The organism is Nonomuraea sp. NPDC051941 (genome assembly GCF_044593615.1).
The window spans coordinates 170,851-277,667 of the sequence record NZ_JBIUCF010000010.1; the positions used below are offsets into that span (position 1 = coordinate 170,851).

Here is a 106,817-nt window from a genome sequence, read left to right on the forward strand (position 1 = left end):
CCGCTTCCCTGTGGGAGAACGGCCGTCAGACCTGGGGTCCCGAGCACGCCTGGATCCCTGCGACTGCGCGACCGTGCGAGGACTGGCCGATCAACGCCATGCTCGCGCGCCTCGGAGCGGTCGGGACGGCTGCGCTGGACCTCTTCGACGCGGTCGGCTTCGGGCAGGAGCGCGACATGGAGGGGTGGCGCCGGGCGGGCGTGCGTGCCCTGGACGCCGCCGACTACGACGCCTGGGAGGCGGCGCGCCGTGCGAAGGAGGAGGCCGATGCCCGCGCCGCCGCCGAACGTGACAGGTACGTCAGACGTGACGATGTCCCCGTCGTACTCGACGGCAGGGCGGTGATGGAGGTGCTCGGCATCCCGTCGTCCCCGCTGGTGGGGGCCGCGATCCGGCATCTGCAGGAGGTTCACCTGGAACGCGGCTCCCTTGCCCCCGACGAGGCCGCCACCGAGCTTCGCCGCTGGGCCCAGAGCCTGTGAAGTGCTCGATGAGGTCGCCCGCTGACCAACATCGGTTCGGTCATCGATGCAACATGCCTTCAACGCCAGCCAACCTGCCTGACGTGCCTTCTTCCGTCCGGGGTCCGTCCGAGCGCTGACCATCCCCGTCCGGCGACGTGTCCGGAATCGGCCGCGCCCGGTCCGCGAAACTGGCGGGCCGGCTAGTAGGCGCCACCGGGACGCCCTACGACATTGGTCCGCATGAAGAGAGACAAGCAGAAACGGGGAAGCGGGAGCCGGTCCCCCAAGAGGACCAGAAAGGCGGCAGGCGAGCAGAGCGAGCCCATCCGTGCCCTGGTCAAGACCAAGCGGGACGCACTGCCTGTGAACGCACCGCCGCCGAGCGCCCTGGCGGGACTGATGTCGTTCAGGGATGTGTCCGAGTCACATCTTCTGCCTTTTCTCGATATGAATGACCTCTTCGAGCTGGCCGCGACGAACAGCTCTTTTCTGGTCAAGGTGGCCGACTTCGTGTTCAACCCCGCCTCGGCGGGTCCCGGCAGGAGCTTACGGATCCCGCCGCCCTCCCTGGCGTCGACTCAGACCAGGCCCGCCACCCACTGGAACGCCTTGCTCAACGAGCCTATCGATCTGTACCAGGCGATCTTCGGCGAGCGGACGGAACGGGAAGATGCCCTGTACTCCGCCGTGAAATATTGGCTCATCCACGTGGCCAGGCTCGGCCCCCGGGTGCCTCCCAGGCAACTGCTGTGGACCTTGAAAGAAATGTACGGGCGCGGCCTGGACCGGCAACTCGTGACGGCCCACGATCAGAGATCCGACGAGTCCGAGGACACCGAGGTCGCCACTGAGCCCTACGACGGCGCTCGCATGCTCTTCGAGATAGCGACCGGCATCGTCGCACCCACCGAGAACAGGGTCCAGCTTCCCCTGCTGGTCGCCGACCTCGCGGCGGTGAACGACCTGCCCCTCGATCAGCAAACCGTCGAGGAACTGAACGGCATGATGGCCGACCTGCCCATCTGGAACAGGGAGCGGGACGACCCGCTGTTCAAGGACCGGATGAACAAGCACGCAGCAGAAGCGGAAAAGGAGCAGAAGTGACCGGCGACCCGGTGGCCATCGCCGATGCTGTACGCGGGAGGCTGCGCAGCAAGCTCGACCTGTCCAGGGGCTGGGTGACCGCCGCCGGGCACAGCTGCCTGGACGCCGTCTATCGCCGCGGCGCCCGGCGTGACCCGCTGCCCGAGCAGGCCGGCGCCGAACCGCTGGCCTGGGCGCTGGCCCATCTGCGTGACGCCGGCGAATGCCTGGGCACCCTGAACGGCTTCCCGGCTGACGGCGCCTCCGCGCCCGTCAAAAAGGTGAGCGCGGCGATGCCGCAGGCCGTCACCGCGCTGAGCCAGGCGTACGGCTCCTGCCAGGATCTCGCCACGTCACCACCGCAGACCGACGCCAGGACCAAGCGGCACGCCGACGTCAGCCGGCGACTGGACTCCATCATCAGGACCCTGGAGGACCTGCAACTCGAATGCGAGGACCTGCGCGCGAACTTCGACCCCTCCGCGCGCGCCCAGCAGAACAACGCCGGGCGCGCCACGGTGCCCGCGCTCAACCGCCTGGCGCAGATCATCGACCAGGCGAAACGCTGCTGTCTCAAGGCCGCGATGGCGCTGCGGGGCGTCGAGGACGAGGCCGTCCTGGGCGCGGCAGACGGTACGAGTGCGACCCCGTACGCCTGGCCCTTGCTGCCTTATCTCGACGATCAGGAGGTGGTGTTGGCGTATCTGGACATTCCCGCCGATGAGACGCGGCGCGACGCCACCGACACCCTTCTCGCCCAGGCCGTGCTCGACCCGGGGAGCAGGCAGCACATCCACGAGGCCGTCCAGGCGGTCAACGCGGAGCGGACGGCCCGGACCTGACGGCCCATCGACTGACGCCCTGAGCCCGTCCGGACAGCGGGCTCAGGGCGTGCTGGTGAAGGGAGGAGGACGTGGCCCGGCTGTCTCTGCCGGGTCACCCCCATCCCAGCCGCCCAGGGCCGCTAGGTGATCGCCTCGTGGGGTCCAGGATCGTGGCCTGCGGCCGATGGGGCCAGGCACCGCCGCTCGGAGACGGTTCCGTCGACGTCGTGGGTGGGGACGGCGACGGAACGCTGACCGATGATCATCGCTGGTGTGTCGTGGGCGCGGGCCGGTCATGGCATCACGACGAGTCGCCTGCCTTTGAGGTCGGTTCGCTGCCAGGCGGTCGCGATGTCGCTCAGCGGGACCTTCTCCACCTCGAAGGTGAGCTCGCCGGACCGCGTCCACGTCACGACCTGCTGGTACACCTCGTCCATGGTCTGCGGGTCGAGGCCCTTGGCCGCGCCGTAGATCTCCACGCCGGAGGTGCGCAGGCTCGACCCGGCGATGGTGACCTCGGTGCCGACCGACTCGCCGATCTGGACCACCCGGGTCGGCTTGCCGAACGCGAACGACCGCGGCACCAGGGCCCGCAGCAGGATCTCGCTGGGCCTGCCCCACAGGTAGTCCACGACGACGTCGTAGCCGTCCCCCCTGGCGTCGAGATACGCCTGCGCCAGCGCCTCGTCGGAGACCGCGGTGTTGATCACCATGTCGGCTCCGATGGCCTGCACCTCGCGCAACTGGTTGTCGTCGCGGCCGGTGGCCACGATCCGGCCGGCGCCCAGCAGCCGGGCCACCTTGACCGCGAGCCGCCCGGCGACCCCGGTGGCGCCCTGTACCAGCACCGTCTCCCCGGGAACGAACCCCGCGGCCGTCTTCATCGACATCGCGGTGACGGCCGAGGCCATCACCGCTACCACGGCCGGGTCGATGCCGTCGGGGATCGGCATGTAGGAGCCCTGGGGCACGACGGCCTTCTCGGCGAGCGCGCCGTAGGGCAGGCGGATGTTGCCGAACCCGACGAGCGTGCCGTCCGGGAGGGCGCCGATGCCGTCGAAGGCAGGGATCATCGGAAGCCGGCCGATGTACTTCTCGCTGGCGTAGTGCGTACCGGCCGCGATCGCCTTGTCGACGTTCTCGACGGCGACCGCCTTGACATCGATGATCACCTCGCCGTCGCCGGCCACCGGATCGGGGAAGTCCTCATAGCGCGGGATGCCGCCGGCCTCGTGGAGCACCGCTGCCTTCATCCCAGTTCCTGCCCGAACAAGCGGGCGATCCGCGTCTGCCACGCCGCCAGGACGCGAGGCGGACGGGCCGGAGAGTGGTTGAACCCATGGTGGTTCGAACGGTGGTGCGAACGGTGGTGCGTGAGCGAGCGCCGCCACCCATGGCCGTGGCGGGCCTGGCCCTGGTGCCCGGCCGGCTGCTCGATGTGCGCGGGAACCCCCGGTGTGCGATGGGTCGCCCAGTGCAGCAGGTCGCGAAGCGAGTGCTGGTGTCTCATCGTTGCCTCCTCTGGCGCGCGAGTCTCTATCACCGATAGAGAACTCTATCACTGATAGACTCGTCAAGGGAGGTGCCGGAATTGGCTTTGGACAAGCAGCGGATCGTCACCGAGGCCGTCGCGCTACTGGACGCCGAGGGTCTCGACGGCGTGACCACGCGCAAACTGGCCGCCCGGCTCGGCGTACAGTCGCCGACCCTTTACTGGCACATCCCGAACAAGGCGGCGCTCGTCACCGCGATCGCCGAGGCGATTCTCGAGCAGCAGTTCCCCGAACTGGCATCGCCCGCGCCGGAGGAGCACTGGCAGGACTGGCTGATCGGCCTGGCCGAGCGGCTGCGCCGCGCGCTGCTGGCCCACCCGGACGGAGCCCGGATCATCGCGGCCTCCCAGCTGTCCCTCAAGATGGCCGCCATCTCCGAACTGGCGATGAGCACACTGGTCGGGCGGGGCATTCCCCTGCGGCAGGCTCGCCTGATCGTGTTGACGGTGTTGCGCTTCACCGTCGGCTACGTCCTGGAGGAACAGGCCGGCCGCCCCGACACGGACGCCCTGGACGGCTTCGACATGGCCGCCTACGCCACGGCGTACCCCACCGTGATGGCCGGCGTGACAGAGTACTTCCAGGCCGGCCGCACCGTCGACGACCTGTTCCGCGACTGCCTGGAACAGATCATCCACGGTCCTGCCGCGCAGTCCGGCCCCACGCCCTGACCAGTCAGCCGCTCCGCAAGCGAGTGAGCGACGACGACTTTCCCCGCGTGGAAGCCTTCGACTGCCCGAAGTCCTCCTGCGCCGCCCCTGCCGGATCGCCCTGCCGCACCGGCCGGGGCAAGGTGGCCGCCCAGTACCGCACTGCCCGGTTCCGGCTCGTTCCGTCCCTGGCCAAGGTGCTCAACGTGCCGACCCCGGCGCAAGGCCATCGGCGGCGCCTCCGGCCGGTACGCCAGCGCCCCCACGGCCGCGGCAGGCACACGAACTCCAGAACCGGGATCTCCGCGGGGGCCCGGCCCGCCGTCACCGGGAACGCCGCCCCTCTCGGGGTGGTGGGTCCACGCGCTCGAGCCGGGTCCAGCCCGTCCAGCCGCGCTCCTTCAGCAGCTCGATCAGCCGGCGGGCCGGCGGCGCCGAGTCGAACGCCAGATCGTCCATCAAGCAGCTCCCGCACCCGCGCCAGCGGCACCCCGGCCCCGGTGAGCGTCCGGATCTTGATCAGCTCGACCACGGCGCCGGCGTCGTACCGGCGATAACCGGAATGGTCCCGCTCCGGCTCCGGCAGCAATCCCTTGGCGTGATAGTGCCGCACCGCGCGCACCGTCACCCCGGCATACGACGCCAGCTCGCCGATGGTCAGCATCATCCCACTCTCCTAGCACGCGGCCTCCTAGCGTGCGGCGCGGGTCCGGTAGAGGCGCCGCGACCACGCATAGCCGGCCGACCCGATCACCGCGCACCAGCCCACGGCCCACAACATGTCCGGCCCCGCCGGCGACCCGGCCAGCAGGCCGCGGAAGGCGTCCATGATCGGCGTAAACGGCTGATGCTCGGCGAACCACCGCAACCCCGACGGCATCGACGCGACCGGTACGAACCCGCTGCCCACGAACGGCAGCAACACGAAGATCGTCGGCAGGTTGCTCGCGGTCTCCGGGTCCGGACTGGCCAGCCCCAGCGCCACGGCGAACCACGTCATCGCCAACGACACCAGCGCCAGCAGAGCGGCCAGGCCCGACCACTGCATCACCGACGCGCCGCTGTCCAGACCGATCAGGAACGCCACCCCCACGACCACCACGAGCGCGAACGCCGTCTGGATCATCGCGCCCAGCACGTGTCCGGTGAGCACCGAGACCTTGGCGATGGCCATCGTCCGGAACCGGTCGATGATCCCGTTCGTCATGTCGGTGGCGACCAGGACCGCCGTCCCTATGGACACGCTCGCCACCGTCATCATCAAGATCCCGGGCGTGATGAACGTCAGATAGTCGCCGCGGCCCCCCGCCGAAGCCCCCGGCAGGCCGGGGCCCATGGTGCCGCCGAAGACGTAGACGAACAGCAGCAGGAACAGCAGCGGCTGGCCGACCAGCATCAGCGTCATCGACGGGTAGCGGGCCATACGCTTCAGGTTGCGCCGCAGCATGGTCGCCGAGTCACGCACGGCATAGCCGACGCCGCTCATGCCGGCACCTCCTCGGCGGCGGGGCGGCCGGTGAGGGCCAGGAACACGTCGTCCAGATCCGGGGTCCGCACGGCCAGCCCGGTGACCGCGCCGTCGTCCCCGATCCCGTCCAGCAGCCGCCGCAGCGCGGCCAGACTGCCGTCGTGCGGCACGGTCACGGTGAGCGCCCCGGCGTCCGGGACCGCGCCGGGCAACCGGCGCGCCAGCTCCGCCACCCGCTCGCCGTCGGCGACCTGCAGCTCGATGTGACCGCCGGGGACCAGCCGCTTCAGCTCGGCCGCGCTGCCCTCGGCGACCAGCCGGCCCCCGTCCAGCACCCCGATCCGGTCGGCCAGCTGGTCGGCCTCCTCCAGGTACTGGGTGGTGAGGAAGACGGTGACCCCGCCGGCCACCAGCTCCCGCACGATGCCCCACAGGTCACGGCGGCTACGCGGGTCCAGGCCGGTGGTCGGCTCGTCGAGAAAGATCAGCCGCGGCCCGGCCACCAGGGTCATCGCCAGGTCCAGCCGCCGCTTCATGCCGCCCGAGTACGTCACCGCGCGCCGGTCGGCGGCACCCACCAGATCGAAGCGCTCCAGCAACCGCCCCACCACACTCTCGGCCCGCCGCCGGTCCAGATGCCCCAGGTCGGCCATCAGCCGCAGATTCTCCCGCCCGGTCAGCAACTCGTCCACGGCCGAGAACTGCCCGGTCACCCCGATCGACGCGCGTACCCGCTCGGCCTCGCGGCGCACGTCGTACCCGGCCACCCGGGCCTGCCCGGCATCCGCGGGCAGCAACGTGGACAGGATCCGCACCGTGGTGGTCTTACCGGCCCCGTTGGGGCCGAGCAGGGCATAGACGGTGCCCGCGGGAACGCTCAGGTCGACTCCGGCGATCACCTCAAGGTCGCCGTACGCCTTGCGCAGCCCGGCCACCTCGATCGCACTGGTTTTCGTGGTCATGCCGACCATGCTGAGAGATTGACCCTGCGTCAGGGTCAAACCGCCGCCGCACGACCTCCGCGCTGACGGCACCGCCGTAGGCATGCGGGCACGGCAGGGGAGAGCGCCACCATCGTCCCGGCTGGACGGCAGGTCAGGTGGCGGCAGGAGTGGAGCGCGTGGCCAGGTGATCGAGCGAGATGCCGAGCACATCGGCCAGGGCGGCGATCGTGAAGAACGCAGGCGTGGCGATCCGGCCGGTCTCGATCTTGCGAAGGGTCTCGGCCGACATCCCCGCCGCAGCGGCCACCTCGACGATGCTGCGCTCACCACGGGCCCGGCGCAGCACCAAGCCCAGCTGCTCGCCACGCAGCCGCTCCTCGAGAGTCAGCGGAGGTCGTACCATGACACCCACTCTATACCCAGGGATACAAATACCGGGATAGTTATCCATCCCGCGGACCGGGGGAGCGCCCCCGACCTCAGCGGCCGCGCAACAACGGATGAGCACGCATCGCCACCTCCAGCTCACCCGGCAGCTCATCCCGATACCGCCCCAACGTCGCCAGATCGCTGTGCCCCAGCACCCGCCGCACCGCATCCATGTCCACCGCATCGGCCAGCAAATGCGTCGCCGTCGTATGCCGCAACCCATGCGGCGTCACCGAACGCCGCTGATCAGGATCCACCCGCTGCTGCACCCGATCGATCACCGCCTGCACATCACCCCGCGCCAGCCGCCGCCCCCGCCACGACAACAGCAACGCCTTCTCCGCCGCCGCCGGCCGCCCCCGCGCCAGATACTCCTGCAACACCGCCGCCACATCATCCGGCAACGGCACATCCCGCGTCCGCCCGCCCTTGCCGAAGATCCGCCAATACCGCACCCCGTCGTTGGTGAAGAAATCCTCCACATTCGCCCGCACCAACTCCGACACCCGCGGCCCCATCGTCGCCAGCAACAGCACGATCACCGCATCACGCAACTCCGTACGCTGATCACGCCGCTTACCCTCCGGCGGGGGAACATCCCCCAACGTCCGCGCCGCCCCGATCAGCCCCTGCGCCTGCTCCCGCGTCAACGCCCGCCGCTGCGGCCGCAACCCCCCACGCTCCTTCGACGTCACCGTCGAAGCCGTCATCGGATTGATCTGCACCCAGCCCGCCAGCGTCGCATGCTTGAACAACGCCGAGATCGACCGCCTAAACCGCGCCTGAGACGACGGCGACTGCCCCCCGCTCGGAGTACGCAGCCGCCCATCCGGCCGCCGGGCGAACGCCAGCAGCAGCGCATCCACATCCGCGCCCGTCAGATCGTCCAGCACCGCATCCGCGCCGGCCAGCTCCACCAGCGTCGCCACATCCCGCGCATACACCTCGGCCGTCGACGACGACAACGCCCCCGTCACCGTCCGCGCCCGCACCAGCTCCACATAGCGGTCACCCGCCTCCGCCACCGTCAACCGGTCGAGCTCCGCAGGCCGCACCGGCCACCCCTTCCCTCGCGCCACGACGAACCAAGCACGACGGTAGCGGCCGGCACCGACAGAAACACCGCCCCCGGGCAGGCGCCTCGACACAGGCAGAGGCACCCGCCCAGAGCCGACGCCCTAGATGTCGCGGAAGGTCTCGATCCGCGCCCCCAGAGCGTTCAGCCGCTCCGCCAGATCCTCATACCCGCGGTTGATCACGTACACGTTCCGCAACACCGACGTGCCCTCCGCCGCCATCATCGCCAGCAGCACCACCACCGCCGGCCGCAACGCCGGCGGGCACATCATCTCCGCGCTGCGCCACCGCGTCGGACCCTCCACCAGCACCCGATGCGGATCCAGCAGCTTCACCGACGCCCCCAGCCGCGTCAGCTCCGTCAGATAGATCGCCCGATTGTCGTAGACCCAGTCATGGATCAACGTCGACCCCTGCGCCGAAGCCGCGATCGCCGCGAAGAACGGCACATTGTCGATGTTCAGCCCAGGGAACGGCATCGGATGGATCTTGTCGATGGGGGAGACCAGCTTCGACGGCCGCACCGTCAGATCCACCAGCCGCGTACGACCGTTGGCCGCCGCGTACTCCCGACCCCGATCACAATCGAGGCCCATCTCCTCGAGCACCGCCAGCTCGATCTCCAGGAACTCCACCGGCACCCGGCAGATCGTCAGCTCCGACGACGTCACCACCGCCGCCGCCAGCAGGCTCATCGCCTCCACCGGATCCTCAGAGGGGGAGTAGTCGACATCCCGCTCGATCTCCGGCAGGCCGTGCACCGTCAACGTCGTCGTCCCCACCCCCTCCACGCGCACCCCGAGCTGCTCCAGGAAGAAGCACAGATCCTGCACCATGTAGTTGGAGGAGGCGTTACGGATCACCGTCACCCCGTCGTGCCGCGCCGCCGCCAGCAGCGCGTTCTCCGTCACCGTGTCACCCCGCTCGGTCAACACGATCGGCCGCGACGGCGCCGCCCCCCGATCCACCCGCGCGTGATAGAAGCCGCCCGTCGCCGTGATGTCCAGCCCGAAATGCTTCAGCGCCGACATGTGCGGCTGCACCGTACGCGTCCCCAGATCACAGCCCCCCGCATAGGGGATCTGGAACTGCTCCGTACGGTGCATCAGCGGCCCCAGGAACATGATCACGCTCCTGGTACGGCGCGCCGCCTCCGTGTCCATCGCCTCCAGCTCCAGCCGGGCCGGAGGAACGATCTCCAGATCGCTGCCCTCGTTGATCCACCGGGCCCGCACCCCGATCGAGGCCAGCACCTCCAGGATCCGGTAGACCTCCTCGATCCGCGCCACCTTGCGCAGGATCGTCCGCCCCGAATTCAGCAACGACGCGCACAACAACGCCACGCACGCGTTCTTCGACGTCTTGACATCGATGCTGCCCGACAGCCGGCGACCGCCCACCACCCGCAGATGCATCGGCCCCGCATACCCCAGCGAGACGATCTCACTGTCGAGCGCCTCACCGATCCGGGCGATCATCTCAAGACTGATGTTCTGGTTGCCGCGCTCGATCCGGTTGACCGCGCTCTGCGACGTCGCCAGAGCATCCGCCAGCTGCAGCTGCGTCCAACCACGATGCTGGCGCGCATCCCGGATCAACCGGCCGATCCGTACAAGGTAATCATCTGACACAACACGAGACCATATCTCACATATGAGATGCCCCAGCCCCAGCAGGCGCCGACGCGCCGGACAACCCACCAAGACGCACCAAATGCTCCGGAGTCGCCTGCGCCCGCACCTTATGCACGAACCCCCGCCGCGCCGCCCGGAACTCATGCCGATCGTCGAACATGTCCCGGCTCATCTCCGCCAGCTCCTCAGCCCGGTACGCGTCCAACGGCCTACGCCGCTCATCCACTTCCCGAACCTGCCGCCGCCCCGCAAGCAGCCGATCATAACCCGAATCCACCGCCAACCGCTCCGCGTACTCCAGCACCCGCCGCTCGAAGTCCAACCGCGAACCCCCCAGCATCCGATCCGCCAACCCCAACTCCACCGCCTCGGCAGCACCCACCGGCAACGCCTGCCGCGTCAACCGCCGCGCCGCCTCCGCCCCCACCCGCCGCGGCAACACATACGTCCAGAACTCACTCCCGAACAACCCCATCGTCCGATAATGCGGATTCAACACCACCGAATCCCGGATGATCACCCGATCCGCCCCCAGACCCATCATCACCCCACCGGCACCCGCATTCCCCCCGATCGACGTCACCACCAGCTGACTCGTACACCCCACAATCTCCCGGCACACCCCGTTGATCGCATTGATGTTCATCCACGCCTCCAGCTCCGGCTGACGCGACGCCTCGATCACATTCAGATGAATACCGTTGGAGAACGTCTCCCCACCCCGAACCACCAGCACCTTCGTGTCCTGCGCCACCGCATACCGCAACGCCGACGCCAACCTCCGGCACTGATCCGACGACATCGCCCCGTTGTAGAAGTCGAAACTCACCACCCCCACACCATCACTACGGTCATACGTGATCTCGCTGTACCCCGAACGCTCCGGCGCCGAAGCCACCCGATCACCCAACGCCAACGCCGCCGGAAGCTTGATCGACCCCTCCTGCTCCAACCGCACATGCCCCACCCACACCGAACCATCACCGGTGTTCACCAGCACCGCGCCCTCACGCCGCGCCACCACCTCACCCGGCCGCCCACCCAGCTCCGGACCCCGATACACGTCGAACACCCGCACCGGCACCTCACACAACACCGACCGCCCACCAGGCGCACCATCAGCCGCCCGCACCCGCCGAACGATCTCCTCCGTCGACTCCTCCCACGAGAACTCCCGATCGGAGTGCCGCATCGCCCGCCGCAACCGCCCCCGCACCTCCGGCGACCGGTAATCCAACGGCGCCGGCACGAACGACGGATCCGCCGCCTTCGCCGCCACCTCCGCCACCAACTCCACCGCCGCATCCGCCACCGGCCCGTTGTACAACGCCGACTTACGCGGCGCCTCCGACGGCATCGCGAACGTCCGGAAACCCCAGATCGGACCCGCGTCCATCTCCTCCACCGCCTGCAACGCCGTCACCCCCCACTCGGGCTCGGCCTCCAAAATCGCCCAATCCAGCGACGACGGCCCCCGATCCCCAGGAGGACCCGGGTGAATGATCACCGTACGATGCGCCTGCCACAGCCGCTCAGGCACCCGCTCCTTCAAGAACGGGCAGATCACCAGATCCGGCTTGGCCAGCTCGGCCGCCTCCACCATCGCCTGCTCCGACACGGCCAGCTCGACACCGACGTCATGACCGGCCCGGCGCAGCTCCAGCCAGCAACGCTGGGTCAGGCCGTTGAACGAGGAGCACAGCAGCAAGATACGCAACGGGGGACTTCTTTCCAGGCAAGGGGAACGACACGGGTTCGGGGGCGGGGGACTGCTCAGCTGGAGGGGCGTTCCCTTCGGCCCCATGCATTTAAGACAGCCCCATATGGCCCATACATGCCTTTGATGCTGACACGAATCGTCGACTGGTGGTGACAGTTCCGGACAAAAACCCGCCCTGACCAGCCCTAATTGACCTACTTTGCCCGAAACATCCACCTGTGGTGGGAACGCGACCGTGCGTGACACCCGAACCGAAACCTCCATCCCGGAGCTCCAACCCCGGGGGAGCGGCCCGCACCAGGGGCCCCCGCGTGAACCCGCAGCAGTCTCGACCCCCGGCAGTCTCGCGCGCCGCACGGCCTCGGCCGCCGGCAGGCGGGCATGGACCGGCGCGGGGATGGCCCGTCCGGGCACTTACGTCCTTTAAGCGCCGTTTGCTGCTTTATATCCCATACCGAACAGAATTCAGCTTCTGTTCGGTATGGGAGTAAATGTCAAGGTTCGGGGCCGGGAGGGGGTCAGAGGCGGTTGACGAAGCGGGCGGCGGCCCGCTGGCTCATGCCGGTCTCACCGCGTACGAAGAACACGGCTTCCTGGATCTGGCCGAGCGACTTGAGCTCACGAGCTTGATCAACCATGTCCATGCTGACGCCGGGCCGGTTGCGCGGGTTCCTGGTGAGCCGGGCGGCCAGGATGATCAGCCAGATGGCCAGGGCGGTGATCACGCCTGTGAGTGCGACGAGACCGGGGGTTGTGATCTCCAGGGCAGGCATGTTAGGGCGTCTGCCCACGCTCGGACGGTTCATGCCGTTTGCTTGATAATGAACATTATGTCAAGTAGCCGCTTTCGGAAGGGGCCCGCTACTCCCCTCGGCAGGTGGGACCGGTGGGTCTGATGGGATTTTTTCCCGCCTGCGCGGCGGGGTGCCGGGTGATTGGCGGGGGCCGGTTTCGGGGGTTGAGCGGGGGTTTCGGGGTTCGGTGCGGTGGTGTGGCGGGCTCCCCTGGGCGCTTACGGAGAGTTTGACGTTCTGTCGAATCGCTGTCCTTGGCGCGAGGTGTGGTTTTAAGCTGGAAGTCCTGCTATTCGCGCCGCGAGAGGAGCAGCACGTGGGGAGCCAGTCGGTGTTATGCCCGGTGTGTCAGGGGGTCGTGCCTGCGACGGGTAAGGAGGCGTACACGGCGCTGCGGGGTCGTCTCATTCTGACGAACGGTTATTGCGCGGGTGGGTGCGCGGAGCGGCGTGCCGAGGAGCAGGCCCAGCAGCAGACGCAGCAGATGGCGCGTCCGGAGCCGGCTCCGGCGCCGGTGGCTCCTGTGCAGATGCCGGTGCGGGCGCCGCTGCGGGTGGTGCGCTGATCGTTTCGGTGTGTTCTTGCCCGTGCGGGGGTGCGGGGTGACCGGTCGTGCGGGCCGGGTGTGGTGTTGTCGGGGTTATGAGTGGCCGTCGGTGGTGTGCCAGTAGTCGCGGGTCTCGGTGGCGAGGCCGTCGGGGTCGAAGCGGGCGAAGACGCAGCCTGCGAGGGTGATGGGGCGGCCGTTGTCGTGGGCGTGGACCCGGAATTCGATGGCGGCCGTGTCGCCGTCGACGATGGGGTCGGCGAAGGTGACGTGGGGGTCGGTTTCGCCGGCGAATGACCATTGGATGTAGTCGGCGATGGCTTGTCTGCCCTGGTGTGGGGGGCGGAAGGGCATGCTGGTGTGGACGGCGTCGTCGTGGTAGAGGGCGATGATGGCGGCGGTGTCGTGGTGGGTCCAGCCGTGTTGCCAGGTGTCGGCGAAGCGTTGGGCGGCGGTTCGGGTGTCCATGGGCCCATTGTGCGGGCGGGGGGTTGGCTGTGAGGCCGGTTTGGCGCGGGTTGGGCTCGGGTCGAGGTGAGTGGCCGCTCCCCCGCGGCCGCTCTGCTTTCCTGTGGTGTCACCAGGAGTGTACGGCGGTTACGGCGGTGATGGGCAGGGGCCCGTACAGGTGGGGGAAGCCGTTTTCGAGGCGGATGTCGAGGCCTGTGGGGTCGATGTCGAGGATGAGCAGGGGTTCGGTGACGTGGGCGTAGAAGGTGGTGTGGACGCCGCGTAGTTGGGCCTGGTCGCGGCTGCAGTGGATGAAGCCGATCTCGTCGAGGGTGTGGCCGAGGGTGGAGATGCGGTACTCCCCCGCTTTCTGGGCGGTTTCCCAGTCGGTTTGCAGGGCGAGGTGGTGGATGGGGTTCATGGCGTCCATTCGGCGTGGAGGATGGCGTAGATGGTTTCGCTGCTCCATTCGCCTTTGACGTATTCGTTGTCGATGAGGGTGGCTTCGCGGCGCATGTGGAGTTTTTCCAGGACGCGGGCGGAGGCGGTGTTGCGGGCGTCGAGGCGGCCGGTGATGCGGTGGAGGCCGAGGTCGTCGAAGCCGAGGCGGAGCATTTCGCGGGCGGCTTCCGGGGCGTAGCCGTGGCCGTGGTGGTCGGGGTGGAGGATGTAGCCGATTTCGCCTTGGCGGTGTTGTCTGCTGGTCCAGATGAGCAGGGTTTGGCCGATGAGTTGGCCGGTGTGGCGCAGGGTGATGGCCAGGTCGATGGCGTCGCCTTCGTCGTGGAGGGCGGTGCGGGTGGCTCTTTTGTCGAGGAAGGTTTGGGTGGTGTCGCGGTCGCGGGGTTCCCAGTAGAGGTAGCGGGCGACGTCGGGGCGGGATTCGTAGGCGTGGACGGCGTCGAGGTCGTCGGGGGTGAAGGGGCGTAGGTGGAGGCGGTCGGTGGTGATCGGGTAGTGGGGTTTGAGCACGGAGGAAGTGTAGGGAGGGGTCAGGGGGGCGGCAATGCGTTTTCGGCGGTTGTGACGGCGAGGGTGAGGAGGGTGCGGGCTTCGTCGAGGGGGCGTTGTTCGACGACTTGCTCGAGCCAGAGGGCGCTGAGGGTGGTGTAGAGGAGGCGGACGCGGGTGTCGGTCTCGGGCAGGTGGAGGGTGTCGGCGATGATGCGGATGCAGCCGTCGGCCCAGCGGCGGGCGATCTGCTGGAGGACGGGGTCGCGGCCGGCGTGGACGTAGAGCTCCCAGAGGCCGAGTTGGCGGGTGCGGTCGGCGGTGGCGATCTGGTCGGTGAGGGCGGTGAGGCCGTGGTCGGTGATCCAGGTGCGGGTGGTGGTGAGTTCGGTTTCGACGAGTTGGGCGAAGGCTTCGGCGAGGAGTTGGTCGCGGGAGGCGAAGTAGTAGGTGGTGGCGGCGAGGGGGAGGTTGGCGTGGTGGGCGACGGCTCGGTGGGTGACGGCGGCGAAGCCGCCTTGGGTGAGGAGGTGGACGGCGGAGGCCAGGAGGGTGGCGCGGCGGCGGCGTCCGCGTGCTTGGGTGGGCGGGTGTGGTTGGGGCCGGTCCCCTGCTTGGGTGGGGTTCTGGTCCGGGTTCAATGGCCACCTGCGAGGTTGAGGATGACGACGCCGCCGATGATGAGGAGGATACCGCCGATCTTGGTTGGGGTGAGGGTCTCTCCCATGAAGGCGGCGCCGATGAGGGCGATGGCGGCGGTGCCGGCGCCGGCCCAGATGGCGTAGGCGGTGCCCATGTCGAGGTGGAGTTTGAGTGCTTGGGCCAGGAGGGTGAAGGAGGTGATGTAGCCGGCGGCGACGGCGATGGTCCAGCCGGGGTGGGTGAGGCCGTTGCTGAGTTTGAGTGCGGTGGTGGCCAGGACTTCTGTGGTGATGGCGAGGGCGAGCAGGAGCCAGGGCATGGGGTCCCCCAGACGTAAAGTGGTACGTGCGTGCCAGTTTAGCTGGGGTGCCGGATCCGGTTCGGGGGCGGTGTGGTTGGCGGAACAGCTTGAAAAGGCTGTCGAATGCGTGTTCCATTGGTCGGTGTGGGTTGGGACGCGCTTGCGCTTGTCGACGAGGCCGCTGATGAGCGTCCGCTGATCGAGCGGCGTGCGGTGGTGCGTGACGGTTTCTACGAGTTGCAGGCCCGCACGATGATCGAGCGGGTGCCGCAGACCGCGGGCATCGCCCAGCAGTGGGCCCTGTCCCCCTATCGTGGGTGCGCGCATGCCTGCCGTGGTTGTGGTGCCCGGGCGGGTCATGGGCGGCTGGGGCTGGATGCGGGGCGTGATTTCGACACGCGGATCGTGGTGAAGCCGAACGCGGTGGCCAGGTTGCGGGCGGAGCTGGTGCGCTGGGACGGTCAGGAGCTGGCGGTGGGGGTCAGCGGCGACTGTTATCAGGCGGCCGAGGAGACGTATCGGCTGATGCCGGGGGTGATCGGGGCGCTGTCGCAGGCGGCGGTGCCGTTCACCGTTTACACCAAGAGCGCGCTGGTGTTGCGTGATGCGGGGTTGCTGGCGCGGGCCGGGGCGCGGGTGGCGGTGTCGATCGCGTTCGTGGACGAGCGGATCCGGCGGGCGGTGGAGCCGGGGGCGCCGACCGCGCAGGCGCGGCTGGAGCTGGTGTCGGCGCTGGTGGAGGCCGGGGTGGAGTGCCGGGTGCTGATGGCGCCGGTGCTGCCGTTGCTCAGTGACGCGGCTGATCAGCTGGGGGCCACGGTGCGGCGGATCGCGGCGGCGGGGGCGCGGGCGGTGGAGCCGGTGGTGTTGCGGCTGCCGCCGGGGACGCGGTCGTGGTATGGGGAGTGGCTGGCGGGGGCGCATCCGCAGTTGGTGGAGCGTTATGAGGAGCTGTACGACCGGGCGGGGATGCCGTCGCCGGATTATGAGCGGCGGATCACGGGGCAGATCGCGCAGTTGTGCCAGATGTACGGGATGGGGTGCGGGGCGCCGGAGGCGGGGCCGCGGCGGCCGCGGGCGGCGCAGCTGGCCCTGGTGTGAAGCGCTGGTGTGAAGCGCTGGTGGGATGGGTGGCGCCGGTAGGGTGCCGCTATGGACGAGCAGGTTGAGCGGTTGCTGGCGGGGTGCCCTCCTGCGGTGCGGGAGCTGGCGGTGGCGGCGGGGGCGCTGATCGAGGAGGTCGTGCCGGACGCGGTGGTGGAGGTGGATGTGTCGGCGCGGCTGATCGCGTACACGTTTCAGCCTGGCACCTACCGGGGTGTGGTCGCGGCGGTCGCGTTGCACGGGGCGTACGTCAACATCATGTTCGGCCGGGGTGTGGAGCTGCTGGAGCATGACGGCGACGGGTTGCTGGAGGGGACGGGCAGGACGGCGCGGCACGTCAAGGTGCGGCGGGTGGAGGATGTGGCGCGTCCGGGGGTGCGGCGTCTGATCGCGGCGTCGGCGGCGCTGACGCCGCGATCAGGAAGGTAGACGCGGCCGGTCAGATGCGGCGCTGCAGGAGCATGCCGGGCCACTCCCCCACGGTGAAGGGGGCGATGCGGGTGAAGCCGCAGCTTTCGTAGTAGGCGACCAGGCGGCCGTCGTCGCCGGCGTAGCAGTCGACGCGCACCAGGCCGACGCCGCGTTCGGCGGCTTCGGTGGCGGCCCGGTCGAGCAGGGCGCGGCCGATGCCGTGGCCGTGGTAGCGGCGGTCGGTGACCAGGGCCTGGATGTAGAGCTCGGGTTCGGTGGCGGGGGTGACGTAGTCGTGGGCGCCGCCGACGACGAGGCAGCCGGCGGGGTGGTCGTCGACTTCGGCGATGCGCATGCCGCCGAGTTCGAGCCAGCCGGTGACCTGGCGGGTGCGGCGTGGGTTGCCGGTGAAGGGGCTGCTGCCCCATTGGCCGGTGCGTCCTTGGGCGGTGAGCCAGGTGACGGCGCTGTCGAACATGCTCAAGACGACGGGGACGTCGCCGTCGCGGCCGTCGCGGATGCGCGGGAGGGTGCTGGGGTGGGTCATGTCAGGCCTTGGTGCTCTTCAGGGCGCTGCCCTTCTTCCATTCCTTGAACGGCAGTTGCCAAAAGCCCCAGCCGTTGTTCCATTCGAGTTCGCGGGTGGTGCCGGTGATGTCGACGACGTCGCCGCGCTGGAAGTTGTCGTAGAACCATCGGGCCTGGTCGGGGCGGGCGTTGAGGCAGCCGTGGCTGACGTTGCGGACGCCTTGGGCCCAGACGTTGTCCTTGGCGTGGACGTATTCGCCGGAGTTGGAGATGCGGACGGCGTGGTCGATCATGACGTCGTAGTAGCCGGGGTCGCCCTTTTTGCGGCCTGGGGAGATCATGCGGACGGGGTTGCCGCGTTCCATGGTGAGGTGGACGCCGGAGGTGGTGGTGTATTCGCGGGTGGTGGCCATGCCGGCGCTGATACGCATGGTTTGTACGCGTTTGCCGTCTTTGTAGACGTACATCATGTGCTTTTTGGTGTCGACCTTGCTGATCTGCCGGGCGCCGATCTTGAGGGTGGCGGAGTAGTCCTTGACCCCGTACAGGCCGTCGCCACCCTTGATGCCGGTGATGCGGGCGTTGAGGGTGACCTTCTGGTGGGCGGGCCAGTATTTGGCGGTGCGGTAGATGGCGACGGTGTCGTTGATCCAGCGCCAGGCACCGGTGACGGGCTTTTCGGCCTCGACTTCCAGGGCGCGTTCGATGGTGGCCTTGCTGGTGACGGGCTGGTTGAAGGTGACGATGATGGGGGCGCCGACGCCGATGGTCTCGCCCTTGGTGTGGGGGGTCACGTCGGCGATCTGCAGGGCGCGTTCGGGTTTGGCGGTGGTGAACGTGCTGGTGGCCGTGGTGGCGCCGGCGGTGGCGTTGACGGTGTAGTCGGTGGAGGGCTTGAGCGCGGTCTTGGAGACCCACTTGGTCTTGTCGGCGTTGTACTTGCCCTCGACCTGTTCGCCCGAGGCCTCGACGGTGACGTTGTCGAGGACGCCGCCGTCGGAGGTGACGACGACCTTCTTTTCGGGGCTGACCTTGCCGCTGCCCTCGGCGGGGCTGATCTTGACGGTGGGGGCCTGGGGGGTGGCGGACGTGGTGACTTCGGGCGCGCCCGCTCCCCCGCTGCCGCCACCGGGGGTGGTGCCCGATGAGCACGAGGCCGTCAGTGTGGCTGCGGTGAGCAGCGCGACTGCGGTGGCGGGCTTCCTCCAAGCGGGCGTAACGTTCAACACTGTCCTTTCCCCCATAGCACCAAACGCACCTCAAAAACCTTAATGCTGATGCATGTAAGACGAACAATCATTTGGGAGAGTTCGGTCACATTTCAATCACTTGTGCCTGGGAAAGGGACCCGTCAAAGGCGGTGGGTCAGGCCGGTGTGCCGTCGTCCGGCGCCCTTGGTGCGGACGGCCTGGGCCAGGGCGCGGCGGGAGCCGACGATGACGACGAGTTTCTTGGCCCTGGTGATGGCGGTGTAGAGGAGGTTGCGCTGCAGCATCATCCAGGCGCTGGTGGCCAGCGGGACGACGACGGCCGGGTATTCGCTGCCCTGGGAGCGGTGGATGGAGACGGCGTAGGCGTGGGCGAGCTCGTCGAGTTCGTCGAAGGCGTAGTCGACGGCCTCGTCCTCGTCGGTGACGACGGTGAGCTTGTGCTCGTCGGGCCGGATGTCGGTGACGATGCCGACGGTGCCGTTGAACACCCCGGCGGCGCCTTTGTCGTAGTTGTTGCGTAGCTGGGTGATTTTGTCGCCGACGCGGAAGACGCGGCCGCCGTAGCGGCGTTCGGGCATGCCTTCGCGGGCGGGGGTGAGGGCTTCCTGCAGGGCGGTGTTGAGGGCGCCTGCGCCGGCGGCGCCGCGGTGCATGGGGGCCAGGACCTGGATGTCGCGGCGCGGGTCGAGGCCGAAACGGCGCGGGATGCGGCGGGCGACGACGTCGACGGTCAGGGCGGCGATGTCCTCGGCCTCCTCGCAGGGGAACAGGAAGAAGTCGTTCATGCCCTGGAGGATGGGGTGGTTGCCGGTGTTGACGCGGTGGGCGTTGACGACGACGCCGGACTCCTGGGCTTGGCGGAAGATCTGCGTGAGGCGTACGCGGGGGATGTCGTCGGCGGCGAGCAGGTCTTTGAGGACCTCGCCGGCCCCGACCGAGGGCAGCTGGTCGACGTCGCCGACGAACAGCAGGTGGGCGCCCGGCGCGACGGCCTTGACGAGTTTGTTGGCCAGCAGCAGGTCGAGCATGGAGGCTTCGTCGACGACGACGAGGTCGGCGTCCAGGGGGTTGTCGCGGTCGAAGGTGGCCTCGCCGCCGGGGCGCAACTGCAGCAGCCGGTGGACGGTGGTGGCCTCGTGGCCGGTCAGCTCGGCCAGGCGTTTGGCGGCGCGGCCGGTGGGGGCGGCCAGGATGACCTTGGCGCGTTTGGCGCGGGCCAGCAGGACGATGGAGCGTACGGTGAAGCTCTTGCCGCAGCCGGGCCCGCCGGTCAGGACGGCGACCTTCTCCGTCAGGGCCAGGCGGACGGCCTGGCGCTGCTCGGCGGCCAGGTCGGCGCCGGTCTGGCCGTGCAGCCAGGTCTCGGCGCGTTCCCAGTCGACGTCGGCGAAGGCCTTGAGCCGGTCGTGGCCGGAGCGCAGGAGGGAGAGCAGGCCGGAGGCCAGGGAGTTCTCGGCGCGGTGGAAGGGCGGCAGGTAGACGGCCGGTACGACGTTGTCGCCGGCCGGGATGGGCTCGCGTACGGCGCCTTCGGCTTCGATGAGGTCTTCGAGGCAGGTGGTGACGAGGTCGGCGGGCACTTCGAGGATCTTGACGGCGTCGGCGGCGAGGTTGGGGGCGGGCAGGTAGCAGTGGCCGTCGTCGGCGGCCTGGGACAGGGTGTAGCGCAGGCCGGCTTTGACGCGTTCGGGGCTGTCGTGGGGGATGCCGACGGCCTGGGCGATGGTGTCGGCGGTCTTGAAGCCGATCCCCCACACGTCGTCGGCCAGCTGGTACGGGCGGGTCTTGACGACGGAGATGGACGATTCGCCGTACTGCTTGAAGATGCGCACCGCGATCGAGGTGGACACGCCGACGCCCTGCAGGAAGATCATCACCTCTTTGATGATCTTCTGTTCCTCCCAGGCGGCGGCGATCATCTTGGTCCGCTTGGGTCCCAGGCCCGGGACTTCGACCAGGCGCTGCGGCTGCTGTTCGATGACCTCGAGGGTGTCGGTGCCGAAGTGGTCGACGATGCGCTCGGCCATCTTGGGGCCGATGCCCTTGATCAGGCCGGAGCCGAGGTAGCGGCGGATGCCCTGGACGGTGGCGGGCAGGACGGTGGTGTAGGAGCGCACCTCGAACTGGCGGCCGTAGCGGGGGTGGGAGCTCCAGCGGCCGAGCAGCCGCAGGGACTCGCCGACCTGGGCGCCGAGCAGCGGGCCGACGACGGTGAGCAGATCGGAGCCGGAGCGTTCGGTGGCGACGCGGGCGATGGTGTAGCCGGTCTCCTCGTTGGCGTAGGTGATGCGTTCGAGGACGGCGTCTAAGGCGACAACGACTGAACCGTCTGGACCATGCGCCACGTAAACTCTCACTCCCCTGCCGTTTCTGGGCCCAGATTAGAGCAACTATCCGGCGGCCACGGAGTCCCCACGCGATGCCAGGGCGGTCGCGCTTTCGAGAACCTTCCCGCTTGCACGGCTGAAAAGCTGGGATGGTGCGAGAAGCCGCGGGTGAGATCGCAGAAGTCGTGAGAACCCGGGTCGAAGCACGTGCAGCTGCCGGGCGAATCCTCTCCTCGCGCAAGCGCGGGCCCGCCGAGACGCGCTCTCCCCCGAGGATGCCGCCCGCGCTGCCTTGCCCCTGGGGTCGCTCCGTCGAGGACTTGGCGGCCATCATCCGCGAGCAACGCCGCGGGGCTCACGTGCGCCGGCAAGCTGACTTGAGCTGATCTCGCCGGCAATAGCGCTACCTGGATGCGCTGAGGCCGACAGCGGGGCCCGGGCGAGTCGAACTGAACGGCCACTCGGATCGGCGTTTCCGAGTCGAGCCGGGGTATGACCAGAATCGGTGGCATCCCACACATCGGTACAACGTCGTTCGCGACGCCGCCGACGTCGACCGGGTCGCCGGCAGGAGAACGGTCACGATCAGCGCTGATCGTCCGTGGCGGGCATCCGCGAGGCGGTCAGGGCCTGCTGCTCGGCGAGATCGATGGACGGTTCCCCATCAACCAGCGCGGTCAGCTGGCCGAGCAGCGACTGGAACAGCGCTCCTTGGACGAGGTCGCGCAGGCTGAGCAGCACCGGCTGCTGCGTCCGCAGCTCCCTGGCTGCGGCCTGAGCGGCCCAGACAGGCCCTTGATCGTGTCCTCGGAACCCTCCAAACCGAGAGCGGCCGTGAACGTGTCCTCAACCTCGTACAGGACCACCGACAGGGTCGCGAGTCCGGCCGCTCTGAGCGCCGCCACCCCCGGCAACACCGCGACCAGCCCGACAACGGGAGCGAGCGCCGCACGACCGAGGCAGTGACCTGGTTGATCGAACTGCGGGAGGCGGGAGAGGCCCGCTGGCTGGTGGCGAGCGTCCGCGTGAGACGGGTGGAGAGCGACTGCTCGCGCAGGTCGAGCGTGATGAACAGATCACCTACGTTAATGGCCACTTTTGCGAGTCACGCAGAAGGCGATGGACCGCACGCGAACCGTTGGTGCGAAATGTCCGGCAAATGCCCGGCCGTTGTCCTCGCCCGGGACCTTAGCGGCGGAGGACGATGTCAATAACCCCTGCATTGGGTGGGCGGAATCGGACATGATTCCGCGTCGCTAGAACAGAAGAAGGGGAAAACCATGCGTACGAAAATCGTGCGGATAGGGCAAGCGGCCATCGCTACAGCCACAATGGCCATAGCCATGACCGCCTCTCCCGCAGAAGCGCACACGGTCAGAACGGGAAACGGCTATGGTTTCGCAGAGATCAGCTCCAACCACGCGACCCTGAATGTCTGCAGGATCCTCGGAAGCTGGCCCGATTCAGACGTCTGGGGCACGGTAAGGTACAGCGGCGGCACTCTCATTCGTTATGACGCGCCAACGCGCGCCGGCTTGTGTTACCCCCACCCTCTATCGGCCAACCCCGCCGATATCAGGTTCTGCTGGCGGCCTTCAGGGACGAACAATCAATGTCTGGAGTGGAAGGGCGTCTGACCTCGGCGGCACGTTTAGAGCCCCGCGTAGGCCGCACAACCAGATATGCAACGCTGATCGCCCCCATCCCTCCCTCCCCCGTGGAGTCCGGAAAAGGAAAGGAGGTGCTCGGCCTTGACGCGTACGGCAGACCCTTGTTGACCGTCTTCAACGGGGGCTCGCTCACCGGGTAGTCATTCGTCACGTGGACCGTGGTGTGGTTGCCGTAGCCGCCCGGCATCATCGCGGGAGCGAGCGTCGCAACCAACTTCGGCGTGAACGCCTTGGTGGGCTGACCGGCGATCCCCGCCGCTCGAGCGAGCACCTTAGGTGCCGCCCGGTGATGCCCTGATCAAGCCCGGCCACCGTGTTGACGCCGACGTCGGCGAGCACCTGGCTGGGCGAGTTCGGTGTCGCCGAACCGCTCGCCATCGCCGAGATCACATCCTGATGAGGATTCAGCACTCTCGCGCACCTTCAGCGCCTCCGGCGTCTCGCCTCACCGGGTTCGCCGGCAGGACACGACAGTGCGCGCAGACTAAACAACCGTGCACTCAGCCTTAAGGACCAACCCGACCGCGGCTTGCACACTCAAGGAGGAAGCAAGCCAGGACGTGTCCGCCAGCGAGAGCAAGCCGCTCACCAGAGCGGAGGAAAGCCTGGCGCCTCACGGTTCGCAGGTGCCGGAAGTTCACCTGGCTCGTGTAGTCCACCAGAAAGATCCAGCAGGAAATCACAAGGCGAAAGAGGAAAAATGAGGAAAACGACATGGGTGCCCACGGTTGCCCTGGCGGCCGCGCTCCTGGCCGGTCTGACGCCCCCCGCATCGGCAGCCTCGCCAACGGACAATGAGGTCCACAATACAGGCACGGTCTGGGTCGGCGCCATCCAAGTCAGAAATTTCAATACTAATCTGGCTTACAGAAGCGGTAAATATGATGAGCTGATTCCAGCCGGGCTCTTTTCGGGCTACCGGCACACTGACGGCATCTACATCGGACCGGGATACTGCGGAAGATTCCGCCAATGGCTCCGGGGGACTGAGCAAAACCCTCCAGCTCCGGAGGACCTGGAGGACCCACAGGTCATCCGAGGGGAGAGATGGGTCTGGTTCCCGGAACCAGCTATTGGCTGGGACGTGAGGGCATTGCCATTAAGCGATCCCCTGTGCAAGGGTGCGTCACTGACCGCCAAGGACGGAAAGCTCCTTATTCAGCCCGAGCAGTCACGCTGAGGCACTGAACACGCCACAAAGTGCCTTACCGCTCGTTGGAGGCCGCTTATCCCCCGTCCCCTTCGAGGGATAAGCGGCCTCCAAAACCGGCTGTGCAAAGTCGATCTCGGCGAGAGGCCATCGTCGCAACGGGCCATTGACCTGCCGCTCATGCGAAACCGAGCACCGCGGCGTACTGCAAGCTCTTGTTGACCGTCTTCGACGTGGGCTCGCTCACGGGGGTAGTTGTTCGTCACGTGGATGGTGGTGTGGTTGCCGTGGCCGCCCGGCGCCATGCCCGGGGTGAGCGTGGCCACCGGGCGCGGGGTGAACGCCTTGGTGAGCCGGCCCGCGATTCCGGTCGCGCGTGCGAGCACCTTGGGCGCGGCTTGGACGCGGCCCTGGTCGAGCCGGGCACGGTGTTCACGCCGATGTCGGCGAGGACTTGGCTCGGGGCAGTACGCCGCCGCAAGCGGCAACTCGTGGCCGTGACCTGCCGCTATGACGTGCACGACTGACTGGGGACGCCTTGGCCGACGACAACTTCGCCGCCAAGAGTGCCGGGCGGGCGGTCCAGCCACGGGCCGGGCCCCCACGTGGTCGAGCCGAGCACGCGCATGGCCTGGATGAACCCCGGCCGGTACAGGTCATTCGTGTACGGATGGCCGGGCTCGAAGTGCTTCGCCGGGGCAGGTCGCCGCACCGGTCGCACGCCACCCAACGCGCCGCGTTCCCACCCGGTACGCACGGACCATGCCCGTCGACCACCGACCGGTGCCCGCGGAGGCGGCACGACAGCATCAGTCGGGGCACGTTGTGGTACCAGAAGCCGCGGTGAACGAGCATGCCGCGCCGGCGGCCGTCCCGCTCGAGGAAGTCGATCGAGTGCCACCACATGAAAGGGCCCTTCGGAAGGAGGCCGAGCGCGTCGTCGGTGTCAACAGGGGTGATCAAGAGGTTGATCGGCGTGGACCCATGGCTTGCATGGCTGGAATGGTGGGCGCATGAGCGATCCCAAGTCGCCGCTGCCACCGCCAAGCCGCGAGGATGTGGCTGCTCGATGGCGAGCGCTGGCAGCAGGTGACGTGACCCGTGAGGCCGTGCATGCCTGGGCGGCTCCGTGGGTGGAGGGTAAGGAAGCATCCGCCGACTGCCCTCCCTTGGTCCTCACGGCTCTGCAGTACCTGCATGGGTTCGATCTTTGTCGTGATCCAAGTCGTCCCGGCGTCGTGTGCCACGGAACGGCGGGCGAAGGCGAGTGGCTTCATTCACTCGACGACATCTGCGATGGACTCGCCCGATGGCAGGAGAAGTGCGAGCTCTACGATGCGGATCCGCAGGGTTGGATGCAGGCGGTACGTCAGCAGGCGAGGGCCCTTGTCCAAGGCAGCAAGGGGCCTTTCGGTGCTGGTGAGGGCATGTAAAAGGCCCCTGGGAGACGGGGGCTCCAGGGGCCCAGCTCGTGATCATGGAACGCGTCAAGCGATTCCTCATGCCGCCTGATGCCATTGGGCATGTGCTTCGTGGACGGTGCTCACTTCGCCACCGCCTCGGCCTCGTCGCGGAAGTCGGGCTCGTGCGCGGCCTCGCCCTGCGCGAAGGCCTGGCCGAGCTTGTAGGCCGGGGACCGGTTCAGCGCGGACTGCTCCTTGTCGTACCGGCGGGTGGTGCGCGGGTCCGCGTGGCCGAGGAGGTCCTGCACGACGTGGAGCTCCACGCCCTCGCTGAGCAGGTATGTGGCAACCGCGTGCCGCAGCGAATGCGGGGAGATTGCATCCCAGTGCGGGACCCCGGCCTTGCGAGCGATCTCGCGGATCTTCCTGAAGATCGCGGGCTGGTCGAGCGGCCTACCGGTGTCCGTGCGGAACAGCGGGCCCTCGTCGCCGCCGCGCAGCGTGATGTACCGGTCGAGGGCAGCGCTCGCGTATGGCGGAACGGCCAGCCGCAGCGTCTTTCCGGCCGGGCCCTTCACGGGCAGGTCGATCACCCGGTGGCCGGTGTCCCACCCGAGGGACGACAGGCGGGACTCGATGACACCGCCGACCCGGCAGGCGGTCACAACGACCAGGCACAGCATCGCGTACGCTCGGGCGCTGTCCCGGACCCTGGACGCAGCGGCCCGGCCATCCTCATGCGCGGCTGCGGTCTTGTCGGCCTCTGCCTTGGCCCAGGCGAGCATCCGGTCCATGTCGGCCTTCGCCAGGCCGCGCGTGCTCGACAGGGAGGAGGGCTGCGCGCGCTCCATGTCGAGGAACGGGTTCCGGGCGGCGGCGCCGGCGCGCACGAGGTACCGGTACCACGACGATGCCGCGGAGATGCGCCGGGCGCGGGTCGAGGCGGCAAGGCCCGCGTCACGCAGGGCCGCGCCGTACAGGTCGGCCTCGATCGGCGCGATGTCCATAGGGTCGAGGCCGCGGGCCAGGATGTAGGCGAGCCAGAACGACAGGTCCTGGGAATAGCCGCGGCGCGTCTTCGGGGAGCTGCGCTTCTCGCTGGACAGCCATCCGGCCGTGGAGGTGAGCACGATGGGGTTCGTGCCGGAGGCTCGCATGAGCTCGGCCAGCTCGTACTCATCACTCGCGGGCGGGGTGCCTCGTACGGCTGGGCGAGACACGGTGATGGCGACCCCCTGTTCGTCGGGGGCCGAGTCGTGGCGTAAAGGGGAAACGGTCACAAAAACGATCTTACATGATAAGAGACATTGGCATGTAAGATCATTAGTAGCGAGGAATCGAGAAATCCAGTCATAGGGCATCGACGCAGCATGACGTCATGGCACAAATGGAACCATGGCCAACAAGCAGCCCCCGGACGATCCCTGGGACCCCCTCGCACGCGAACGCCAAGCCATCAGGGCGGCGGAATCAAAGGAAGCCTTGTCTGTCCTGATCATCGTCTTCGCGTGCCTTGGGCTCCTCGCAGGTGGCGGTGCCCTCACCGAGGAAGGCTCCACCCCTGCAAGCTGGATCGTCATCGCGGCGAGTGCAGCATTAGGCACGTTCGGTGCCGCATGGATGTGGAGGCTCTCCAAGGCCGAGAAACAGCGCCAACTCCAGCTGGCCGCCAGACGCGCCAACCCGCTGAAACCCCGCGTTGAAGCCGTCACCGCCGCTTTCGCCGAAGCCTCACAGCTCATGGCCGAATTGCAACACGACCTCGAACTCCAGCAAGCCGCCCACCAGATCCTCGCCGAAGCGGTCGACGAGCATCAGAATTTCCTCGAAGTCAACCAAGAACAGGCCCAGAAGATCCGAGAAATCGTCCTCAGCGACATCCACGCCAACCGACGCGGCGACCGGCGCCAGCAATGGCTGTTCTTCATCCTTGGCGTCGCCGTCTCCATCCCTATCGGCGTCGTCATCAACGTGCTCGTCCCCTAGCCACCAATCCGCGCCCGCACCTCCCGTTCCACCACCGACAGACGATCGAGGCGCAGAAGGCGGCGACTCCGGTGATCGAACACAGTCGGAGGCCTCCTCTCCCCCACCCGCAGCCGGAACAAGATCCACCCACGCACCACCGTATGAAGCGACAGGCGGCGCCGAACGCAGGCGCCCGCGCGGCCGGCGGCGGAGCGGGGGTGGGGCAAACGCAAGCGCTGTGTCCAGCGTGCGCCCGGCGGTGCTGTAGCGGCGACTACTCCCGGCGGCGTAGTCCGGTCGGTCGCTGGTCCCGGGGCGGTAGCGGCAGATGACTTCGCTTGCAGGACGCCCCCGAGCAGCAGTTGAACGACGATTACGGTCATGACAACCCCAGCCGATACATCCACCGGGCTCCCCACCCGCATCGCCGCCGCACAGCCGGGTCCGAACCGTGACGATCCCTCCGGCTCAAAGGACTGAGCCGCGTTGACCAGTAGACGATCAGCAGGCCGAAGCGTGCTCGCCGAGCCGGGTGCCCGGCCGGGGCTCACTCTCGCCGCGGTGGCCGTCGTGCAGTTCATGGTGTCGCTGGATCTGTCGGTCGTGAACGTCGGGCTTCCGCAGATCGCCGCCGGACTAGGATTCAGCGCGGTGGGCCTGACCTGGGTGATCCACGCCTATGCGCTCACCTTCGGCGGGCTGCTCCTGCTGGGCGGCAAGGCCGCCGACCGCTACGGCCGCAAGCCGGTCCTGCTGCTCGGGCTCGCCCTGTTCGGCCTGGCCTCGCTCGCCGGCGGCTTCGCCCAGGAACCCGGTCAGCTGGTCGCCGCCCGGGCCGCGCAGGGCATCGGGGCCGCCGCCCTGGCTCCGGCCGCGCTGGCGCTGCTGACCACGACGTTCCCCGCGGGCAAGGAACGCGTGCGCGCCTTCGGGATCTGGAGCGCGACGAACGCCGCCGGGGGTGCGCTCGGCGTCCTGATGGGCGGCCTGCTGACCGAGTATGCCGGCTGGCGCTGGGTGATGTTCGTGAGCGTGCCCATGGCCGCCTGCGCGCTGGCGCTGACCTGGCGGGCCGTGGCCGCGGGGCCGCCTGCGGTGCGCGCCGCCCGTCCGGATGTGCTCGGCGCGGTCCTGGCCACGGCGGGCATGATGCTGCTGGTGTTCGGCATCGTCCGCACCGACCGGTACGCGTGGAGTTCGCCGGTCACCGTGGCGACGTTGGCGGTCGCCGCCGTGCTGCTGGCCGCGTTCATCCTCGTCGAGCGGACCACGGCCCGCGAACCGCTGATCCGGCTCGGCCTGTTCGCCAACCGTTCGGTCGTCGGCGCGAACGCCTACAACCTCCTGGTCGGGGCGGCCATGGCCGCGGCCTTCTACTTCGCGTCCCTGTACCTGCAACGCGTGCTCGGGACGGGGCCGGCCCTGACCGGGGTCGAGTTCCTGCCGTTCGCGCTCGGCGTGGTCGCCGGATCCGTACTGGCCGTCAAACTCGGCTACCGGCTCGCGCCACGTACCCTTCTGGTCATCGGCGGGCTGCTGACGGCGGCCGGGTTCGCCTGGTTCGGCCTGATCAGCCCGGACGGCGCCTTCGTCACCGACGTCCTGGGGCCCTCGATCGTCGCCAGTGTCGGCTTCGGGCTCTGCCTCGGACCGGTCGTCTCCACCGCGACCGTCGGCGTCGCGGCCCACGAGAGCGGCACCGCATCCGGCCTGCTCAACAGCTCACGCCAGATCGGCGCCTCACTCGGGCTGGCCGCCCTCGGCACCGTCGCGCACAACCGCACCGGCCGGGCCGTCACGCCCGAGACCCTCAACGACGGTTACGCGCTCGGCCTGAGCCTCGGCGCCGTCCTCCTGCTCGGCGCCGTCCTCATCGCCCTCACGGTCCTGCGCCCGACCAGCCCGCCCAAACGGGCCGAGCAGGCCGATGACCGCGTTCCGCTCTCCGCCCGGGATTGACCGGCGATCCACCCACCGCAGAAAAGGGGCGTCTCGGCATGTCTGTGAACCCGATCGATCTCTTCGCGTCCTCCGTTCACCTGCGCCAAGACGGCAAGATCCACGCCGGGAAGGCGACCATGGACGCCGACCAGGACGGCTGGCAGCTGACGGCCTTCCACGCCAAGACCGGCGCCGACGTCCACGCCGACCACTGGGAGGTCCATCCCGAGGCCGAGGAGGTCGTGTCGTGCCTCGTCGGGAAGATCCGCCTCTACCTGCGGCCGGAGCGGCCGGGCCAGCAGGAGGAAGAGATCAGGCTGACAGCCGGGACCGCCGCCATCGTCCCGCGCGGCCGATGGCACCGCATCGAGCTGGACATCCCCAGCAACATCATGGCCGTCACCCTGCCGCGGGGCAGCCGGCTGGAGAAGCGCACCCAAGCCTAGGCCAGGTCGGGGTGGCGAAGTCACCGGAGGTGGCGTCGGTGAAGGCGCTGTCCGCTGGCTCGGGCGCTGTGCTTCAGGTCTTGCAAGGCGAGGACCTTCGTCGGGCTCATCCAGCCCTGCGAGGGTTTGTGAAGCGCCCAGCCGTCCCCGAGGGTGACCGCGGCGTGCTGCGCGGCTCCATCGGCACCCCGCCAGACCAGGACAGTGCCCGGCTCGTCGTCATGCCCTCCCTTCGCGGTGTGCTCCGCGAGCCAGTCCTCGAACGGCTCGCGGAGCATCCACCTCTCCTCCGCGCCCTCGGCGCCGCAGGCCGCCATCACCGTGCCGAAGCAGTTCGGGCCGCTCCGGGCGGGGAAGGTTCCGGCGAGGTGCCGCGCTCCGGGCAGCGCGCAGGCGATGGCGTCCCACGTGGCGGGGGCGACGTCGCCTTGCCGGCTGGGGCGGCGCCCCTTCTCGACGTACGCGACGACCGTCTCGACCTCACGCCCGGCGATCGAGCCGGGCCAGCGGTGCGGCGCGGGCTGGCTGCGCCTGACCGAGGCCGGCAGCCGGCGCGCGCCGGCCTCGGTCAGCCACACGAGCGCCGACGAACCCAGGCCGTAGAGGTAGAAGGTGTCCCTGACCTCGGGCGTGAGCCGGTCCCGGTCATCCTCGAGATCGAGGGAGCCGGCGAGATCGGACGGGATGACGAAGGGCTGCACCGGCGGCGCGAACCACCCGAGCCACCGCTGGAGCAGGTCGTCCGGCACCTCGATCCCCAGTACGAGCATGACGCCACCCTAGAACGGTCACGTGCTCATCACCGCCGCCCGCCGAACTCCCAGTCGTGCACCTCGATGTCGGCATAGCGGTCCTGGGTCAGGACGGCGCGGGCCACGTCCGGGTCCGGCGCCCGGACCAGCAGCGCCGTACCCAGCCAGGTGGCGCCGTCGTCGGATAGCAGCGGCCCGTACGCGATCAGCTCGTCCCGGCCGGCCGGCGGGACGAGGTCGGCCGCCTGTCCGAAACCGAGGCCCAGCACCAGATACCGGTTGCCGCCCTCCTTGCCGCCGGGGAAATCCCACATGGTGCGGCCCAGCACGTTGCGCCATCGCCGCAACATCACATCCCGGTACACACCGGCCTGGTAGTTGGGCTCATCGAACACGAACGCCCGCGCGGTGGCCGGATCCGGCAGGTCAACGATGTGCACGCTGCCGGTGGCCCGCTCGCTGCCGCGGCCGAAGGTCGGGCCACGGGCGATCATCTCCGCCGCGTACCGGTCCATGTAGGACCAATGCTCTTCCACCAGCTCGACGCGCAGCGCCGCGGTGTCGGACCGGTCACGGTGATAACAGAAGAATTCCATGCCGAGAGTACCTACCACGGACCGCGCCGGTGGCTCCATTCCGGCAGGCGCGGCTACCGAGTTCGGGCGCCGGCATCTCGTTGACGGCGACCCGCCGCTACTGCCGCTCGCACCGGTCAGCGTTGTTCACCCTGGTGGAGTCGGACGACGTCCCGGTGACGGCGGCGCCTTTACTGGCCGGGCTGCAGCGCCTCACGCGCTGTGACCTGGCGCCGCAGTTCTTCGACCCGCTCGACCAGTTCCCGCGCCGCCTGCAGGAGCTCCTCCTCACCGCCACGGTCCCAGTCGTCCATCTCGCGCTCCGTCTCGCGCAGTTCTTCGAGATGGAGCTCCTCCAGCACCGCCAGCAGGGAGTCGCCCCGCCGCTTCACCTTGTCGCGGCGGGTGGTCTTCTCCCACAGCCTGAAGACCGTCGGCCGGCCTGCGGCGAGCTCGGACAGCCGGTAGCAGAGCACCTCCTTGTTCTCCCAGGATGGGCTTTTCGTGCCGAGCGTGTAGGCGAGGGGCAGGAGGTCGGGGTCGAGGGCGAGGAGCTTTCGCTCCACCCCGTCGGACGGATCCGCGGCGGCCACCGGGCCGCCCCGGGCCAGTGGCACGGCCAGCCGCCACGGCTGATCGGTGCACACGACCAAGAGGCCGGGACGCCACAGGTCGGCCTCGGCGAGCACGACGAACTCCAACGGCAGGTCGACCCCGTAGCACTCGCGCATGACCTCCGGCACGGACAGGCCGTGCTCGTACAGCGCGTGCGCCAGACGAGCCATCGAGGAGTAGTCCTCGCGGGACGCCTGCGCCCGCAGTTGCCGGAGCGCGGACTCCTCCACTTACTTTCCTCCTTGCTTTCGCGTTCGCTTTTGCCTCTTTCGGCAGGAGGTGCATGTTCAGGACCCGACGAACCATAGACGGTTTTGCGGCCCAATTCGGCCTTGTCATTGTCTTCGGGGCCATGTGCTTGACTGAGCCGATGAAGAAGATCATCTGCATCGTGGCCAGGGCGGCGCTGGTCGGTCTTGGGGTGGGTCTCGTCGCGTCCGCCGTCTTCATCGGCGCGTTCGTGGGCGACGAGGACAACCCTGGAAACCCCGCCCTCACCTTGAGCATGCTGGTCTCCTTCCCGCTGGGCGCCGGCCTGTCCTGGCTGACCCGGCTGCCGCTCTGGTGGCTCGTGGCGATGGCCGGCCCGATTGCCGCTGTGGCCTTGTGCGTGGTGCTGGTGCCCGTGGCTCCGTTCTTCGGTCTCGGCGAGCTCGGGCAGATCGCCGCGATCCTCACACTCAGTGGCACCCTTGGCTACGGCGCGGTGGCCTTGGTGGGCAGCACGATGGCCCGCTGAACCCTCCATTCACCGATACGACGGGGGCGCGGGCCGGTTCCCGGTCTCGCCGGGGCCGACGTGGCCGGGGACCCCTGTGGGTGAGGAGGCGTAGGTGGCGACGGCCGTCCGGCGTCACCTCTCCCCCGTGGGGCCCACTCCGGTGAGGGCGAGGTCGAGGAGCCGGTGGGCCTGGGCCGCGCCGTCGGGTTCGTGTTCGACGGCCAGGCAGATGGCGTTGACGAGGGTGAGCAGCTCGACGATGGCCACGTCGGCCCGTACGGCGTTCGCGCGGCGGGCGCGGGTCAGCAGGTCATCGCCGGCGCTCACGATCATCGTGTGGCAGGTGGCGCCCAGGGCGGGGTCTCCGTCGTGGGCGCCCCGCATCAGCGAGGCCGCCAGGCCGCGGTTGGAGACGACGTGCGTGGCGACGGCGCCCAGCCAGGTCACCAGCGCGTGCCCCGCGTCCGGGTCGCCGGCCAGGTCGGCCGCGGTGGCGCACAGGGCCTCGACCTTGTCCCGGAAGACGGCCTCCAGCAACTGCTGCCGGGCCGGGAAGTGCCGGTGCAGCGTGGCCGAGCCGACGCCGGCGCGCCGGGCGATCTCCTCCAGAGACGCCTCGGCTCCCTGCTCGGCGATGGCCTCGGCGGCCGCGGCCAGGATGCGGTCGTAGTTGCGGCGCGCGTCCGCGCGCATCGGCCGCGTGGGCGACGTCGTACGGCTGTCGTGCGGCATGTGGTCTCCAGCGGGCTTGCAAAAACGGGGTGGCCCTCCATATCGTACTCACCCAGAACCGGAGGGCCACCCCGGTTATCTGGATGGCCCCTGACCTCTGGAGACAGCATCGTGAAGACCATCGTCGTGATGGGGGCGACCGGCCTGCAGGGCCGCGCCGTGACGGCCCGGCTGCTCGCCGACGGCTGGCGCGTACGAGCGGTGACGCGCGACCCGGACGCCGCCGGTGCCCGGGCGCTGGCGAAGGCGGGCGCCCGGCTCGTACGCGCCGAGATGGACGACCCCGCCTCCCTCACCGCCGCGGCCGAGGGCGCCTACGGTCTGTTCAGCGTGCAGCCCACAGTCGGCTCCCCCGGCACCCCGGCCGGCTTCACCGCCGATCACGAGGTCACCTGGGGCTGCAACGTCGCCGACGCCGCCCACGCCGCCGGCGTCCGCCACCTGGTCTACGCCTCCGTCGCCGGCGCGGGCCGCCACAACACCGAGAAGCTGCCGAAGAACGTGGTGAGCAAGTGGCGGATCGAACAGCACATCACCCGGCTGGGCCTGCCCGCGACCTTCCTGCGTCCGGTCTCGTTCATGGAGAACTACACCGGCGCCTACCACCTGCACGACGGCGCCGTGACCACCGCGTTCGACCCGGCCGTACCGCAGCAGATCATGGCCGTCGACGACGTCGGCGCCTTCGCGGCCCTGGCCTTCGCCCGGCCGGAGGAGTGGATCGGCCGCGCGGTGGACCTGGCCGGGGACGAGCTGACCCCGCTGGAGATCGCCGCGGCCATGTCCGAGGCCGTCGGCCGGCCGCTGCCCTACGTACAGATCCCGATCGAGGTGATCGCGCGGGCCGGCGAGGAGTTCGCCTTCGCCTACACCTGGCTCAACGAACGCGGCTGGCGCGCCGACGTCTCCTTCGCCCGCGCGCTGCACCCGGGGCTGATGGATCTGCGCACCTGGCTGGCCCGCACCGGCGCGGCCGCGATCGACGGCTTCCTGACCGCCCAGAGCGCCCGATGACCGCACCCGAACTCGGACAGGTCGGCATCTGGGCAGGCGAACTGGACCGCCACCCGGCCCCCGTCCTGCGCGAAGCTGCCGCGGCCGTCGAGGACCTCGGATACCCGGCGCTGTGGTTCCCCGAGACGGCCGGCCGCGAGGCCATGGCGCAGGCGGCCCTGCTGCTGTCGCTCACCCGGCGGACCGTCGTCGCCACCGGCGCCGCCGGCATCTACGCCCGCGACGCCGTCACCACCGCGGCCGCGCAGCGCACCCTCGCCGAGGCGTTCCCCGGGCGGTTCCTGCTCGGCCTCGGCATCGGCCACCCCGCCTTGGTCACCGATGTGCGCGGCCATCGCTTCGGCCCGCCGGTCGCGACCATGCGCGCCTACCTGGACGCGATGGACGCCGCTCCGTTCGGCCCGCCGGTCCCGGCGGGGCCCCGGGTCCTGGCCGCGCTGGGACCGAAGATGCTCAAGCTCGCCGCCGAACGAGCCGCGGGCGCCCACCCGCTGGGCATGCCGGTCGCGCACACCCGCCACGCCCGCGGCCTGCTCGGGCCGCGGGCGCTGCTCGCGGTCACCCAGCTCGCCGTCCTCGACCCGTCTCGGCCCCGCGCGGCCGAGCTGGCCCGCGCCTATGCGGCCGCCGCCCTGCCCAACCGGCTCACGCCGCTGCGCGATCTGGGCTTCGACGACCCCGAGTCGCTGGACGAACGGCTGGTCGACGCGCTGGTGGCGACCGGCGGCCCCGAGGACGTCGCCCGCCGCGTCGGCGAGCACCTCGAGGCCGGCGCGGATCACGTCAGCCTGCACGTGCTCACGGCCACACCGGACCGGCCGCCACTGCGTCAATGGGAAGATCTCGCCGCGCTGCTGCTGTGAACGGGGTCCCGGCACCGGAGCGGTCGGCGCTGTCCCCTTATGGATGCGGCGAAAGGAGGTGCCGGGCGGATCAGCGGTGGGCGCGCAGCGCGGCCAGCACCCATGCGAAGGCCGGTACCGCCGGTGGGGACGGTTTCTGGCCCTTGAGGATGCTCAGGAGGTGCCAGTACCGCTCCACTCGGGGCTCGGCGACCATGTCCAGCCACATGATCAGAGCGGCGGTCTCCTCGGCGGGAAGGTCGTCGGGGATGATCCGCTTCAGGATCGGTCGCGCCCCGGCCGATTCCGGCGCGATGCCGCGCGACAGGGCGGCGCCCGCATGCTCCAGGACCAAGGGCCGGAGGTTGAGGCCGTACTCCAGGCGGTTGTCGTCCTCGCCGCTGAGAACCATCCCTCGGACCGTCTGCCGGAAGCCGTCGTCGCCCACCAGTTCGGCCAGTTCCACCCACGCGTTGATCTGTTCGGAGGTGGGGTCCTCGGGCAGGTCCGGCGGCAGGTCGCGCATCCAGCCCGCGACCAGCGCGGCATCCTCGTCGACGACGCCGGCGAACGCGCGGTCGACGAAATCGTCGATGATCTGCTGACGTTCCCGTGCCGACAGTCGGGCCAGTGCGTTGATCAAAGCGATCTCCTCGGTTGAGCTGTCACGGTTGGCGAGCACGCGCAGGACGGACCGGCGTATCTTCAGGGTGCGGATCTCGGCGTCGAGCGCTTTGACGTGCAGGTCCGCCACGTCGCTCAGCGTGGCCCGCTGCTCCAGCACCTGCTGGACGGCGTCAAGACCGAGCCCGAGATCGCGAAGCGTCCGGACCAGGTCCAGCCGCGCGACCGCCTCCGCGTCATAGAGCCGGTAGCCGCCCCCCGACCTCTGGACCGGGGGGACGACACCGCAATCGGACCAGAAGCGGATCGTGCGCGCCCGCAGCCCCGTACGCCGGGGCCAGCTGCCCGATCGTGTAAAGACCCGTCGCGTCGTTCATGACTCGAATCTGCACCTTCCACCCGGTGGAACCTCAAGCGATTTGTCGGAGATTCTCGCCGTGGAGCAGTCGTTGAAGGGGCGCAGACCAAGAACGACATCCGCTGTCATCGGGTACTAACCCCGACCCACGGCAGCGTCAATCGCGATCGGCGGCGAGCGCGGGGGCCGTCCGGTTGGCCGCGTGTGCGGTCAGGGCGCCGAGTGCGCACAGGAGCGCGAGCCCGAACAACACGTACCGCGCCGAGTCGAGCATCGACGCGCCGCCCAGGTTGACCAGGACGCCCGCCACCGCCGTGCCGAACGCGATCGACAGACTCGTCACCGTGGCGATCCCCGCGGCCGCCCGCCTGCCCTCCTCCGGATCCCGCGTACTGGACATCGCGGCCACCGACAGGTGCGGATAGGCCAGCCCGATGCCCGCCCCGGCCACGAACAGCACCGGCACCCACACCGCCACCAGCCACAGCGGCGTCTCCTCACGCTGCAACAACCCCTGGACGAGCAGGCCCGCGGCCAGCAGCACCGGGCCGAGCACGCGCAGCCGGCGCACCGCGCGCCCGCCCGTCACCGACGCGCTGCCGATCTGGGCGAGCGACCAGCCCAACGAGATGGCCGCGGCGAAGAACCCCGCCACCAGCGGCGCCAGCCCGGCCAGCCGCTGACCGAACAGCGGCAGGAACGACTCGGCCGCGACCCCGCAGGCCAGCAGCCCCAGCGTCAGATAGACCCACTTCAACGACGAACCGCTCCGGTACGTCGCCTGCGGGAAGACCCGCAGCTCACTGCCCCGCTCATGGATGACGAACCCGGCCATCAGCAGCGCCGCCGCCCCGATGCCGGCCGCCTTCGCCAGCGTGCCCGCCAGCACCCCCGCCACGCTCACGGCCCCGGCGGCCGCCATGACCAGCAGCAGGGACACGACGGGGACCGGCGGGCGCAGGCCCCGGTCATGTCCGCGTCCCGGCAGCACGCGGGGCACGAGCGCGCCGCACACCGCCGAGACCGCCGCCATCACCGCGAACGCCAGCCGCCACGAGCCCAGCTGGGCGAACAGGCCCCCGAGCGCCGGACCGGCGAAGTTGCCGACACCGTACATCGCCGACATCAGCGCGGTGCCGCGCGTCCAGAGCCGGGGCGGCAGCGCCGACCGGATGACGGCGAACCCCAGCCCCGACAGCAGCCCCGCCCCGAACCCCTGGACGCCGCGCGAGGCCAGCAGCACCGCCATCGCCGGGCTCAGCGCGCAGGCCAGCGAACCCGCCGTGAAGACGGCGAAGCCCAGCAGGTACGCGCCGACGTTCCCCCACCGGGACAGGAACCGGCCCGCGAGTATCGTCGCGATCACCATGGCGACGAGGTAGATGGTCATGTTCCAGGCGTAGAAGCCCGCGCCGCCGAGGTCGGCCACCGCGGTCGGCAGCAGGCTCGCCGCGAGGTAGATGTTGATCGCACCGACGAGCACCCCGCCGGCCAGCACGATCATCGGACCCGGCAGCCCTGCCTCGGCGTGGGCTTGCCCGGATATCGGTTCGTAGTCGTCAGCACTCATGGCTTCAAGGCTGTCGTTGAACCGGTCCCGGAGAGTTTGCGCCGCCTGCCGGGTGACGGTGCTGGGCCGGGATGCGGGAGAGCTTCAACCCGCGGTGGAACCCCGGCCCGCGCGGGCCGTCAGCCGAGGGCCTCGAGCAGTTCGCGCTCGCGCTGGGCGCTGAGGCCGGCGCGCCGGCCGCGCTCCAGCCCCTGCTCGCGCTCCCAATCCAGCGTGTCGGCCAGCATCTCCGCCCGGGGCCGATGGCGCAGCCCCGCGGCATGCGCCGCGGCCCCGGTCCGGGACGCGAACCCTTCCCAGCCCGGCTCGACCAGCCACATCGGCAGCGACTCGGGCCCCATCCACTCGGCCACGCCGTTGGCCAGCAGCCATGCCGACTCGGCGGTGACCACCGGGCCGGTGTGCCCGCCGGCGGCACGGGACAACTCGATCCACTCCCCGAACGGAACGACCGGCCCAACGGCGTCGAAGGTGCCGGCGACGCCCTTCTCGCCGGCGTCCAGCAGCCAGGCTGCCAGGTCCCGTGCGTCGATCGCCTGGGTCGGCAGGTGCGGCGCGTCGGGCACCAGCATCGGCCCCTGCCGGTCGCGGGCGGCACGGGCCGCCCAGTAGCCGGTGCGTCCGCTGTGATCGCCCGGGCCGCCGATGAGGCCGGCGCGGGCGATGAGCAGGCGCTCGCCCACGGCCGCCGTGGACGCCAGCTCGCAGGCGGCCTTCGCCTCGCCGTACAGGTCGCGGTCGACCTCGTCGCGATCGGTCGCGGGGAGCAGTGCCGTGGACTCGTCGGCGTCCGGTGCTGCATGGGAGGCGTAGGCGCTGACGGAGGAGACGTAGGCCCAGTGCCGGGCCCGGTCGCCCAGCGCGTGCAGGGCCTCGCGGACGAAGCCCGGCTGCCATGACACCTCGACGACGGCGTCCCATTCCCGGTCGAGCAGCGGCTCGTACGCCGAATGATCACGCCGGTCGGCGGCCACCAGCCTCGCTCCGTCCGCCACCTGGCCGCTCTCGCCGCGCGCCAGGCATGTCACCTGATGGCCGCGCTCGATCGCCTGCCGCGACAGCTCCCGGCCCAGCCAGGCCGTCCCTCCCAATACCAAGATCTCCATCCCGACACCCAATCACCGCGAACGCCGAGCACCCAGCCGGGTTCACTGACAGCGCACCGGATTCGCCGAGAGCGGAGCGGAGCCTGCCCGGGACGCCGTTCGTCCCGGGCAGGCCCGTTGAGCGTCAGACGCCGAAGGGCGCGGGGTAGACGATGGTGCCGCTGGGCACCGCGATGGTGTCGTCGAAGACGAGGGCCATCATCGCCTCGTCGGGCACTTCGAAGGAGGGGCGGATCCCGTACGCCGAGGCCGGGGTGAAGCCGAAGCGCGGGTAGTACTCGGGGTGGCCGAGCACGAGGACGAGGTTCTCGCCCTGGTCGCGTGCGGCCTGGAGACCGGCGCGGATGGCGGCCGAGCCGGCGCCGGTCTTCTGGTACTCCGGCAGGACCGCGCACGGGCCCAGCGCCAGGGCCGGAGCGGCGTCGACGTGGCAGCGGGTGAGCAGCGCGTACCCGGCCACGGTGCCGTCGGGGGCCTGGGCGACGATGGACAGCTCGGGCGACCAGGCCTCATCGACGCGCAGCGCCTCGATGAGGTCGGCCTCCAGCGGCGTGGGGAAGGCGCCGAGGGCGACCGTGCGGATGGCGGGGATGTCCTGCGGGGTCTCGGCGCGGGTGATCCAGGTGTGCGACATGGTGTTCTCGTCTCTCGTCATGGGAGTGGTCGTGGGGCTGGTGGTGGCGGTACGCAGGACGTAGCCGGTGCAGGCGTAGTCGGCGGCGCAGGCGGGCCGCGAGGCATGCTCGCGCCGCGGCCCGCGCCCGGGTCACGACCGGCGCTGCCGGTCCCGGAAGGCGTAGGTCTCACGCAGCGAGCGGGTGATCGCCTTCTTGCGATCGTCGTGCTGGGCGCGCAGGCGCGCGTCGCTGCGGGAGCTGGCCCAGGCGTTCTCGCGCTGGAGCTTGCGGTAGCTGTCGAGGCGGCGTTCGCTCAGATCACCTGAGGCGATGGCCACCTGGACCGCGCAGCCGGGCTCGGAGTCGTGGTCGCAGTCGCCGAAGCGGCACTGCTCGGCGAGCTCCTCGATGTCGGCGAAGACCTGCTGCAGGCCCTCGTCGGCGTCCAGGAGGCCGACACCCCGCAGACCGGGGGTGTCGATCAGCACGCCGCCGCCGGGAAGCGGGACCAGACTGCGGCGGACCGTGGTGTGGCGGCCCTTGCCGTCTTGCGCGCGTACGTCGCCGGTCTCCAGGACCTCGGTGCCCAGCAGCGCGTTGCCCAGCGTGGACTTGCCTGCTCCGGACGGGCCGAGCAGGACCACGGTGCCGGTGAGCGCCGCGGTGAGCGCGTCCATGCCCTGGCCGGTGGCGGCACTGGTGGCGATGATCTCCACCCCCGGGGCGAGCTCGGTGATGGCGGTCACCGCCTGGCCGGGATCGGCCGACTGGTCGGCCTTGGTCAGGACGATCACGGGCTGGGCGCCGCTCTCCCACGCCAGCGCCAGCAGCCGCTCGATCCGGCTCGGATTCAGCGGGCCGCCGAGCGAGACGGCCACGACCGCCGTGTCGACGTTGGCGGCCAGGGCCTGGCCGTAGGAGGTACGCGACGCCGACGACCGGACGATGACACCGCGCCGCGGCAGCAGCGCGACCAGTTCGGGCGTGGGGCCGGGCCGCAGCGCCGCCCAGTCGCCCGTGCACGGGGACTCGACCGGATCCGCCACCGCCGGGAGCGAAAGGCGGGCCCGGAGCGGGCCGGTTTCGGTGATGACGTCGCAGGCGCCGCGATCGACGCCGACCACGCGGGCGGGAATGAGCCTCGCGGAGCGGTAGGAGGCGAAGGACTGTTCGAGCCCTGCGTCCCAACCGTACGCGGACAGGCCATCGTCAAAGGAATGCTCGAATGACAACGGAATGGAACCCTTTGCAAAAAAGGGGCCTTGGCGGATGGGACATGCCGCATCCGTGCCAGGGAAGGCGCCTCGAAAGGTCAGCCAAGGCCCGGGGACGTGAGGATGGACCGAGTGCCGCAGATGGCAGCCATCACCACGACGGTCATTTAACCTCACCTCCCTCGAAGAGTTCCTGTTGTCACGAACGTGTCTTGCGTTGGACAAGGTAGCAGCATGAGCGGCCCCCCGCAAAGATCAGGGGGTGGCGAGGTTGATGGTGGCGGGGATGCCCTGGCGGGTCATCTTGGCGTACGGGCACAGCGCGGTGGCCTGGGCGAGCAGCGGGGTGACCCGGTCGGGGTCGGCTCCGGGCCAGTTCACGACGAGGTCGGCGCTCAGCCGGTAGCCGCCGTCGGCCGGGTCGCGGCCGAAGGCCACGCTCGCCTCCACGGTGATCGACGCGGGGTCGAGGAGGTGCCGGCGGGCCAGCAGGCTGAGGGCGCCGTGGAAGCAGGCGGCGTATCCGGCGGCGAAGAGCTGCTCGGGGTTCGGGCCGGGGTTGTCGCCGCCGAGCTCCTCGGGCATCCGCAACTGCAGGTCGAGGGTGCCGTCGGCGGAGCGGGCCCGGCCGGTGGCCCGGCCGTGGGCGGAGCTGCCGCCGCTGACGGCGACACGCGTGACATAGAGGGGTTTGAACGTGGAGCCGCTGTAGTCGTGCTCCGTGGACAGCATCGGTTCGTTCACCGGTCCGCCTTTCAGCGGCGCACGAGGCGCCTGGGGTGAGGGCATGCTGGTCATGGGCGGTGCCAGCGCTGCAACTTGTCGGGGTTCAGGACGATCCATACCGCGGTGATCTCGGTTTCGGCGACGCTCACGCCGACCACCGCCACTGCCCGGCCCGCCTGGCGCAGCACCAGGCCCGTCCGGCCGTTCACGGACTCGACGGCCACTTCGGTGCCGGGCCGGCCGGCCAGCAAGGACGTGACGAACCGGGCGACCGCGTCCGCGCCGTAGGTGGGACGCACGGGGGCGCGCAGTTTGCCGCCACCGTCGCTGACGACGATCGCGTCCGCGGCCAGGACCGCCCGCAGCGCCGCCGTGTCCCCCAGGTCGCAGGCCGCGGCGAAGCGGCGCGCGACCCGGTCGTGCCGGACGAGCATCGCCTGGTCCGGCCTGGCCTGCTGGTGTGCCGGGCGCATGGCGGGCCGGGGGCGGGGTGCCGGGGCGGCGGGGGACGGCGCTCCGGGCGTACCCGGTCCGGGCAGGGGGCCGGGGGCGGCGAGCAGTTCCAGGCAGATGCCTCCGGCGACCCGCGTCAGCCAGGCGCGCGGCACCGCGATGCCGGCGCGTTCCTCGTCGTCGAGGGCGTACCAGCGGCGATAGGTCTCCTGGACGATCCGGTCGGCCGTGCTCTCCGAGCCGAACATCCACAAGGCGATCTCGAGCAGGTGCTGCCGCTCGTCGAGCATCTCCGCCAGCGTCCCGGCGCTCACGTCGGTCATGTCCGGCCACCCTCACGGCCAGAAGAGCAGGCCTGTATCCACGCTGTGAAGGTGCCGGCGTGGCCGCCGGGCAACGAGGTCGTCCGCACGATGTCCTCTGTTCTTTCGGAGTCGGCAGTTAAGACAGGACAGCCGCTCAAGTTGTGACACCCCACAGAAGCCGAACGTCTAACCCCCTCGTGAGCGGTCGTAGGCGCCGAGTTTGGCCGGGTTGACGATCCACATGACGTGGTGGATGCCTTCCGGCGAGGCCTCGATGGTGAGCAGGGTGACCTCGGTCCGGGTGCGGGGGACGAGCACACCGGCGCGCCCGTTCACCTCGACCCAGGTCAGTTTGGCGCCCGGCCAGAACCTCGGCGCGTACGCGGCCAGGAACTTCGCCACGCGGCGGCTGCCCAGCAGGGGGAAGCGCGCCGCCCCTCGGATGCCGTTGCCGTCGGAGGAGCTGACGACGTCCTCGGCGAAGAGGTCTTCGAGGGCGGCGATGTTCCCCGTCTGGGCGGCGTCGAGGAAGACCGCCAGGAGGCGCCGATGCTCCGTCTTGTCGATGGGCTCGCGCCGTGCGGCGGTCAGCCGTTTACGGGCGCGGCTCACGAGCTGGCGCGCGTTGACCGTGCTGACCTGCAGGATCTCCGCGATCTGCGGATAGGGGTAGACGAAGGCCTCGCGCAGCACGTACGCGGCCCGCTCGGTGGGGGTGAGCCTCTCGAGCAGCAGCAGGAAGGCGAGTTCGAGCGCTTCACCCCGTTCGGCGCCCAGCGTCGGGTCCATGCTGGTGTCCACCGGTTCGGGGAGCCAGGGCCCGATATAGGCCTCGCGCCGCGAACGGGCGGACTGGGCGACGTTGATGGCCAGGCGGGTGGTGATCAACGCCAGGAAGGCCGGAGGGTTCTCGACGGTCGAGCGGTCGGTGTTCTGCCAGCGCAACCAGACTTCCTGAAGGACGTCCTCGGCTTCCACCGCGCTGCCGAGCATCCGATAGGCGATGCCGAACAGCCGCGGGCGCAACTCGACGAAGGCGGACGCGGCCCGTTCGAGTGCGTTTGCCTGTTTCAGTGATCCCACTTGCATGATTCCCCCACGCCTTCAGCTCTCCACATCGATCCGTCCCCCGGCCGGGCGAGCCCCGTTCAGCCCCGTACGTGGCCGACGGCGTCGAGCACGGCGGCGGCCACGGCGTCAGGCTGGGACGCCGCGATCGCGTGCGAGGCCCCGGCGACCTCGCGGGTGCCCCGCGACCCGGCCCGCTCGGCCATGAAGCGCAACGCCGCGGCCGGGATGTTGAGGTCGCGCTCGCCGTGGACGAACCACGACGGTTTGGTACGCCAGCCCGGCTCGCTCGCCGCCGGCCCGTCGGTGAGCGCCCGTTCGGTCACCGGGCGCTGGGTGGCGGCCATCAGGGCGGCCTCCCCGGCGTCCACGTCGGCGCAGAACTGGTGGTGGAACTTGTCCGCGGCGATGCGGAACTCGTTGCCGCCGGAGGCGACCGGGTAGGCCTCCAGCGCGCCGCCGAGGGTGCTGCCCTCGAACTTGCCCGACAGCAGGAACGCGCTCTCGCCCGGCTCGGGGGCGAACGCGGCCACGTAGACCAGGGCCTGCACGGCCGGGTTGCCGGCCGCCGCCTCCGTGATCACCATGCCGCCGTACGAATGGCCGACCAGGACGATGACAGGCTGCTCGCTCATGAGTGGACCTTCCCTGCGTTCAGTTCGGTGGGCTGGGGTTCCTCGCGGAAGCCGATCTCCCGGTGGGTGCCGTCGCACAACGGCTTGTTGCCGGAATGGCCGCAACGGCACAGCGTCATCCGGTTGCGGGCCTCCAGCGGCCGGCCGTCCGACCGCACGACCGGCACCTTGCCGGTGACCCACAGCGCGCTCGCCAGCCCGTCCTCTTCCTCCAGGACCGAGATCGCCTGCGGCAGGTCCGGCTCGATCGTCTCGCCGCCGCGCTCCAGGGCGTAGCTGTAGGAGCCGGAGGGGCAGTGGTCGATGCGGCCCATGACGGTGGAGCGCACGTCGCTGTCGCCGGTGTCGGCGAGCATCGCGGCGATCGGCCTGGTGCGCCCGATGCAGAAGGCGGCATGGACGCACAGCTCCCCCACCCGCTGGGCCGAGATGCCCACCCCGTCGTGCACGTGCTGCAGCTCCTTGTACGGCCGCATGACCGCGCTCTCCGTGCCGTCGAACCCGATCACGGCGTGGGTCCCGTCGCAGAACGGCTTCGACGACGAGTGACCGCAGCGGCACAGCGCGTAGGTGTCCTCGGTCTCCAGGGGCTCGCCGGTCTTCCAGGTCAGCGCGTCGTTGTTCTCGGCAGAGACGATCTTGCGCTTGCGTCTGAGAGGGACGCCGCCGTACACGACGTACGGGCCGTCGCGCAGCACGACGATCCGCTGCCGGTCGCCGACGCTCCACCGGCGCAGCTCGGGCGGCACGTACTCGAAGGTCGGGCCGGCCGTGGTGCCGTCTTCGTCGGGCATTCCCATCAGGGCTTGGGCCTGGGCCCTGAGCGCGTACATGGTGCCGGTGGCGGCCCCGAGCAGCTTCGGGCTGCCGTTGAAGGCCTGTTCAAGCAGGTGCAGGACCGCACAGTAGGTGTGGTTGAACTCTTCCTGCGCGGTCCTGATCGCGCTGCCCGGCTCGTGGTCGGACAGCCGCGGGTTGTGGCGCATCGGACGTACGCCGGTCGGGTCCACCGAGATCGTCTCGCCGGTGGGCCCGGACTGGGGGGTGTCGCCCCGCTGGTAGCGGCGGCCGAGCTTGAGCTCCTGGAAGCGGTAGTAATGTCCGACTTCTTGGCGTTCGGGGTGGAAGACGTCCTGGTCGCCGTCCCAGACGCCGCCGCGGGCGGTGCCCTCGCCCTGCTCGACGATCTCCTCCAGCGCGGCCAGCGCCGAGGCGAGGTCACCGACCTGGACCAGGTGCCCGGCGGTGTGGCGGAAGTGGTCGGCGCTCACCTGGCGGGCCGGGTCGCCGGTGAAGACCGCCTGTTCGCCGAGCCGTTCGCACAGGTGGCGTAGGCCCTCCTCGATGGCGGCGTAGAACTGGCCGATCGTCTCGTAGGCGTCGGCTTCGGCCGGGGCGCCGGGCGGTGCCGGTTGTTCGATCCGCAGGAACATCTCGAGGGCTTCCGGTCCGAAGGGCACCAGGGACAGCTCCAGCGAGCCGTGGGGCAGGGGGCGGGGGTGCGGCGGCAGCATCCCCGGCGTGTCCAGCCGCGGCCGGCCGCCGACGGCGTTGAGCAGGTTGGCGGCCAGCGCCAGGTGCAGCATCTCCTCGACGAAGACGCTGCCCACGACCTCGACGGCTTCGGGGTTGCGCTCCGGGTCGAGCGAGTACAGCGCGCACAGGTACGGCGGCAGGGTCGCGTGTTCCAGCTCGATCGCCCACTGCAGGTGCTCGCGCAGGCTTTCGAGGGTGTCGATCCGGGTTCGCTGGGGTTCCAGGTGTTTCATCGGTGTCCTGACTCGGTTGCCGGAAGAAGGCGTGTCACGCGACGTGATCGCCGGACCGGGAGCCGTCCTCCAGCGCCTCGACCGCGTCGAGCAGGCCCCGCAGCCCGATCTCCTCGCGCTCGGCGTCCGTCGGGTCGAACAGCCACTCGGTGACCGGCAGCTCGGCGACCTCCTCCGGATGGCTCGACTCGACCAGGGTCACCTCCGTCTCGACCTCGATCTGGAGCTCGTACAGGAAGTCGTCCTCGCCGCTGGGAACGCTCATCTTTCCTCCATGCGTGGCTTGAGTGGATGTCCGGAAGACCGGCTGACCGTGTGGATCAGCCGTACAACGATCTGGCCGGAGGCGAACAGGCGGGTGAAGCGCTCACCCTGGTCAGCCGCCAGCGCGTACGCGGGCTCGGCCCGGTGGCGGCTCGCGATCATCGCGGCGACCTGCTCGGCGCGGCGCGACCAGGACCGCGGCGCCCCGCCGGGCTGGTCGATCTGCTCGACGATCTCGAATCCCGCGCCGGCGAGCAGTTCGAGAAGCTCCCCCTGGGTGGGGAAGTGGTTGCCGTCCGGCACCGGAAGGAGCTGCGGGCCCCGGGCGACGACCACCAGCAGCCCCAGCGAGGCGCCGGGCTTCAGCACCCGGTGGATCTCGCCGAGCACCGCGGCCTTGTCCTGTACGGTGCACAGCACCCCCAGACACCAGGCGGCGTCGGCCGACCCCGTACGGAGCGGAATCCGTCGCCCGTCCCCCGCGACGACCGGCAGCCCGAACAGCCGGGCGGCGGCCCGGCGCGCGGCCGGCATCGGCTCCAGCAGGATCGGCCGGACCCCGAACCGCTCCGCGGCCCAGGCCGCCGGCCCGCCGGCGCCCGCGCCCACGTCCAGCAGCGTGATGCCGGCCGACAGCTCGCACGCCTCGGCCAGCCAGGCCAGGGCCGCCGGACTCGCGCTGCCGCGGCAGGCGGCCGGTATGGCGTGCCGCTCCCCCAGCTGCTCGACGGCGTCGGCGGTCCAGCCGGCGACGTCATCGAACTCGGCGACCATCGCCGATGCGGTCACTGCGTAACTCCTGTCCCGTCGCGGGCGCGTGCGTCGCCCGCCGGCCGTCCGGTCGCCGTCATGGCAGTCGTCGAGGCTCGGGCCGGATGCCGGGCATGACGGCCGGGCCCGTTGGTCGCCGCGTCGCCGCCGCACCTGGAACAACCCCTCTTGCCTGGGCCGCACTACTTGCCGGCGGCGTTCCGGCGGGCCCAGTCGAGGTAGTGGATGGTGCCGAGGATCGCGCCCTCGCCCGGCACCAGCGTCCGCTCGCCCGGCACGCTGCCGTAGTAACGAGCCTGCGGGTCGGCGACCACCGTGCGCGGGTCACCCCAGGCGGCCAGCGCGTCGCGGAAGAACTCGTCCATCCGGACGTCGTCGGGACCGCCCACCTCGACCCGGCCGTTCAGCGGCTGCCCCACCGCGACCCGGCCGACCGCCTGGGCGACCTCCTCACCCGCGATGGGCCGGAACCGCACCGGCGCGATCCGCACCGTGTCGCCGTCCGCGGCCTCCTCCGCGATGGCCCGTACGAACTCGAAGAACTGCGTCGCGTGCACGAGCGAGAACGGGATCCCCGACTTCTCGATCAACCGCTCCTGAGCGATCTTCGCCGCGAAATAGCCGTTCTCCGGCATCCGTTCCGTGCCCACCACCGACAGCGCGACATGATGACCGACCCCGGCCACCGCCTCCGCGGCCAGCAGGTTGCCCGTGGAGGTCTCGAAGAACTCCATCACCGCCGCAGGCTCGAACGACGGCGAGTTCGACACGTCGACCACCACCTGCGCGCCCGCCAGCACCTCCGCCAGCCCCTCACCGGTCAGCGTGTTGACACCGGTGCTCGGCGCCGCCGCCACCGCCTCGTGACCGTGCTCCCCCAGCTTGGCCACCACCTTCGACCCGATCAGGCCCGTCCCGCCGACCACGACGACCTTCATTGGTGCCCCCTATTTCTGCGCCGGGGCACCCACGTGCCGACCGGTCGTCAGCTAAGACAGGGCAGCCTTCGGGCTTGTGACAGCAGCCGTGAAATCTTTTCCTTTTTTCTGGATGAAGACCTCGTCAAGGCCGCCGGTGCTATTCGACGAGTTTTCCGGCGGTTGAGACCTCGCGCATGAGCGCCGCGATCTCGGCGGGAGCGGGCGGGATGGCCTCCCTGGCCACCGATCCGGGACCGGACCACACCAGGTTGACCTGCAGCGCGGGGTCGAGCTCGGGGTGGTCGGAGCGGTTGTGGCAGCCGCGGGTCTCGCGACGTTCGAGGGCGGTCTCGATCGTCGCGCGGGCGGCCAGCGCCGCGGACTTCAGGTCGAAGGCGTGGGCCAGGTCCTGGAAGCCGGCCAGGTCCGGATGCACGCCGACGTCGGCGATGCGCGCCTCCGCCGCGGCCAGTTCGGCCAGGCCCTTGCGCAGGCCGCCCTCGTCGCGCACCACGCCGGCGTGCTCCGTCATGATGTCGCGCAGGGTCCGCTGCAGCGCGCGTACGTTCTCGGGGCCGTCCGCGGCCAGGAGGTCGTCCACCTCGGCCTGTGCCGCGTCGAGTGCCTCGGCCGAGCGGCGCTGGGCGTCGAGGCCCGCGGAGTACTCGGCCGCCGCCTGACCGACGATGCGGCCGAAGACGAGGAGCTCGATGAGCGAGTTGCCGCCCAGGCGGTTGGCGCCGTGCAGGCCGCTGGCCGCCTCCCCGATCGCGTACAGGCCGTCGACCCCGGTGCCGTGGTCCTCGGGCCGCACCCAGACGCCGCCCATCGAGTAGTGCGCGGTCGGCGCGATCTCGATCGGGTCCTTGGTGATGTCGAGCATCTGCAGTTCCAGGAGCGTCTGGTAGACGCGCGGCAACCGCGTCATGATCGTCTTGCGTGGCAGATGCGACACATCCAGCCAGACGCCGCCGTTCGGGGTCCCGCGGCCTTCTTTGATCTCCGTGTACGCGGCCAGGGCGATGCGGTCACGCGTGGACAGCTCCATCCGCTCCGGGTCATACCTGGACATGAACCGCTCGCCGAGCTGGTTGCGCAGGATTCCGCCCTCGCCCCGGGCGGCTTCGGAGACGAGGGTGCCGGCCGCGTTCTCGGGCGCGATGAGACCGGAGGGGTGGAACTGCACCAGCTCGGCGTCGCGGATCCGGCAGCCGGCCAGGACGGCGAGGCGGAAGGAGTCGCCGGTGTTCTCGTCCCTGCGCGAGGAGGTACGCCGCCAGATCCGGGTGTGGCCCCCGGCGGCCAGGATCACCGCGTCGGCATGGATGACGTAACGGCTGCCATCGGTCAGATCGAACCCGTACGCGCCGAAGACCGCGTTGTCGCGGACGAGAATGCGCGTGATGTACACGGTGTCGAGGATGGGGACATCGAGCTGCGCCGCGCGGTTGATCAGGGTGCGCTGGATCTCCAGCCCGGTGTAGTCGCCGGCGTAGGCGGTGCGCCGGTAGGTGTGGGCGCCGAAGAAGCGCTGCGAGATGCGCCCGTCCTGTTCGCGGGCGAACGGCATGCCCCAGCGTTCGAGGTCCTCGATACCCCGCGCCGCCCCCTCGGTGACGATCTGCACCGTCTGCGGATGGGCGAGGAGATAGCTCTCCTTGAGGGTGTCGGCCGCGTGCTGCTGCCAGCTGTCCTCGGGGTCCATCGTGGCCAGCGCCGCGTTGATGCCGCCTGCCGCGAGGGAGGTGTGCGCGTCGGCCTTCGGCCGTTTGCCCACCGCGAGGACGCCGACCCCGCGCTCGGCGAGCTCGATGGCGGCCCGCAGCCCGGCTCCTCCCGTGCCGATGACCAGGACGGAGGTGGCGATCCGGTGCTCTGGTGAGTGCATGGTGCTCCTTTGACAGCGTCTATGGGAAGCCGTTACGGGAGCAAGACCGGGTAGTGCCGCGATTTGTGACAGGAAGAATCTTCCTGGCCTGTACCTGGCCACCGGCCTGTCCCCGCTGTCCGGGGGGTAGCAGTCGAGGAATCGCACTTCCGGCGAGGGGGACGCCGGAGCAGGGGGCGATGGCGGTGGCCGATCTGGAGCAGGCGGCGGCGGTGTTCGCCGGTGTGCGACCACGCCTGTTCGGGATCGCGTACCGGATGCTCGCCAGCGTCACCGAAGCCGAAGACCTCGTCCAGGACGTCTGGCTGCGCTGGCAGGCCTACGACCGCGCCACCGTCGACGACCCCGCCGCGTTCCTGGCCACCACGACCACCCGGCTGGCGATCAACGCCACCCAGTCCGCCCGCGTCCGCCGCGAAACCTACCTCGGCCCCTGGCTGCCCGAGCCCGTCGACACCGCCGCCGACCCCTACCTCGGCGCCGAACGCGCCGAAGCCCTGGAGTTCGCCGTCCTGCTGCTCCTGGAACGGCTCTCTCCCACCGAACGCGGCGCCTACGTGCTGCGAGAGGCGTTCGACTACCCCTACCGGCAGATCGCCGACATCCTCGAGCTCAACGAACCCGCCGTACGCCAGCTCGTCAGCAGAGCCCGCAAACGCGTCCTCATCGCCCGCCGCACCCCCGTCACCCAAGCCGAACAACGCCGCCTCCTCACCGCCTTCGTCGCCGCCGCCCGCTCCGGCGACATGACCGCACTCGAAGAGCTCTTCGCCGCCGACGTGATCGGCTACTCCGACGGCGCCGTACGGGCCTCCCGGCTCTGGAGCGGACTCGGCGTGGCCTGGGCGAGCACGAACAGCCGAGCCTCCGCACCGCTGAAACACGTCATCTCGCCCGGTTGGCGAGGGCCCGGTTGGCGAGGGCCCGGTTGGCGAGGGCTACGTAGGCGTGCGCCACCTTGGCGTCGATCTCAGGGGGCACAGGGACGACGCACTGCCCGGCCGGCACGAGCCCGCGCGCAATGGCCTCCAGGCAGCGGGCCCGGCCGATTCCAGCTGCGGCATCGGCGTCTCCAGAAGCGGTCAGCGCAGGATGGCGTGGATCAGCGAGGCCACGCCGTCGTCGTCGTTGCTGGGCAGCAGGATACGGGCGGCCGCCTTGACCTCGGGGTGCGCGTTGGCGACGGCCGCGGGCAGGCCGGCCTCGCGGAGCATGGGAAGGTCGTTGGGCATGTCCCCGACGGCGGCCGTGGCGGTGAGGGGGATGCGCCGGTGCGCGGCCGCCCAGCGCAGGGCCTCGCCCTTGTTCGCGTGCTCCGGCGAGATCTCCAGGAAGTGCGCGGTCGAGAAGGTGGCCCGCAGCCCGGTGACCGCCTGGCCGGCGAACGCGTCGGCGAGTTGGGGCGCCGACAGCTCGGGGTGGGCCAGGAGCACCTTGACCGCGCGGTTGCCGCCAGTGGCGCGGCCGATCAAGTCGGCCGAGACGGTGTGGGGCCAGCAGTCGGGCACCAGGTCGGCGAAGCCGGGTTGCAGCACCAGCTCGTGCTCGGTGTCGAGGCCCAGGACACCGCCTCGCACCGACCGTTCGGCCCAGACGAAGACCTGCCTGAGCTGGTCGGCGGTGAAGCAGTGGTCGAACAGCACCCGCTCGGTGCGGGTGTCCCAGATCACCGCGCCGTTGCTGCAGGCGAGCAGGCCCCGGAGGCCGGCCTCCAGGGCCCAGTCCAGAGCGTCCCGGGTGGGCCGCCCGGTGGCGACCATGACCTGGAGGCCGGCGGCGCGGGCGTCGGCCAGCGCCTTCCTGGTGTCGTGGCTGAGGCCACCGGCGCTGGTGAGCAGCACCCCGTCCAGATCCGTGCAGACCAGCTGGATCCGCGTCATACGGCGGCGCCCGCGGGGTCGTCGGCGCTGTCGGCGCTCCCGACCGCGAGGCACCGCTGCCCGGCCGCCAGGACGACGACGCCCACGGCCACGCCCAGCACCCCGACGGACGCGGCCCAGGACTCCGTGGCATGCTCCAGGACGAGGCCCGCCGCGGTCGATCCCAGGGCGATCCCCGTCGTCATCAGCGTGACCAGCCAGGCGAAGGCCTCGGTGACCGTACCGGCCGGCGCGAGCTTCCCGACCAGGACGAACGCGGCCGTCAGCACGGGCGCGAGGAAGAGCCCGGTGAGGATCATGAGGCCGGCCATGTACGGCGGGGACGGCACCAGGCACAGCAACGCGTACGCGGCGGCCAGCCCGACCGTCAGCAACAGCGTCCGCCGCGGCGGCGAGGACGACCAGCGCACGGCGCCGTAGCCGAGACCCCCGACCAGGGCGCCGAAGGCGTTCAACGCCAGCAGAGTGGCCGCCCCGCCCGCCACGTAACGGTGCTCGGTGTAGAAGACCACCAGGACGTTGAGGCCGCCGATGGCGGCGCCCACCCCGGTCAGGCTCACCAGCAGCACGGTCAGACCACGGCTGCGCAGCGGCCCGAGCCAGTCGGGCGAGCGGACCGGCGCCTTCCACTCGCGGGCGGGCGACGCGGTGGCGACCACGAACACGCCCAGCAGGCCCAGCAGCGCCCCCACCCACAGGGCGCCCGCCGCGGACCCGGCCGCCACGCAGCCGGCCACGACCAGAGGACCGCCGACGAAGACCAGCTCCTGGGAGGCCGAGTCCATGGCGTAGGCCGACTCCAGCCGGGCGGGCGGAACAAGATCAGGCCACAGCACCCGGAGGCAGGGCTCCAGCGGCGGGGTCGCCGCCCCCGCCAGGAGGGCGCCCGCGACCACGGCCACAGGCTCGGAGGGGGCCATCGCGATCGCGATCAGGCCCGCGCCGGCCGCGACGGCGGCCGGCACCAGGACCCGGACCTGGCCGACCCGATCCACCAGCCGGCCGAGCACCGGGCCGCCGCCGGCGGCGGCGATGGCGAACGCTCCGGCGGCCAGGCCGACGAAGTCGTAGCTCGCGCCCGCCTGCCGCAGGACCAGCGGGATCGCCAGCGCCGCCATCGCGCTGGGCAGCCTCCCGACCAGGGTCCCCAGCAGCAGCCGGGTCACGTACGGGGCCTGGAGCAGGCTGAAATAGCCCATCACTCGCCCCGCAGGTGTAGATGGAGCGCCACCGGTCGGTTCTTGCGCAGTTGCAGCTCGATGTCCGCGATCCCCTCGATGCGGTGGTGCGGCCGGCCCTGGGACAGGACGATCCGCCCGTCGGTGGCCAGCAGGTCCGGCGCGTCCAGCAACTGGACCGCCGTCGGCTGCCCCTGCTCGTCGAAGGTCAGCGAGACCGGCCCGCGGAAGCCGACCCGGACGACCGGCTCCTCGGCGTCAGGGCGGGGCTCCTCCACTGACAGGAAGCGAGTGCGCGAGTCCCACCGGACCCGCGAGCCGGCGGCCTGCCCCCTGTCCCACTCGGATCGGAACCCGGCGGCGAACCGGTGCAGCAGCAGCGCCCGGTCGGCCGCCATCCGGCGCGCGGGCTCGGTGAGCATGTCCTGCTCCAGCCGGATCAGCTTCTCGTAGAGGTGGGCCAGCACCGACGAGGTCTCGCCCTCCTGGTAGACCTCCTTGAGAGCGGTCGCCGGGTCCCACAGCGGCTCGCCGAGCAGCCCGCCGTAGGCGAAGGCCCGGCCGATGCCGATGGCCCCCATCGCGTCGAGGTTGTCGGCGTCGTGCACCGCCGCGGCGATCGCGCACCCGTCGTCGAGCTCCTCCTCGGCGAAGCGGTAGCGGCCTGTCAGCTCGACCGCGCGCAGGATCGGCGGATGCCAGTCCTGCGGCACTCCGCACCCCTCCAGCACGTCCAGCACGGCCGCGCAGGCGTCCTCGGGCCGGATGGGCCGCCGGTTCTGCCGGGCCTCCTCCACCCGGTGGTAGTCATGGACGTACGCCGCCACCTGCGTGATGAACGGGTCGGCGCCCGTCCGGGCCGCGATCTCGCCCGCCAGGGCGGCGACCCGGTCGACGTGGCCGATGTCGTGGGCCGAATCGGCGGTCGCGAAGTCGACGACCACGCGGGCCCGCACCTTCTCGAGAATCGCATTCACCGCTGTCCGTACTCCTCACGCCAGCGCTGCGCCAGCTCCTGCTGCAGCCGCGGGTCGAGGCGGTGCAGCCCCGGCGCCCAGGTCTGCCTGGCCAGCTCACGCGTGCACAAATACAGCTCGGTGTAGACCAGGTCAAGGACCGACCCGAGGATGCTGTGCTCCATGAAGTTCACGGGCTTGCCGTCGTTGAGCAGATAGACGGTGCGGTCGGCCACCCGCAGTTCGAGCACCTCGTCGACCTCGGCCGACGTCGACGCCGCGCGGCGCAGGCCCTTGACGTCGAACTCGACCTGCTTGGAGCTCCCGCTGGCCAGCACGACGCCGTCGCGCAGGTGCGGCACGTCGGCCGTGGTGAGGGCGCGGTGGCCGGAGACACCGATGATCACCTCGGCCCAGGAGAGCAGGTCCTGGCGCGGGCCCACGCGGAATCCGTGCACCAGGGCGGCGGACATCCGGATGTCGTCGGGATCGTAGACGGCGACCTGGACTCCGGTGCGCCGCAGGTGCTCGGCCAGGGCCGTTCCTATCCCGCCGTAGCCGAGCACGAGGACGCGGCGTTCGCTGAGGAGCCGGTAGAAGCGCAGCCGCAGGAGGCGTTCGACGCTGTAGGCCACGGACCGCCCGACCTGGACGTCCTCAAGGGCCTTCAGCGGGCTGTCGGCGATGGTGAACACCGGCAGGGGAAGCGGCGCGGCGCGCTCGTACTGCCACTGTCCTTGCTTGGTGTCCTCCACGATGCCGCGAAAGCCCGGCACCCCGGCCAGGTCCCGCACCGCCCCGGCGCAGTATCCGCCGACCTCCTGGATCATCACGGGCGGCCCGCCCTGCCGCGCGGCCCGCTGGGCGGCGGCGACCGCCATGGGCCCGACCTCCTCGATCGAGGCCGGCATGCTCACCGGAAGGTCTCCCAGCAGCGACAGCGCCTCCGGCTGGGCGCTGTAGGGCACCGGCACGATCTGGGCGAGCTCGGTGGATCGGCTCAGCGACCGCACGTACGGCACCGCGGTGTCGAGCAGGTGCGCGATCAGGATCGTGCGGGCGGGCGGCATCGGCCAGTCGGCCTGGGCGCTGCGCAGCACGGGCAGGTCGCAGGCACGCGACGCGTGCCCGGCGCGTGAGGGCAGGGGTTGGCGCTCGAGAATCGATGTCATGGGAGGTCCCCCTCGGAGAGATGGAGAGATTGCGGCGCGGCTCGACGCCGGGCGGGCGGCTTCAGACCGCCTGGAGCCGGTTCAGGCCGGTCACGGCCATGGCGGGCAGGTGCGCCGGGCGCAGTTCGATCTCGCCGATCGCGGTGTCGGCGGGTGCTTCGACAACCCACCGCACGGCTTGGGCGACAGAGGACGTCGACAGCTTGAACGGTGAGTCGTCACCGATCTCGTTGGCGATCGCGCCGGGATTGATCAGCGTGGTGCGGACCCCGTTCGGTCGCTCTTCCAGCAGGAGCACCTCGGCCAGCGCCTTCAGGGCCGCCTTGCTGGCGCAGTAGGCCCCGCCGCCCTCGAAGTAGCGGCTCCCGGCATGGCTGCCCATCAGGATGATGCTGCCCTTGCGCGGGCGCAGGTACGGCAGGGCCGCCTGGAGCAGCGGCAGCACGGAGACGATGTTGACGTCGAACGCGGCCCGCCAGTCGGGCAGGCTGAGCGTGCCGATCCTGCCCAGTGACCGCGCCACCGCGTTGACGACGAGCGCGTCGATGCGCCCCCGCCGGCGCGCGACCGTCTCGACGGCGGCTGTCACCGCATCGGCCGACTCCAGGTCGCACCGGGCTTCGGGAAGCCAGGACTGCCCCGCCGAGGTGCGGTTGAGCCCCCATACGTCCCAGCCGCCCGCGTGGAGCTCCGCGGCGATGGCCAGGCCGGTGCCCCGGTTCGCCCCGGTCACGAGGGCGACCGGGCGGTGCGCCTCGGTCATGCCGGGAGCCTGCCGACCAGCTCGGACCAGACGGAGACGATGTGCTCGTGGCCGGCCCCCTGCCGGAACAGGTCCTTGTCCAGAGAGTTGCCCTGGCGGTCGCGCAGCCGCATGCAGTCGGGCGATATTTCGGAGTTGATGGTGAGATCGCCTTCAGACCTCGGGCCGATGATCAGGCAGAAATCCCAGAGTTCGAGCGGCTCCAGCCACTTGCGGAGGCAGTCATTGCATTCTCGGGCAATGCGGCGGAACTCCTCGACATCCACTCCGTAGGCCCACAGATAGTCTTCGCCGATGGGCTGATCCTCGGGATCGATCCGGAAGTCGAACTTCACCACCGGCGGATGGAAGACATGGCCTTCGGGGAAGAGGCCGGGATACTTGCGGACGGTCGATCCGACGGACCGGTTTTTGACGATGACCTCGAAGGGCGGAGCCGGCACGTAGTCGGCGAGATAGGTGGTCTCGCCGAGCCGCTCCCTGAACACCGTGCGGATGCCGGAGGCGTGCAGCGCGCGGGCCGCACGCTCGTAGAAGTCGAGGCGCAGGCGCGCGGTCGCCGGCACGAGCTCGTCGCGGTCGAAGGTGTAGCTGCGCAGGCTGGGGATCAGTTCGACCATGCAGGTGCCGTCGTCGCGCCGCCAGATCCGTTTGCTGCGACCTTCGACGGCAGGCGGCCCGGTAATGCCATTCTTTGGAGGGGTCACAGAACAGCATGGTCATTCTTCTGACTGGCGATGTCAAGCATAATTCAGCCGGGAAATCTTCAGCCCTTTCCGGAGATATTCACAGATCAGACTATTTGTATTCTCGCCTGCCTTCGCCTCAACGGATAAGCGAAATACGCGTCGATATCCTCTTTAAGCGGTGGGGCCGCATGAGCCTCAGGATCGCCGCGGCGGGCTAACGTCGCGGCGTCTCGGCCCGATAACGCACCAGCGGCCCTTGCCGACCAGCCGTGCCGAGGAGACAGCCCATGAGCGACGATGTACGCGTCACGATCGAAGCGGTTCCCCGCGCGGGCCTGACCGCGCAGCAGCTGCGCCAGGCGGTCGCCGAGCACCCGGACGCGCTGGCCGCGCTCGAGGTCGCCGACCCCGAGCGGCTCACCGTGGCCTTCGCGCCCGGCCTCGGCCACGACCCCGGGGAGAACGCCCCGTTCCAGGCCACCGTGTTCGACCCGGTCGGCAACCGCGCCGTCGAGCTGCGCGGCACCCTCGACCGGCCCGAACGCGCCGAGCTGCGCCCCAGCGCCTACCGGCCGCAGCCCAGCCGCGAGGAGCTGGCGGCCGCCGCCGAGATCCTGCGCGCCGACCCGGGCTTCCCGGCCGGCGAGGACGTGGTCGTCTACCGGCCCATGCCGCCGCTGGCCGACCTGGAGAACCCCGACGGCACCACCGTGCGCCGCCCCACCCTCGGCGTCTACACCCCCGGCGAGCCCACCGGGCTGCGCCACCGCGTCGTCGCCGTCGACCTGGTCAACCGCGCCGTCGACTGGACGCCGTCCGGAATCAACGTGCGCATGCACCACGACTGCGAGCACAGCGTTCCCGAGGGCGTCGACGCGCTGGCCGACCGCGGCGGCCCCGACCAGGTACGGGTACGCGTGCACCGCGGCTCCACCGAGCTGTGGAACCTGCTGGTGGTGCGCCCGCGCGCCTCGGCCCCGCAGAACCCCGGCGTCGGCGGCGGCGTCGAGCTGCGCGACGTGCGCTACCGCGGCCGGCTCGTGCTCCGGCAGGCCCACGTGCCCGTCCTGAACGTCGAGTACGAGGAGGGCACGACCTTCCGCGACGACGCCAGCTTCGAGACCCGCTTCAACGCGGTCGGCACGGACCCGGTCGGCTGGGGGTGGCGGTTGTGCGACAGCCCGCCCCGTACCATCCTGGAACGCCCCTCGACCGACGCCGGCAACTTCCAGGGCGTGGCCTTCCACTACGACGGCGAGCAGCTGCGGATCGTCAGCGAGCTGGCCGCCGGCTGGTACCGCTACGCCAGCGACTGGCGCCTGGCCGACAACGGCGACATCAGCCCCCGCTTCGGGTTCGCCGCCACCGCCAACCCGATGACGTGCATGGTGCACCGCCACCACGCCTACTGGCGGCTCGACTTCGACATCGAGGGCTCCGGCAACGACGTGGTCGAGCAGATCGACGACACCGGCTCGATCATCCCCGAACCCGTGCCGATCATCCGCGAGACCTCCCGCAAACGCCGCCACCCCGCCCTGTACTGGCAGGTGCGCGACAAGTCCTCGGGCCGCGGCTACCAGATCCACCCCGGCGAGTTCGACGGCACCGCCGACGCCTACGGCGTGTCCGACCTGTGGTTCCTGCGCCACCACCCCCGCGAGCTCGACGACGGCAACCCCGGCCCGCGCGACCGCGCCGCGCTCAACCGCTTCCTCAACGGCGAGAGCCTGGACGGCACCAACGTCGTGGTCTGGTACGCCGGGCACTACTACCACGACCAGGCCCACCCGCAGCCGCACCAAGGTGAGCTGATAGGCCCGCAGCTGGTGCTCATCTAGCGGCTAATCTTGTCGCTCATGAGCCAGGTGGGACAGGCGACGGCGCGCGCTCTGCTGCGCAGGCTGGCCGTCGAACAGGCCGAATGCAGAGTGCCGTCGCTGGCGGCGGCGATCGTGCGGGACGGGAGGCCGGCGTGGTTCGGCGGGCGCGGCCGGGTGGACGGCGCGCCGCCGACCCAGGCCACCCAGTACCGGATCGGGTCGATCACCAAGAGCATGGTCGCCGTCGTGGTCATGCGGCTGCGCGACGAGGGCGCGCTGCGGCTGTCCGACCCGCTGGAGGCGCACCTGCCGGGCACCCCGCTGGGTCACCTGACCATCGCCCAGCTGCTGTCGCACACCGCCGGCCTGACCGCCGAGCCGCCCACCGCCTGGTGGGAGCGCACCCCTGGCGTCCCCGTCGCCGAGCTGCTGGAGCGGCTCGGGCCCGACGAGCTCAAGCACCGGCCCGGGCGGCGCTTCCACTACTCCAACGTCGGCTTCGCCCTGCTGGGCGAGCTGGTGGGCAGGCTGCGTGGCACCACCTGGCTCAAGGCGCTGCAGTCGGAGGTGCTCGACCCGCTCGGCATGAACGACACCACCGCCCGGCCGCGCATCCCGCACGCCACGGGATACGCCGTGCACCCGTACGCCGACGTGGTGCTGGCCGAGCCGGAGCACGACGCCGAGGCAATGGGGCCGGCCGGGCAGCTGTGGTCCACGCCGCACGACCTGGCGCGATGGGCCGCGTTCCTGGGCGGCGACACCGCGGGCGTGCTGTGCGGCGACACGCTGGCCGAGATGCGCGAGCCGGTCGGGGTGGACGACGGGGACTCCTGGACCGTCGGGTTCGGGCTGGGCCTGCAGCTGTCGCGCCCCGGCGGGCGGCGGCTGGCGGGGCACTCCGGGTCGATGCCGGGGTTCCTGGCCACGGTGTGGGCCGACCCGGCCGACGGGGTGGGGGTGCTGTTCATGGCCAACACCACCTCGGGGATGAACGGCTCGCTGCTGACCGACCTGCTGGACATCCTGGAGGAGTACGAGCCGCGCCTGCCGGACGAGTGGCAGCCGGTCGCCGCCGATCCCGGGCTGCTGGCGCTGACGGGGCTGTGGCATTGGGGGCCCAAGCCGTACACGCTGCGGTTGCTGCCCGAGCGCGGGCTGTCGCTGGAGCCGGTCGGGGGCGGCGGGCGGGCCTCGCGGTTCGTGCCGCAAGCCGACGGGACGTGGCTGGGGCTGGACGGCTACTACGCCGGGGAGACGCTGCGGGTGGCCGCCGACCACCTCGACCTCAACACGTTCATCTTCACCCGCACCCCGTACGACCCGCAGGCGCCGGTGCCGGGCGGGCCCGGCGACTGGCACGCCTGAGGGACGGGCACGCCGCCGCGGAGGTGGCAGCATGGTCGTGTGCGCGTGGCGATCCTGGGGCCGCTGGAGGTCGAGTCCGCCGCGGTCGGGGGCGCCCGGCTGCGCCGGCTGCTGGTGCGCCTGGCGCTGGCGGCCGGTCGCGCCGTCACCGTCGAGGAGCTGGCCGCCGACCTGTGGCCCGAGGAGCCGCCCGCCGAGCCCGGCAACGCCCTGCAGTCGCTGGTCTCCCGCCTGCGCCGTGCGCTGCCGGAGGCCGGCGCGCTGGTGTCGGTGCCGGGCGGCTACCGGCTGGAGGCCGACACCGACGCGGGCGAGTTCGACCGGCTCACCGCCAGGGCCAGGCAGCACGGCGACCCGGCGGTCAGGGCCGAGCTGCTGAAGCAGGCCCTGCGCCTGTGGCGGGGGGCCGCGCTGGGCGAGGTGGCGGCGGCCCCGTTCGCGCTGGGGTACGCCACGCGCCTGGAGGAGGCCCGCCTGACGGCCGTCGAGGACCGCGCGGAGGCCGAGCTGGCCCTGCTCACCCGGCCGGAACCGCGAGAACCGCCAGGAGGGCTGGCGGCTCTGGCGAGCGAGCTCGGCGAGCTGGCCGCCCGCCACCCCCTGCGCGAGCGCCTGCACGCCCTGCGCGTCCAAGCGCTGCACGCCGACGGCCGGCGGGCCGAGGCGCTGGCCGCCTACGAGGAGTGCCGCCGCCACCTGGCCGACCAGCTCGGCGCCGACCCCGGCGCCGAGCTGCGCGAGATCCACCTGGCCGTGCTGCGCTCCGAGCCGCCCCGCCCGCCGCGCACCAACCTGCGCGCCCCGCTGACCAGCTTCGTCGGCCGCGACGCCGAGCTGGCCCGCGTCCGCCGGCAACTGCGCGCCGACCGGCTGGTCACCCTGGTGGGCCCCGGCGGCGCGGGCAAGACGCGGCTGGCCACCACCGTCGCCGCCGAGCTCCTGGGCGAGTGCGGCGCGGCCTGGCTCGTCGAGCTGGCCCCCGTCACCGACCCCGGCGACCTGCCCCAGGCCGTGCTGGCCACCCTGGGCAACCACCGGGTGACCGGCCACCCCATCCGCCCGGTCGACACCACCGCCGCCCTGGTCGAAGCCCTGTCGGCCGGGCAGGTCCTGCTGGTGCTCGACAACTGCGAGCACCTCGTCGAGGCCGCCGCCCACCTGGCCGAGGAGCTGCTGGGCCGCTGCCCCGCCCTGCGCGTCCTGACCACCAGCCGCGAACCCCTGGGCATCCTCGGCGAGACCCTCAGCCCCGTGCCGCCCCTGCCGCCCGAACCGGCCGTGCGGCTGCTGGCCGAACGCGCCGCCGCCATCAATCCCGGCCTGAGCATCGAACCCGCCGTGGCCGCCGAGATCTGCCGCCGCCTCGACGGGCTGCCGCTGGCGATCGAGCTGGCCGCCGCCCGGCTGCGCACCCTGACGCCCCGGCAGCTGGCCGCCCGGCTCGACGACCGCTTCCTGCTGCTGACCGGCGGCAGCCGTACGGCACTGCCCCGCCACCAGACGCTGCGCGCGGTCGTCGCCTGGAGCTGGGACCTGCTCAACGGCCCCGAGCGCCGGCTGGCCGAGCGGCTGGCGGTCTTCGCCGGCGGGTTCGACCTGGCCGCGGCCGAACACGTCGGCGGCAGCCTCGACCTCGTCGCCGCTCTGGTGGACAAATCCCTCGTCCAGCCCGCCGACGACGGCCGCTACCGCATGCTCGAGACCATCAGGGAGTACGGGCTCGAACGCCTGGCCGCCGACGGCCGCATCGCCGCCGTCCGCGCCCGGCACGCCGCCTACTTCCGCGACCTGGCCGAACACGCCGAGCCGCGGCTTCGCGGCCGCGACCAGCTCGCCTGGATCGCCCGCCTGCTGGCCGACCACGACAACATCCTGGCCGCGCTGCACCACGCCGTCGACAGCGCCGACGCCGCCACCGCGATCCGCCTGGCCGCCGCCATGGGCATCTTCTGGACCATCCGCGGCACCCGCGCCGAGTCGGCCGGCTGGATCGGGCGGGCGCTGGACGTACCCGGTGAGACGCCCACGCGGGAGCGGCTGATCGCCAGCGCCGTCTACATCATCAACGCCAGCCTTGACGGCGGCCACACCATGGTCGCCTCGGCGGCGCGCGAGCTGCGCCGGGCCGCGAGCCTGCAGGACGGGGAAGAGGCCGGGCATCCGGTGCTGGCGATGCTGCAGCCGGCGCTGGCGCTGTTCACCGACGACGCCGAGCTCGGCTTCGCCGTGATCGAGCAGCGGCTGGCCCACCCCGACCCGTGGACGCGCGGCATGCTCTACGTGACCAGGGCCGCGCTGAAGGAGAACGGCGGCGACATGGCCGGCTCGCGGGCCGACCTGCTGTCCGGCTGCGCCGAGCTGCGGCAGGCCGGCGAACGGTGGGGGTTGTCGATGGCGCTGACGTCGCTGGCCGAGACGCACGCCGTGTTCGGGGACTTCGGCCAGGGGCTGGAGGCGATGGACGAGGCCGTACGGCTGCTGCTCGAGCTCAACCCCGAGGCCGACGTCGCCCACCAGCGGGTCTGGCAGGCCTCCATCCTGGTGCGCCAAGGGGACGTCGAGCGGGCCAGGGCCGTGCTGCGAGGGCTGATCGACGCGCCGGAGGGCCGGGAGACGCCCGCCCGCAACGTCGCGTTCGCGCAGGTCGAGCTGGGCCATCTGGCCCGCCAGGAGGGAGACCTGCGGGCCGCCGAGCGCTACTACGCCGCGGTCGGGCACGCGATGGAGGACGGGACGGCGATCGCGCCGCAGTTCCGGGCGCTGCTGCTGGTCGGGCAGGCCCACCTGGCGGTGGCCACGCACGACCACCAGGCGGCGGCCCGCCACGCGGAGCGGGCGGCCGAGCTGGTCACGGCGGCGGCCGACATGCCGGTCCTGGCGCGGGTCGCGGTGGCCGTGGCCGAGCTGTGCGCGGCGCGCGGGGACCTGCTGCCGGGCGCCACCGCGCTGGGCGCCGCCGAACAACTGCGCGGCGCGCCCGACGCCGCCAACCCCGACGTGGCCCGCGTGGCGGCGCGCCTGCGCGACGACCTCGGCGAGGAGGACTTCGCCGCGGCCTTCGCCCGCGGCCGCGCTCTCGACCGCGCCCGTGCCGTTGAGCTGGCCACCGGAGGTCCATGGTGAGGTACGTCTACGCGGGCGCCGCCGTGCACGTCCCGGCGCCGCCGGAGCAGGTGTTCGCGCTGATCACCGACTGGCCGCGGCACCGGGAGTGGATGTTCATGACCGACGCCCGCCAGGTCGGCGTCGCCCTCCTGCGCCACTCGCTGCACAATCTGTCCGCCCTGCTGGCCCCGGGAACCCAGGCGCCGCGCCTGAACCCGTGAAGGTCAGGCGTGAACCGCCTGGCGGGCCACCGCGGCGGCGAAGGCGGAGATCACCGGGTGCGCGCGCCGCCCGTCCCCCGACAGCTCCGGCTGGAACAGCGTGCCCAGGAAGAACGGGTGACCGGGCAGCTCGGCCGCCCGCACCGCCCCGTCGTCGGCGTGCCCCGAGAACACCAGCCCGTGCTCGGCCAGCGTCCGGGTGTAGGTCTCGTTGAGCCCGTAGGAGCAGACGTAGGACTCCATCGTGACGGACTCGCCCATGATCTGCTCCATCAGCGTCCCGGGCGAGATCCGCACCCGCCCCTCGTGCCCGGCCAGCGAGCACGCCAGCGGCGTCAGCAGGAACTCCCGCGCGTCCGGCTCGTTCTCGGCGTGCGCCACGTCCAGCCCGCACACGTGCCGCGCGTACTCCAGGAGCATGTGCTGGAACCCGGCGCACGTGCCCAGGAGCGGGATCCGATGCTCGCGGGCGACGCGCGCCGCCTCCACGGCGCCCTCCTCGTCCCGGTACGGGCTGCCCGGCACGATCCAGATGCCGTCGAAGCGCTCCAGGCCGGACACGTCGGTGGTGGCGATCCAGTACGGGTCGAGCGCGATGCCGTCCCACTCCCGCAGCGCCTCGACGACCAGCGGGATCCGGACATGCGAACGAACACTGGGGGATCGATCCCCCACAAGGGCGATTTTCATGCCCTCATCCTGAGGGCCACCCCTGGTTAAGCGCCAACGATGATTTCTGGACCTGCTATAAGCAACACTGATGGATCCTCATTTGCTGACCACGTTCGTGACCGTCGCCCGGCACGGCTCGTTCTCCGCGGCCGCCGCCGAGCTCGGCTACACCCAGTCGGCCGTCTCCCAGCAGATCGCCGCGCTGGAGGCCGACCTCGGCCTGCCGCTGCTGCTGCGCCGCCCGGTCGAGCCCACCGAGGCCGGCCGGCGGCTGCTGGAGCACGCCGGGCCGCTGCTGCTGCGCCACCGCGCGGCCCGCGCCGACGTGCTGCGCGCCGCCGCCCGGCCCGGGCACCGGCTGCGGCTGGCCGCCACCCCGCTGGCCGTCAACCCCGTCGTGGCCGCCCGGCTGGCGCGGGCGCGTGCCGGGAACCCGCGCCTGGAGGTGAGCCTGCACACCTGCGGGCGCGACCAGGCCGTCGCGATGGTCGCCGAAGGGCGGGCCGACCTGGGCCTGGCCGACGGGCTGGCCGCCCCGTCCGACCCGCTGCGCCTGCTGGACGCCGGGCCGATGACGGCCGTCGGGGTGAGCGAGGAGGAGCTCGTCGTGGCCCTGCCCGCCGGTCATCCCCTGGCCGGGCGGGCGGCGCTGGCGCTGGCCGACATGGTGGACGCGCGCTGGCTGCAGACCCCGCTGTGCCCGCTGGCCCGGCTGCGTGACCTGGTGGGCGACGGGTTCCCGGTGGGGCTGGACTATCACGGGGACAACGTGCACACCGTGCTCAACCTGGTCGCCGCCGACCACGGCCTGACCCTGCTGCCCGCCTCCGCCCTGTCGGGTGCCGCGTGCGGGGTACCGCTGGCCGCGCCCCGGCTGGTGCACCGCGTCGAGCTGCTGCACGGCGCCCTGCCCCCGGGCCCGGCGGCCGACCTGGCCGCCGTCCTGTCCGGCTGACAGCGATCTGTGCGCGCGCTGACAGCGGCACCTCCCACGATGCGTCACATGAACGCCTTCGAAGCCGAAGGGCTGGTCAAACGCTTCGGCGTGACCACCGCCCTGGACGGCATCACCCTTTCGGCCCCGCCCGGCACGGTGCTGGGCGTGCTCGGGCCCAACGGCGCCGGCAAGACCACCGCCGTGCGCATCCTGGCCACGCTGCTGCGCCCCGACGCCGGCCGCGCCACCGTCAGCGGCCTGGACGTCGTCCGCCACGCCTCCCGTGTGCGCCGCCTCATCGGCCTGACCGGCCAGTACGCCTCCGTCGACGAAGACCTGACCGGCACCGAGAACCTCGTCCTCATCGGCCGCCTCCTGGACCTGCGCATCGCGGACGCCAAGGCCACGGCCGCCCGGCTGCTGGCGGACTTCGGCCTGGCCGAGGCCGCCGACCGGCGCGCGAGCACGTACTCCGGCGGCATGCGGCGCCGCCTGGACCTGGCCGCCAGCCTCGTCAGCCGGCCCGACGTGATCTTCCTCGACGAGCCCACCACCGGCCTGGACCCGGCCAAGCGCGAAGACGTGTGGGCCATCGTCCGCCGCCTGGTCGCCGACGGCGTCACCGTCCTGCTCACCACCCAGTACCTGGAGGAGGCCGACGCGCTGGCCGACGCCATCTCGGTCGTCGACCACGGCAAGGTGATCGCGCACGGCACCGCGGCCGACCTCAAGCGCGTCGTCGGCGGCCAGACCGTGCTGGTGCGCCCCGCCGACCCCGCCCGGCTGGACGAGGCCGCCGCCATCGTCGCCGCCGTGGCCGGCCGGCCCGCCGAATCGCCCGGCCGCGACGTCGTCACCGTCCCGGTGGACGGCGACGCCGCCTTCACCGAGATCGTCGCCAGGCTGGCCGCCGCCGGCGTCGCCGTCAACGAGTTGTCGCTGCGGCTGCCCAGCCTGGACGAGGTGTTCTTCACCCTCACCGGCCACCACACCGAACAGGAGGCCGCGGCATGAACCCCATCGCCGTACGAGAGGGGACGCTCCCCCCTCAGCCGGCCCGCCCGGCGGCCCCGGCGCGCCCCGAGCGGCGGCCGTTCGGGCTGGCCCGCCACAGCCTCGCCCTGGCCCGCCGCAGCGTGCTCAAGACGCTGCGCACGCCCGAGCAACTGCTGGACGTCACCCTGCAGCCGATCATCTTCGTGCTGATCTACGTGTTCCTGCTGGGCGGCGCCGTGTCCGGCTCGACCCACGACTACCTGCAGTTCCTGCTGCCCGCGATCCTGGTGCAGACGGTGCTGTTCGGCGGGATGGCCACCGGCGTCAGCCTCAACACCGACATCAAGAAGGGGGTGTTCGACCGGTTCCGCAGCCTGCCGATCGGGCGCTCGGCCCCGCTCATCGGGTCGATGCTCGGCGATCTGATCCGGTATCTGGTGGCGGTGGTGGTGCTGCTCGGGTTCGGCTTCGCGCTGGGGTTCCGCGCGCGGACCGGGCCGCTGGAGGTGCTGGCGGCCTGTCTGCTGACGGTGTTCTTCGCCTTCTGCGTGAGCTGGGCGTTCGTGCTGCTAGGGGTGCTGATGCGCGAACCCGGCGGGGTGCAGGGGATGGCGTTCATGGTGCTGTTCCCGCTGACGTTCGGCACCAGCATGATCACCCCGAAGAGCACCCTGCCGGGCTGGCTGCAGGCCTGGCTGGACATCAACCCGGTCAACCACGCCATGAACGCCTCCAGGGCGCTGATGCTGGGCGGGCCGGCGGGGGCGTCGGTGTGGTGGACGCTGGCCTCCGGCGCGCTGTTCCTGGCCGTCTTCGCCCCGCTGGCCGTCGCCGCCTACCGCCGCCGCGCCTGACGGCTCACCCGCTGACCAGCGCCGCCGGGTCACGCTCCGGCGGGCCGGCGGGCCACCACTCCCCCTCGACCCGGGTGAAGGGGTACCAGCGGCCGTCGCGGCCGTAGCGCAGTTGCAGGGGGCCGAGGGTCCAGCGGTTGCGCCACGCCTCCAGCGGCGGCGGCTGCTCGCCCTCCCAACCGGCCTCCAGCAGGGCCTGCGACCTGGCCAGATCCTGGCGGGGCGGTGTCCAGGCGTGCTCGAGCACCTCCAGGCCGTGCGCGCCGCCGTACCGCCATGCCCGCACGGGCGCCTCCAGCCCGAGGTCAAGGTCGTGCTCGGCGGCCAGGCGGACGCGGTCCTGGTATTCGGACAGCTCCGGCAGCCGCCCGTGCAGCAGCACCTCGCGCGCCCGCCAGGCGGCCGAGGCGATGAGCACCCCCAGGGCGGTCACGTCCACGCCCGGCGCCGGGTCCAGCACGGGCGGCGCGAAGGCGGCCTCGAACGGCGGGGGCTCGGGCAGCGCGGCCACGCCCGCCGCGAACGCCTCCACCGCCGGCACCCCCGCGGCCGCGGCCGGCTTCTTCGGGGCCTCGCGCCCCTGCAGCGCCTCCAGCAGCTCCTGCTCGCCGCGCCCGCGCATCAGCAGCAGCACGAACGGGTCCGCGTCCAGCAGCCACGACGCCTGGTAGCACAGGGCGGCGGCGTGCTTGCACGGATGCCCCCAGTCCGGGCAGGAGCACTCCGGCTCCAGGTCGCCGACGGCCGGCAGCAGCGGCACGGCGGCGTCCTCGGCGGCTTCCACCAGGTCGTGCGGCATGTCGCGGTCGAGCAGGGCCGCGATGTGCCCGCTCTTGGCGGCCACCTGGTCGAGGAAACGTTCCCAGGCGGCCTCGGTGAGCTGCTCGACGCGTACGACGGTGTCGTACTCGCTCTCGGTCACGGCGGCGATGCGGCCGGGGCTGACGGTGATGGGGCCGACCTGGCCGGTCTTGGCGTACGCGCGGCCCTTGCGCAGCAGCCCCTGGTCCAGCGAGGTGTCCTCCATGGCCTTGACCCAGGCCCGGCCCCACCAGGAGGTGGCGAAACGGGCTCCGGCGCGTTGCGGCGGGAAGGCGGCGAAGCCGCGGGCGGCGGTCATCTGAGCTCCACGAGGGCGGCGAGTTCGGCGTCGGTCAGCTCGGTCAGGGCGGCTTCCCCGGAGGACAGCACGGCCTCGGCCAGCGCGCGTTTGGCGCCGAGCATCTCGGCGATGCGGTCCTCGATCGTGCCCTCGGCGATCAGCCGGTGCACCTGGACGGGCCGGGTCTGGCCGATGCGGTAGGCGCGGTCGGTGGCCTGGTCCTCGACGGCGGGGTTCCACCAGCGGTCGTAGTGGATGACGTGGTCGGCGCGGGTGAGGTTCAGGCCGGTACCGGCGGCCTTGAGCGACAGCAGGAACACCGGCACCCGGCCCTCCTGGAAGCGCTCGACCATCTCCTCGCGGCGGGCGACCGGGGTGCCGCCGTGCAGCAGCTGGATGGCCACACCCCTGGCGGTCAGATGGCGTTCCAGCAGGCGGGCCATGGTGACGTACTGGGTGAACACCAGCACCGCGCCGTCCTCGGCCACGATGGTGTCGACCAGCTCGTCCAGCAGCTCCAGCTTGCCCGAGCGGCCGGCCAGGCGCGGCGCGGCCTCGTGCAGGTACTGGGCGGGGTGGTTGCAGATCTGCTTGAGGCCCGTCAGCAGCTTGACGATCAGGCCGCGCCTGGCCATGCCGCTCGCGTCGGCGATCTGGGCCATGCTCTCGCGGACGACGGCCTCGTACAGGCCGGCCTGCTCGGTGGTGAGCGCGACCGGGCGGTCGGTCTCGGTCTTGGGCGGCAGCTCCGGCGCGATGCCGGGATCGCTCTTACGCCGCCGCAGCAGGAACGGCCCCACCAGCCGCGACAGGCGTTCGGCCGCCGCGCCGTCGCCGGACTCGACCGGTTTGGCCCACCGCGCCCTGAACCTGCCCAGCGGGCCCAGCAGCCCCGGCGTGGTCCAGTCGAGGATGGCCCACAGCTCCGACAGGTTGTTCTCCACGGGGGTGCCGGTCAGCGCGACGCGCGCCGCGGCCGGGATCTCGCGCAGCGCCTTGGCGGTGCCGGAGGCGGGGTTCTTGACGTGCTGGGCCTCGTCGGCCACCACCAGGCCCCACGGGTGCGCGGCCAGGCGGGCCGCGTCCAGGCGCATGGTGCCGTACGTGGTCAGCAGGAACCCCTCGTCAGGCAGCGTGCGCTGCGCCCCGTGGAAGCGGCGCACCGGCACGCCCGGCGCGAACTTGGCGATCTCCCGCTCCCAGTTGCCCAGCAGCGAGGCCGGGCAGACCACGAGCGTGGGCCCGGCGTCGGCACCCGAGCGGTGCAGGTGCAGGGCGATCAGCGTGATCGTCTTGCCCAGGCCCATGTCGTCGGCCAGGCAGCCGCCCAGTCCGAGCGAGGTCATCTGGGCCAGCCAGCGCAGCCCGGCCAGCTGGTAGTCGCGCAGTGTCGCCGCCAGCCCTTCGGGAGGGCCGGCGTCGGCGGGTTCGGCCAGGCGTTCGCGCAGCTCGCGCAGCCAGGCGGTGGGCTCCACGGCGACCTGCTCGCCCTCGACCTCGACCGCGCCGGTCAGGGCCGCGCCCAGCGCCTCGATGCCGGTCAGGGGCTTGAGGTCGCGCTGGCGGGCCTTGCGGGCCAGGTCGGGGTCGATGAGGACCCACTGGTCGCGCAGCCGTACCACCGGGCGGTGGGCCTCGGCGAGCCGGTCCATCTCGGCCGCGCTCAGGCGCTCGCCGCCGAGTGCGAGCTGCCAGTTGAAGCTGGTCAGGTGCTGTCCGCCGAGGAACGACGGCAGGTCGGACGGCTTGGTGTCGCGCTCGCCGATGACGGCTCGCGCGCTCAGGCCGCGTACCAGGGCCTTGGGCCAGTGCACCTCGACGCCGGCGGCGGCCAGGCGTTCGGCGGCGCCGGCGAGCAGCTGCTCGACATCGCCGTCGGTGAGCGCGAGCTCGTCGGGGACGGCGTTGTCGAGCAGCCGTTCCAGGCGCGGCCAGACACGGGCGGCCCGGCGCACGGCCAGCGTGGCCTCGATCCTGGCGCGCGGGCCGAAACCCGCCTCGCGGCCCTGCCACAGGTCGGCCGCGTCGACGACGAGCGAGGGGTCGGCCAGGCTGTGCAGCTGGACGATCGCGCGGAACTCGGCGGCGGCCAGGTCGTCGGCCTCCAGGCGCAGCGACAGCCGTACGCCGGAGTCGAGGCCGGCCGCGACCTCCTCGGCCCAGGGGCGCAGGTGCGGCACCTTGACGGGCTTGGCGGCGGCGAAGGCGGTGGCGCCGGTGGCCCGTACGGCGCCGGGCGAGCGCGGCATGGCGTCGGCGACGGCGTCGAGGAACGCGCGTACGAGCGGCTCTGCCTCCGGCAGCCACAGCTCCGCCTGCTGCCCGGGCTGCAGAGGGATGGCGCGGGCCGCGGCGGGCATGGCGGCGGCCAGCTCGCGTACCCGCTGGATGTCGGCGGCGTCGAGCGGGCCCGCGCGCCACGAGTCGTGCTCCCCCGCCGACACCCCCGGCAGGATGCGGCCCCGGGTGACCAGCTGGAGCGCCACCAGCGCGGCCGCCCCCCAGAAGCGCGTCGCCGGGTGGGCCCGCGGGTCCATGCGGGCCCTGGCCAGCCCCGCCACCGCCTCCCCGACCGGGACGAGGGTGGCCGCGACCTCGCGCGTGCGCATCGCGCCGTCGTGCTCGTCGGCCACCGTCACCGCGGACGGCCCGTCCGGGTCGAGGAAGGTGACATGACCGGACCTGGGTGGGTCGCCGGGTTGGAACACTGCCGCGTGCTGGGCCAGATCCGTCGGGAAGCTCACGACCGTACAGTGTACGGTACGTAGGGGTGTGGTTTACCGCACCCCGCGATCAGAAGTCCGCCTCATTCCAGGCATATCCGATCATCCCTAGGCTTGAGCCCATGACTGATTGGCTGGTTGGACTGATGGAGACTCTCGGCGCGCCCGGGGCCGGGCTCGCGATCGCGCTGGAGAACCTCTTCCCTCCCCTGCCCAGCGAGGTGATCCTGCCGCTGTCGGGCTTCACCGCGTCCAGAGGCGAGATGGACCTGCTGGACGTGCTGGTGTGCACGACGCTCGGCTCCGTGATCGGGGCGCTGGCGCTGTACTGGGTGGGGGCGCTGCTGGGCCGCGAGCGCACGCTGGCCATCGCCGCCAAGCTGCCGCTGGTCAAGACGTCCGACATCGAGAAGACCGAGGCGTGGTTCCTCAGGCACGGCCGCAAGACGGTGTTCTTCGGGCGGATGATCCCCATCTTCCGCAGCCTCATCTCCGTGCCGGCGGGCGTCGAGCGGATGCCGCTGGTGCCGTTCACGCTCCTGACGGCCACCGGCAGCCTGATCTGGAACACCATCTTCGTGATGGCCGGCTACCTGCTGGGCGAGAACTGGTCGCTGGTGGAGGCGTACGTCGGCATCGGCTCCAAGGTGGTGCTCGCGCTGGTGGTGCTGGCGCTCGTGGTGTTCGTCGGGGTGCGGCTGGCCGAGCGGCGCAAGGGCAGGCATGCGAGTCGCCGCTGAGGGGCTGCGGCTGCTGGGCGCGGTGACGCTGGGCGCCGTCACCGCGCTGGCCGAGCTGGTCTTCCTGCTGCTGGCGCTGCCGCTGCTGGGCAATCCGAACGTCACCGCCGCGGCCCGCCGGCTGGCCCGCCTCGAGGCGCGCCGCCTGCGCCTGGACCCCGACGCCCTCCAGGACGGCAGGCCCGTGCCCTACCTGGCCGCCCGCGTCCCGGTCGGGGTGCTGGGCGGGCTGGTGATCACGCTGCTCGTGTTCGGGACCCGCGTCGGCGTCCTCCTCCTCGCCGCCTGGGCGCGCGGCGAGCGGTTCGACGGGATGGCGCCCTCGCTCCCGCTGGTCTCCTACCTCGCGGTCGGCGGGATCGTCCTGCTGTTCCTCGACCTGTCGGGCGTGGTGGGCGTGCACGCGCTGGAACGCCGGCTGGCGGTGCGCATGCTCGCCCCCGACCCGACCCGGGCCCTCGAACGCAGGATCGCCGAACTGTCCGAGAGCCGCGCCGGCATCGTGACCGCCGTGGACTCCGAACGCCGCCGGATCGAACGCGACCTGCACGACGGGCTGCAGCAGCGGCTGGTGGCGCTGTCGATGCTGGTCGGACGGGCCAGGCGGGGCCGGCCGGAGCTGCTGGAGCAGGCGCACCAGGAGGCGCAGCAGGCACTGGCCGAGCTGCGCGAGGTGGCCTGGCGGGTCTACCCCAGCGGCCTGGACACCCTGGGCCTGGGCGAGGCTCTCGCGGGGGTGGCCGAACGGTCGAGCGTTCCGGTCGGGGTAGCCTGCGACCTGCGGCGTCGGCCGCCGATGGCGGTGGAGACGGCGGCGTACTTCGTGGTGTGCGAGGCCGTCACCAACGCCGCCAAGCACGCCGGCGCCACGCTCATCACGGTCGAGGTGCACGAGGAGGACGCTGCGGTGCTCGTACGGGTGCGAGACGACGGCGCGGGCGGCGCGCGGGCGGCCGGCGGCGGCCTGTCGGGGCTGGCCAGGCGGGTGGCGGCGCTGGACGGCGGCTTCGAGGTGAGCAGCCCGATCGGCGGGCCGACCACGATCACGGCGGTGCTGCCGTGCGGGTGATCCTGGCCGAGGACTCCACGCTGCTGCGCGAGGGCCTGGTGCGGCTGCTGCTGGAGGAGGGCCACCAGGTGCCGGCCGCGGTCAGCGACGGCGACGCGCTGGTCACCGCGGTGGCCGAGCACCGGCCGGACATCGTGGTCGTGGACGTCCGCATGCCGCCGACCCACACCGACGAGGGCCTGCGGGCGGCGCTGGAGATCAGGCGGCGCTGGCCCGCCGTGAAGGTGCTGGTGCTGTCGCAGTACGTGGAGAAGCGGTACGCCACCGAGCTGATGAGCGCGGACGTCGAGGGCGTCGGCTACCTGCTCAAGGACCGGGTGGCGCAGGTCGGCGACTTCCTGGACGCGCTGGAGCGGGTGGGCGCGGGCGGGGCGGCCTTCGACCCGGAGGTGGTGCGTCAGCTGCTGGCCCGTACGACGCAGGTGGATCCCCTGGCCCGGCTGACGGCCCGGGAGCGCGAGGTGCTGGAACGGATGGCGCAGGGGCTCACCAACGCCTCGATCGCCCAGGCGCTGCACGTGTCGCAGAGCGCGGTGGAGAAGCACGTGAACTCGCTGTTCGACAAGCTGCGGCTGTCGCACACGACCGGCTACAGCCGCCGGGTGCTGGCCGTGCTGCACTTCCTGGAGTCCTGACCTGCCGCTCATCGAGGACCTCAAGGAGACGGCAGCCCCTCGACCCCCCTTCACGGGCTGCCGAACCAATGGCCGGCGGCCCGCTCGAACGCTTCACGATCAGGGGCCCGATCACCTGCCCAGGCGACCACGCCGTCAGGCCGGACGAGCACGGCACCCAGTCCGAGGTCGTCTCTCGCCGGCCCGGCCGCATACCGCATCCGGCTCTCCCAGCCCGTCGCCGAACCATGCAGGCGTCGGCCGACGCTGAAATCGAGCGCGACGCCTCGTCCGTCCTGCATCAGGTCGCCGAGGCGGGTGCCGTCCTCAAGACGGAAGTCCGGGGCGTTGCGGCCGACCAACGGGTGCTCGCCGCCGAGGTCGTGGCGGATCGACGATCCCGAGATCCTGTCGAACACGTAGGTCGTTCCGTCGCGGGTCCCGAGCAGGTCGCGCATCAGTCCTTGGATCGCCTGGGCATGCGGGTCCGGCCTCATGACCGCCGTCTGGGCGCGCGTCCAGTCGAGCACCCGGGCGCCGATCGGATGGCGCTCGCGGGTGTAGGTGTCGATCAGCCCGTCCGGCGCGTGCCCGTGCACGGTCGCCGCGAGCTTCCATCCCAGGTTCATGGCGTCGCCGAGGCCGAGGTTGAGGCCCTGGGCCCCGAGGGGAGAGTGGATGTGCGCGGCGTCGCCGGCGAGCAGGACGCGCCCCTGCCGGTAGGTCGTCGTCTGCATCGCCCGATCGGTGAAGCTCGAAGCGAGACGGACGTCGTTCAGCGTCACGTCGGTGCCGGACACACGGCGCAGAACCGCCTGGAGGTGTTCGCGGGTCGGCCGCTGCGAGCGATCGAAGGCGCCGCCGTCGAACTCCAGCATGCCGACGTACCCTTCCGCGGGCGTGCGCAGGTACATGCCCGTCGGCGTCAGATTGAACCCTGGGCGCAGCTTCCCGGGATCGGCGATGCCGGCGAGCACGACGTAGCCGGTGAACTGCGGCTCGGTGCCGGCGAAGCCGAAGCCCGCGAGCCCGCGCACCGCGCTGCGGCCGCCGTCGCAGCCGACGACCCAGCGCGCCGCGTACTCGTGCTCGCCGGCCCCCGCGACCGCGATCTCGTCGTCCTGAGCGATGGCCGAGACCTCGACGCCGCGCCTGATCTCCACGCCGAGCGCGGATGCCCGCTCGGACAGCACCGTCTCGACCGCTTCGAGGTTCGTCATCACGCCCTCCATCGCCGGGCTGGGAAGCCGGAAGGGCAGGGCGGCGACGTCGACCTTGGCCGGATCGAGCATCATGCCGGCGAAGTGGCCCGCGCCACGAGGGGGTCCCGGCTCGTCCGCGCCGGGATAGTCGGCGACGCCCGACGCCTTCAGCAGCGGATCCAGCATCCCGCGGCGGTAGAACGCCTCGACCGACGTGGCGGACAGGCCCCGCATCCCGAGCGGGTCCGCCTTCCACGGGGAGCGCGGCTCCGGCTCCCGCTCCAGCACCAGGACAGAGCAGCCCGCCAGGCCAAGCTCGCAGGCGAGGAAAAGACCGACCGGGCCGGCGCCCACGATCACTACATCATGCACGAGAACTCCCTTTCGAAGCCTGTTTTCCGAGGCAGGTGAAGACTGACGCGGGCCGCTCACACGGGGCACACACGGCGCTGACACGGATTTGGGGACTCGAGGGTGCGTGCGCGAGGATCGAGCGATGAACGGGGATGCGCGGCTTCGCGTCACGCTGCTCGGCGCCTTTCAGGCGTCTCGCGGTGACGTGGCCCTGCCCGTTCAGGGTGCGCGGTTGCAGGGCCTGCTCGTACGGCTGGCGCTCGCCGGCGGGCGCGCGGTCGAGCCGGGCATCCTGGTCGACGCGATCTGGGCCGAGGACCCGCCGGCCGGACCGGCCCACGCCCTGCAGGCCCTCGTCTCGCGGCTGCGCCGGACCCTCGGCTCGGCCGGCGACGTCGCGCAGGTCGTGGGCGGCTACCGGCTGGAGGTGGACGCGGCCGACGTGGACGCGCTGCGGTTCGAGCAGCTCAGCTCGGCCGGCCGTGACCGCCTGCGCGCCGGCGACCCGGATGCCGCGGCGGCCGTGCTCGGCGAGGCCGTGGCGCTGTGGGGCGACCGTCCCGGCGCCGAGCCCGCGGTCGTCGCCGCAGTGGCGCCCGCCGCCGCGACCCGGCTTGCCCACGCCTCGGTCGAGGCCGTCGCCGACCTCGCCGACGCCGAGCTGTCCCTGGGCCGTGCCGACGCGGCCGCCGCCCGCCTGACCGCCCTGCTCGCCGAGCACCCCGTCCACGAGCGGGCGGCCGCGCTGCTCATGGACGCGCTCGCCGCCCAGGGGCGCCAGGCCGAGGCCCTGGCTCTGTACGAGCGGGTCCGCGAGACCCTGGCCGACGCCCTCGGCGCCGATCCGGGCACCGCCCTGCACGAGCGCCACCTGCGCCTGCTGCGCGCCGAGCGGCCCGCCCCGGACGCTTCGCGGACCAGGTTGGGCAACCTGCCCGCGCCGCTGACCAGCTTCATCGGGCGCGAGGACGACCTGGCCCGGATCGACACGCTGCTCGCCGCCGGGCGCCTGGTCACCGTGCTCGGCCCCGGCGGCGCCGGGAAGACCCGGCTCGCGCTGGAGGCCGCCCGTCGCCACCGCCACGAGTACCGCGACGGCGCCTGGATGATCGACCTCGCCTCGGTCACCGAGCCGGCCAAGGTCGGCGCGGCCGTGCTCGCCGGGATCGGGATGCGCGGCGGCGCGATGTTCGAGGCCCGGATGCGGGTCGAAGGCGACGACCTGGACCTGCTCGCCGACCGGCTCGGCGGCCGGGAGAGCCTGCTGCTGGTCGACAACTGCGAACACCTGATCGACGCCGTGGCCCACCTGGTCGCGGCGCTGCTGTCCCGCTGCGCCGGGCTGCGCGTGCTCGCCACCAGCCGCGAACCCCTCGCGGTCGACGGCGAGGCGCTGGTGCCGCTCGGCCCGCTCGCGCTGCCCGAGCCGGACGACGGCGTCGAGCAGGCCCGGCGGGCGGCGTCGGTACGCCTGTTCACCGAGCGGGCCGCGGCCGTGCGCCCGGGCTTCGACGTGGACGAGGCGACGCTGCCCGAGATCCGGCGGGTGGTCCGCGGCCTGGACGGGATGCCGCTGGCGCTGGAGCTGGCCGCGGCCCGGCTGCGGACGTTGTCGCTGCCCGAGCTGGCCGACGGGCTGTCCGACCGCTTCCGGCTGCTCACCACCGGCAGCCGTACCGCGCTGCCCCGGCACCGCACGCTGCGCGCGGTCATCGCCTGGAGCTGGCAGCTGCTGAGCGAGCACGAGCGTACGGTCGCCGAACGCGTCTCGATCCTGCCCGGCGGCGTCACGCCTGCCTCGGCCACCGCGCTCTGCGCCGGCACCGCGGTGCCGGCCGCCGAGATCCCCGAGCTGCTCGCGGGCCTGGTCGACCGGTCGCTGCTGCAGCTCGCGCCCGACCCTGGCCGCTACCGCATGCTGGAGACGCTGCGCGCGTACGGCACCGACCGCCTGGCCGAGACGGGCGACCTCGGCACCGTCCGCGACCTGGCCGCCCGATACTTCGCCGAGCTGATGGCCCGCTACGACCCGCAGCTGCGCGGCCCCGGCCAGCTGGCGGCCATGCGCGTCATCACCGCCGAGTACGACAACGCGCTGGCCGCCCTGCGCCGGCGGTGCGACACCGGCAACGCCCCCGGCGCGGTCGCTCTCGCCCTGAACCTGACCTGGTACTGGCAGATGTTCGGCCGGCAACCCGACGCGGCCTACTGGCTGGGCGAGGCCCTGGCGGTGCCCGGCGGCGGGCCGACGCCCGCCCGCGACTGCGCGCACGCGATCTACCTGATCGACCGGCTCGAGACCCGGCCGGGGATGACCGCCGAGGAGGTCGCCGACGACCAGGCGCAGATGCGCGAGCTGGCCGACCGGCTGCTCGCGTACCCGGAGCTGCCGGGACCGTACGGCGTGATCACCGCGCTCCTGCAGGAGGAGAAGACCAGGCTCGCGATCATCGAGCGCCTGGCCGAGGGCGACGACGTCTGGCTGTCCGGGCTGGCCCGCCTGTTCCGGGCCCGGTTCGCCGAGAACGCGGGCGAGCTCGACACGATGCGCACCGACGTGGAGGCGGCCCTGGCCTGCTTCCGGCGGGCCGGCGACCGCTGGGGCCAGGCCGGCGCGCTGCCGATGCGCGCCCAGCTGCGGCAGTACGACGACGACCTCGACGGCGCGCTGGCCGACCTGCACGAGGCCCGGACGCTGGCCGGCGAGTTCGGCTCGCTCAGCCTGCGCGACGAGGTGTACAGGGACCTGCGCTGGATCGACCTGCACCTGCGGCGCGGCGAGACCGACGTGGCGATCGCCATGATCGACTCGACCCGGGAGCGGGCCCGGCGCGCTGCCTCGGACGAGATGCTGATCCTGGTCGACGCGCGGGAGGCCGGCTTCTGGCTGCGGCACGGCGACCTGGACCGGGCGCGGCAGCTGCTCGACGACGCCGAACGGGGTCTGCACGGCGACGCCACGTTCCCCGGTGACCACGTGCGGACGCTGGTAAGCAACGTACGGGCCTCGCTCTACCTGGAGCTGGGCGACCTGGCCGGCGCGGAGCAGATGCTGGCGAAGGCGTACGCGGCGGCGCTGGAGACCCGGGACCTGCCGATCCTGTCGCTGGTGGCGGTGAACGCGGCCGCGCTCGCCGAGGCGCACGGGCGGCATGACGAGTCGGCCGTCCTGCTCGGCGCCGCCGCCCGGCTGCGCGGCACGCACGACCGCACCGATCAGCAGGTTCGCGAGCTCACCCGCCGGGGGCGGGCCGCGCTGGGCGAGGAGGCCTTCGCCGCGGCGTACGGGAAGGGTCGCGGGAGTAGAGACGTCTTGGACCGGTATTTCCTCGCTGGTCAGTGAGCCGTCGGGCTGAGGGCGAGTCCCGCTCGCGCGTGCCGGCGAAGGACCCGCGGTGGCCCGTAGCGGGGGCGGGTCAGCGGAGGTCCGTGGACAGGGTGATCTCTTTGTTCTGCTCGATCCCGGCCGCCAGGTTCTCGATCTTCTGGGTCGCCAGTCGCAGCGCATCCGATCCGAGCAGGAGTCGCAGCGGGGCGGGAGCGCGTGAGGCTACGTCAATGATGGCTTCGGCCGCACGTACGGGGTCGCCGAGCTGATTTCCTTCCATCTTGTTGTGCTCCTCGGTCATGTCGCGAACCGCGGTGTAGGCATCGATGGTGTTCTCGGGCAGTGCGAGAGATCCGCCGCCGAGGAAGCTGGTCCGGAAGTATCCGGGTTCGATGAGAGTGACCGAGATGCCGAACGGCTCGACTTCCTGCGCAAGCGCCTCGGAGAGGCCTTCTACGGCGAATTTGGTCGCGTTGTACAGACCCCATCCGGCCCCGGAGACCAGACCGAAGATGGAGGACATGTTGATGATGCGCCCCCCGCGCTGGGCGCGCATCTGCGGGAGTACGGCACGTGTCACGTTCCAGAGCCCGAAGAAGTTGATGTCGAACATCGCGCGGGCCTCGGCGTCGCTCGTCTCCTCCACGGAGCCGAGCAGGCCGTACCCGGCGTTGTTGACGAGGACGTCGATGGAGCCGAAGTGCTCGACGGCTCGATGCACGGCATTGTCGATGCTGCTCGCATCGGCGAGGTCGACCTGCAGGGGAAGGAACAAGTCGCTTGAGGCGTCCTCGCCGAGGTTCTCACGCAGACGGGCGGTGTCGCGGGCGGTGGCTGCCACGCGGCGCCCGCCGGCCAAGAGCTGCTTGACCAGCTCCAGCCCGAAGCCTTGCGAGGTGCCGGTGATGAACCACGTCGTTCCTGGTGAGTTGGCGTCCGTCGTGGACATGTCGACGCACCCTTCGAACATATAGATGGCTGGTCTGGTGGATCCGTTCGCTTCGTACGCTAATCGCCCTGAGGGAAAGTCAAAGTAACGCGCTCCTTATCACCGGGTCGTCCAAGGAGGTGGACGGTGGGGTCTGCCCTGCCCGTAGCAGTTGCGTGCTTTTCCGGGTCGGCGAATTCGTGATCGGGCATGGGATGGAATGCCATTCGGGTAGGTGCTCACCCCCCATGCCATCCGATCCTCCTTCCTCGAATGTTGCGGCGGATGGAGGTCGTGGTTGCGGCCGTGAGAGCGGACCTGCGTCGTAAGTCCCTTATCGGTACAGGTCAGGCAAAATCGGTTCGAAGTTTTCCCACGGCCTATCGAGGACTCTTCGAGCTGACATGTACCGTCGAATCGGGACCAGCTTGCTCTGTGAGTCAATGATCCGCGCCGACACGGCGGGTCGGATACGGATATTCGATTCTTATTCACGTCGAAAAATAAAATCTGGCCAACCGTGGAACACGGGCGGAGCGGAGGTCTCGGTTGTGGAGCATTGGTCGAGGCGTGAGGACGAACGATTGCTCACCGGCGCGGGCCGCTATGTCGCCGATATTCACGTGCCGGGCTGTTTGGACGCCGCTTTTGTGAGAAGCGATGTCGCGCACGGCATATTGCGCAAGGTGGACTGCTCCGTCGCCTGTGAGGTGCCGGGTGTGGTGGGGGCCTGGTCCGCCGCGGAACTCGCGGATCTTCCCATGTGCCCGCACTCGGCCGCCACGTTGCAGGATCTGCCTCCGGTTCCGCACACGCTGCTGGCCAAGCTGTCCACGGAAGAGGCCGTGGCCGGCCGGGAGTGGCCGGTGCTGGTCAAGGATCGGGTGCGATACTCCGGTGAGGCGCTGGCGGTGGTCGTGGGACAGGACCGCTACCGGGCCGAGGACGGGGCCGCCGAGGTCGTCTTCCAGATTGATCCCCTGCCGGCGGTGGTGTCGCCGTCGGCCGCGGCGGCTGACTCCGTTCGCCTGTTCGACGGTCTGAGCAACATCGCGTTTCTAGGGGAGGCCGGGGAGCCGATCGAGGAGTCGGTGTGGCGGGAGGCGGCGGTCGTGGTGGAGGCACGATATCGCCAGCAACTGCTGATGCCCACGCCGATGGAGTGCCGGGCCATTCTGTGCGTGCCTGGACACGACCGGCTGACCGTGTGGTCGGGGCACCAGATGCCGCACCGGTTGCGCCGGGAGCTGGCCGCGTTGCTGGGCTGGCCGGCCGAGCGGATACGGGTCGTGGTGCCGGACACCGGGGGCGCGTTCGGGTCGAAGAGCGCGGCGTTCCCGGAGTTCGTCGCGGTCGCCTTCCTGGCGGTGCGGCTCGGCCGTCCCGTTCGATGGGTGGAGGACCGGCTGGAGTCCATGCTGGTCGCCAGCCGGGGCCGGGGGCAGGATCAGCGGGTCCGGCTCGCCGCGGACGCTGATGGGCGCCTGCTCGCCTACGAGTTGACCATCGACGCCGACGTGGGCGCCTACCCCCACCTCGGGGTCGGCCTGCCCATGCAGACGGCCTGGATGGCGACCGGGCCGTACGCCACGCCCCGGGTTCATGCCAGTGTGCGCTCGGTGCTCACCAACACCATGGTGACCTACCCGTATCGAGGCGCGGGCCGTCCGGAGGCCGCGATCGCGCTGGAGCGGTCAATGGACGTGCTGGCCCGGCGGCTGGGGATGGATCCTGCGGCGTTGCGGCGGCGCAACTTCATCTCGCCCGACGACTTCCCGTACCAGACGCCCACTGGGCGGCGCTACGACAGCGGGAACTATGCCGCCGCGCTCGACCTGGCGCTGCAGACCCTCGATTACGACGGCTGGCGGGCCGAACAGGACCGCCGCCGGGCTGATCCTGACGCCCTGCCGGTGGGGATCGGCCTGTCCTGCTACGTGGAGCGCTCTGGAGGCGAACCCGGAGGGCTGCACGAGTTCGTCAGCGTCGAGGCGGGCGAGGACGGCACGTTCACCGCCCGATGCGGCGCCTCCCCCAGCGGCCAGAGCCACGAGACGGTCTTCCCCGCGCTGGTCGCCGAGACCCTCGGCGTGGACGCTGCGCGGGTGCGGCTGGTCGAGGGCGACACCGACGCCCAGCCCGACGGGCTTGGCTCCTTCGCCAGCCGTTCGGCGCAGGTCGACGGAGCGGCGCTGCAGCACGCCGCCACCCTGCTCATCGAGCAGGCGCGCGAGCGGGCCGCAGCGCTGTGGGGGGTGCCGGCGGAGGAGGTGGCGTGGTCCCACGGCACCGTGCACCCCGTCCGGGACGGCTCGGCGGCCATGGACCTGGCCGAACTGGTGAAGGCGACCGGGCCGATGCGCGTGGACGACCGGTTCGAGGCGGGCATGGCGTTCCCGTTCGGCGCCCACGCGGCCGTGATCGAGGTCGATCCGGAGCTGGGCACCGTACGCGTGCTGCGGGTGGTGGCCGTGGACGACTGTGGACGGGTGCTCAACCCCATGGTGGTGCACGGGCAGGCCTTCGGATCGGTCGTGCAGGGCATCGGCCAGGCACTCTACGAGGGCATCCCCTTCGACCAGGACGGCGTTCCCCTGCTGGCCAACGGCCTGCTGGACTACCTGCTGCCGACGTTCACCGAGATCCCGCCCATCGAGATCAAGGACACCTGCACGCCGAGCCCCACCACACCGCTGGGTGCCAAAGGGGCGGGCGAGTCGGGCTGCATCGGCACGCCGGCGGCGATCGTCAACGCCGTGGCGGACGCGCTGCGCGTCGCCGACCCCGACCTGCTGCAGATGCCGCTCACCCCGGACGTGGTGTGGCGAGCGGCCCGCGCCCCGAAACTGGAGGAGATCCGGTGAAGCCCGCCGCCTTCGACTACGTCGCGCCGCGCACCGTGCACGAGGCCGTCGACGCGCTCGCCGGCAACGGGCGCAAGACCCAGGTCCTGGCCGGTGGACAGAGCCTCATCCTGGAGATGCACCTGCAACGCATCCGCCCTGAACTGGTCGTCGACATCAACCGCGTCGCCGAGCTCGACCACATGGACATGAACGACAGCACGGTGCGGGTCGGCGCCCTGATCCGCCACGACGCCTTCGAGTCGGAGCAGGCCGTACCGGGCCCGCTCGGCAGGCTGTTCGCCCGCGCTGTCGCCAACATCGCCCACCCGCCCATCCGCTCCCGCGGAACCATGGTCGGCAGCCTCGCCTGGGCGCACCCCGCCTCGGAATGGTGCGCCCTCGCCCTCGCCCTCGACGCCGACCTCGAGCTGCACGGCACCGGCGGCCCACGCGAGATTCCGGCCCGCGACTACTTCCATGGGCCGTTCCAGACCGCCCGCAGGCCGGACGAGCTCATCACCGCCGTGCGGTTCCCGCTGCTCACCGGCGACACCGGGGTCGGCTTCATCGAGCACCGGCGCACGCACTTCTGCTTCGCCCAGGTGGCCGTGGCGGCGACGCTCACCGCACGCGACGGGGTGATCATCGGGGCCAGGATCGGACTCGTCAACTGCGCCGACAGGCCGGTGCGGGCCAGGGCCGCCGAGCAGGCGCTGATCGGTACCGACCTCGCGCCCCCGGCAGGACGCCGGGTGCCCGGCGACCACCCGTTCGCCCGGGCGGGCCGCATCGCCGCCGAGCAGGACGCGGCTCCCGTGGCCGAGCCGTACGCGGACGTGGAGTACCGGCGGCAGGCCATCGCCGTCCTGGTCGGCAGGACTCTGCGCGAGGCGGCGCGAGATCAGCGCGCGTGGGTCGCCGCGAGCGAGGGAGGCCACTGATGAAGATCACTCTCACGGTGAACGGCGAGCAATACCCACTCGACGTGGAGCCCCGCCGGGTGCTGGCCGACGTGCTGCGTGACGACTGCCGCCTTACCGGCACGCATCTGGGCTGCGAGCACGGCGTCTGCGGGGCGTGCACGGTGCTGGTCGACGGCCGGGCCGTGCGATCGTGCCTCATGCTGGCCGTGCAGTGCGACGGCAGCTCGGTGCGTACCGTGGAAGGGCTGGCCGGTCCCGACGGCGAGCCCCATCCCCTGCAGCGGGCCTTCTCCGCCGAGCACGCCCTGCAGTGCGGCTTCTGCACGCCGGGCTTCTTGATGGTGGCCGCCGGGGCGCTGGAGCGCGATCCCGGCATCGGCGACGACCCGGAGCGCGTCGCCGCCCTGGTCGGCTCCAACATCTGCCGGTGTACCGGCTACGAACCCATCAGACGCGCGATCACGCGCGCCGCACACGAGTGGCCGGGCAAGCCAACCTGAGACAACCCACGCGTCCGTTGCACCGTCAAGAACGTGCTGGACGGCTGGAGTCCTTCCACCAGCTCACCGGCCGTTGCCACCGCGGCGCCGACCCGGCCGCCACGCACCGCCATGCCCGGCCGCTGCGTGATCGTGCCACCGTGCACACCATGCTGGGCACTAGGCTGCGCCGCTGGCCGGTCGCTGCTTGCGACTGGTTGGTCAGACGAGCGCCGGTGCGGGAGCGGGCAGGTAGGGGGTGATGTTGCGCCAGGCGCGCTCGATGTATTCCTCCTTCTCGCCGACCGGGGCGACATAGTGCAGCGCGCCTTCGGCGGCTTCGTAGCCCTCAAGGCGGGCGATGACCCAGGCGGCGAGGTAGTGCGAGGCGAGGCATCCGCCGGCGGTGGCGATGTTGTCCTTGGCGTAGAAGGGCTGGTTGAGCACCTCGACGCCGGCGGCGACGACCCACGGCTTGGTGGTCAGGTCGGTGCAGGCGGGGATGTCGTCGAGCAGGCCGAGCTTGGCCAGCACGAGCGCGCCCGAGCACTGCGCCGCGATGAGCTGGCGCGAGGGGTCCAGGCCGCGCAGGATGTTCATGATCGCCGGGTCTTCGACGACCTCGCGGGTGGCGATGCCACTGCCGACGATGACGGCGTCAGCGGCGCACGCCTCCTCAAGAGTGGACATCTGCTCAATGACCACCCCGTTCATCGACGTCACCTTGAGGCTGGGGGTGGCGATGGTGACGCGCCAGTCGTCGGTCTTGATGCGGTTGAGCACACCGAGCGCGATCAGGGAGTCGAGCTCGTTGTAGCCCTCGAAGGTGAGGATGGCGATGTGCACGGTGGCTGTCCTTCCGGATGAGTGGGTCTTGACGGTATGGACCCGCGAACAGGACAGTCAAAGAATTGTCATGGATACAATCCGGTGCATGGCAGCCTCGCGGTACAAAATCCTGGTCGATGCGCTCGCATCCGACATCCGGAACGGGCGGCTCGCCGCAGGCGTGCGGCTGCCGACACACCGCGGGCTCGCCGCCCGCGAGGGCATCGCCGTGGTGACCGCGACCCGGGTGTACGCCGAGCTGGAAGCGATGGGCCTGGTGAGCCGGGAACAGGGCCGCGGCACGTTCGTGCGTGACATCGCGGTTCCCGCCGGTCACGGTATCGATCAGCTTTTCGTCGCCACGGATGCGGTCGACCTCAGCTTCAACTATCCGTCGCTGCCCGGCCAAGCCGATCTCCTACGGCAGGCTTTGCGAGAGGTGGCCACCTCTGGTGATCTCGACTCGCTGCTGCGCTACCAACCACATCGAGGGCGTCCCCAGGACAGAGCCTCGATCGCACGGCACCTGAGGCGTCGAGGAATCACTCCTGACGTGGATCGGATCCTCATCGTCAACGGAGCGCAGCACGGCCTGGCCATCACTGTCATGGCCGCGCTCAACGCCGGCGACGTCGTCGCGGTCGACGCACTCACCTACCCGGGTTTCAAGGTGCTCGCGCATGCCTTGCATCTCGACCTGGAGCCCATAGCCACAACCACCGACGGGCCGGATCTCGATGCCTTCGAGAAGCTGTGCGCGACCCGCCCTGTGCGTGCGATCTACACCATGCCAACCTTGCACAACCCTCTGGGCTGGGTCATGCCGACAACCGACCGCACCCGCCTGATCGAGATCGCTCGGCGGCACGGTCTGCTCATCATCGAAGATGCCGCATACGCCTACCTGGTCGAGGACCCTCCCCCGCCTCTGGCCGCAACCGCGCCGGACATCACGGTCTACGTCTCGGGACTGTCCAAGAGCGTCGCCACCGGCCTCCGAGTCGGCTTCGTCGTCGCCCCGCCGTCTACAGTGCCCTCGCTCGAACGCGCGATTCGGGCGACCACCTGGAACACACCTGCCCTCACCACCGCGATCGCCTGCCGCTGGCTCGACGACGGCACGGTGCACCACCTGGAAGCGCAGAAACGAGACGACGCCAAGGCCCGCCAAGCACTCGCCAGACAAGAACTGGCAGGCCTACCACTCATCAGCCACCCCTCGTCCTACTTCACTTGGCTGCCGCTGCCCGGCGACGCACGCGCCGATCGCCTGACCGCCACCCTCGCGCGCCGGCACATCTCGGTAAGCACGGCGGAGCCCTTCACCACTTCGACGCACACACCACAGGCACTCCGCCTTGCTCTCGGCTCAACCGATCTGGACAGTCTCCGGTCGACGCTGCGCACAGTGCGACGAGTCGCTGTCGAGGACGCCTACACCTGAACTCCCCTCAATCAGCCGATTCCTGCCCGCACCGACGTCTGCGTACGAAAGTCCGTCGGCGCTGAAGGCCTGGAGGCCCGGTCGGCCTGCGACCCGAAACTGATGAGGGAATCACCGCAGCCGTCTTCCCCCCGGGGGCCGACGGCCTCAACAACCGCATAGGAATCGATGTTGGGCCTGCGCCAACATGCACCACAGCTCGTGGAGGGGGGCCGCTGGTCATGAAGTGCGTGAGGAAGCACTTCGGGACCAGTGCGCCAATTTCGGCTGTCTCACAAGCAGGCCGAGGTTCCACTTTTACAAGGTCGTTTGAGGGTGGTCCAGGTGACCTTCCTGCTGGCCTTCGAGCACTGGCCGGACATCGAACGGCCCGGCCCCTGGTTGCGCACGGTGGTCGCCCGGCAGTTCCAGCGTGAGCGTGGCCGGCGCGAGACGCCCATGGACCTGACGCAGGAAGTCCCGGCAGCTTTGTCGGGACTGATCGCGGCCGCGACGGTGGTCAGCGAACACACCCAGCCGGTGCTGTCCCTGCTGGCCGCTCTTCCGCCCCGGCAGCGGGCGGTAATGGCCTACCACCTGGACGGGCACTCCATCGCAGAGATCGCTCAGCGGACGGCATCGACCAGCGACAACGTGCGCTTCAGCGTGCATCACGCCCGCAGGAAGCTCGCAGCCGCCCTGCACGCTAGGCCGCTGTTCGATCGGTTCGCGCCTTGACCGGCCAGCCCGCCGCCGCTGCGGCCAGCCGCGCCCGGCTGGCGGTCGAACTACGCCGCGCGCGAGCGGGCGCGCCTCCGCACCGGCACTGGCCGCCATGCGAGTCGACTTCACCGAGGTGATGCGCCGGACGGCAGAGGGACCATTTCCGGACTCCTCGCCCGCCTGATCTGATGCGCTGGGTCCGCTCGAAGTACAAACGGCGGTGGGCAAGAAAGAAGGCCCACCAGGCGTGGCTGAGGGTCACCAAGCAGTACCCGAGGCTGTTCGCGCACTGGCGATGGATCGTCACCATGCCCGCCGTCTGGTGACCAGGGTGACAAGAGCCGTATAAATCGAGAGGTTTACGTACGGATCTGTGGGAGCCGGGAGGTGAGATCCTTCCCGGCTACCCGACCGCGTGCAGGTTGATCGTTTCCCAGCGCTGTCGGGTGGATTTCCACGCCCAAGGCGAGCGGTTCGCTCGGCAGGTGCCCGTTCCCGTTCAGGACATCAGCGAGCAGAAGGGGGAGTCCGGGGGCCGCCGGTCTGCGTGTGTCCGCGTACGAGTTCAGGTTCAGAGCCAGGTACGGACGGGACGTTGGTACGCGAGGTTGTGTGCCATTTCCCTGGGGGGCGATGATCAGCTACTGCACCGCGGAGAAAGGGATCTTCATGGGGACCGTGCTGGTTACTGGGGCCACCGGAGGGATTGGGACGGCGCTGGTCAGCGCGCTGGTGGAGGCTGGGCATCGGGTGATCGCCGTGGGGCGCGATGTCGGGCGGCTGGACATGCGCGGAATCGAGGCGGATCTGGCCGAACCCGGGACACTGGCCGCCGCCGTGGGAGCGCTGGAGGATGCGGGGGAACTGCAGGACGTGCAGGCGCTGGTGCATTGCGCGGGAATCTCTCCCGTCGAAGCCGTCGCCGAGGCCGGCCCCGAGACGTGGCGGCGGACGCTGGCGGTGAACGTGGCCTCCGCCGCCGGGTTGGTGCGGCTGACGTTGCCCGCGTTGCGGCGGTCCAGGGGGCATGTGATCTTCGTCAACGCCTCGCCCGGGATGACCGGTGTCCCCCGCTGGTCGGCGTTTGTCGGCAGCAAGGCGGCGTTGCGGGAGTTGGCCGATTCTCTGCGTGAGGAAGAGGCCGCCCATGGGATACGTGTCACCACGCTCTATCCCGCTGCGACGGCGACCGACCTGCTGGGGGAGGTCAGGAGCGCCTTCGGGCGCCCGTATGATCCCGAGCTGTGCATCCGGCCGCAGACGCTGGCGGCGATGATCGTCTGGGTGCTGAGTGCGCCGGCTGACTCCTACGCCTGCGAGCTGTCCGTCCTGCCGTCGCCGCGCTGAGCTTTTTGCCGGGTGGGCCGCCGCCTTTCCGCGACAACGTCGACCATGCCTACTGCCACGGCGTCCGCTGCATCGCCGAGCCGGATGGTTCGATCCCGGTCCGTGGCGCGACGCCTGCCGGGGGCGCCAGATCTTGTGGTGGGTGTTCCGTTTGGGGATTCCTCACCGGATCAGCCGCCTGGGCAACCGCTCCCAGGTCAGGGTCCTCCGTACAAGAGTTCCGCAAGCTGCTCCGGTGACGGACGGAACGCGTGCCGGCTACGCCCGCTGCTCGACCGATGAGCAAGACGTGATCATACGGACTGAGCAGCTCCAGGCCCACGGCGTGCACCACGACAGGATCTCCATCAACCGTGGCTTATTCGGGACCAACCGCCGCAGTCGCGCTGGCCTCGACCAGGCCACCGCCGTCGGCGCGTCCTGCCTCCGGCGGGTTCGCGGGGGTCCGGGTGCGTGGGTTCTCAGGGTGTGGCGCAGAGGTTGGTGATGAGTTTGGCGAGGTCCTTGGGGGCGGTGAAGGGGTACAGGTGGTCTCCGCCGGCGATGGTGGCGGTGGTGGCGCCGGGGATGAGGGTGGCCAGGCGGGCGATGAGGCGATGGAAGGGGGGTGGGCTGGCGCTGCCCTGGATCAGGATCACCGGTGGGTGGAGGCGGGCGGCGGCCTCCGGGGTGAAGGTCCAGGCGCCGAGGGCGGGGATTTCGTCGGTGAACAGGTATCGGCAGCGGTCTTCGGCTTGGGAGACCAGGTCGGCTCCCAGGGCCTCGGTCATGGCCTGGCGGTAGGCGGGTCCGCAGACGCCCGTCATGAACAGGTCGAACGCCGCCGGCAGGTCGCCCCGGGCGGTGGCGCCCATCGCGGCTCCGATCGCCGCGCCGAGGGTGGCGCCGATGACGTCCAGGTCCTTGGGGTCGGCCAGAGCTTCGAGCAGCGGGGGCTCGCTGAGCAGGAGCGTTCGGACCAGCTCAGGGTGGTCGAAGGCGAGCTGGAACGCGATCGTGGTGCCGGAGGAGTGGGCGAGCACGTGGGCGGGCGCCGCGTCCAGGTGCCGCAACAGTGCGGCGGCGTGCCCCGCATGGTCGCCGATGGTCAGGCCGGCCGGCGCGGGGGTACCGGTGTATCCGGCGCGCACCATGCGGATCACGCGGTAGCCGTACAGCTCGGGGGTGGCGGCCAGGGGGGTGAACCAGTCGCCGGATCCGGCGGCGTGGATCAGCAACAGGGGCGCGCCGTCCCCGCCTGAGTCGGTGTAGGAGATCTCGGCGTCGTCGATGCGCAAAAAGTCGATCATGATCTTCTCTCTACTTTCGCTAGAGGTACCTCTAGTCAGTCGCTAGAGTACTCTCTAGTGAATGACGGATCCAGTCAAGCGCGGAACACGGCGGGCCGAACAGGCGCGGGCCACCCGTCAGCGCATCATCGCCGCGGCCACCGAACTGTTCGTCACCCACGGCTACGGAGCGACGCGGCTTGACCAGGTGGCCGAGCAGTCGGGGGTCGCCATCCAGACCGTGTACTTCCACTTCGGCAACAAGCACACCCTGCTCAAAGAGGCGTTGGACGTGGCCGCCGTCGGCGACGACGAACCGGTCCCGCTGCTGGACCGCCCCTGGCTGATCCCGATCCGGCAGGAACCCGACCCACGGCAGATCATCCGGATGTGGCTGGCCAACAGCCGATCCATCCTCGAACGTGCGGCCCCGCTCATGCGCGTCGTCCGCGGCGCCACCGGCACCGACCCCGAACTGGCCGCCCAATGGCACATCAAACAGCAGCAGACCCGCGCCGCCTACGCCCTGCTCGTCCAGCTCCTGAACGACCGCGGCGCGCTCAACCCCGCCCTCACCCTGGACCACGCCCGCGACGTCGCCTTCGTCCTGGCCAACATCGACAGCTACCTGGGCTACAGCGACATCTGCGGCTGGACCTTCGACCAATGGCAGCACCAAACCACCCAGGTCCTCATCGCCGCCCTCCTACCAGGCGAGGGCGGCGGTGCAGTCCAGAACGCAGGTGAAGCCTGAGCGGACCTGGGTGTCGCGGGACCGATGGACCTGGGAGGCGATCTTGGTGAAGATCGGGTAGCAGCCGAGTTCAACTTTCGGGGACGCCGTGGCGCGCCCACGCACGCCCGTCTCCAACGCCTTCGGATGGGCCGCGCTCCACGCTTGGGCGGCCACGGGGGTGGCGAAGAGGTTGATGGAGCCGCAGCACACATCCACAGCCGCCGACGTCGCCGCGTCGAGCATCGGCGCCTGCTCGAACGCTTCGCCACCTGGCATCTGCTGCGCAAGCTCCGCACGATCGCCAACCAGCAGCCCTTCGGCATGAAGCGCAACCAAGGAGCCCGCCGCGTCCTCGTCCAGGCCGCTGCCTTCCTGACCTGGCTGGACGATCACCACACCCGCCTCAGCGGCTGCACCCAAGCCGACCTGAACGCTTGGCACGCCACCGCCTTCCTGGCCCGACGACCCGCCCAGGCGTTCCTACGCTGGTGCACGACCACCGGTCACATACCCAAACTGACCATCCCGACCCGCAGCACCCTCAACCCAGCGCCGATCAGCCAGCGGCAACGACTCGCCCTGATCCGCAAGGCCCTCAGCGACGAGAGCATCCCCGAGCGCGACCGGATCATCGCCCTGCTCTACGCCCAGCCCATCAGCCGCATCCTCCGGCTCACCCTCGACAACCTCACCCGCGACGGCGACCAGGTCCTCCTCCGCCTCGGGGATCCGCCCTCATCCGTCCCCGAACCCTTCGCCGGGCTCCTGCTCAACTACCCGCAGACCAGACCGAACACCATCACGGCAACCAACCGGGACAGCCGCTGGCGGTTCCCCGGCCGCCGCGGCGGACAACCGCTGGACCCCACGACGATCCGGTTACGCCTGAGCAAACTCGGCATCCTCGCCGGACCGGGACGCTCGGCCGCGATCCGCCAGCTCGTCCTGCAGACCCCCGCGCCCGTGGTCGCCCGCATGCTCGGTTACGGCGGAGACACCGCCACCCGACTCGCCACCGTAGCCGGAAGCCCCTGGAGCCGCTACGCCTCCGGCAACCACGAACGGTGACACCTCTCAGGCGATCAGGCAGGAACACAGATCACTCGATCACTGGCCCCAATGTGGCATCCCAACTGCGCCTTCCTGCGGCCCGCCAAGCCGCTTCCCTGACAGGCCCGAACACTACGGTGGGGTGGCCCGGAGGTGAGGGCCTTCGGGCCACCCGGTTCGGGCTCAGGAGGTCGGATCGTCGGGTGCCTCTTCGACCGAAGGCGCCTCGGCCGAGGGCTCCAGGGTCTCAGTGCCGTCCGGCGCTATGGCGACCCGGGGCGAGCCGGTGAGGTTCCAGACGTAGTCGCCCTTGCCGTCGTTGTTGATGTTGTAGATGATCCTCCCGTCGGCGGTCCACCCGCCGTTGAGAGACGAGTTGTAGTACGCGTAGCAGTCCCACATCACGCCCTCGGAGTCGGAGATGCTGTTGAGATCGCTCGTCCAGTCGCACTGCTCGTTCCCGTAGATGATGTCGTTGCGCTCGACGCGTGCCTCCGCGATGAACTTGTCGAACCGCTTGCCGCCCAGGAACGACCCTGACCAGTTGATGCTGAGCATGCCCGTTTTCTGATTGTTGCCGGTACCCCTGGTGTAGATGCACATTTCGGCGCCCACCCACACGTCCGGCTTTCCGGGCAGCGAGAAGGTCTTCTCCTGCGGCGAGGAGCAGGCGGACGCCGCCCACGCGCCGGTCGTGGGTGTGACGGTGACGCTGGCGATGAAGAGTGTGCCGATAGCGGCAATCCGCGCAATCGTCCGGACCATGGAGCCCTACCCTTCTCGAGGGTCGCGCGTCGGGCGACCACGTTGATCATTTGCCCGAAAGGTAGATCACAAAGAGAAACCACGCCAGACCCTATTCTTTAGTGGAACGAACTATTTCCAGATGGACTTCTTGGGAACGGTGCAGAGGCCCGAACGGCCCTCCGGTGCCGCTGTTGCGGTGGTTCCGCGGGGGTGGCCCACAGCGCGGGGAGACCGGGGCTCACTGAACCGCTCCGACGTTCATGGAGACCGGTCGAGCCGGTACAAGGCCCGTTCTGGGTCGGTTCGGCGAGTTTGCGGGGCTTCGGGGGCGCGGCGCACCGTATGGGAAGCGCTGCCCAGCCACGTCAAGGTCACTGGATCGAGGGCAACACCACCCTGTATGCCTCATGGAAAGAGCGACGGGCTAGCTTCGATTTCCCGAACCTGATTGGTTGCCCTTCATCGCCTGGACCGAACAGATTGGGCCGCTGGCGCCCTACGCGGAGAGATTCGCTGCCGCCTACGACACCTGGTCGGGCGAACCCGAGACCTGGACGGATAGCCCAGAGGTATCGGTGCTGGGCACGTGTCTTGCAGTGATCGAGTTGGAGAGCGGCGTTCGCCTGGACAAGGAGATGAGCAGGGGCCCGAGAGCATACGTGCCGATGCCCACATGACTCTCGGATGGCTGTCTCTAGCCGAAGCGCTCTGGCCTTGGCAGACGTCCACGATCGGAAGGACGGTCACGGTGGCTGGAATGCCTATCTGACGAGGTGTTGGACCTGCTGGGGTGGGAGTGTCGGTGAGCCGGTCGAGGGCGGCTTGCCCGTCGTCGATCGGCCTTGAAGGCATGGTGCATTGTCAGCGCGCGGCAACAATCGTTATCTTGGATTCTTGGCCCCTTCTCGCAGGTCAGAGCGAGATGATCTTGTCAGGCATGTAAGGCACGGTGCCGAGCCGGGCAGCCATAAGCGCGAGGTTCGTGGCCTTGTCCCTCAAGCGCGGTGATCACCAGGAGGTGGTCGGCGCGCGTCCGCCGTTCATCCCTTCTGCATGGCCCGGAATCCCAAAGGTGCATCGAACCGTGTTTCCGAACCCCGCAGCGGCAGACCAGCGAGGTACGACGCAGAAGACCGGGGGAAGGGCGCCGTCCGCGAAGCGGCCATGGTGACGGGGGCAACGCCCCTATGCCATGGTGACGGCATGTCCGAAGATCAGATCCCCACGCCGGTCCCGCTTCCCCCGCCCATGCGCTACCTGACTGAAGACGAGAATAACCACGTCAAGAAGACCGCCTCCGAACAAACCCAGAATTATGAGGTGGATGAGACAGTGGCCATCGCAGTCGCCTACGCTGCTCTGGGCGCTATAGGCCTCTTCGCGACGCAGTCGATTCTTGCGGAAAGCAACGACGAGAAGTGCAACGCGCTGAGACTGGCGTGGGACGCCACGCAGCCAAAGCAGAGGAAGTATCTCGGGTCGTGGTGGCAGTGCGTGGGAGATCCCGGCCACTACGGCCGCCACTTCGCCTACAGCATAGTTGAGTGGTCTGACGGCGAGCCCGGCACTGTGCCCGCCACCAGGACAGCCTGACGGCCTCACGGCGCGCTGCGCAACTCAGGGCCCGGACGGCGGTCCGTCGGCCGGGCCCCGACCGAGGTACTGGCAGCACTGCGCCCACTGATGTTCGAGCCGTAATCCTCGCGCGCACACCCGCCGTGACCAGGAGACTGATCCCTTCGGCGTTACGTGGTCTGCGCCCCCGGCATCGCCACTGGACTGTCACTTGTCGGCGGCTCGCTCGAGAGCACCGACGTCGACGACGTCATCTACTGGTCCGCGCCGGGGAACGTCCTCGTTCCGGCCCCGTCGGTGCGGCTGCTGCAGGCGTACGACGAGTACATCGTCGGCTACCGCCAGAGCAAGCACCTGCTCGGCCTCGGCGGACTGGTGGATTTGGAGCCGCGCGTGTTGTTCCCTGTCGGCCCGGCTTGAGGCGTCCTGCTTCCCACAGGCTCGGGCTGGCCGAGTTGGCTGTTTGGGGCCCCGGTAGTAATCGCGGAGAATCCAACGGATATGGGTCTGACCTGCACGGACGGAGCTTGGCCAGCCGCCCCGTGATCGTATTCCCCAAGAAGTCTCCGCAGGTCGGCAGCAACATCGTTGGATTCACAGCCATTACTACCGGAGCCCGTCAGTGCGGGGGGCGGCGCAGCAGGCCGCGTTCCAGCGCGACGACCACGGCCCGGGTGCGGTCGTTGACGTCCAGCTTGGCGAACAACCGCAGCAGGTGCGTCTTCACCGTCGCCTCCGCGATCACCAGCCGGTCGCCGATCTCGGCGTTGGTCAGGCCGTCGGCGACCCCGTTGAGCACCTCGGCCTCGCGGGAGGTCAGCGCGACGTGCGCGGGTCTGCGCAGCTTGGCGATCAGCTTCTCGGCGACCCTCGGCGCCAGCACCGTCTCGCCGCGGGCCGCCGCGTGGATGGCGTCCACGAGCTGCTGACGGGTGGTGTCCTTGAGCAGGTAGCCGATGGCGCCGGCCTCCACGGCGCGCTCGATCTCCTCATCGGTGTCGTACGTGGTGAGGATCAGCACACGGGTGCTCGCATGTCCGGCGACGATCTCCGTCGTGGTCGCCACGCCGTCCAGGACCGGCATGCGCAGGTCGAGCAGCGCCACGTCCGGGTCGTGCCGTTCCACCAGCTCCAGAGCGGCCCGCCCGTCACCCGCCTCGCCGACGATATTGATGCTCGGCTCGGCGGCCAGGAGGGCGACGACCCCGGCCCGCATGACCGCATGGTCGTCCACCACGACGACGCGCACCACAGATGTCCTTGTCACGTCACGGGCTGTCATGTCAGGGGCTCGCTCTCTAGGGGAATCATCGCCCAGACGCGCGTGCCGTCGCCGAGCGAGCTCGTCACGGCCAGCTCGCCGCCCAGCTCGGCCAGCCGCTTGCGCATCCCGTCCAGGCCGAAGCCGCGCGACCGCCCGGTCTCGAAGCCGACGCCGTCGTCGGTGATCTCCAGCTCGACCCCGTACGGCTGCTGCGCCAGCACGACGCCCACCGTGGACGCCCGCGCGTGCTTGCGCACGTTGGCCAGGGACTCCTGGGTGCACCGCAGGAGCGCGATGCGGGTTTGCTGGTCGCAGTCGATCTCGGCCAGCTCCGCGGTGACGGCGAGCCCGGTGTCCTCGGTGAAGCGGTCGAGGGTGCGGCGCAACGTCGCCGCCACGGACCCGGCGGCCGCCCCGCCGTACTGCCGCGCCGAGCCGACGAGGTCGCGGGCCTCGGCTAGGTTCTCGCGCGCCGTCGACTCGATGGAGCGCAACTGCTGGGCGCTGCGGCCGTCGGCCCGGCCGAGCCCGGAGCGCGCGGCCTCGGCCAGCACGATGATCGAGGCGAAGCCCTGCGCGAGCGTGTCGTGGATCTCGCGCGCCATCCGCTCGCGCTCGTCGGCCGCGCCCTGGCGCTGGTGCGCCCGCGACAGCTCGGCCTGGGCGCGCTCCAGCTCGGCGAGCAGCCGGGCGCGCTCGTGGCTCTCCTCGACCACCCGGTGCACCCAGATGCCGATCAGGACGCTCGCCGCGTACACGATCAGCGTGGAGACCACGTTGGAGGTGAAGAACTCCGCGCTCCACCCGGCCCGCAGGGCGCTGGTGGCCAGCGTGCCCACGGCGCCCGCGCCGCTGAAGACGACCGAAGCGCGCCACGACCCGGCGAAGATCCAGAAGTGCGGCAGCGTCACCATGAACAGCGCCGCGTACCCGGGGCGCAGGTAGGCCAGCCCGCTCAGGGCCACGACCAGCACCCCCAGGTACGCGTGCGGACGCAGCACCCTCGGGAAGCGCACCACCACCGCGTACGAGCCGGCGACCGCGCCCATCAGCACCAGCGACCAGATCTTGACCTCGCCGGGCGGGTCGAGCGCCACGATGGCTGCGGCGAGCAGGCCGTACAGCGCCCAGCAGACGGCGTTCCAGCGCTGTAGGGTCCTCGCCCAGAACGGGCCCGTCAAGGAAGGCGGCATAGGGTTCAACCTACGTGGGCGGGCGCGCTCCCCCGCACATCCCCAGCCGCGGAGCGGACCCGCCGCGACGGCCACCAGCTCGCCTCGCTCAGCAGCAGCATCGCCGACGGCAGCACCAGCACGCGGATGACGAAGGCGTCCAGCAGCACGCCGGCCGCCAGCACGAACCCGATCTGCTTCATCTCGATCAGGTGCAGGAAGACGAAGCTGGCGAACACCGTCACCATCACCACGGCGGCGCTGGTCACCACGCCCGCCGAGCCCGCGACCCCATCGAGGACCGCTGTCCGCGCGGGCACGCCGCGCAGCGCGGCCTCCCTGATCCGGCTCAGCACGAACACCTGGTAGTCCATCGACAGCCCGAAGAGGATCACCAGCAGGAACAGCGGCACGCGCGAACCGATCGTCCCGGTGGACTCGAACCCCAGCAGACCCTCGGCCCACGTCCCCTGGAAAACCAGGACGAGCAGCCCGAGCGCGGAACCCGCCGACAGCAGGTTCAGCACGATGCCGAGCAGGCCGAGCACCAACGACCGGAACAGGACCACGGTCATCGCGAACGTGACCAGCAGCAGCGCCACGAACACCAGCGGCAGCTTGCTCTTCTGGTGCGCGGCGTAGTCCGTGAGCCGCGCCACGTCGCCCGAGACCGCCCATTCCGCACCGGACACCCGCCCAAGGGCGGCGGGCAGGTAGCCGTCCCTGAGCTGCGCCAGCGACGCGCGCCCCTGCGGCGAGTCGTTGCGATACGGGACGGACAGGGCGAGCACGCTGACGCGGCGGTCGGCCGAGACGCGCAGCCGGGGCTCGCCGGCGAACAGCCGGTCGGCCCGCGTCCGCCGCGTCACCTCGCCGAGCGCCTGGCGCACCTGCGTGGCCTGCTCGGTGCCGGCGCGCACGACGACCTGGTGCGTGACCCTCATCTCGGGGAACGCGGCGACGAGCCGGTCGCGCACCTGCATGGCCGGGATCTCCCGCGAGTGCGATTCCAGGCTGATGTCCGACAGTCTCAGGCCCAGCAGCGGGGCAGCGAGCGCGAGCAGCGCCCCGGCCGAGACGGCCAGCGTGATCGCTGGACGCCTGCTCGCGGACCCCAGCAGCACGCCCCGGACACGGCCCTGCCGCGCCCGGGAGCGGTCGGGCCCGCGGCGACGTTCCCGCCGCCGCTCCCGCCGCCGTCCGATGACCACCACCAGCGCGGGCAACACGGTCAGCGAGCTGGCCACGGCCACCAGCGTGACCACGATCGTGCCGGTCGCCAGGGAGGAGAAGATGACGTCCCCGGCCAGGTAGAGGGTCGCACCGCACACGATCACGGCCAGCCCGGAGCCGACGACGGCCCGTCCCGAGGTGGCCGCCGCCAGCTTCACCAGCGCCTCGGGGGCGAGCCCACCACCGGAGCGGGCGCGTTCCTCCTGCTCCCGTTTGAGGTAGAACAGCGAGTAGTCGACGCCGACGGCCATGCCGATCAGGATGATCACGTTGTTGCCCACGCCGGCGTCGGGGAAGACGTGCGAGGCCGCCATCGACAACCCCATCGCCGCCGCGATCGAAGAGAGCGCGAGCAGCAGCGGCACCGACGCGGCGACCACCGAGCCGAACACCAGCAGCAGGACGACCAGCGTCACCGGGAAGGTGATCGCCTCGGACAGCGCCAGGTCGGCGCCGCGCTGGGCGTTGACGCCCTTGCTGATGGAGGGGGCGCCGGTCTCCTCGACGCGCAGGTCCGGGAAGGCGGCCTGGACCGCCGCCGTCTGCGCGGCCAGCGGATCCACGTGTTTCTGGGCGTCCAGCTCGGCGCCCCGCATCGTCACCCGGACCATGACCGATCCGCCGTCCGCGGAGCGTGCGGGCGCCGCCACGCCCTCCACCTGGGGCAGCCGCTCCATCCTGGCCCTGACCTCCCGCGCGGCGGCGTCGAGCCGGGCGTTGTCGCGGCCGGTGATCAGCACCTGTTCCTCGGGCCTGCGTTGCAGCCCTCCTTCGGCGGCCATGGTCTCGGCGCGGCCGGCCTCGCCGACCCGGTAATCCTCGGTGGCGGCGGCGCGGGTGCCGAGCGTCATGCCGGCGCCCAGGCAGAGGACCACGAACATCAGCCAGCCGGCGATCGCGCGCCAGGGGTGCCGGGCGCTCCACAACGCGGCCCGCACGGGTAGTTCACTCATGCGTCAAGCCTGGTCCGGCAGGGTGTGCGGGCGACAGCACCGTCCGGTCGTACCTGCCGTCCACCGTCCGGTGGACACGGGGTCCTGCAGCACACCCCAATACTTGTAAAACGCCGGCTACGAGGTTCGCTCGATCTCCTACCTGGCCGGCTGAGGGGAGGTCAGTCAGGGACCTGCCAGGGCGACCTCAGGCGGCCACACGCGATCGAAGACCCGCCCGGACTGGTTTCGACGATAGGCCTCCAGTGCCGCGATCTGGCGGTCAGCCTCTGCCCGGGTACGCCGCGTCAACCGGACCGGCGCGGGATGTGATCGTCGTTCAGGAGGAGTGGACTTATGCCACTGCGGTAGCCCGGCCTCGGTGCGCGGCATCAACGGTTCGCCGAGACGCTCCAGGAGCGGGTCGTCGGACTGGATGTAGTCCCCGATGCGGAGCCGGTCGACGGCGGGCCACCCAGGCGGCGCAGAGTTCGCGGGTCCACTGGCCGGGCTCTTGGATCTCCGGGTGTTCGGCGGCCAGCCACGTTGCGTCGGCCTTTGCGGCCGCGGGGTGGGAGGGGTGAGGTGTCGTGCCAGCGCGGCACCCAGCTAACCCACGTCTGGGCCACGCCCACCACGGGCGGGCGAGCCAGACGTGCTGGTGCCGGCGGTGCGCTGGTGAGGCCGAGGGCCGCCAGGGCCCGGTGGAGGCTGTGGATGTTCTGCCGCAGCGAGTATGGGATGGTCATGTTCGTCCGCAACTTCTGGAGGACCTCCGGTGACAGGTCCTCCAGCAGCGGGCTGCAGTTCAGCAGCAGCGCGTGACATACCAGGCTGGCGGTGCGCGCTGTGACCTGTGGGGACCGCTGTCCCCAGCCGTGCAGTACCGAGGTGACCTGGTCGATGGCGTCATCGACGGGGCCATGCCAAAGACCTTCCGCGCGACGGCGGCGCGGCCGACGTTGCCGAGCAGGTTCAAGTCGGTGAAGCCGAACAGGTAGGCCACGCCGATGGCGTAAGACCGGGCCGAAGAGTCCGCCCATCCCGGGTAGCTGCCCTGGAACGCCTTGCGGCCTGGGCCGAGGATCTCGGCCCAGGCCGCAGCATCCCACGCCCAGAAGCTTGTGCCGTAGGTGGCGCAGCCGCGCAACACCAGCGCGACCGCATCAGTCGCCGAGCGGCGCTGAAAATCGTCCGTCACGGACACCTCAAGGTGATCCTTGGCGGCGACCAGCGGCAAGATCAGCCGCTGCAGCGCATGCCTTTCGCCTTGATCATGATCAAGGCAGTGGCGGTGCCATCGGCGGACTTCCCACCCCAGCGCCTTCAGCGCATCCAGTTCCAGCGTCGTCAGCGCAGGTGAACGGTCATAGCCGGGGTCGGCTATCCAGGACCATGCCGGAGTCGCGGCCTGCTCTGTGGCCGCCTGGGATGCCCGCGTCACCGCAGGTCCGACGGGGGCGCCGAGGGGAAGGCGATGGCGGCGAGTGCTCGACCCGCCAGGCGTGGATGTGGCCCATACCCTTGGCCAGCTTGTCGGCCAGGTCCCGACCGGACAAGTGGATGTCCTTCAGTGTCGACTCGGTCGACCGGTGGCCGGCGAAGGAAGCGATCGCGTGCAGTTCCCAGCCCATCCGGGCCAGGTCGGTCAGGCACAGGTGCCGGGTTGTGTGGGTGGACAATCGCGGCAGGTCCGCGGCGACCGCGATCCTGCGTACGACCTTCGACCAAGTCCACAACGTTAGCGGCCGTTCGTCGTTGCGCCGCGACTCCGACAGGAACAACGGCCCCCGGGCTCGGCTGATCGTCGCTCGGTGCTTGAGGTATCTCGCCAGCAGCACTCCGGTCGTCGCCGAGTACGGCACCACCCGCTCCCGCCGGCCCTTGGTGGTCTCCGCTCGCACCCGTAGCATCCGGTGGGCCGGATCCAGGTCATCGGTGCCCAGCGAGCACAACTCCTCGCGGCGCAGCGCCGCGTCGTAGGCCAGCGCGAGCATCACCCGGTTACGGATCGGCTCCTTCCGGGCAAGTTCCAGCACCTCCAGCCACTGCAGGTCACTGGGGATCCACGGCAGTTTCGCCAGCCGCGGCACCAGCCCCCGTTGACTGCCGGCACCACCCCGTCCGGGTGTGTAGCGGCCCCGCCCGACCGGATTGGACTCCCGCAGCCCCTTCTCGATCAAGAAGTCATACAGCAGCCGCACCGGAACCAGCCGCTGCTGTAGCGTCGCGTTGGCCAGCCCCGTCCCCGAGTCGATCGACACCACGTTGGCGCCGCGCATGCCGGGTCTGCTCGACAGCTCTCGCACGTACTTGGCGATATGCGCTCGGTCTGCCTCCACCGGATCCACCCCCTCGCGCTCGCACACCCCCAGGTACTCAGCCAGCCCGACCCCGTAGGCCTCGATCGTCCGCGGCGCCCGCCCCAGATCAGCCCACATCCGCAGCCACCTGGCCGCCTGCTCATGCCGAGCCACTCCGCGACCCGGGCCACCGCCGCCGGCGGCGCCGAGGCCACATCGTCGGGGACGAATCCGAGCCACGGCAGCGTACACAGCTGGACAAGCATGCCCAGCCGGTCGACAGGGCCTCGCCCGCCGGGACTCACGAACGCCACGTCAGCCGACGTCGGCGTGAAATACCGGATCAACTCATCTGCGCTGATCTCCGGGAACGAGCGCAGCTGCTCCAACTGCTCCTCGGAGAACATCTTCTCTGACAACGCACCACTCCACGTGCCGTACCAGACAAAACCGGAACGAACGTAACGGCAGTGATTCCGGACGGACCGATCAGCGTGAACAGGCCGTGGAACCCAGTGCAGGAGCCCGTGCGGCGAGCCCCGGCTCCTGCGCCACGACCCTGGCCAGGCTGCCGGTCGGCTGAAGTTTCTCAGAGCGTGACCGAGCGCAGCAGTTGCTCCAGGCGCTGCTCGCCGTCGCGGGTCTGCGCGCCGGCCGCGAGCGCGCTGCGGAACAGTTTCTCCGCAGCGGGCCGGGCGAACTGACTTGCCCATGCCTCGTGCTCGCGCACCATCCCGGCGGCCAGGTCCTGCGGCGGCAGGGCACTCTTGACGGCCGCGATCGTGCCGTCCGGCAGGTCCGCGATGTTTCGGGCGAGCCGGTCGACGAACGCGTCGATCTCGTCGGTCGGCAGCGCGCGATTGACCCAGCCGTAGCGTTCGGCCGTCTGCGCGTCGAACAGATCCGCACCGAGGACGATCTCCAGAGCGCGGTTGCGGCCCGCCCGGGCTAGCAGGTACTGCGTGCCGCCGCCACCGGGCACGATGCCGCCCAGCACCTCCATCTGGCCGAGCCCGGCCCGGCCGATCGCCGCGAAACTCATGTCGGCCGCCGCGACGAACTCGGCCCCTCCGCCACGAGCCATCCCGGTCAGCTTGACGATCGTCACTTGGGGCTGGGTGCGCAGGGCCTCGCCGAGTGCCTGGAAGACGTTGAGCCTGGCCGGCGCCCCGGCGGTCGGGTCGGCGGTGGCGTCCTCGTCGTCCACGAGCGTCATGTCGACGTGGGCGATGAAGAACTCCGGGTCGGCGCTCTCGAACACGACAACCTTGGCCGTCTCGTCCTTCCGCAATGTGGTCAGCAGCGTCATCAGGTCGGCCATCATCGCCAGGCTGAGAACGTTCACGGGAGGGTTGTCGATGACGACCTTGACGACGCCGCGGTCGCGCGTCACGTGCAGGGTGGGGAAGGTGAGCTGGCTCACGCCGGGGGACTCCTATCCGGAGGCGGCGACGGCAATGCGACAGTGGCTGCCGCGCCGCTAGGTATCTGATGTATACCTATGGTTGGGTGATCGCCTGGGGGCGTCAATAACGCACTTTTGGCATCTCAAGCATCGCGGAGGATACCTAGGTGACCGATACCAGCGAGCCGGACTGGGTCTTCCGCGCCGACTGCCCGACCCGTCCGATCCTCGACCAGATCGCGGACAAGTGGTCGATGATGACGATGGCGGTGTTGGCCGAGCCGAAACGGTTCAACCAGATCAAGCGCCAGCTCGAGGGAGTCACCCAGCGCGTGCTCACCCAGACCCTGCGTCGTCTGGAACGCAACGGCATGATCGAACGCCGTGTCCTGCCGACCTCGCCCGTAGGGGTGGAGTACTCGCTCACGCCACTCGGCGAGTCGCTGCGTGAGCCGTTCTTGCACCTCTACACCTGGGCGGTCGAACACGCCGACGACATCGACGCCCGGCAGCGGACCTACGACGCGCGCTCCGTAAGTGCCCACTCCAGTGATGGTTGAGCGCTCATCGTCCGTGATCGGCACGGCGGCAGTTTGCGGTCTCGGGCTGTTTGGACAACCGTCGGTCGGCGGACCGCCCAGGCAAGGCATTCCGGCTCCTTCGTCGAGCTGGTCGCGCCACACGTCTGCGCAGAGGCGGTCAGCGGGCACGGGGCCAGCGAAGTCAGCGAGCGAAGATGGTCTGGGTAGGGCCGCAGGTCATGGACTCCCATGCCGTCCACCGACAGACGGAGGCGCCGATGTGGGTGATCTCCTCGACCGGCCCGTCAAGGTACATCTGGAACGGTGTCGTAGTCTCCAACGCCGTCGGCGAGCAGGCAGGCGCCGAGTATGACCACCGCTTGATGTAATATCCGGCGCCCGCAGGCTGGTAGCTGGTCTCGATGAAGGCCCTGGCGCACTGGCCGGCGTATGCCCAGATCTCCCCGTCGACCACGCCGTTCTCGTACGTCCCGGACATCGAGGCGAGGTACGTCGGGTGGTACAGAGGACCCCAGAACACTAGGAACAGTGCCACGAGTTTTGTCATGGTCAACAGCGTCAGGGATCACCGGCGGCGCCGCATGAGTAGGGCATGCTCAACTTCCGCCGGGCGATCAGCACGACAGGCAGAGGATGCCGATACACGAAGTCATTCGACCCGGATGTCCTCGTTCACCACGGCGGACGCCTGGATCGCGTCAGCTGGATGTTGGTCGCCCGTGCCGTCCAGCCGGGGATTGCATGGCATGACGGGACGATGGAGCCGGGCTCCGTGCCGGGTGGATAGTTGGCCGCGAGCCTGCAGGTCGCCTGATGTACGGCGGAGTCGTAGTCGTTCCGCAGCGAGAAGTACGCGCTCGCCAGATACGAGCGCGCGGGCACGGACAATCTGGCGACCGGCTTGAGCGTGTCCTGGAACTCGATGTTTTCGTGTACAGGGTTGTGCACAGGTGAGCGCGGCAATGCGTTCCGGATGTCACTCAGTTCGTCGCTCAGCGTGCTCTCCGTACCGCCTTCCCTCGCCCTCGTCCCGGCCACAGCGTCCAGATCATCGCCCGTCTCGAGGCTTGGTGACCGCGCATACACCATCGCCATGGGCCAGAGCGGTGACCACCTGGAAGTCCCCACCAACACCGGCCTGGAACTACACGGCAGTCGCCTCGACGATCCTGCTGCCGCCCGACGACCACCTGGCCAGCGTCGGCTCACTGTCGGACTCGGACCTGCCCGACGGCCTGGTCGTCGCCGAGGACGGCGTCGCGTTGGCGACCCGGTGGATCGTCCACGGCGACGAGGACGTCAAGGTCGAGGCAGGCGCATGGACATCTACTACGGACTGCTGGAACGCAGCGTGGAGGAGCATTCCGTCCTGGATGCCGTCATCTCACCTTCATACACAAGACCTCGGCCCTTATCGACCCCGATCCGCTGCGCGTCGGCGTTGCTATGACCCACCATCCGTTGACGGGCTCTCCGGGCCTACCTACGCTCGCGCCCTGCTGGTCCTCAGGGATGAGCGCCGGTTGGGACTTCTCAATGGCCCAATCAGCCACAATGGTCCCATGGAAGCCGCCGCCGGTGGCGACCTCGCCTGGCTCGCACGCCGCGAAGGTGGAGGCTCTCTCCCCCTGGGGGAAGCGGACGTCGGCGCCAACTCGTAAGACGGGCCCGCTGGCACCCACGCCAGGCGGCCCTTGGGGCCCCTGGGCACCCTGTGGGCCTTGTGGGCCAGCGGGACCCTGTGATCCGACCTGGTTCCAGCTGATCGGTGTTTCGACGACCAGGCATCGCTGTCCCTCGGCGGGATCGATGACCCGCAGAACTCCGGTCAGCTTGGCGACGCAGCCGTTGAACACGCCGTCTCCATCGGGGATGGCGGCATACGCCACCACCCCGCCGCCGAGCACGAGGACGCCTGCTCCGGCCAGAACGCCCAGGGTTCGCTTCAGTGCCATGTGTCCTCCGAGATTCAGGCCTGAGCTTGCTACGGGAACTCTGGTTCCTGCGCTGCGTTCGCGCATGAGTAGGCCCCTACTCATGCGCCGATAGCTGCTGCACATCGGGCAATACCCTCAAACTGATCTATGACATTCTCAATCGCACCGTCAATAACGCCGTGAAGCGGGACAAGGTCAAACGGAACATAGTTGGCCTGTGCGACGTCCCTAGGGATGTGCTGGACGGTACACAACGTCGAAGGCCCAGGCGCTCGTACTCGGCGTGCACCGCGGTGCCCCGCGGGCCTTCCGCCGCCTGGACCACGACCCGTCGCCTATCTGGGGTAGTTGAGCGAAAGCACTGGTCAGGAGCTCGGGCAGGTGTAAGGCACGTCAGCCACGTAGGAGTTCTCCGAGTTGTGCTGCTCGGTCTGCGCGGGTGCGCTGGAGGACCTGGCGGAGGCGTTCGGCGGGGACTTCGAACGCTGCGAAGTGGTTGGGATTGCCGTACTGGTAGGGCCCGTACACCGGGGGCCGCCAGTCGCCGTCGACCATGGCTCCGCGCTGGAGCACGTCCCGGTTGAAGAACGGCGCGGGTGCCCAGCGACCCCGGTCCGGCTGGTCCCAATCGCTCTCCCCGGCTTGCTCTCCGCTCATCTTGTCCTCGGCCCGTCCGGCGAGCTCCCAGCCCCGGTAGGTGCCGGGGTGCCACCCGAGGGCGGCGGCGATCTGGGCGCGGCTCTTGCCCACTCGCACGCGCAGATGCACGATGCGCTCGCCGTCGCGCAGGTCACACAGGTCGAGAGGTTCAGGCAAGCCGACCGCACGAGCCAGCCGCGGCAGGACCGGAGCGCGAGGGTGGCGGGTGCCGGCCAAGGAGAAGTTCACCGCCCGCTCCGACAGACCGGCAGCGGCCGCGATCTCCGCCACCGTCAGCCCCTGTGCCTCCCGAGCGGCGCGTAGGCGCAGGCAGTCGTACCCGTAGTCGGCCTCCGACACGGAACCTCCAGCAGACGATGGTGCGGGTCTTGCCGGACGCCGGCGTGCCACATTCCCCTGAACAAACCGTGGAGACGGACGGGGGTCCGACAGTGCGCTGCGTACGCTTCCACCGTTTGTTCAGGGCGAAGTCTGGAGCACGGCACATCCCTTACGTGGCTGACGTGACAGAACAACCCCTGGATATCCGTAAGCCACGTGGCACCACCCCCCACATGCTCTACGTGCCTGACGCCTCACGGCGACCCCAGATAAACAGCTACTTTGCGTCTGGTCGCACGGACCCGAGCGGAGAGCCGTATGGCCGGCCGCCGTCTGGCTTCAGTCTCCGGGCGGTCCGTTGCGTGGCAGCGGCCTGGCGGTCGACGCTCGACTCCAGCCGGCTCAGTGCCGCCGAACGCCGGCCTGTCCGCTGGCCTCACGGTCACTCGCGCTCGCCCGCCGATCGGCAGCGGAGGCCTCCTGTCGGTCGCGACCCTCCGCGGCGGCGCCGTCGATCCCACGCTCGGCGAGTGGGCCGCCATCGCCGCACCGCGTCGGGTTCGCATCTTGCTGTGGACGGGTCAATCTCCGAAGGCCGCCTGGTGGGCAGCGACGCAGGTGTGCGGGAGGTCGACCGGTACCACGACGCTGCCGGTGATCGTGGTCTGCGGGGTGAACGGGATTGCCCGCACCCGGGTGGAGCGGATCTCCGCGACCTGGTCGCCTGGCAGCACGGTCCAGCTACGCGGATTGAAACCGACCTCGACGATCGTGTCCTGGACCGTCCCGGCAAGGCGGCCGACCCGAGTTTCGACCCCGGCCTTCCGTATCGCGGCTTTCAAGGCCTCCGGCAGGAACAGGCCGTGGTCCCGCGACGGGATCCGCAGTTCGCCGACGGCGAGATCGGCCAGGTCGACTGTCGAGCGACCGGCGGCGAGGTGCTGCACGGACACGACCGCGAACAGCTGCTCCGTCCACGTCGGCAGCACCCGCAGCCCGGGTGCCGAACGCACCCCCCGGGCCAGTGCCAGATCGATCTCCCCCCGTCGCACGGTGTCCAGACGGGCCGCCAGTGGAAGGTCGACCAGCACGACGTCGACGCCGAGCGCCGAGGAGTGCTCGCGCAGCGCGTCGATCCCGCGTTCCAGGCGAGCGGTGAACCCGGCGGCAGTACCGATGCGCATGGTGCCCGCCGGCGCACCGGCGGCGGCCTGGACCCGATCCGCGGCCGCCAGCGCATCACGCGCCGCGGCGAGCACCCGGTGCCCCGCAGCAGTGAGCCGAACCCGGCGCGGTGAACGGTCCAGCAGCCGGACTCCCAGCTCCCGTTCCAGTTGGGCGATGCGCCTGCTGACCGCGGGCTGGGCGATGTGCAGCCGCTCGGCGGCCCGCCCGAAGTGCAGTTCGTCGGCGACCGCAACGAAGTAGCGCAGTGACCGCAGTTCCACCGAGCCCCCCTGTTCTGCGACGATGCCTCCAGGTTATCGAGCGCGTCGGAACTGGTCCTGGTTTCCGAATGGGGCCTGGTGCTGGGATCGGATCATGGATATCGATCTGGGTCTGCTCGGCGCCCACCTACGCGAGCATGAGGTGAGCCCGCAGAGCGCGATGGAGGTGGAGCGGGCCGGCTATGGCACGCTTTGGCTGGACGCATCGCCACCGGCCGACCTCGCCTTCGCGGAGAAGCTCCTCGACGCCACCACCCGGCTGGTGGTCGGCACGAGCGTGGTCAACGTGTGGACCGCCGACGCCGAGACCGTCGCCGCCTCCTACCACCGAATCGTCGCCAGGCACCCCAGCCGGTTCCTTCTCGGCGTCGGGGTCGGGCACCGCGAGGTCCACGCCGAGTGGGCGTCGCCATATGACACCCTGGTGTCCTACCTGGACCAACTGGCGCTGGCCGGCGTCCCGGCCGAGCGGGTGGTGCTGGCCGCCCTCGGTCCGAGAATGATGGGGTTGGCCCGCGACCGCACCGCGGGTGCCATCCCCTGCATGGTCACGCCCGAGCACACCCGGCGGGCGAGGGAGGTCCTGGGTGCGGGCAAGCTGCTACTTCCCGGCCACTTCGCGCTTGCGGAGCCCGACGTCGAGCGGGCCCGCGCCGTCGCCCGGGCCGCACCGCCCGGGAAGGCGTTGCAGGTCACCAACTACGCGAGCAACCTCCGGCGGCTAGGCTTCACCGACGAGGACCTCTCCGGCACCGGGAGCGACCGCGTCATCGACGCACTGCTTGCCTACGGCGACCCGGCCGACCTCGCGCGCGGCCTGACCGCGCACCTCGATGCCGGCGCGGACCACGTCGGCGTCTACCCCCTCGGCGAGGACCCCATCGCCACCCTCCGAGCGGTCTCCGACGCCGTGCTGGCCATCAGGCCCGAGTGACCGGGCGGGAACGCGTCGGCGTCCACGTCAGCGTCCACGTCGGCGAGCACCACAACCTCCGGTGCGGGTCCGTCCCAACTGTGTCCAAGCAGTCTCCACGCGGGGGCTGCATCTGCATCAACATCACCCACTCCATGACGGAGCTGGAGGAGCTGCTGCCGACCTTCGGCGGCTGGGAAGGACGGCGGGGTAGTACGCCGGTGGCAGGCTGATCTCAGCCATCAAGATGGCCCACCACACCTGACGTCAGCGCCACCTACTTGCCTGACGTGGTGCGACATGAGGCCGCACTCGATGAGCAGCTATGACAGGAGGTCCGGCATGAAGCCGTGGTCACAGCTCGGACCAGTGTCCAAGATCCGTCCCTACTCTGACGTGCGTCGCGGGTAACTGCGGGGTGCGGAGCTCAGAGGAAAAGCCCAAGAGCACCTGATCCGTCCGGGGGCCACAGGCGAGGGGAAGGCCGAAAGGACGAGCGAAAGCAAACCCTTGTTTCAAAGCCTCGTGAGGCAAAGATCCCCGAGACGGCTTTCAAGTTCGGGGCTAACAGGGACTGGCCGCGAGAGTCGGCAGGCGGTGGAGGCTGCATATGTGAGACTCCCGCCCCGAACCCGCGACCCACCACCTCGACACCTCCGGCCCCGCCGCACGGCGGGGCCGTACTTTTGCCGTCAAGGGATTATGTCTGGCCACGTAGCGCCGGAGATTCCCGGCCCTTTACCGGGGTCTGTCGCACTTGGCGGGGAGTGATCACGTTCGGTGATCCTGGGCTCAGTTCAGCAGGGCCATTTTCCGGAGGAGATCGTAGCTTGCCCGGC

Annotated in this window: 104 protein-coding genes and 3 pseudogenes (1 of these 107 running past the window's edge); 41 read left to right on the plus strand and 66 right to left on the minus strand. The window is 70.6% G+C overall.

Features of this window, described 5'->3' with window-relative positions; all coding sequences use genetic code 11:
• The 3 genes from ACIHFD_RS19125 to ACIHFD_RS19135 form a co-directional block, all read left to right on the plus strand.
• Window positions 1-482 carry the 3' portion of a hypothetical protein gene (locus tag ACIHFD_RS19125; RefSeq protein WP_397368050.1) on the plus strand. The gene continues 274 nt to the left of window position 1, outside the view, so the window shows 482 of its 756 coding nt (coding positions 275-756); its start codon lies off the left edge, out of view; its stop codon occupies window positions 480-482.
• Window positions 483-911: 429 nt separating this feature from the next.
• Complete coding sequence (locus ACIHFD_RS19130; RefSeq protein ID WP_397368051.1) at window positions 912-1,568, plus strand: hypothetical protein; 657 nt, start codon at window positions 912-914, stop codon at window positions 1,566-1,568.
• Window positions 1,565-2,389 (plus strand): hypothetical protein, encoded by an 825-nt coding sequence (locus tag ACIHFD_RS19135; protein WP_397368052.1) that lies wholly within the window; start codon window positions 1,565-1,567, stop codon window positions 2,387-2,389. Before ACIHFD_RS19130 ends, ACIHFD_RS19135 begins: the two co-directional genes overlap by 4 nt.
• Window positions 2,390-2,664: 275 nt before the next feature.
• Here the strand turns inward: ACIHFD_RS19135 and ACIHFD_RS19140 are convergent, their stop codons facing one another.
• Entirely contained in the window at window positions 2,665-3,624 is a 960-nt protein-coding gene (locus ACIHFD_RS19140; RefSeq protein WP_397368053.1) for a zinc-binding alcohol dehydrogenase family protein, read from the minus strand.
• Window positions 3,621-3,881, minus strand: a complete 261-nt coding sequence (locus ACIHFD_RS19145) for a hypothetical protein (RefSeq protein WP_397368054.1) — start codon at window positions 3,879-3,881, stop codon at window positions 3,621-3,623. The genes ACIHFD_RS19140 and ACIHFD_RS19145 overlap by 4 nt, the downstream gene beginning before the upstream one ends.
• Window positions 3,882-3,962: 81 nt before the next feature.
• Between ACIHFD_RS19145 and ACIHFD_RS19150 the strand changes: the two genes are divergently transcribed.
• The gene (locus ACIHFD_RS19150) at window positions 3,963-4,595 is read left to right on the plus strand and encodes a TetR/AcrR family transcriptional regulator C-terminal domain-containing protein (protein ID WP_397368055.1); all 633 of its coding nucleotides are present in this window, start codon (window positions 3,963-3,965) and stop codon (window positions 4,593-4,595) included.
• A gap of 4 nt (window positions 4,596-4,599) precedes the next feature.
• On the opposite strand, the gene ACIHFD_RS19155 is transcribed toward ACIHFD_RS19150, so the two are convergent.
• From ACIHFD_RS19155 to ACIHFD_RS19190, 8 genes are all read right to left on the minus strand, one after another.
• Entirely contained in the window at window positions 4,600-5,238 is a 639-nt protein-coding gene (locus ACIHFD_RS19155) for a MerR family transcriptional regulator (protein ID WP_397368146.1), read from the minus strand.
• Between the two features lie 27 nt (window positions 5,239-5,265).
• Entirely contained in the window at window positions 5,266-6,060 is a 795-nt protein-coding gene (locus tag ACIHFD_RS19160; RefSeq protein ID WP_397368056.1) for an ABC transporter permease, read from the minus strand.
• On the minus strand, window positions 6,057-7,004 hold the full coding sequence (locus tag ACIHFD_RS19165) for an ATP-binding cassette domain-containing protein (protein ID WP_397368057.1): 948 nt from the start codon (window positions 7,002-7,004) through the stop codon (window positions 6,057-6,059). The genes ACIHFD_RS19160 and ACIHFD_RS19165 overlap by 4 nt, the downstream gene beginning before the upstream one ends.
• A 133-nt stretch (window positions 7,005-7,137) precedes the next feature.
• On the minus strand, window positions 7,138-7,389 hold the full coding sequence (locus ACIHFD_RS19170; RefSeq protein WP_364258436.1) for a helix-turn-helix transcriptional regulator: 252 nt from the start codon (window positions 7,387-7,389) through the stop codon (window positions 7,138-7,140).
• A gap of 76 nt (window positions 7,390-7,465) precedes the next feature.
• Entirely contained in the window at window positions 7,466-8,470 is a 1,005-nt protein-coding gene (locus tag ACIHFD_RS19175) for a tyrosine-type recombinase/integrase (protein WP_350736364.1), read from the minus strand.
• Window positions 8,471-8,593: 123 nt separating this feature from the next.
• Complete coding sequence (locus ACIHFD_RS19180; protein WP_350736361.1) at window positions 8,594-10,123, minus strand: UDP-N-acetylglucosamine 1-carboxyvinyltransferase; 1,530 nt, start codon at window positions 10,121-10,123, stop codon at window positions 8,594-8,596.
• Window positions 10,124-10,139: 16 nt separating this feature from the next.
• A complete protein-coding gene (locus tag ACIHFD_RS19185) occupies window positions 10,140-11,843 on the minus strand; it encodes a hydrogenase maturation protein (RefSeq protein ID WP_397368058.1) in 1,704 nt (567 codons plus the stop codon).
• 521 nt (window positions 11,844-12,364) lie between these two features.
• Window positions 12,365-12,637, minus strand: coding sequence for a hypothetical protein (locus ACIHFD_RS19190; protein WP_397368059.1), 273 nt, complete (start codon window positions 12,635-12,637; stop codon window positions 12,365-12,367).
• Window positions 12,638-12,998: 361 nt separating this feature from the next.
• Between ACIHFD_RS19190 and ACIHFD_RS19195 the strand changes: the two genes are divergently transcribed.
• The gene (locus ACIHFD_RS19195) at window positions 12,999-13,205 is read left to right on the plus strand and encodes a hypothetical protein (RefSeq protein WP_397368060.1); all 207 of its coding nucleotides are present in this window, start codon (window positions 12,999-13,001) and stop codon (window positions 13,203-13,205) included.
• Between the two features lie 75 nt (window positions 13,206-13,280).
• Here ACIHFD_RS19195 and ACIHFD_RS19200 read toward each other — a convergent pair whose 3' ends face one another.
• From ACIHFD_RS19200 to ACIHFD_RS19220, 5 genes are all read right to left on the minus strand, one after another.
• On the minus strand, window positions 13,281-13,655 hold the full coding sequence (locus ACIHFD_RS19200) for a nuclear transport factor 2 family protein (RefSeq protein ID WP_397368061.1): 375 nt from the start codon (window positions 13,653-13,655) through the stop codon (window positions 13,281-13,283).
• A 109-nt stretch (window positions 13,656-13,764) separates the two neighbouring features.
• On the minus strand, window positions 13,765-14,058 hold the full coding sequence (locus ACIHFD_RS19205) for a DUF952 domain-containing protein (RefSeq protein ID WP_397368062.1): 294 nt from the start codon (window positions 14,056-14,058) through the stop codon (window positions 13,765-13,767).
• Window positions 14,055-14,609 carry a GNAT family N-acetyltransferase gene (locus ACIHFD_RS19210; RefSeq protein WP_397368063.1) on the minus strand — a complete coding sequence of 185 codons (555 nt, stop codon included), beginning with the start codon at window positions 14,607-14,609 and terminating at the stop codon, window positions 14,055-14,057. The genes ACIHFD_RS19205 and ACIHFD_RS19210 overlap by 4 nt, the downstream gene beginning before the upstream one ends.
• Window positions 14,610-14,629: 20 nt before the next feature.
• On the minus strand, window positions 14,630-15,229 hold the full coding sequence (locus ACIHFD_RS19215) for a TetR/AcrR family transcriptional regulator (protein ID WP_397368064.1): 600 nt from the start codon (window positions 15,227-15,229) through the stop codon (window positions 14,630-14,632).
• Complete coding sequence (locus tag ACIHFD_RS19220) at window positions 15,226-15,549, minus strand: DMT family transporter (protein WP_397368065.1); 324 nt, start codon at window positions 15,547-15,549, stop codon at window positions 15,226-15,228. The genes ACIHFD_RS19215 and ACIHFD_RS19220 overlap by 4 nt, the downstream gene beginning before the upstream one ends.
• A gap of 105 nt (window positions 15,550-15,654) precedes the next feature.
• Here ACIHFD_RS19220 and ACIHFD_RS19225 point away from each other — a divergent pair, with 105 nt between their 5' ends.
• Both ACIHFD_RS19225 and ACIHFD_RS19230 read left to right on the plus strand, forming a co-directional pair.
• Entirely contained in the window at window positions 15,655-16,632 is a 978-nt protein-coding gene (locus ACIHFD_RS19225) for a radical SAM protein (protein WP_350736340.1), read from the plus strand.
• A 51-nt stretch (window positions 16,633-16,683) separates the two neighbouring features.
• The gene (locus ACIHFD_RS19230) at window positions 16,684-17,064 is read left to right on the plus strand and encodes a hypothetical protein (RefSeq protein ID WP_397368066.1); all 381 of its coding nucleotides are present in this window, start codon (window positions 16,684-16,686) and stop codon (window positions 17,062-17,064) included.
• A 10-nt stretch (window positions 17,065-17,074) separates the two neighbouring features.
• On the opposite strand, the gene ACIHFD_RS19235 is transcribed toward ACIHFD_RS19230, so the two are convergent.
• The 4 genes from ACIHFD_RS19235 to ACIHFD_RS19250 all read right to left on the minus strand — a co-directional run bounded on the left by ACIHFD_RS19235 (window position 17,075) and on the right by ACIHFD_RS19250 (window position 21,853).
• Window positions 17,075-17,593 carry a GNAT family N-acetyltransferase gene (locus ACIHFD_RS19235; RefSeq protein WP_397368067.1) on the minus strand — a complete coding sequence of 173 codons (519 nt, stop codon included), beginning with the start codon at window positions 17,591-17,593 and terminating at the stop codon, window positions 17,075-17,077.
• Between the two features lies 1 nt (window position 17,594).
• On the minus strand, window positions 17,595-18,800 hold the full coding sequence (locus ACIHFD_RS19240; RefSeq protein ID WP_397368068.1) for an Ig-like domain-containing protein: 1,206 nt from the start codon (window positions 18,798-18,800) through the stop codon (window positions 17,595-17,597).
• Window positions 18,801-18,925: 125 nt separating this feature from the next.
• The gene (locus ACIHFD_RS19245; protein ID WP_397368069.1) at window positions 18,926-21,130 is read right to left on the minus strand and encodes an ATP-dependent RecD-like DNA helicase; all 2,205 of its coding nucleotides are present in this window, start codon (window positions 21,128-21,130) and stop codon (window positions 18,926-18,928) included.
• A 567-nt stretch (window positions 21,131-21,697) separates the two neighbouring features.
• Window positions 21,698-21,853: a hypothetical protein gene (locus tag ACIHFD_RS19250; RefSeq protein ID WP_397368070.1), complete on the minus strand. Its 156-nt coding sequence runs from the start codon at window positions 21,851-21,853 to the stop codon at window positions 21,698-21,700.
• A 2,477-nt stretch (window positions 21,854-24,330) separates the two neighbouring features.
• Here ACIHFD_RS19250 and ACIHFD_RS19255 point away from each other — a divergent pair.
• Together ACIHFD_RS19255 and ACIHFD_RS19260 are read left to right on the plus strand one after the other, a co-directional pair.
• Window positions 24,331-24,459, plus strand: a complete 129-nt coding sequence (locus ACIHFD_RS19255; protein ID WP_397368071.1) for a hypothetical protein — start codon at window positions 24,331-24,333, stop codon at window positions 24,457-24,459.
• Window positions 24,460-24,945: 486 nt separating this feature from the next.
• Window positions 24,946-25,365 carry a hypothetical protein gene (locus tag ACIHFD_RS19260; RefSeq protein WP_397368072.1) on the plus strand — a complete coding sequence of 140 codons (420 nt, stop codon included), beginning with the start codon at window positions 24,946-24,948 and terminating at the stop codon, window positions 25,363-25,365.
• A gap of 110 nt (window positions 25,366-25,475) precedes the next feature.
• Here the strand turns inward: ACIHFD_RS19260 and ACIHFD_RS19265 are convergent, their stop codons facing one another.
• The gene (locus ACIHFD_RS19265) at window positions 25,476-26,615 is read right to left on the minus strand and encodes a tyrosine-type recombinase/integrase (protein ID WP_397368073.1); all 1,140 of its coding nucleotides are present in this window, start codon (window positions 26,613-26,615) and stop codon (window positions 25,476-25,478) included.
• Window positions 26,616-26,730: 115 nt separating this feature from the next.
• Between ACIHFD_RS19265 and ACIHFD_RS19270 the strand changes: the two genes are divergently transcribed.
• The 3 genes from ACIHFD_RS19270 to ACIHFD_RS19280 all read left to right on the plus strand — a co-directional run bounded on the left by ACIHFD_RS19270 (window position 26,731) and on the right by ACIHFD_RS19280 (window position 29,690).
• A complete protein-coding gene (locus tag ACIHFD_RS19270) occupies window positions 26,731-27,321 on the plus strand; it encodes a hypothetical protein (protein WP_397368074.1) in 591 nt (196 codons plus the stop codon).
• A 498-nt stretch (window positions 27,322-27,819) separates the two neighbouring features.
• Complete coding sequence (locus ACIHFD_RS19275) at window positions 27,820-29,262, plus strand: MFS transporter (RefSeq protein ID WP_397368075.1); 1,443 nt, start codon at window positions 27,820-27,822, stop codon at window positions 29,260-29,262.
• Between the two features lie 38 nt (window positions 29,263-29,300).
• On the plus strand, window positions 29,301-29,690 hold the full coding sequence (locus tag ACIHFD_RS19280) for a cupin (protein ID WP_397368076.1): 390 nt from the start codon (window positions 29,301-29,303) through the stop codon (window positions 29,688-29,690).
• A 20-nt stretch (window positions 29,691-29,710) separates the two neighbouring features.
• Here ACIHFD_RS19280 and ACIHFD_RS19285 read toward each other — a convergent pair whose 3' ends face one another.
• The 3 genes from ACIHFD_RS19285 to ACIHFD_RS19295 form a co-directional block, all read right to left on the minus strand.
• Window positions 29,711-30,460 (minus strand): hypothetical protein, encoded by a 750-nt coding sequence (locus tag ACIHFD_RS19285; RefSeq protein WP_397368077.1) that lies wholly within the window; start codon window positions 30,458-30,460, stop codon window positions 29,711-29,713.
• Window positions 30,461-30,489: 29 nt separating this feature from the next.
• A complete protein-coding gene (locus ACIHFD_RS19290) occupies window positions 30,490-31,038 on the minus strand; it encodes a YciI family protein (RefSeq protein ID WP_397368078.1) in 549 nt (182 codons plus the stop codon).
• Window positions 31,039-31,208: 170 nt separating this feature from the next.
• Window positions 31,209-31,862 (minus strand): hypothetical protein, encoded by a 654-nt coding sequence (locus tag ACIHFD_RS19295; RefSeq protein WP_397368079.1) that lies wholly within the window; start codon window positions 31,860-31,862, stop codon window positions 31,209-31,211.
• Window positions 31,863-31,915: 53 nt separating this feature from the next.
• Between ACIHFD_RS19295 and ACIHFD_RS19300 the strand changes: the two genes are divergently transcribed.
• Window positions 31,916-32,371, plus strand: a complete 456-nt coding sequence (locus ACIHFD_RS19300; RefSeq protein ID WP_397368080.1) for a hypothetical protein — start codon at window positions 31,916-31,918, stop codon at window positions 32,369-32,371.
• 114 nt (window positions 32,372-32,485) lie between these two features.
• On the opposite strand, the gene ACIHFD_RS19305 is transcribed toward ACIHFD_RS19300, so the two are convergent.
• Window positions 32,486-33,085: a TetR/AcrR family transcriptional regulator gene (locus ACIHFD_RS19305; protein WP_397368081.1), complete on the minus strand. Its 600-nt coding sequence runs from the start codon at window positions 33,083-33,085 to the stop codon at window positions 32,486-32,488.
• A gap of 111 nt (window positions 33,086-33,196) precedes the next feature.
• Between ACIHFD_RS19305 and ACIHFD_RS19310 the strand changes: the two genes are divergently transcribed.
• Both ACIHFD_RS19310 and ACIHFD_RS19315 read left to right on the plus strand, forming a co-directional pair.
• Window positions 33,197-34,099, plus strand: coding sequence for an NmrA/HSCARG family protein (locus ACIHFD_RS19310; protein ID WP_397368082.1), 903 nt, complete (start codon window positions 33,197-33,199; stop codon window positions 34,097-34,099).
• Window positions 34,096-34,962, plus strand: coding sequence for a TIGR03620 family F420-dependent LLM class oxidoreductase (locus ACIHFD_RS19315; RefSeq protein ID WP_397368083.1), 867 nt, complete (start codon window positions 34,096-34,098; stop codon window positions 34,960-34,962). The genes ACIHFD_RS19310 and ACIHFD_RS19315 overlap by 4 nt, the downstream gene beginning before the upstream one ends.
• A gap of 70 nt (window positions 34,963-35,032) precedes the next feature.
• Here the strand turns inward: ACIHFD_RS19315 and ACIHFD_RS19320 are convergent, their stop codons facing one another.
• The 15 genes and pseudogenes from ACIHFD_RS19320 to ACIHFD_RS19390 all read right to left on the minus strand — a co-directional run bounded on the left by ACIHFD_RS19320 (window position 35,033) and on the right by ACIHFD_RS19390 (window position 49,229).
• Window positions 35,033-35,725, minus strand: a complete 693-nt coding sequence (locus ACIHFD_RS19320; protein WP_397368084.1) for a MerR family transcriptional regulator — start codon at window positions 35,723-35,725, stop codon at window positions 35,033-35,035.
• Window positions 35,726-35,773: 48 nt separating this feature from the next.
• Window positions 35,774-35,887 (minus strand): annotated as a pseudogene (locus tag ACIHFD_RS19325) (MerR family transcriptional regulator); the annotation flags it as partial.
• A gap of 193 nt (window positions 35,888-36,080) precedes the next feature.
• Window positions 36,081-37,493, minus strand: coding sequence for an MFS transporter (locus ACIHFD_RS19330; RefSeq protein WP_397368085.1), 1,413 nt, complete (start codon window positions 37,491-37,493; stop codon window positions 36,081-36,083).
• A 119-nt stretch (window positions 37,494-37,612) separates the two neighbouring features.
• Entirely contained in the window at window positions 37,613-38,599 is a 987-nt protein-coding gene (locus ACIHFD_RS19335) for an NAD-dependent epimerase/dehydratase family protein (protein ID WP_397368086.1), read from the minus strand.
• 124 nt (window positions 38,600-38,723) lie between these two features.
• Window positions 38,724-39,254: a GNAT family N-acetyltransferase gene (locus ACIHFD_RS19340; RefSeq protein WP_397368087.1), complete on the minus strand. Its 531-nt coding sequence runs from the start codon at window positions 39,252-39,254 to the stop codon at window positions 38,724-38,726.
• A 111-nt stretch (window positions 39,255-39,365) separates the two neighbouring features.
• Window positions 39,366-40,448, minus strand: coding sequence for a ribosome small subunit-dependent GTPase A (gene rsgA, locus ACIHFD_RS19345; RefSeq protein ID WP_397368088.1), 1,083 nt, complete (start codon window positions 40,446-40,448; stop codon window positions 39,366-39,368).
• Window positions 40,449-40,685: 237 nt separating this feature from the next.
• Window positions 40,686-41,174: an Ohr family peroxiredoxin gene (locus ACIHFD_RS19350; RefSeq protein WP_397368089.1), complete on the minus strand. Its 489-nt coding sequence runs from the start codon at window positions 41,172-41,174 to the stop codon at window positions 40,686-40,688.
• Window positions 41,175-41,224: 50 nt separating this feature from the next.
• On the minus strand, window positions 41,225-41,932 hold the full coding sequence (locus ACIHFD_RS19355) for a hypothetical protein (protein ID WP_397368090.1): 708 nt from the start codon (window positions 41,930-41,932) through the stop codon (window positions 41,225-41,227).
• 168 nt (window positions 41,933-42,100) lie between these two features.
• Window positions 42,101-43,003, minus strand: coding sequence for an RNA polymerase sigma-70 factor (locus tag ACIHFD_RS19360; protein ID WP_397368091.1), 903 nt, complete (start codon window positions 43,001-43,003; stop codon window positions 42,101-42,103).
• 59 nt (window positions 43,004-43,062) lie between these two features.
• Entirely contained in the window at window positions 43,063-43,617 is a 555-nt protein-coding gene (locus ACIHFD_RS19365; RefSeq protein WP_397368092.1) for an alpha/beta fold hydrolase, read from the minus strand.
• Window positions 43,614-45,386 (minus strand): ferritin-like domain-containing protein, encoded by a 1,773-nt coding sequence (locus ACIHFD_RS19370; RefSeq protein ID WP_397368093.1) that lies wholly within the window; start codon window positions 45,384-45,386, stop codon window positions 43,614-43,616. Before ACIHFD_RS19370 ends, ACIHFD_RS19365 begins: the two co-directional genes overlap by 4 nt.
• A 34-nt stretch (window positions 45,387-45,420) precedes the next feature.
• Window positions 45,421-45,651 (minus strand): hypothetical protein, encoded by a 231-nt coding sequence (locus ACIHFD_RS19375; protein WP_397368094.1) that lies wholly within the window; start codon window positions 45,649-45,651, stop codon window positions 45,421-45,423.
• Window positions 45,648-46,439, minus strand: a complete 792-nt coding sequence (locus ACIHFD_RS19380; RefSeq protein ID WP_397368095.1) for a class I SAM-dependent methyltransferase — start codon at window positions 46,437-46,439, stop codon at window positions 45,648-45,650. Before ACIHFD_RS19380 ends, ACIHFD_RS19375 begins: the two co-directional genes overlap by 4 nt.
• Window positions 46,440-46,603: 164 nt before the next feature.
• On the minus strand, window positions 46,604-47,359 hold the full coding sequence (locus ACIHFD_RS19385) for an SDR family oxidoreductase (protein ID WP_397368096.1): 756 nt from the start codon (window positions 47,357-47,359) through the stop codon (window positions 46,604-46,606).
• 139 nt (window positions 47,360-47,498) lie between these two features.
• Window positions 47,499-49,229, minus strand: a complete 1,731-nt coding sequence (locus ACIHFD_RS19390) for an L-aspartate oxidase (protein ID WP_397368097.1) — start codon at window positions 49,227-49,229, stop codon at window positions 47,499-47,501.
• A 257-nt stretch (window positions 49,230-49,486) separates the two neighbouring features.
• Here ACIHFD_RS19390 and ACIHFD_RS19395 point away from each other — a divergent pair.
• Window positions 49,487-49,831 (plus strand): annotated as a pseudogene (locus tag ACIHFD_RS19395) (sigma factor); the annotation flags it as partial.
• Window positions 49,832-50,311: 480 nt separating this feature from the next.
• Here the strand turns inward: ACIHFD_RS19395 and ACIHFD_RS19400 are convergent.
• The 6 genes from ACIHFD_RS19400 to ACIHFD_RS19425 form a co-directional block, all read right to left on the minus strand.
• Window positions 50,312-51,109, minus strand: a complete 798-nt coding sequence (locus ACIHFD_RS19400) for an HAD family hydrolase (RefSeq protein ID WP_397368098.1) — start codon at window positions 51,107-51,109, stop codon at window positions 50,312-50,314.
• Entirely contained in the window at window positions 51,106-52,308 is a 1,203-nt protein-coding gene (locus ACIHFD_RS19405) for an MFS transporter (protein WP_397368099.1), read from the minus strand. Before ACIHFD_RS19405 ends, ACIHFD_RS19400 begins: the two co-directional genes overlap by 4 nt.
• A complete protein-coding gene (locus ACIHFD_RS19410; RefSeq protein ID WP_397368100.1) occupies window positions 52,308-53,264 on the minus strand; it encodes an HD domain-containing protein in 957 nt (318 codons plus the stop codon). Before ACIHFD_RS19410 ends, ACIHFD_RS19405 begins: the two co-directional genes overlap by 1 nt.
• Entirely contained in the window at window positions 53,261-54,415 is a 1,155-nt protein-coding gene (locus tag ACIHFD_RS19415; RefSeq protein WP_350742616.1) for an NAD(P)-dependent oxidoreductase, read from the minus strand. The genes ACIHFD_RS19410 and ACIHFD_RS19415 overlap by 4 nt, the downstream gene beginning before the upstream one ends.
• A 61-nt stretch (window positions 54,416-54,476) precedes the next feature.
• Window positions 54,477-55,178 (minus strand): SDR family oxidoreductase, encoded by a 702-nt coding sequence (locus tag ACIHFD_RS19420; protein WP_397368101.1) that lies wholly within the window; start codon window positions 55,176-55,178, stop codon window positions 54,477-54,479.
• Window positions 55,175-55,885, minus strand: coding sequence for a phosphoribosylaminoimidazolesuccinocarboxamide synthase (locus ACIHFD_RS19425; protein WP_350742620.1), 711 nt, complete (start codon window positions 55,883-55,885; stop codon window positions 55,175-55,177). Before ACIHFD_RS19425 ends, ACIHFD_RS19420 begins: the two co-directional genes overlap by 4 nt.
• A gap of 269 nt (window positions 55,886-56,154) precedes the next feature.
• On the opposite strand from ACIHFD_RS19425, the gene ACIHFD_RS19430 reads away from it, so the two are divergent.
• Genes ACIHFD_RS19430 through ACIHFD_RS19445 form a run of 4 tightly spaced genes read left to right on the plus strand, consistent with a single transcriptional unit; the run spans window position 56,155 to window position 62,384 of the window.
• Window positions 56,155-57,708, plus strand: coding sequence for a hypothetical protein (locus ACIHFD_RS19430; RefSeq protein ID WP_397368102.1), 1,554 nt, complete (start codon window positions 56,155-56,157; stop codon window positions 57,706-57,708).
• 18 nt (window positions 57,709-57,726) lie between these two features.
• Window positions 57,727-59,058: a serine hydrolase domain-containing protein gene (locus tag ACIHFD_RS19435; RefSeq protein ID WP_350742624.1), complete on the plus strand. Its 1,332-nt coding sequence runs from the start codon at window positions 57,727-57,729 to the stop codon at window positions 59,056-59,058.
• A 39-nt stretch (window positions 59,059-59,097) separates the two neighbouring features.
• Window positions 59,098-62,181 carry a BTAD domain-containing putative transcriptional regulator gene (locus ACIHFD_RS19440; RefSeq protein ID WP_397368103.1) on the plus strand — a complete coding sequence of 1,028 codons (3,084 nt, stop codon included), beginning with the start codon at window positions 59,098-59,100 and terminating at the stop codon, window positions 62,179-62,181.
• Window positions 62,175-62,384 (plus strand): SRPBCC family protein, encoded by a 210-nt coding sequence (locus tag ACIHFD_RS19445; protein ID WP_397368104.1) that lies wholly within the window; start codon window positions 62,175-62,177, stop codon window positions 62,382-62,384. The genes ACIHFD_RS19440 and ACIHFD_RS19445 overlap by 7 nt, the downstream gene beginning before the upstream one ends.
• A 3-nt stretch (window positions 62,385-62,387) precedes the next feature.
• Here the strand turns inward: ACIHFD_RS19445 and ACIHFD_RS19450 are convergent, their stop codons facing one another.
• The gene (locus ACIHFD_RS19450; protein WP_397368105.1) at window positions 62,388-63,074 is read right to left on the minus strand and encodes a gamma-glutamyl-gamma-aminobutyrate hydrolase family protein; all 687 of its coding nucleotides are present in this window, start codon (window positions 63,072-63,074) and stop codon (window positions 62,388-62,390) included.
• Window positions 63,075-63,144: 70 nt separating this feature from the next.
• Here ACIHFD_RS19450 and ACIHFD_RS19455 point away from each other — a divergent pair, with 70 nt between their 5' ends.
• Genes ACIHFD_RS19455 through ACIHFD_RS19465 form a run of 3 tightly spaced genes read left to right on the plus strand, consistent with a single transcriptional unit; the run spans window position 63,145 to window position 65,843 of the window.
• The gene (locus ACIHFD_RS19455) at window positions 63,145-64,011 is read left to right on the plus strand and encodes a LysR family transcriptional regulator (protein WP_397368106.1); all 867 of its coding nucleotides are present in this window, start codon (window positions 63,145-63,147) and stop codon (window positions 64,009-64,011) included.
• 48 nt (window positions 64,012-64,059) lie between these two features.
• Window positions 64,060-65,007 carry an ATP-binding cassette domain-containing protein gene (locus tag ACIHFD_RS19460; RefSeq protein ID WP_397368107.1) on the plus strand — a complete coding sequence of 316 codons (948 nt, stop codon included), beginning with the start codon at window positions 64,060-64,062 and terminating at the stop codon, window positions 65,005-65,007.
• Entirely contained in the window at window positions 65,004-65,843 is an 840-nt protein-coding gene (locus tag ACIHFD_RS19465; RefSeq protein ID WP_397368108.1) for an ABC transporter permease, read from the plus strand. The genes ACIHFD_RS19460 and ACIHFD_RS19465 overlap by 4 nt, the downstream gene beginning before the upstream one ends.
• Before the next feature lie 4 nt (window positions 65,844-65,847).
• Here the strand turns inward: ACIHFD_RS19465 and ACIHFD_RS19470 are convergent, their stop codons facing one another.
• Window positions 65,848-66,963 carry an SWIM zinc finger family protein gene (locus tag ACIHFD_RS19470; RefSeq protein WP_397368109.1) on the minus strand — a complete coding sequence of 372 codons (1,116 nt, stop codon included), beginning with the start codon at window positions 66,961-66,963 and terminating at the stop codon, window positions 65,848-65,850.
• Window positions 66,960-69,689, minus strand: coding sequence for a DEAD/DEAH box helicase (locus ACIHFD_RS19475; protein WP_397368110.1), 2,730 nt, complete (start codon window positions 69,687-69,689; stop codon window positions 66,960-66,962). The genes ACIHFD_RS19470 and ACIHFD_RS19475 overlap by 4 nt, the downstream gene beginning before the upstream one ends.
• Before the next feature lie 101 nt (window positions 69,690-69,790).
• Here ACIHFD_RS19475 and ACIHFD_RS19480 point away from each other — a divergent pair, with 101 nt between their 5' ends.
• The 3 genes from ACIHFD_RS19480 to ACIHFD_RS19490 are packed head-to-tail and all read left to right on the plus strand — an operon-like array spanning window position 69,791 to window position 72,112.
• Entirely contained in the window at window positions 69,791-70,408 is a 618-nt protein-coding gene (locus ACIHFD_RS19480) for a DedA family protein (RefSeq protein WP_363980514.1), read from the plus strand.
• Window positions 70,392-71,477, plus strand: coding sequence for a sensor histidine kinase (locus ACIHFD_RS19485; RefSeq protein WP_397368111.1), 1,086 nt, complete (start codon window positions 70,392-70,394; stop codon window positions 71,475-71,477). Before ACIHFD_RS19480 ends, ACIHFD_RS19485 begins: the two co-directional genes overlap by 17 nt.
• Entirely contained in the window at window positions 71,468-72,112 is a 645-nt protein-coding gene (locus ACIHFD_RS19490) for a response regulator (protein ID WP_397368112.1), read from the plus strand. Before ACIHFD_RS19485 ends, ACIHFD_RS19490 begins: the two co-directional genes overlap by 10 nt.
• 50 nt (window positions 72,113-72,162) lie before the next feature.
• On the opposite strand, the gene ACIHFD_RS19495 is transcribed toward ACIHFD_RS19490, so the two are convergent.
• Window positions 72,163-73,665: an FAD-dependent oxidoreductase gene (locus ACIHFD_RS19495; RefSeq protein ID WP_397368113.1), complete on the minus strand. Its 1,503-nt coding sequence runs from the start codon at window positions 73,663-73,665 to the stop codon at window positions 72,163-72,165.
• A 124-nt stretch (window positions 73,666-73,789) separates the two neighbouring features.
• Here ACIHFD_RS19495 and ACIHFD_RS19500 point away from each other — a divergent pair, with 124 nt between their 5' ends.
• Window positions 73,790-76,990: a BTAD domain-containing putative transcriptional regulator gene (locus ACIHFD_RS19500; RefSeq protein WP_397368114.1), complete on the plus strand. Its 3,201-nt coding sequence runs from the start codon at window positions 73,790-73,792 to the stop codon at window positions 76,988-76,990.
• A gap of 73 nt (window positions 76,991-77,063) precedes the next feature.
• Here ACIHFD_RS19500 and ACIHFD_RS19505 read toward each other — a convergent pair whose 3' ends face one another.
• Window positions 77,064-77,924 (minus strand): oxidoreductase, encoded by an 861-nt coding sequence (locus tag ACIHFD_RS19505; protein ID WP_397368115.1) that lies wholly within the window; start codon window positions 77,922-77,924, stop codon window positions 77,064-77,066.
• A 422-nt stretch (window positions 77,925-78,346) separates the two neighbouring features.
• Here ACIHFD_RS19505 and ACIHFD_RS19510 point away from each other — a divergent pair, with 422 nt between their 5' ends.
• The 3 genes from ACIHFD_RS19510 to ACIHFD_RS19520 are packed head-to-tail and all read left to right on the plus strand — an operon-like array spanning window position 78,347 to window position 82,172.
• Window positions 78,347-80,767: a xanthine dehydrogenase family protein molybdopterin-binding subunit gene (locus ACIHFD_RS19510; RefSeq protein ID WP_397368116.1), complete on the plus strand. Its 2,421-nt coding sequence runs from the start codon at window positions 78,347-78,349 to the stop codon at window positions 80,765-80,767.
• Complete coding sequence (locus ACIHFD_RS19515) at window positions 80,764-81,690, plus strand: FAD binding domain-containing protein (protein WP_397368117.1); 927 nt, start codon at window positions 80,764-80,766, stop codon at window positions 81,688-81,690. Before ACIHFD_RS19510 ends, ACIHFD_RS19515 begins: the two co-directional genes overlap by 4 nt.
• Window positions 81,690-82,172 (plus strand): (2Fe-2S)-binding protein, encoded by a 483-nt coding sequence (locus ACIHFD_RS19520; protein ID WP_397368118.1) that lies wholly within the window; start codon window positions 81,690-81,692, stop codon window positions 82,170-82,172. The genes ACIHFD_RS19515 and ACIHFD_RS19520 overlap by 1 nt, the downstream gene beginning before the upstream one ends.
• 201 nt (window positions 82,173-82,373) lie before the next feature.
• Here the strand turns inward: ACIHFD_RS19520 and ACIHFD_RS19525 are convergent, their stop codons facing one another.
• Window positions 82,374-82,997 carry a DJ-1/PfpI family protein gene (locus tag ACIHFD_RS19525; RefSeq protein ID WP_397368119.1) on the minus strand — a complete coding sequence of 208 codons (624 nt, stop codon included), beginning with the start codon at window positions 82,995-82,997 and terminating at the stop codon, window positions 82,374-82,376.
• A gap of 88 nt (window positions 82,998-83,085) precedes the next feature.
• Here ACIHFD_RS19525 and ACIHFD_RS19530 point away from each other — a divergent pair, with 88 nt between their 5' ends.
• The 4 genes from ACIHFD_RS19530 to ACIHFD_RS19545 all read left to right on the plus strand — a co-directional run bounded on the left by ACIHFD_RS19530 (window position 83,086) and on the right by ACIHFD_RS19545 (window position 86,472).
• Complete coding sequence (locus tag ACIHFD_RS19530; protein WP_397368120.1) at window positions 83,086-84,423, plus strand: PLP-dependent aminotransferase family protein; 1,338 nt, start codon at window positions 83,086-83,088, stop codon at window positions 84,421-84,423.
• 324 nt (window positions 84,424-84,747) lie between these two features.
• A complete protein-coding gene (locus tag ACIHFD_RS19535) occupies window positions 84,748-85,140 on the plus strand; it encodes an RNA polymerase sigma factor (RefSeq protein WP_397368121.1) in 393 nt (130 codons plus the stop codon).
• 173 nt (window positions 85,141-85,313) lie between these two features.
• Window positions 85,314-85,451 carry a hypothetical protein gene (locus ACIHFD_RS19540; protein WP_397368122.1) on the plus strand — a complete coding sequence of 46 codons (138 nt, stop codon included), beginning with the start codon at window positions 85,314-85,316 and terminating at the stop codon, window positions 85,449-85,451.
• A gap of 307 nt (window positions 85,452-85,758) precedes the next feature.
• A complete protein-coding gene (locus ACIHFD_RS19545) occupies window positions 85,759-86,472 on the plus strand; it encodes an SDR family NAD(P)-dependent oxidoreductase (protein ID WP_397368123.1) in 714 nt (237 codons plus the stop codon).
• A 461-nt stretch (window positions 86,473-86,933) separates the two neighbouring features.
• Here ACIHFD_RS19545 and ACIHFD_RS19550 read toward each other — a convergent pair whose 3' ends face one another.
• A complete protein-coding gene (locus ACIHFD_RS19550) occupies window positions 86,934-87,761 on the minus strand; it encodes an alpha/beta fold hydrolase (protein ID WP_397368124.1) in 828 nt (275 codons plus the stop codon).
• 61 nt (window positions 87,762-87,822) lie between these two features.
• Between ACIHFD_RS19550 and ACIHFD_RS19555 the strand changes: the two genes are divergently transcribed.
• A complete protein-coding gene (locus ACIHFD_RS19555) occupies window positions 87,823-88,494 on the plus strand; it encodes a TetR/AcrR family transcriptional regulator (RefSeq protein ID WP_397368125.1) in 672 nt (223 codons plus the stop codon).
• Here the strand turns inward: ACIHFD_RS19555 and ACIHFD_RS19560 are convergent.
• Entirely contained in the window at window positions 88,447-88,812 is a 366-nt protein-coding gene (locus tag ACIHFD_RS19560; protein WP_397368126.1) for a hypothetical protein, read from the minus strand. The two genes, ACIHFD_RS19555 and ACIHFD_RS19560, sit on opposite strands and share 48 nt — an antisense overlap.
• Between ACIHFD_RS19560 and ACIHFD_RS19565 the strand changes: the two genes are divergently transcribed.
• Window positions 88,798-89,544 carry a hypothetical protein gene (locus ACIHFD_RS19565; RefSeq protein ID WP_397368127.1) on the plus strand — a complete coding sequence of 249 codons (747 nt, stop codon included), beginning with the start codon at window positions 88,798-88,800 and terminating at the stop codon, window positions 89,542-89,544. The genes ACIHFD_RS19560 and ACIHFD_RS19565 overlap by 15 nt on opposite strands.
• 165 nt (window positions 89,545-89,709) lie before the next feature.
• Here ACIHFD_RS19565 and ACIHFD_RS19570 read toward each other — a convergent pair whose 3' ends face one another.
• Window positions 89,710-90,291, minus strand: coding sequence for a hypothetical protein (locus ACIHFD_RS19570; RefSeq protein ID WP_397368128.1), 582 nt, complete (start codon window positions 90,289-90,291; stop codon window positions 89,710-89,712).
• Between the two features lie 1,185 nt (window positions 90,292-91,476).
• Between ACIHFD_RS19570 and ACIHFD_RS19575 the strand changes: the two genes are divergently transcribed.
• Together ACIHFD_RS19575 and ACIHFD_RS19580 are read left to right on the plus strand one after the other, a co-directional pair.
• The gene (locus ACIHFD_RS19575) at window positions 91,477-91,866 is read left to right on the plus strand and encodes a hypothetical protein (protein ID WP_397368129.1); all 390 of its coding nucleotides are present in this window, start codon (window positions 91,477-91,479) and stop codon (window positions 91,864-91,866) included.
• 156 nt (window positions 91,867-92,022) lie between these two features.
• Complete coding sequence (locus ACIHFD_RS19580; protein WP_397368130.1) at window positions 92,023-92,268, plus strand: hypothetical protein; 246 nt, start codon at window positions 92,023-92,025, stop codon at window positions 92,266-92,268.
• A 199-nt stretch (window positions 92,269-92,467) separates the two neighbouring features.
• Here the strand turns inward: ACIHFD_RS19580 and ACIHFD_RS19585 are convergent, their stop codons facing one another.
• From ACIHFD_RS19585 to ACIHFD_RS19615, 7 genes and pseudogenes are all read right to left on the minus strand, one after another.
• On the minus strand, window positions 92,468-93,097 hold the full coding sequence (locus ACIHFD_RS19585; protein ID WP_397368131.1) for a response regulator: 630 nt from the start codon (window positions 93,095-93,097) through the stop codon (window positions 92,468-92,470).
• Between the two features lie 29 nt (window positions 93,098-93,126).
• Complete coding sequence (locus tag ACIHFD_RS19590) at window positions 93,127-94,305, minus strand: sensor histidine kinase (RefSeq protein WP_397368132.1); 1,179 nt, start codon at window positions 94,303-94,305, stop codon at window positions 93,127-93,129.
• 5 nt (window positions 94,306-94,310) lie between these two features.
• Window positions 94,311-96,470 carry an MMPL family transporter gene (locus ACIHFD_RS19595; protein ID WP_397368133.1) on the minus strand — a complete coding sequence of 720 codons (2,160 nt, stop codon included), beginning with the start codon at window positions 96,468-96,470 and terminating at the stop codon, window positions 94,311-94,313.
• A gap of 787 nt (window positions 96,471-97,257) precedes the next feature.
• Window positions 97,258-97,893 (minus strand): hypothetical protein, encoded by a 636-nt coding sequence (locus ACIHFD_RS19600; RefSeq protein WP_397368134.1) that lies wholly within the window; start codon window positions 97,891-97,893, stop codon window positions 97,258-97,260.
• Entirely contained in the window at window positions 97,817-98,890 is a 1,074-nt protein-coding gene (locus tag ACIHFD_RS19605) for a tyrosine-type recombinase/integrase (RefSeq protein ID WP_397368135.1), read from the minus strand. Before ACIHFD_RS19605 ends, ACIHFD_RS19600 begins: the two co-directional genes overlap by 77 nt.
• A 32-nt stretch (window positions 98,891-98,922) precedes the next feature.
• Window positions 98,923-99,159, minus strand: a pseudogene (locus ACIHFD_RS19610) (DUF4158 domain-containing protein); the annotation flags it as partial.
• A 182-nt stretch (window positions 99,160-99,341) separates the two neighbouring features.
• Window positions 99,342-100,175 carry an enoyl-CoA hydratase/isomerase family protein gene (locus tag ACIHFD_RS19615; RefSeq protein WP_397368136.1) on the minus strand — a complete coding sequence of 278 codons (834 nt, stop codon included), beginning with the start codon at window positions 100,173-100,175 and terminating at the stop codon, window positions 99,342-99,344.
• Window positions 100,176-100,324: 149 nt separating this feature from the next.
• On the opposite strand from ACIHFD_RS19615, the gene ACIHFD_RS19620 reads away from it, so the two are divergent.
• A complete protein-coding gene (locus ACIHFD_RS19620) occupies window positions 100,325-100,717 on the plus strand; it encodes a winged helix-turn-helix transcriptional regulator (RefSeq protein ID WP_397368137.1) in 393 nt (130 codons plus the stop codon).
• A gap of 163 nt (window positions 100,718-100,880) precedes the next feature.
• Here ACIHFD_RS19620 and ACIHFD_RS19625 read toward each other — a convergent pair whose 3' ends face one another.
• The 5 genes from ACIHFD_RS19625 to ACIHFD_RS19645 all read right to left on the minus strand — a co-directional run bounded on the left by ACIHFD_RS19625 (window position 100,881) and on the right by ACIHFD_RS19645 (window position 105,065).
• The gene (locus ACIHFD_RS19625; protein ID WP_397368138.1) at window positions 100,881-101,246 is read right to left on the minus strand and encodes a hypothetical protein; all 366 of its coding nucleotides are present in this window, start codon (window positions 101,244-101,246) and stop codon (window positions 100,881-100,883) included.
• A gap of 125 nt (window positions 101,247-101,371) precedes the next feature.
• Window positions 101,372-101,794, minus strand: a complete 423-nt coding sequence (locus ACIHFD_RS19630) for a hypothetical protein (RefSeq protein ID WP_397368139.1) — start codon at window positions 101,792-101,794, stop codon at window positions 101,372-101,374.
• Window positions 101,795-101,843: 49 nt separating this feature from the next.
• A complete protein-coding gene (locus tag ACIHFD_RS19635; RefSeq protein ID WP_397368140.1) occupies window positions 101,844-102,062 on the minus strand; it encodes a hypothetical protein in 219 nt (72 codons plus the stop codon).
• Window positions 102,063-103,029: 967 nt separating this feature from the next.
• Window positions 103,030-103,635 carry a helix-turn-helix transcriptional regulator gene (locus tag ACIHFD_RS19640; protein WP_397368141.1) on the minus strand — a complete coding sequence of 202 codons (606 nt, stop codon included), beginning with the start codon at window positions 103,633-103,635 and terminating at the stop codon, window positions 103,030-103,032.
• 563 nt (window positions 103,636-104,198) lie between these two features.
• Entirely contained in the window at window positions 104,199-105,065 is an 867-nt protein-coding gene (locus ACIHFD_RS19645; protein WP_350743181.1) for a LysR family transcriptional regulator, read from the minus strand.
• Window positions 105,066-105,159: 94 nt separating this feature from the next.
• Here ACIHFD_RS19645 and ACIHFD_RS19650 point away from each other — a divergent pair, with 94 nt between their 5' ends.
• Together ACIHFD_RS19650 and ACIHFD_RS19655 are read left to right on the plus strand one after the other, a co-directional pair.
• Window positions 105,160-105,999: a TIGR03620 family F420-dependent LLM class oxidoreductase gene (locus ACIHFD_RS19650; RefSeq protein WP_397368142.1), complete on the plus strand. Its 840-nt coding sequence runs from the start codon at window positions 105,160-105,162 to the stop codon at window positions 105,997-105,999.
• A complete protein-coding gene (locus ACIHFD_RS19655; RefSeq protein ID WP_397368143.1) occupies window positions 105,996-106,211 on the plus strand; it encodes a hypothetical protein in 216 nt (71 codons plus the stop codon). Before ACIHFD_RS19650 ends, ACIHFD_RS19655 begins: the two co-directional genes overlap by 4 nt.
• Window positions 106,212-106,817: the final 606 nt, after the last annotated feature.

Excerpts from the sequence above, each read along its gene's own strand:
- ACIHFD_RS19220 (WP_397368065.1), bottom strand. The coding sequence starts at position 15,549 with ATGCCCTGGCTCCTGCTCGCCCTCGCCATCACCACAGAAGTCCTGGCC.
- ACIHFD_RS19420 (WP_397368101.1), bottom strand. The coding sequence starts at position 55,178 with ATGACCGAGGCGCACCGCCCGGTCGCCCTCGTGACCGGGGCGAACCGG.
- ACIHFD_RS19235 (WP_397368067.1), bottom strand. The coding sequence starts at position 17,593 with ATGACCCACCCCAGCACCCTCCCGCGCATCCGCGACGGCCGCGACGGC.
- ACIHFD_RS19510 (WP_397368116.1), top strand. The coding sequence starts at position 78,347 with ATGATCCGCGCCGACACGGCGGGTCGGATACGGATATTCGATTCTTAT.
- ACIHFD_RS19130 (WP_397368051.1), top strand. The coding sequence starts at position 912 with ATGAATGACCTCTTCGAGCTGGCCGCGACGAACAGCTCTTTTCTGGTC.
- ACIHFD_RS19520 (WP_397368118.1), top strand. The coding sequence starts at position 81,690 with ATGAAGATCACTCTCACGGTGAACGGCGAGCAATACCCACTCGACGTG.
- ACIHFD_RS19530 (WP_397368120.1), top strand. The coding sequence starts at position 83,086 with ATGGCAGCCTCGCGGTACAAAATCCTGGTCGATGCGCTCGCATCCGAC.
- ACIHFD_RS19230 (WP_397368066.1), top strand. The coding sequence starts at position 16,684 with ATGGACGAGCAGGTTGAGCGGTTGCTGGCGGGGTGCCCTCCTGCGGTG.
- ACIHFD_RS19305 (WP_397368081.1), bottom strand. The coding sequence starts at position 33,085 with ATGCCGCACGACAGCCGTACGACGTCGCCCACGCGGCCGATGCGCGCG.
- ACIHFD_RS19500 (WP_397368114.1), top strand. The coding sequence starts at position 73,790 with ATGAACGGGGATGCGCGGCTTCGCGTCACGCTGCTCGGCGCCTTTCAG.
- ACIHFD_RS19590 (WP_397368132.1), bottom strand. The coding sequence starts at position 94,305 with ATGCCGCCTTCCTTGACGGGCCCGTTCTGGGCGAGGACCCTACAGCGC.
- ACIHFD_RS19455 (WP_397368106.1), top strand. The coding sequence starts at position 63,145 with ATGGATCCTCATTTGCTGACCACGTTCGTGACCGTCGCCCGGCACGGC.
- ACIHFD_RS19370 (WP_397368093.1), bottom strand. The coding sequence starts at position 45,386 with ATGAAACACCTGGAACCCCAGCGAACCCGGATCGACACCCTCGAAAGC.
- ACIHFD_RS19635 (WP_397368140.1), bottom strand. The coding sequence starts at position 102,062 with ATGCTCCTCCACGCTGCGTTCCAGCAGTCCGTAGTAGATGTCCATGCG.
- ACIHFD_RS19315 (WP_397368083.1), top strand. The coding sequence starts at position 34,096 with ATGACCGCACCCGAACTCGGACAGGTCGGCATCTGGGCAGGCGAACTG.
- ACIHFD_RS19170 (WP_364258436.1), bottom strand. The coding sequence starts at position 7,389 with ATGGTACGACCTCCGCTGACTCTCGAGGAGCGGCTGCGTGGCGAGCAG.
- ACIHFD_RS19435 (WP_350742624.1), top strand. The coding sequence starts at position 57,727 with ATGAGCCAGGTGGGACAGGCGACGGCGCGCGCTCTGCTGCGCAGGCTG.
- ACIHFD_RS19555 (WP_397368125.1), top strand. The coding sequence starts at position 87,823 with ATGACGGATCCAGTCAAGCGCGGAACACGGCGGGCCGAACAGGCGCGG.
- ACIHFD_RS19360 (WP_397368091.1), bottom strand. The coding sequence starts at position 43,003 with ATGCAAGTGGGATCACTGAAACAGGCAAACGCACTCGAACGGGCCGCG.
- ACIHFD_RS19550 (WP_397368124.1), bottom strand. The coding sequence starts at position 87,761 with ATGATCGACTTTTTGCGCATCGACGACGCCGAGATCTCCTACACCGAC.
- ACIHFD_RS19290 (WP_397368078.1), bottom strand. The coding sequence starts at position 31,038 with ATGGAATTCTTCTGTTATCACCGTGACCGGTCCGACACCGCGGCGCTG.
- ACIHFD_RS19155 (WP_397368146.1), bottom strand. The coding sequence starts at position 5,238 with ATGCTGACCATCGGCGAGCTGGCGTCGTATGCCGGGGTGACGGTGCGC.
- ACIHFD_RS19505 (WP_397368115.1), bottom strand. The coding sequence starts at position 77,924 with ATGTCCACGACGGACGCCAACTCACCAGGAACGACGTGGTTCATCACC.
- ACIHFD_RS19405 (WP_397368099.1), bottom strand. The coding sequence starts at position 52,308 with ATGGGCTATTTCAGCCTGCTCCAGGCCCCGTACGTGACCCGGCTGCTG.
- ACIHFD_RS19465 (WP_397368108.1), top strand. The coding sequence starts at position 65,004 with ATGAACCCCATCGCCGTACGAGAGGGGACGCTCCCCCCTCAGCCGGCC.
- ACIHFD_RS19355 (WP_397368090.1), bottom strand. The coding sequence starts at position 41,932 with ATGACCGACGTGAGCGCCGGGACGCTGGCGGAGATGCTCGACGAGCGG.
- ACIHFD_RS19470 (WP_397368109.1), bottom strand. The coding sequence starts at position 66,963 with ATGACCGCCGCCCGCGGCTTCGCCGCCTTCCCGCCGCAACGCGCCGGA.
- ACIHFD_RS19565 (WP_397368127.1), top strand. The coding sequence starts at position 88,798 with ATGAAGCGCAACCAAGGAGCCCGCCGCGTCCTCGTCCAGGCCGCTGCC.
- ACIHFD_RS19205 (WP_397368062.1), bottom strand. The coding sequence starts at position 14,058 with ATGAACCCCATCCACCACCTCGCCCTGCAAACCGACTGGGAAACCGCC.
- ACIHFD_RS19650 (WP_397368142.1), top strand. The coding sequence starts at position 105,160 with ATGGATATCGATCTGGGTCTGCTCGGCGCCCACCTACGCGAGCATGAG.
- ACIHFD_RS19330 (WP_397368085.1), bottom strand. The coding sequence starts at position 37,493 with ATGAGTGCTGACGACTACGAACCGATATCCGGGCAAGCCCACGCCGAG.
- ACIHFD_RS19485 (WP_397368111.1), top strand. The coding sequence starts at position 70,392 with ATGCGAGTCGCCGCTGAGGGGCTGCGGCTGCTGGGCGCGGTGACGCTG.
- ACIHFD_RS19450 (WP_397368105.1), bottom strand. The coding sequence starts at position 63,074 with ATGAAAATCGCCCTTGTGGGGGATCGATCCCCCAGTGTTCGTTCGCAT.
- ACIHFD_RS19375 (WP_397368094.1), bottom strand. The coding sequence starts at position 45,651 with ATGAGCGTTCCCAGCGGCGAGGACGACTTCCTGTACGAGCTCCAGATC.
- ACIHFD_RS19445 (WP_397368104.1), top strand. The coding sequence starts at position 62,175 with ATGGTGAGGTACGTCTACGCGGGCGCCGCCGTGCACGTCCCGGCGCCG.
- ACIHFD_RS19225 (WP_350736340.1), top strand. The coding sequence starts at position 15,655 with ATGCGTGTTCCATTGGTCGGTGTGGGTTGGGACGCGCTTGCGCTTGTC.
- ACIHFD_RS19335 (WP_397368086.1), bottom strand. The coding sequence starts at position 38,599 with ATGGAGATCTTGGTATTGGGAGGGACGGCCTGGCTGGGCCGGGAGCTG.
- ACIHFD_RS19165 (WP_397368057.1), bottom strand. The coding sequence starts at position 7,004 with ATGACCACGAAAACCAGTGCGATCGAGGTGGCCGGGCTGCGCAAGGCG.
- ACIHFD_RS19570 (WP_397368128.1), bottom strand. The coding sequence starts at position 90,291 with ATGGTCCGGACGATTGCGCGGATTGCCGCTATCGGCACACTCTTCATC.
- ACIHFD_RS19575 (WP_397368129.1), top strand. The coding sequence starts at position 91,477 with ATGTCCGAAGATCAGATCCCCACGCCGGTCCCGCTTCCCCCGCCCATG.
- ACIHFD_RS19300 (WP_397368080.1), top strand. The coding sequence starts at position 31,916 with ATGTTCAGGACCCGACGAACCATAGACGGTTTTGCGGCCCAATTCGGC.
- ACIHFD_RS19415 (WP_350742616.1), bottom strand. The coding sequence starts at position 54,415 with ATGACATCGATTCTCGAGCGCCAACCCCTGCCCTCACGCGCCGGGCAC.
- ACIHFD_RS19145 (WP_397368054.1), bottom strand. The coding sequence starts at position 3,881 with ATGAGACACCAGCACTCGCTTCGCGACCTGCTGCACTGGGCGACCCAT.
- ACIHFD_RS19270 (WP_397368074.1), top strand. The coding sequence starts at position 26,731 with ATGGCCAACAAGCAGCCCCCGGACGATCCCTGGGACCCCCTCGCACGC.
- ACIHFD_RS19605 (WP_397368135.1), bottom strand. The coding sequence starts at position 98,890 with ATGTGGGCTGATCTGGGGCGGGCGCCGCGGACGATCGAGGCCTACGGG.
- ACIHFD_RS19480 (WP_363980514.1), top strand. The coding sequence starts at position 69,791 with ATGACTGATTGGCTGGTTGGACTGATGGAGACTCTCGGCGCGCCCGGG.
- ACIHFD_RS19365 (WP_397368092.1), bottom strand. The coding sequence starts at position 43,617 with ATGAGCGAGCAGCCTGTCATCGTCCTGGTCGGCCATTCGTACGGCGGC.
- ACIHFD_RS19340 (WP_397368087.1), bottom strand. The coding sequence starts at position 39,254 with ATGACGAGAGACGAGAACACCATGTCGCACACCTGGATCACCCGCGCC.
- ACIHFD_RS19260 (WP_397368072.1), top strand. The coding sequence starts at position 24,946 with ATGAGCGATCCCAAGTCGCCGCTGCCACCGCCAAGCCGCGAGGATGTG.
- ACIHFD_RS19595 (WP_397368133.1), bottom strand. The coding sequence starts at position 96,470 with ATGAGTGAACTACCCGTGCGGGCCGCGTTGTGGAGCGCCCGGCACCCC.
- ACIHFD_RS19400 (WP_397368098.1), bottom strand. The coding sequence starts at position 51,109 with ATGACGCGGATCCAGCTGGTCTGCACGGATCTGGACGGGGTGCTGCTC.
- ACIHFD_RS19140 (WP_397368053.1), bottom strand. The coding sequence starts at position 3,624 with ATGAAGGCAGCGGTGCTCCACGAGGCCGGCGGCATCCCGCGCTATGAG.
- ACIHFD_RS19430 (WP_397368102.1), top strand. The coding sequence starts at position 56,155 with ATGAGCGACGATGTACGCGTCACGATCGAAGCGGTTCCCCGCGCGGGC.
- ACIHFD_RS19545 (WP_397368123.1), top strand. The coding sequence starts at position 85,759 with ATGATCAGCTACTGCACCGCGGAGAAAGGGATCTTCATGGGGACCGTG.
- ACIHFD_RS19285 (WP_397368077.1), bottom strand. The coding sequence starts at position 30,460 with ATGCTCGTACTGGGGATCGAGGTGCCGGACGACCTGCTCCAGCGGTGG.
- ACIHFD_RS19630 (WP_397368139.1), bottom strand. The coding sequence starts at position 101,794 with ATGGCGATGGTGTATGCGCGGTCACCAAGCCTCGAGACGGGCGATGAT.
- ACIHFD_RS19160 (WP_397368056.1), bottom strand. The coding sequence starts at position 6,060 with ATGAGCGGCGTCGGCTATGCCGTGCGTGACTCGGCGACCATGCTGCGG.
- ACIHFD_RS19460 (WP_397368107.1), top strand. The coding sequence starts at position 64,060 with ATGAACGCCTTCGAAGCCGAAGGGCTGGTCAAACGCTTCGGCGTGACC.
- ACIHFD_RS19390 (WP_397368097.1), bottom strand. The coding sequence starts at position 49,229 with ATGCACTCACCAGAGCACCGGATCGCCACCTCCGTCCTGGTCATCGGC.
- ACIHFD_RS19200 (WP_397368061.1), bottom strand. The coding sequence starts at position 13,655 with ATGGACACCCGAACCGCCGCCCAACGCTTCGCCGACACCTGGCAACAC.
- ACIHFD_RS19385 (WP_397368096.1), bottom strand. The coding sequence starts at position 47,359 with ATGAAGGTCGTCGTGGTCGGCGGGACGGGCCTGATCGGGTCGAAGGTG.
- ACIHFD_RS19540 (WP_397368122.1), top strand. The coding sequence starts at position 85,314 with ATGCGCTGGGTCCGCTCGAAGTACAAACGGCGGTGGGCAAGAAAGAAG.
- ACIHFD_RS19280 (WP_397368076.1), top strand. The coding sequence starts at position 29,301 with ATGTCTGTGAACCCGATCGATCTCTTCGCGTCCTCCGTTCACCTGCGC.
- ACIHFD_RS19625 (WP_397368138.1), bottom strand. The coding sequence starts at position 101,246 with ATGACAAAACTCGTGGCACTGTTCCTAGTGTTCTGGGGTCCTCTGTAC.